General features: G+C 67.4%; 113 protein-coding genes, 1 other RNA gene and 2 pseudogenes (2 of these 116 only partly in view). 77 read left to right on the top strand and 39 right to left on the bottom strand.

The genetic code is table 11. The features are described from left to right. Positions 1-802 carry the 5' portion of an oxygenase MpaB family protein gene (locus AC5Y4N_RS19865; protein ID WP_499912099.1) on the bottom strand. 14 nt of this gene lie to the left of the window's left edge, so 802 of the gene's 816 nt are visible here — the first part of the coding sequence; its start codon is at positions 800-802; its stop codon lies beyond the left edge, outside the window. A gap of 36 nt (positions 803-838) precedes the next feature. Here AC5Y4N_RS19865 and AC5Y4N_RS19860 point away from each other — a divergent pair, with 36 nt between their 5' ends. Next, positions 839-1,786 (top strand): cobalamin biosynthesis protein, encoded by a 948-nt coding sequence (locus tag AC5Y4N_RS19860; protein WP_499912102.1) that lies wholly within the window; start codon positions 839-841, stop codon positions 1,784-1,786. On the opposite strand, the gene AC5Y4N_RS19855 is transcribed toward AC5Y4N_RS19860, so the two are convergent. Further along, complete coding sequence (locus AC5Y4N_RS19855; protein ID WP_499912103.1) at positions 1,768-2,562, bottom strand: SURF1 family cytochrome oxidase biogenesis protein; 795 nt, start codon at positions 2,560-2,562, stop codon at positions 1,768-1,770. The two genes, AC5Y4N_RS19860 and AC5Y4N_RS19855, sit on opposite strands and share 19 nt — an antisense overlap. Then, entirely contained in the window at positions 2,562-3,056 is a 495-nt protein-coding gene (locus AC5Y4N_RS19850; RefSeq protein ID WP_499912105.1) for a low molecular weight protein-tyrosine-phosphatase, read from the bottom strand. Before AC5Y4N_RS19850 ends, AC5Y4N_RS19855 begins: the two co-directional genes overlap by 1 nt. 87 nt (positions 3,057-3,143) lie before the next feature. Here AC5Y4N_RS19850 and cobC point away from each other — a divergent pair, with 87 nt between their 5' ends. Genes cobC through AC5Y4N_RS19830 form a run of 4 tightly spaced genes read left to right on the top strand, consistent with a single transcriptional unit; the run spans position 3,144 to position 7,088 of the window. Then, positions 3,144-4,142, top strand: coding sequence for an Rv2231c family histidinol phosphate aminotransferase CobC (cobC, locus tag AC5Y4N_RS19845; RefSeq protein WP_499912107.1), 999 nt, complete (start codon positions 3,144-3,146; stop codon positions 4,140-4,142). Further along, positions 4,139-5,263, top strand: coding sequence for a Nif3-like dinuclear metal center hexameric protein (locus AC5Y4N_RS19840; RefSeq protein ID WP_499912109.1), 1,125 nt, complete (start codon positions 4,139-4,141; stop codon positions 5,261-5,263). Before cobC ends, AC5Y4N_RS19840 begins: the two co-directional genes overlap by 4 nt. Next, entirely contained in the window at positions 5,263-5,988 is a 726-nt protein-coding gene (locus tag AC5Y4N_RS19835) for a zinc ribbon domain-containing protein (protein ID WP_499912110.1), read from the top strand. Before AC5Y4N_RS19840 ends, AC5Y4N_RS19835 begins: the two co-directional genes overlap by 1 nt. Beyond that, on the top strand, positions 5,985-7,088 hold the full coding sequence (locus tag AC5Y4N_RS19830) for a bifunctional RNase H/acid phosphatase (protein ID WP_499912112.1): 1,104 nt from the start codon (positions 5,985-5,987) through the stop codon (positions 7,086-7,088). Before AC5Y4N_RS19835 ends, AC5Y4N_RS19830 begins: the two co-directional genes overlap by 4 nt. Here the strand turns inward: AC5Y4N_RS19830 and AC5Y4N_RS19825 are convergent. Further along, positions 7,085-8,311 (bottom strand): cytochrome P450, encoded by a 1,227-nt coding sequence (locus tag AC5Y4N_RS19825; RefSeq protein WP_499912114.1) that lies wholly within the window; start codon positions 8,309-8,311, stop codon positions 7,085-7,087. The two genes, AC5Y4N_RS19830 and AC5Y4N_RS19825, sit on opposite strands and share 4 nt — an antisense overlap. A 94-nt stretch (positions 8,312-8,405) precedes the next feature. Between AC5Y4N_RS19825 and AC5Y4N_RS19820 the strand changes: the two genes are divergently transcribed. The 3 genes from AC5Y4N_RS19820 to rnpB all read left to right on the top strand — a co-directional run bounded on the left by AC5Y4N_RS19820 (position 8,406) and on the right by rnpB (position 11,257). Next, positions 8,406-9,206 (top strand): polysaccharide deacetylase family protein, encoded by an 801-nt coding sequence (locus AC5Y4N_RS19820; protein WP_499912149.1) that lies wholly within the window; start codon positions 8,406-8,408, stop codon positions 9,204-9,206. A 116-nt stretch (positions 9,207-9,322) separates the two neighbouring features. Further along, entirely contained in the window at positions 9,323-10,810 is a 1,488-nt protein-coding gene (locus AC5Y4N_RS19815) for an HNH endonuclease signature motif containing protein (protein ID WP_499912117.1), read from the top strand. Positions 10,811-10,854: 44 nt separating this feature from the next. After that, positions 10,855-11,257: RNase P RNA component class A (gene rnpB, locus AC5Y4N_RS19810), an RNA gene on the top strand. A gap of 1 nt (position 11,258) precedes the next feature. On the opposite strand, the gene AC5Y4N_RS19805 is transcribed toward rnpB, so the two are convergent. Both AC5Y4N_RS19805 and panB read right to left on the bottom strand, forming a co-directional pair. Continuing rightward, entirely contained in the window at positions 11,259-12,767 is a 1,509-nt protein-coding gene (locus tag AC5Y4N_RS19805) for a CYTH and CHAD domain-containing protein (protein ID WP_499912151.1), read from the bottom strand. 21 nt (positions 12,768-12,788) lie between these two features. Then, positions 12,789-13,622, bottom strand: a complete 834-nt coding sequence (gene panB / locus AC5Y4N_RS19800; protein WP_499912119.1) for a 3-methyl-2-oxobutanoate hydroxymethyltransferase — start codon at positions 13,620-13,622, stop codon at positions 12,789-12,791. A gap of 154 nt (positions 13,623-13,776) precedes the next feature. Between panB and AC5Y4N_RS19795 the strand changes: the two genes are divergently transcribed. The 6 genes from AC5Y4N_RS19795 (at position 13,777) to AC5Y4N_RS19770 (ending at position 24,235) form a co-directional block, all read left to right on the top strand. Next, positions 13,777-15,168: a WS/DGAT/MGAT family O-acyltransferase gene (locus tag AC5Y4N_RS19795; protein ID WP_499912122.1), complete on the top strand. Its 1,392-nt coding sequence runs from the start codon at positions 13,777-13,779 to the stop codon at positions 15,166-15,168. A 47-nt stretch (positions 15,169-15,215) separates the two neighbouring features. Beyond that, complete coding sequence (locus tag AC5Y4N_RS19790) at positions 15,216-16,757, top strand: alpha/beta hydrolase (RefSeq protein WP_499912124.1); 1,542 nt, start codon at positions 15,216-15,218, stop codon at positions 16,755-16,757. A 4-nt stretch (positions 16,758-16,761) separates the two neighbouring features. Further along, entirely contained in the window at positions 16,762-18,270 is a 1,509-nt protein-coding gene (locus AC5Y4N_RS19785; protein WP_499912127.1) for an alpha/beta hydrolase, read from the top strand. Positions 18,271-18,347: 77 nt separating this feature from the next. After that, positions 18,348-19,874: an alpha/beta hydrolase gene (locus tag AC5Y4N_RS19780; protein ID WP_499912130.1), complete on the top strand. Its 1,527-nt coding sequence runs from the start codon at positions 18,348-18,350 to the stop codon at positions 19,872-19,874. 45 nt (positions 19,875-19,919) lie between these two features. Next, positions 19,920-21,257 (top strand): glutamine synthetase family protein, encoded by a 1,338-nt coding sequence (locus AC5Y4N_RS19775; RefSeq protein WP_499912132.1) that lies wholly within the window; start codon positions 19,920-19,922, stop codon positions 21,255-21,257. A gap of 77 nt (positions 21,258-21,334) precedes the next feature. After that, positions 21,335-24,235 (top strand): bifunctional [glutamine synthetase] adenylyltransferase/[glutamine synthetase]-adenylyl-L-tyrosine phosphorylase, encoded by a 2,901-nt coding sequence (locus AC5Y4N_RS19770; RefSeq protein ID WP_499912153.1) that lies wholly within the window; start codon positions 21,335-21,337, stop codon positions 24,233-24,235. On the opposite strand, the gene AC5Y4N_RS19765 is transcribed toward AC5Y4N_RS19770, so the two are convergent. Both AC5Y4N_RS19765 and dtd read right to left on the bottom strand, forming a co-directional pair. Then, on the bottom strand, positions 24,232-24,732 hold the full coding sequence (locus AC5Y4N_RS19765) for a DoxX family protein (protein ID WP_499912154.1): 501 nt from the start codon (positions 24,730-24,732) through the stop codon (positions 24,232-24,234). The two genes, AC5Y4N_RS19770 and AC5Y4N_RS19765, sit on opposite strands and share 4 nt — an antisense overlap. A gap of 10 nt (positions 24,733-24,742) precedes the next feature. Next, a complete protein-coding gene (dtd, locus tag AC5Y4N_RS19760) occupies positions 24,743-25,177 on the bottom strand; it encodes a D-aminoacyl-tRNA deacylase (protein WP_499911555.1) in 435 nt (144 codons plus the stop codon). 73 nt (positions 25,178-25,250) lie between these two features. Here dtd and AC5Y4N_RS19755 point away from each other — a divergent pair, with 73 nt between their 5' ends. The 5 genes from AC5Y4N_RS19755 (at position 25,251) to AC5Y4N_RS19735 (ending at position 29,644) form a co-directional block, all read left to right on the top strand. Further along, positions 25,251-25,667 carry a cupredoxin domain-containing protein gene (locus tag AC5Y4N_RS19755; protein ID WP_499911557.1) on the top strand — a complete coding sequence of 139 codons (417 nt, stop codon included), beginning with the start codon at positions 25,251-25,253 and terminating at the stop codon, positions 25,665-25,667. A 325-nt stretch (positions 25,668-25,992) separates the two neighbouring features. Beyond that, the gene (locus AC5Y4N_RS19750; RefSeq protein ID WP_499911559.1) at positions 25,993-26,166 is read left to right on the top strand and encodes a hypothetical protein; all 174 of its coding nucleotides are present in this window, start codon (positions 25,993-25,995) and stop codon (positions 26,164-26,166) included. Between the two features lie 349 nt (positions 26,167-26,515). Next, entirely contained in the window at positions 26,516-27,037 is a 522-nt protein-coding gene (locus AC5Y4N_RS19745) for a hypothetical protein (protein WP_499911562.1), read from the top strand. Positions 27,038-27,059: 22 nt separating this feature from the next. Then, entirely contained in the window at positions 27,060-28,226 is a 1,167-nt protein-coding gene (locus AC5Y4N_RS19740) for a zinc-dependent alcohol dehydrogenase (protein ID WP_499911565.1), read from the top strand. Positions 28,227-28,246: 20 nt separating this feature from the next. Then, positions 28,247-29,644 (top strand): NAD(P)-binding protein, encoded by a 1,398-nt coding sequence (locus AC5Y4N_RS19735; protein ID WP_499911566.1) that lies wholly within the window; start codon positions 28,247-28,249, stop codon positions 29,642-29,644. Position 29,645: 1 nt separating this feature from the next. On the opposite strand, the gene glnA is transcribed toward AC5Y4N_RS19735, so the two are convergent. After that, positions 29,646-31,085 carry a type I glutamate--ammonia ligase gene (gene glnA / locus AC5Y4N_RS19730; protein ID WP_499911568.1) on the bottom strand — a complete coding sequence of 480 codons (1,440 nt, stop codon included), beginning with the start codon at positions 31,083-31,085 and terminating at the stop codon, positions 29,646-29,648. Positions 31,086-31,179: 94 nt separating this feature from the next. On the opposite strand from glnA, the gene AC5Y4N_RS19725 reads away from it, so the two are divergent. Next, on the top strand, positions 31,180-31,587 hold the full coding sequence (locus AC5Y4N_RS19725) for an RDD family protein (protein WP_499911569.1): 408 nt from the start codon (positions 31,180-31,182) through the stop codon (positions 31,585-31,587). A gap of 17 nt (positions 31,588-31,604) precedes the next feature. Here the strand turns inward: AC5Y4N_RS19725 and AC5Y4N_RS19720 are convergent, their stop codons facing one another. From AC5Y4N_RS19720 to sucB, 5 genes are read right to left on the bottom strand one after another with little or no spacing between them, the layout of a single operon-like run. Continuing rightward, a complete protein-coding gene (locus AC5Y4N_RS19720; protein WP_499911571.1) occupies positions 31,605-32,357 on the bottom strand; it encodes a DUF4191 domain-containing protein in 753 nt (250 codons plus the stop codon). Between the two features lie 23 nt (positions 32,358-32,380). Then, positions 32,381-33,310 (bottom strand): lipoyl synthase, encoded by a 930-nt coding sequence (gene lipA, locus AC5Y4N_RS19715; RefSeq protein WP_499911719.1) that lies wholly within the window; start codon positions 33,308-33,310, stop codon positions 32,381-32,383. Then, entirely contained in the window at positions 33,298-33,957 is a 660-nt protein-coding gene (gene lipB / locus AC5Y4N_RS19710; protein WP_499911573.1) for a lipoyl(octanoyl) transferase LipB, read from the bottom strand. The genes lipA and lipB overlap by 13 nt, the downstream gene beginning before the upstream one ends. A gap of 12 nt (positions 33,958-33,969) precedes the next feature. Continuing rightward, positions 33,970-34,878 carry a TIGR01777 family oxidoreductase gene (locus AC5Y4N_RS19705; protein ID WP_499911575.1) on the bottom strand — a complete coding sequence of 303 codons (909 nt, stop codon included), beginning with the start codon at positions 34,876-34,878 and terminating at the stop codon, positions 33,970-33,972. A 15-nt stretch (positions 34,879-34,893) separates the two neighbouring features. Then, the gene (sucB, locus tag AC5Y4N_RS19700; RefSeq protein ID WP_499911577.1) at positions 34,894-36,651 is read right to left on the bottom strand and encodes a 2-oxoglutarate dehydrogenase, E2 component, dihydrolipoamide succinyltransferase; all 1,758 of its coding nucleotides are present in this window, start codon (positions 36,649-36,651) and stop codon (positions 34,894-34,896) included. A 144-nt stretch (positions 36,652-36,795) separates the two neighbouring features. On the opposite strand from sucB, the gene AC5Y4N_RS19695 reads away from it, so the two are divergent. Both AC5Y4N_RS19695 and AC5Y4N_RS19690 read left to right on the top strand, forming a co-directional pair. After that, positions 36,796-37,134: an oxidoreductase gene (locus tag AC5Y4N_RS19695; RefSeq protein WP_499911578.1), complete on the top strand. Its 339-nt coding sequence runs from the start codon at positions 36,796-36,798 to the stop codon at positions 37,132-37,134. After that, a complete protein-coding gene (locus tag AC5Y4N_RS19690; protein ID WP_499911580.1) occupies positions 37,131-38,882 on the top strand; it encodes an SDR family oxidoreductase in 1,752 nt (583 codons plus the stop codon). The genes AC5Y4N_RS19695 and AC5Y4N_RS19690 overlap by 4 nt, the downstream gene beginning before the upstream one ends. Positions 38,883-38,916: 34 nt before the next feature. Here the strand turns inward: AC5Y4N_RS19690 and AC5Y4N_RS19685 are convergent, their stop codons facing one another. Beyond that, a complete protein-coding gene (locus AC5Y4N_RS19685) occupies positions 38,917-40,434 on the bottom strand; it encodes a leucyl aminopeptidase (protein ID WP_499911582.1) in 1,518 nt (505 codons plus the stop codon). Between the two features lie 61 nt (positions 40,435-40,495). On the opposite strand from AC5Y4N_RS19685, the gene AC5Y4N_RS19680 reads away from it, so the two are divergent. The 4 genes from AC5Y4N_RS19680 to AC5Y4N_RS19665 all read left to right on the top strand — a co-directional run bounded on the left by AC5Y4N_RS19680 (position 40,496) and on the right by AC5Y4N_RS19665 (position 43,749). Continuing rightward, positions 40,496-41,056 carry a hypothetical protein gene (locus AC5Y4N_RS19680; protein WP_499911584.1) on the top strand — a complete coding sequence of 187 codons (561 nt, stop codon included), beginning with the start codon at positions 40,496-40,498 and terminating at the stop codon, positions 41,054-41,056. A gap of 14 nt (positions 41,057-41,070) precedes the next feature. Further along, positions 41,071-42,387, top strand: coding sequence for a Dyp-type peroxidase (locus AC5Y4N_RS19675; RefSeq protein ID WP_499911588.1), 1,317 nt, complete (start codon positions 41,071-41,073; stop codon positions 42,385-42,387). Positions 42,388-42,400: 13 nt separating this feature from the next. Further along, entirely contained in the window at positions 42,401-43,414 is a 1,014-nt protein-coding gene (locus AC5Y4N_RS19670) for a hypothetical protein (protein ID WP_499911590.1), read from the top strand. A gap of 116 nt (positions 43,415-43,530) precedes the next feature. Continuing rightward, entirely contained in the window at positions 43,531-43,749 is a 219-nt protein-coding gene (locus AC5Y4N_RS19665) for a hypothetical protein (RefSeq protein ID WP_499911592.1), read from the top strand. A 200-nt stretch (positions 43,750-43,949) separates the two neighbouring features. Here AC5Y4N_RS19665 and AC5Y4N_RS19660 read toward each other — a convergent pair. Continuing rightward, a pseudogene (locus tag AC5Y4N_RS19660) lies at positions 43,950-45,096 on the bottom strand (adenylate/guanylate cyclase domain-containing protein). Here AC5Y4N_RS19660 and gcvT point away from each other — a divergent pair. Together gcvT and AC5Y4N_RS19650 are read left to right on the top strand one after the other, a co-directional pair. Beyond that, positions 45,058-46,152 carry a glycine cleavage system aminomethyltransferase GcvT gene (gene gcvT / locus AC5Y4N_RS19655; protein WP_499911594.1) on the top strand — a complete coding sequence of 365 codons (1,095 nt, stop codon included), beginning with the start codon at positions 45,058-45,060 and terminating at the stop codon, positions 46,150-46,152. The pseudogene AC5Y4N_RS19660 and the gene gcvT sit on opposite strands and share 39 nt — an antisense overlap. A gap of 22 nt (positions 46,153-46,174) precedes the next feature. After that, the gene (locus tag AC5Y4N_RS19650) at positions 46,175-47,281 is read left to right on the top strand and encodes a branched-chain amino acid aminotransferase (RefSeq protein ID WP_499911596.1); all 1,107 of its coding nucleotides are present in this window, start codon (positions 46,175-46,177) and stop codon (positions 47,279-47,281) included. Here the strand turns inward: AC5Y4N_RS19650 and AC5Y4N_RS19645 are convergent. The 4 genes from AC5Y4N_RS19645 to AC5Y4N_RS19630 are packed head-to-tail and all read right to left on the bottom strand — an operon-like array spanning position 47,278 to position 50,217. Then, on the bottom strand, positions 47,278-48,000 hold the full coding sequence (locus tag AC5Y4N_RS19645; protein WP_499911598.1) for an adenosylcobinamide-GDP ribazoletransferase: 723 nt from the start codon (positions 47,998-48,000) through the stop codon (positions 47,278-47,280). The genes AC5Y4N_RS19650 and AC5Y4N_RS19645 overlap by 4 nt on opposite strands. After that, entirely contained in the window at positions 47,997-49,043 is a 1,047-nt protein-coding gene (gene cobT, locus AC5Y4N_RS19640; protein WP_499911600.1) for a nicotinate-nucleotide--dimethylbenzimidazole phosphoribosyltransferase, read from the bottom strand. Before cobT ends, AC5Y4N_RS19645 begins: the two co-directional genes overlap by 4 nt. Beyond that, positions 49,040-49,534 carry a bifunctional adenosylcobinamide kinase/adenosylcobinamide-phosphate guanylyltransferase gene (locus tag AC5Y4N_RS19635; protein WP_499911603.1) on the bottom strand — a complete coding sequence of 165 codons (495 nt, stop codon included), beginning with the start codon at positions 49,532-49,534 and terminating at the stop codon, positions 49,040-49,042. The genes cobT and AC5Y4N_RS19635 overlap by 4 nt, the downstream gene beginning before the upstream one ends. A 5-nt stretch (positions 49,535-49,539) precedes the next feature. Next, the gene (locus AC5Y4N_RS19630) at positions 49,540-50,217 is read right to left on the bottom strand and encodes a DUF3043 domain-containing protein (RefSeq protein ID WP_499911605.1); all 678 of its coding nucleotides are present in this window, start codon (positions 50,215-50,217) and stop codon (positions 49,540-49,542) included. A gap of 35 nt (positions 50,218-50,252) precedes the next feature. Here AC5Y4N_RS19630 and AC5Y4N_RS19625 point away from each other — a divergent pair, with 35 nt between their 5' ends. Both AC5Y4N_RS19625 and AC5Y4N_RS19620 read left to right on the top strand, forming a co-directional pair. Further along, positions 50,253-51,329, top strand: a complete 1,077-nt coding sequence (locus AC5Y4N_RS19625) for a glycerate kinase family protein (RefSeq protein ID WP_499911607.1) — start codon at positions 50,253-50,255, stop codon at positions 51,327-51,329. A gap of 64 nt (positions 51,330-51,393) precedes the next feature. Then, entirely contained in the window at positions 51,394-51,756 is a 363-nt protein-coding gene (locus tag AC5Y4N_RS19620) for a HesB/IscA family protein (protein WP_499911610.1), read from the top strand. Between the two features lie 3 nt (positions 51,757-51,759). Here the strand turns inward: AC5Y4N_RS19620 and AC5Y4N_RS19615 are convergent, their stop codons facing one another. Continuing rightward, positions 51,760-52,395, bottom strand: a complete 636-nt coding sequence (locus tag AC5Y4N_RS19615; RefSeq protein ID WP_499911613.1) for an Rv0361 family membrane protein — start codon at positions 52,393-52,395, stop codon at positions 51,760-51,762. Positions 52,396-52,427: 32 nt separating this feature from the next. Between AC5Y4N_RS19615 and AC5Y4N_RS19610 the strand changes: the two genes are divergently transcribed. After that, positions 52,428-53,399, top strand: a complete 972-nt coding sequence (locus tag AC5Y4N_RS19610) for a carbohydrate kinase family protein (RefSeq protein ID WP_499911617.1) — start codon at positions 52,428-52,430, stop codon at positions 53,397-53,399. Here AC5Y4N_RS19610 and asnB read toward each other — a convergent pair. After that, positions 53,396-55,327: an asparagine synthase (glutamine-hydrolyzing) gene (gene asnB, locus AC5Y4N_RS19605; protein ID WP_499911620.1), complete on the bottom strand. Its 1,932-nt coding sequence runs from the start codon at positions 55,325-55,327 to the stop codon at positions 53,396-53,398. The genes AC5Y4N_RS19610 and asnB overlap by 4 nt on opposite strands. A 153-nt stretch (positions 55,328-55,480) precedes the next feature. Here asnB and ctaC point away from each other — a divergent pair, with 153 nt between their 5' ends. The 4 genes from ctaC to AC5Y4N_RS19585 all read left to right on the top strand — a co-directional run bounded on the left by ctaC (position 55,481) and on the right by AC5Y4N_RS19585 (position 58,501). Then, positions 55,481-56,467 carry an aa3-type cytochrome oxidase subunit II gene (gene ctaC, locus AC5Y4N_RS19600; protein ID WP_499911721.1) on the top strand — a complete coding sequence of 329 codons (987 nt, stop codon included), beginning with the start codon at positions 55,481-55,483 and terminating at the stop codon, positions 56,465-56,467. Positions 56,468-56,476: 9 nt separating this feature from the next. Further along, complete coding sequence (locus AC5Y4N_RS19595; protein WP_499911623.1) at positions 56,477-56,896, top strand: cytochrome c oxidase subunit 4; 420 nt, start codon at positions 56,477-56,479, stop codon at positions 56,894-56,896. A gap of 148 nt (positions 56,897-57,044) precedes the next feature. Continuing rightward, a complete protein-coding gene (locus tag AC5Y4N_RS19590; RefSeq protein ID WP_499911626.1) occupies positions 57,045-57,881 on the top strand; it encodes an MmpS family transport accessory protein in 837 nt (278 codons plus the stop codon). Next, positions 57,881-58,501, top strand: coding sequence for a DUF2561 family protein (locus AC5Y4N_RS19585; RefSeq protein ID WP_499911629.1), 621 nt, complete (start codon positions 57,881-57,883; stop codon positions 58,499-58,501). The genes AC5Y4N_RS19590 and AC5Y4N_RS19585 overlap by 1 nt, the downstream gene beginning before the upstream one ends. On the opposite strand, the gene qcrB is transcribed toward AC5Y4N_RS19585, so the two are convergent. The 4 genes from qcrB to ctaE are packed head-to-tail and all read right to left on the bottom strand — an operon-like array spanning position 58,481 to position 62,869. After that, the gene (gene qcrB, locus AC5Y4N_RS19580; protein WP_499911632.1) at positions 58,481-60,154 is read right to left on the bottom strand and encodes a cytochrome bc1 complex cytochrome b subunit; all 1,674 of its coding nucleotides are present in this window, start codon (positions 60,152-60,154) and stop codon (positions 58,481-58,483) included. The genes AC5Y4N_RS19585 and qcrB overlap by 21 nt on opposite strands. Continuing rightward, positions 60,151-61,317 (bottom strand): cytochrome bc1 complex Rieske iron-sulfur subunit, encoded by a 1,167-nt coding sequence (qcrA, locus tag AC5Y4N_RS19575; RefSeq protein WP_499911633.1) that lies wholly within the window; start codon positions 61,315-61,317, stop codon positions 60,151-60,153. The genes qcrB and qcrA overlap by 4 nt, the downstream gene beginning before the upstream one ends. Next, the gene (gene qcrC / locus AC5Y4N_RS19570) at positions 61,314-62,261 is read right to left on the bottom strand and encodes a cytochrome bc1 complex diheme cytochrome c subunit (RefSeq protein ID WP_499911634.1); all 948 of its coding nucleotides are present in this window, start codon (positions 62,259-62,261) and stop codon (positions 61,314-61,316) included. The genes qcrA and qcrC overlap by 4 nt, the downstream gene beginning before the upstream one ends. Next, a complete protein-coding gene (ctaE, locus tag AC5Y4N_RS19565) occupies positions 62,258-62,869 on the bottom strand; it encodes an aa3-type cytochrome oxidase subunit III (RefSeq protein ID WP_499911635.1) in 612 nt (203 codons plus the stop codon). The genes qcrC and ctaE overlap by 4 nt, the downstream gene beginning before the upstream one ends. 86 nt (positions 62,870-62,955) lie before the next feature. Between ctaE and trpD the strand changes: the two genes are divergently transcribed. Then, positions 62,956-64,005 carry an anthranilate phosphoribosyltransferase gene (gene trpD, locus AC5Y4N_RS19560; RefSeq protein ID WP_499911636.1) on the top strand — a complete coding sequence of 350 codons (1,050 nt, stop codon included), beginning with the start codon at positions 62,956-62,958 and terminating at the stop codon, positions 64,003-64,005. Here trpD and AC5Y4N_RS19555 read toward each other — a convergent pair. Then, a pseudogene (locus AC5Y4N_RS19555) lies at positions 63,943-65,724 on the bottom strand (DEDD exonuclease domain-containing protein); the annotation flags it as partial. The gene trpD and the pseudogene AC5Y4N_RS19555 overlap by 63 nt on opposite strands. An 82-nt stretch (positions 65,725-65,806) precedes the next feature. Between AC5Y4N_RS19555 and AC5Y4N_RS19550 the strand changes: the two are divergent. From AC5Y4N_RS19550 to AC5Y4N_RS19530, 5 genes are all read left to right on the top strand, one after another. Further along, the gene (locus AC5Y4N_RS19550) at positions 65,807-66,001 is read left to right on the top strand and encodes a hypothetical protein (RefSeq protein ID WP_499911637.1); all 195 of its coding nucleotides are present in this window, start codon (positions 65,807-65,809) and stop codon (positions 65,999-66,001) included. A 120-nt stretch (positions 66,002-66,121) separates the two neighbouring features. Continuing rightward, positions 66,122-67,261: a peptidoglycan hydrolase RipC gene (gene ripC / locus AC5Y4N_RS19545; protein WP_499911638.1), complete on the top strand. Its 1,140-nt coding sequence runs from the start codon at positions 66,122-66,124 to the stop codon at positions 67,259-67,261. Further along, the gene (locus tag AC5Y4N_RS19540) at positions 67,230-68,030 is read left to right on the top strand and encodes a hypothetical protein (protein ID WP_499911639.1); all 801 of its coding nucleotides are present in this window, start codon (positions 67,230-67,232) and stop codon (positions 68,028-68,030) included. Before ripC ends, AC5Y4N_RS19540 begins: the two co-directional genes overlap by 32 nt. Before the next feature lie 11 nt (positions 68,031-68,041). Continuing rightward, positions 68,042-69,169, top strand: coding sequence for a glycosyltransferase family 4 protein (locus AC5Y4N_RS19535; RefSeq protein WP_499911640.1), 1,128 nt, complete (start codon positions 68,042-68,044; stop codon positions 69,167-69,169). Between the two features lie 20 nt (positions 69,170-69,189). Continuing rightward, a complete protein-coding gene (locus tag AC5Y4N_RS19530; RefSeq protein WP_499911641.1) occupies positions 69,190-69,432 on the top strand; it encodes a hypothetical protein in 243 nt (80 codons plus the stop codon). Positions 69,433-69,438: 6 nt separating this feature from the next. Here the strand turns inward: AC5Y4N_RS19530 and AC5Y4N_RS19525 are convergent, their stop codons facing one another. Further along, complete coding sequence (locus AC5Y4N_RS19525; protein WP_499911642.1) at positions 69,439-71,265, bottom strand: AMP-dependent synthetase/ligase; 1,827 nt, start codon at positions 71,263-71,265, stop codon at positions 69,439-69,441. A gap of 93 nt (positions 71,266-71,358) precedes the next feature. Here AC5Y4N_RS19525 and AC5Y4N_RS19520 point away from each other — a divergent pair, with 93 nt between their 5' ends. The 10 genes from AC5Y4N_RS19520 (at position 71,359) to AC5Y4N_RS19475 (ending at position 78,979) form a co-directional block, all read left to right on the top strand. Next, on the top strand, positions 71,359-71,748 hold the full coding sequence (locus AC5Y4N_RS19520) for a polyketide cyclase / dehydrase and lipid transport (RefSeq protein WP_499911643.1): 390 nt from the start codon (positions 71,359-71,361) through the stop codon (positions 71,746-71,748). Between the two features lie 18 nt (positions 71,749-71,766). Then, positions 71,767-72,204: an SRPBCC family protein gene (locus AC5Y4N_RS19515; protein ID WP_499911644.1), complete on the top strand. Its 438-nt coding sequence runs from the start codon at positions 71,767-71,769 to the stop codon at positions 72,202-72,204. Beyond that, entirely contained in the window at positions 72,197-73,456 is a 1,260-nt protein-coding gene (locus tag AC5Y4N_RS19510) for an ArsA family ATPase (protein ID WP_499911723.1), read from the top strand. Before AC5Y4N_RS19515 ends, AC5Y4N_RS19510 begins: the two co-directional genes overlap by 8 nt. Next, entirely contained in the window at positions 73,453-73,842 is a 390-nt protein-coding gene (locus AC5Y4N_RS19505; RefSeq protein ID WP_499911645.1) for a hypothetical protein, read from the top strand. Before AC5Y4N_RS19510 ends, AC5Y4N_RS19505 begins: the two co-directional genes overlap by 4 nt. 40 nt (positions 73,843-73,882) lie before the next feature. After that, complete coding sequence (locus AC5Y4N_RS19500) at positions 73,883-74,590, top strand: lysophospholipid acyltransferase family protein (protein ID WP_499911646.1); 708 nt, start codon at positions 73,883-73,885, stop codon at positions 74,588-74,590. A gap of 18 nt (positions 74,591-74,608) precedes the next feature. Continuing rightward, positions 74,609-75,490 (top strand): hypothetical protein, encoded by an 882-nt coding sequence (locus AC5Y4N_RS19495; RefSeq protein ID WP_499911647.1) that lies wholly within the window; start codon positions 74,609-74,611, stop codon positions 75,488-75,490. After that, positions 75,487-76,002, top strand: coding sequence for a polyadenylate-specific 3'-exoribonuclease AS (locus AC5Y4N_RS19490; RefSeq protein WP_499911648.1), 516 nt, complete (start codon positions 75,487-75,489; stop codon positions 76,000-76,002). The genes AC5Y4N_RS19495 and AC5Y4N_RS19490 overlap by 4 nt, the downstream gene beginning before the upstream one ends. A gap of 4 nt (positions 76,003-76,006) precedes the next feature. Beyond that, complete coding sequence (locus AC5Y4N_RS19485; protein ID WP_499911649.1) at positions 76,007-77,395, top strand: class II 3-deoxy-7-phosphoheptulonate synthase; 1,389 nt, start codon at positions 76,007-76,009, stop codon at positions 77,393-77,395. Positions 77,396-77,553: 158 nt separating this feature from the next. After that, positions 77,554-78,591: a WXG100 family type VII secretion target gene (locus AC5Y4N_RS19480; protein WP_499911650.1), complete on the top strand. Its 1,038-nt coding sequence runs from the start codon at positions 77,554-77,556 to the stop codon at positions 78,589-78,591. Next, positions 78,575-78,979: a hypothetical protein gene (locus AC5Y4N_RS19475; protein WP_499911651.1), complete on the top strand. Its 405-nt coding sequence runs from the start codon at positions 78,575-78,577 to the stop codon at positions 78,977-78,979. The genes AC5Y4N_RS19480 and AC5Y4N_RS19475 overlap by 17 nt, the downstream gene beginning before the upstream one ends. Position 78,980: 1 nt before the next feature. Here the strand turns inward: AC5Y4N_RS19475 and AC5Y4N_RS19470 are convergent, their stop codons facing one another. Further along, entirely contained in the window at positions 78,981-80,198 is a 1,218-nt protein-coding gene (locus tag AC5Y4N_RS19470; protein WP_499911652.1) for a protein kinase domain-containing protein, read from the bottom strand. A 36-nt stretch (positions 80,199-80,234) separates the two neighbouring features. On the opposite strand from AC5Y4N_RS19470, the gene AC5Y4N_RS19465 reads away from it, so the two are divergent. Beyond that, positions 80,235-80,639 (top strand): Rv2175c family DNA-binding protein, encoded by a 405-nt coding sequence (locus AC5Y4N_RS19465; RefSeq protein WP_499911653.1) that lies wholly within the window; start codon positions 80,235-80,237, stop codon positions 80,637-80,639. On the opposite strand, the gene AC5Y4N_RS19460 is transcribed toward AC5Y4N_RS19465, so the two are convergent. Genes AC5Y4N_RS19460 through AC5Y4N_RS19445 form a run of 4 tightly spaced genes read right to left on the bottom strand, consistent with a single transcriptional unit; the run spans position 80,557 to position 84,492 of the window. Beyond that, positions 80,557-82,080 (bottom strand): alpha-(1->6)-mannopyranosyltransferase A, encoded by a 1,524-nt coding sequence (locus tag AC5Y4N_RS19460; protein ID WP_499911654.1) that lies wholly within the window; start codon positions 82,078-82,080, stop codon positions 80,557-80,559. The genes AC5Y4N_RS19465 and AC5Y4N_RS19460 overlap by 83 nt on opposite strands. Positions 82,081-82,085: 5 nt before the next feature. Further along, a complete protein-coding gene (gene idsA2, locus AC5Y4N_RS19455; RefSeq protein ID WP_499911655.1) occupies positions 82,086-83,177 on the bottom strand; it encodes a bifunctional (2E,6E)-farnesyl/geranyl diphosphate synthase in 1,092 nt (363 codons plus the stop codon). A gap of 19 nt (positions 83,178-83,196) precedes the next feature. After that, positions 83,197-83,844, bottom strand: coding sequence for an LppM family (lipo)protein (locus tag AC5Y4N_RS19450; RefSeq protein ID WP_499911725.1), 648 nt, complete (start codon positions 83,842-83,844; stop codon positions 83,197-83,199). A gap of 51 nt (positions 83,845-83,895) precedes the next feature. Then, positions 83,896-84,492 (bottom strand): GNAT family N-acetyltransferase, encoded by a 597-nt coding sequence (locus tag AC5Y4N_RS19445; protein WP_499911656.1) that lies wholly within the window; start codon positions 84,490-84,492, stop codon positions 83,896-83,898. A 179-nt stretch (positions 84,493-84,671) separates the two neighbouring features. Between AC5Y4N_RS19445 and AC5Y4N_RS19440 the strand changes: the two genes are divergently transcribed. The 20 genes from AC5Y4N_RS19440 to AC5Y4N_RS19345 all read left to right on the top strand — a co-directional run bounded on the left by AC5Y4N_RS19440 (position 84,672) and on the right by AC5Y4N_RS19345 (position 105,080). Then, positions 84,672-85,067 (top strand): SCO2097 family morphological protein, encoded by a 396-nt coding sequence (locus AC5Y4N_RS19440; RefSeq protein ID WP_499911657.1) that lies wholly within the window; start codon positions 84,672-84,674, stop codon positions 85,065-85,067. Between the two features lie 196 nt (positions 85,068-85,263). Next, positions 85,264-85,695: a division/cell wall cluster transcriptional repressor MraZ gene (gene mraZ, locus AC5Y4N_RS19435; protein WP_499911727.1), complete on the top strand. Its 432-nt coding sequence runs from the start codon at positions 85,264-85,266 to the stop codon at positions 85,693-85,695. Next, positions 85,670-86,761, top strand: a complete 1,092-nt coding sequence (gene rsmH / locus AC5Y4N_RS19430) for a 16S rRNA (cytosine(1402)-N(4))-methyltransferase RsmH (RefSeq protein ID WP_499911658.1) — start codon at positions 85,670-85,672, stop codon at positions 86,759-86,761. Before mraZ ends, rsmH begins: the two co-directional genes overlap by 26 nt. 31 nt (positions 86,762-86,792) lie before the next feature. Continuing rightward, complete coding sequence (gene ftsL / locus AC5Y4N_RS19425) at positions 86,793-87,665, top strand: cell division protein FtsL (protein WP_499911659.1); 873 nt, start codon at positions 86,793-86,795, stop codon at positions 87,663-87,665. Next, positions 87,662-89,557, top strand: a complete 1,896-nt coding sequence (locus AC5Y4N_RS19420; protein ID WP_499911660.1) for a peptidoglycan D,D-transpeptidase FtsI family protein — start codon at positions 87,662-87,664, stop codon at positions 89,555-89,557. The genes ftsL and AC5Y4N_RS19420 overlap by 4 nt, the downstream gene beginning before the upstream one ends. Before the next feature lie 25 nt (positions 89,558-89,582). After that, a complete protein-coding gene (locus tag AC5Y4N_RS19415) occupies positions 89,583-91,070 on the top strand; it encodes a UDP-N-acetylmuramoyl-L-alanyl-D-glutamate--2,6-diaminopimelate ligase (RefSeq protein ID WP_499911661.1) in 1,488 nt (495 codons plus the stop codon). Further along, complete coding sequence (locus AC5Y4N_RS19410; RefSeq protein ID WP_499911662.1) at positions 91,067-92,557, top strand: UDP-N-acetylmuramoyl-tripeptide--D-alanyl-D-alanine ligase; 1,491 nt, start codon at positions 91,067-91,069, stop codon at positions 92,555-92,557. The genes AC5Y4N_RS19415 and AC5Y4N_RS19410 overlap by 4 nt, the downstream gene beginning before the upstream one ends. Continuing rightward, positions 92,554-93,633: a phospho-N-acetylmuramoyl-pentapeptide-transferase gene (gene mraY, locus AC5Y4N_RS19405; RefSeq protein WP_499911663.1), complete on the top strand. Its 1,080-nt coding sequence runs from the start codon at positions 92,554-92,556 to the stop codon at positions 93,631-93,633. The genes AC5Y4N_RS19410 and mraY overlap by 4 nt, the downstream gene beginning before the upstream one ends. Position 93,634: 1 nt before the next feature. After that, on the top strand, positions 93,635-95,041 hold the full coding sequence (gene murD, locus AC5Y4N_RS19400) for a UDP-N-acetylmuramoyl-L-alanine--D-glutamate ligase (protein ID WP_499911664.1): 1,407 nt from the start codon (positions 93,635-93,637) through the stop codon (positions 95,039-95,041). A gap of 5 nt (positions 95,042-95,046) precedes the next feature. Continuing rightward, on the top strand, positions 95,047-96,552 hold the full coding sequence (gene ftsW / locus AC5Y4N_RS19395) for a putative lipid II flippase FtsW (RefSeq protein ID WP_499911665.1): 1,506 nt from the start codon (positions 95,047-95,049) through the stop codon (positions 96,550-96,552). Then, positions 96,549-97,679, top strand: coding sequence for an undecaprenyldiphospho-muramoylpentapeptide beta-N-acetylglucosaminyltransferase (gene murG, locus AC5Y4N_RS19390; RefSeq protein WP_499940546.1), 1,131 nt, complete (start codon positions 96,549-96,551; stop codon positions 97,677-97,679). The genes ftsW and murG overlap by 4 nt, the downstream gene beginning before the upstream one ends. 38 nt (positions 97,680-97,717) lie before the next feature. Beyond that, complete coding sequence (murC, locus tag AC5Y4N_RS19385) at positions 97,718-99,151, top strand: UDP-N-acetylmuramate--L-alanine ligase (RefSeq protein WP_499911731.1); 1,434 nt, start codon at positions 97,718-97,720, stop codon at positions 99,149-99,151. Beyond that, positions 99,148-99,978, top strand: coding sequence for a cell division protein FtsQ/DivIB (locus AC5Y4N_RS19380; protein WP_499911666.1), 831 nt, complete (start codon positions 99,148-99,150; stop codon positions 99,976-99,978). The genes murC and AC5Y4N_RS19380 overlap by 4 nt, the downstream gene beginning before the upstream one ends. A 132-nt stretch (positions 99,979-100,110) precedes the next feature. Further along, positions 100,111-101,247, top strand: a complete 1,137-nt coding sequence (gene ftsZ / locus AC5Y4N_RS19375; protein ID WP_499911667.1) for a cell division protein FtsZ — start codon at positions 100,111-100,113, stop codon at positions 101,245-101,247. Positions 101,248-101,258: 11 nt separating this feature from the next. Continuing rightward, complete coding sequence (gene pgeF, locus AC5Y4N_RS19370) at positions 101,259-101,966, top strand: peptidoglycan editing factor PgeF (RefSeq protein ID WP_499911668.1); 708 nt, start codon at positions 101,259-101,261, stop codon at positions 101,964-101,966. Then, positions 101,954-102,742, top strand: a complete 789-nt coding sequence (locus AC5Y4N_RS19365) for a YggS family pyridoxal phosphate-dependent enzyme (protein ID WP_499911669.1) — start codon at positions 101,954-101,956, stop codon at positions 102,740-102,742. Before pgeF ends, AC5Y4N_RS19365 begins: the two co-directional genes overlap by 13 nt. Next, positions 102,739-103,389 (top strand): cell division protein SepF, encoded by a 651-nt coding sequence (locus AC5Y4N_RS19360; protein ID WP_499911670.1) that lies wholly within the window; start codon positions 102,739-102,741, stop codon positions 103,387-103,389. Before AC5Y4N_RS19365 ends, AC5Y4N_RS19360 begins: the two co-directional genes overlap by 4 nt. A gap of 72 nt (positions 103,390-103,461) precedes the next feature. Beyond that, entirely contained in the window at positions 103,462-103,752 is a 291-nt protein-coding gene (locus AC5Y4N_RS19355) for a YggT family protein (protein ID WP_499911671.1), read from the top strand. A gap of 164 nt (positions 103,753-103,916) precedes the next feature. After that, a complete protein-coding gene (gene wag31 / locus AC5Y4N_RS19350) occupies positions 103,917-104,747 on the top strand; it encodes a DivIVA-like cell division protein Wag31 (RefSeq protein ID WP_499911672.1) in 831 nt (276 codons plus the stop codon). A gap of 15 nt (positions 104,748-104,762) precedes the next feature. Further along, on the top strand, positions 104,763-105,080 hold the full coding sequence (locus tag AC5Y4N_RS19345; protein WP_499911673.1) for a DUF308 domain-containing protein: 318 nt from the start codon (positions 104,763-104,765) through the stop codon (positions 105,078-105,080). Positions 105,081-105,082: 2 nt separating this feature from the next. Here AC5Y4N_RS19345 and AC5Y4N_RS19340 read toward each other — a convergent pair whose 3' ends face one another. Continuing rightward, on the bottom strand, positions 105,083-105,757 hold the full coding sequence (locus AC5Y4N_RS19340) for a phosphoribosyltransferase (RefSeq protein ID WP_499911674.1): 675 nt from the start codon (positions 105,755-105,757) through the stop codon (positions 105,083-105,085). Positions 105,758-105,815: 58 nt separating this feature from the next. On the opposite strand from AC5Y4N_RS19340, the gene AC5Y4N_RS19335 reads away from it, so the two are divergent. Then, complete coding sequence (locus AC5Y4N_RS19335; RefSeq protein WP_499911675.1) at positions 105,816-106,235, top strand: DUF2784 domain-containing protein; 420 nt, start codon at positions 105,816-105,818, stop codon at positions 106,233-106,235. A gap of 106 nt (positions 106,236-106,341) precedes the next feature. Here AC5Y4N_RS19335 and AC5Y4N_RS19330 read toward each other — a convergent pair whose 3' ends face one another. Next, the gene (locus tag AC5Y4N_RS19330) at positions 106,342-106,842 is read right to left on the bottom strand and encodes a DUF4383 domain-containing protein (RefSeq protein WP_499911676.1); all 501 of its coding nucleotides are present in this window, start codon (positions 106,840-106,842) and stop codon (positions 106,342-106,344) included. Positions 106,843-107,060: 218 nt separating this feature from the next. Then, positions 107,061-107,627, bottom strand: coding sequence for a dihydrofolate reductase family protein (locus AC5Y4N_RS19325; protein WP_499911677.1), 567 nt, complete (start codon positions 107,625-107,627; stop codon positions 107,061-107,063). A gap of 53 nt (positions 107,628-107,680) precedes the next feature. Between AC5Y4N_RS19325 and AC5Y4N_RS19320 the strand changes: the two genes are divergently transcribed. Next, positions 107,681-107,806 (top strand): hypothetical protein, encoded by a 126-nt coding sequence (locus tag AC5Y4N_RS19320; protein WP_499911678.1) that lies wholly within the window; start codon positions 107,681-107,683, stop codon positions 107,804-107,806. 265 nt (positions 107,807-108,071) lie between these two features. On the opposite strand, the gene AC5Y4N_RS19315 is transcribed toward AC5Y4N_RS19320, so the two are convergent. The 3 genes from AC5Y4N_RS19315 to AC5Y4N_RS19305 are packed head-to-tail and all read right to left on the bottom strand — an operon-like array spanning position 108,072 to position 111,275. Further along, entirely contained in the window at positions 108,072-108,650 is a 579-nt protein-coding gene (locus tag AC5Y4N_RS19315; protein ID WP_005086626.1) for a carboxymuconolactone decarboxylase family protein, read from the bottom strand. Positions 108,651-108,684: 34 nt separating this feature from the next. After that, positions 108,685-109,785, bottom strand: coding sequence for a zinc-dependent alcohol dehydrogenase (locus tag AC5Y4N_RS19310; RefSeq protein WP_005086624.1), 1,101 nt, complete (start codon positions 109,783-109,785; stop codon positions 108,685-108,687). Next, a complete protein-coding gene (locus AC5Y4N_RS19305; RefSeq protein ID WP_005110545.1) occupies positions 109,782-111,275 on the bottom strand; it encodes an acetyl-CoA acetyltransferase in 1,494 nt (497 codons plus the stop codon). Before AC5Y4N_RS19305 ends, AC5Y4N_RS19310 begins: the two co-directional genes overlap by 4 nt. An 84-nt stretch (positions 111,276-111,359) precedes the next feature. On the opposite strand from AC5Y4N_RS19305, the gene AC5Y4N_RS19300 reads away from it, so the two are divergent. The 3 genes in view from AC5Y4N_RS19300 to AC5Y4N_RS19290 are tightly spaced (at most 45 nt apart) and all read left to right on the top strand, a layout consistent with a single transcriptional unit that may run on beyond the window. Next, complete coding sequence (locus tag AC5Y4N_RS19300) at positions 111,360-112,013, top strand: TetR/AcrR family transcriptional regulator (protein WP_369816234.1); 654 nt, start codon at positions 111,360-111,362, stop codon at positions 112,011-112,013. Between the two features lie 45 nt (positions 112,014-112,058). Continuing rightward, positions 112,059-112,496, top strand: coding sequence for a PaaI family thioesterase (locus AC5Y4N_RS19295; RefSeq protein ID WP_005086620.1), 438 nt, complete (start codon positions 112,059-112,061; stop codon positions 112,494-112,496). Then, positions 112,496-112,686 carry the beginning of an alpha/beta fold hydrolase gene (locus AC5Y4N_RS19290; protein ID WP_005086619.1) on the top strand. It continues 721 nt past the right edge of the window, so the window shows 191 of its 912 coding nt (coding positions 1-191); the start codon lies at positions 112,496-112,498; the stop codon falls past the right edge of the window. Before AC5Y4N_RS19295 ends, AC5Y4N_RS19290 begins: the two co-directional genes overlap by 1 nt.

Genomic DNA, 112,686 nt, shown 5'->3' with positions numbered 1-112,686 from the left:
GACCCTTTCTGTGCCGAGACCTCATGTCCTGCAGATACATCTGATAGCCCAGCAGCCACAGCCGCCGCGGAATCACCTTGTCGGCCAACCGCAATCCGGTGAGCAGCAGTTCGAACCGGCGCTGCTGTCCGGCACTCCAGGACAACCGCATGTGGGCCCGGAATTCCGGCGGCAGAAAGCCGGTGGTGGCGAACAGGTTGAGGGGACCGCCGACTACTCGCAGCGGCCACGGCAGAAATGCCAAAGTGGCCACGCCGTAGAGGTGCTCACGCACTGGCGGATCGATCCTCAGCTCGTCCAGCGACCGCTTCCAGTACTCGTCAAACGCGGCCCGGTCCACCGGCCACATGCTGTCCGGCACTTGCAACGTCGTGCCGAGCCGTCTGGCGTCGCGGTACACCGCGTCGGCGGCGTCGTCGTCGAGCGGCCCGTAGAGGAACTCATGCTGGTCGACGAAGTAGCGGTACAGGCACGCCGCCACCCACAGTTGCAGCTTGGGGTCAAAAGCGTTGTAGCGCACCGGGCTTTGCTTCGTCGAGCGCACCTGCGCATGGGCGGTGTCGACGGCACGCCGGATCACCTCGCGGTCCTCATCGGTGCCGACGGTCGCCGCCGCCAGATAGGTCCCCGTGGTGCGGGCTCGTTTGAACGGATGCTTGTACACGTTGCCGGAGTCCACCGGACTCTCCAGCACTCCGTAGCCGACGGCCGGCGCCGACAGCTGCATGATCACGTTCGCCGCCGGCAGCAGCAATGCCGCGGGGTTCAACAAATCGGCGACTCGCTGCGGGCGGCGCTTCACAAGAGGCAGTACATCACGATGTGAGACGCTGCCGGAATGTTTGGGCACAGGGCCGTCGGCATCTCGGCCGGCTGGCTCGCGGACCTGGTGTTCGCCGACCCGCGGCGTTTCCATCCGGTCGCCGGGTTCGGTGCAAGCGCCGCGGCGTTGGAGCGCGTCACCTACCGCGATGCGCGCTGGGCCGGGGTGGCGCACATCAGTGTGGTGCTCGGCGCGGTGGCCGCGGTCAGCCTGACCGTCGAAACCCTGTCGGGCCGGCTCAGGAGTGCGACGACCGCCGCCGCGACGTGGGCGGCGCTCGGCGGCACGTCGCTGCTGCGCACGGCATCTCAGATGGCCGAAACGCTGGAGGGGGGTGACCTCCAGGGCGCACGCCACCTCCTGCCGTCGCTGTGCGGTCGTGACCCCGAAGCTCTGGACGCCGACGGGCTGGCCCGCGCGGCGTTGGAATCGTTGGCGGAGAACACGTCTGACGCGCACGTCGCGCCGCTCTTCTGGGCAATGCTCGGCGGGCTGCCCGGCGCGCTGCTCTACCGATCGGTCAACACGCTCGACGCGATGATCGGCTACCGTTCGCCCCGCTATGCCCAATTCGGTTGGGCCGCGGCGCGATTGGATGACCTCGCCAACATGATTCCCGCCCGGGTGACCGCGGCGCTCGTCGTCGTATGCGCTCGGTTGATCGGTGGATCGCCGACGCACGCGGTGCAGGCTTGGCGACGCGACGCCAGCCGGCACCCGAGCCCCAACGCCGGCGTCGTCGAAGCAGCGTTCGCCGGCGCGCTCGGAATACGGCTGGGTGGCCCCACCCGCTATCGGCACGGACTCGACATCCGGCCCGTCCTCGGTGACGGGGTGCCACCCGGCGTGCCGGATCTGCGCCGGGCGGTTCAGTTGTCGCGGATCGTGCAGACGGCTGCGGCGCTCTTGGCGGTAGCCGGCGCAAGCCGCATCGACCTCATCTGTCAGCGCCTCCGGCCGTAGCGGTCGGCGAGTTTCTCCTCAGCCGTCACCGGCGCCGTCGGCTGCTCCGAGCTCTCGCGTCGACGCTGCCGGATCTCCGCAAAGATGAAGTAGCCCAATCCGATCGGCGCCAGAATGCCGAACGCGATCCACTGGATCCCGTACGACAAGAACGGTCCGGCATCCAGATGCGGCAGCGGCAGCACGCCGAGTCCGCCCGGCTGGTTTTCCACGAGTTGCAGGTACGGGGCCGCCAACGCGATCCCGGTCAGCTCGCTCACCTGGCGTGTGTTGATCGAATACACCTCAGCCAGCCCGTTTTCGACGATCGGTGCCTTGTCGGCGCGCTGCTCCGAATCCCGCAGCCGAGCCGTGATGGTCACCGGTGTCGAGGGCGCAGCAGGGATGGGCGGCACCCGCGAGCCTTCCAGCGGCCGCACATAGCCGCGATTCACCAGGACGACAGGTCCACCGTCGACGGCGAAGGGTGTCAGCACCTCGAACGCCGGCTGCCCGTCGACCACGCGTAGGCGCGCGAGCACCGTCTCGTCGGCCACGTAGTGGCCGGTTGCCGTCACGCGTCGCCACTGCGCCGAATCAGCCTGCGGCAGAACCGAAACGAGCGGTACAGGGTCCGCATTCAGCGAGGCCGCGATCTGATTGTTCTCACGCGAGGTCTTGGTGTTCTTGCCCAGCTGCCACGGCGCCAAGACCGTGAAGCACAAGTACGCGAACGCCGCGACCACGACGGCCAGCACCAGCCAGCCCGGCCGGAAAACGAACGCCCAGCGTCGCATCAGCGCCTCACGCCCCGCGCGGCCAACTGTTGGTCGACCCAGTCGTGCAGGCCCGGCAGCGACGCCTCGATCACTTCGAACGTCTCCTCGAAGTCGGCGTGCGCGCCGTAGTACGGATCCTCGACGTCCAGCGCATGCGCGCCCGATCGCGGATCGAACGAGCGCAACAGTCTGATCCGCTCGCTCGGCACGCCCAGGTGAGCGAGCATCCGGGCGTGATTGCGGCCCAGGGCCACCACCAGGTCGGCGGCCAAGTGGTCGTCGTCGAGTTGGGCGGCGCAGTGCGCGGTGGGATAGCCGTGGGCACGCAGCACGCGGCTCGCGCGTTCGTCGGCCTCGCAGCCCACGTGCCAGTCCCCAGTGCCGGCGCTGCTCACCCGCACGTGCTCGTCCAGGCCCCGCTCGCGAAGTTGATGAGCGAACATCTTCTCCGCCATCGGCGACCGGCAGATGTTGCCGGTGCACACGAACGTCACGTGCAAGGGCTCAGACACCGAGCACCTCGCGCAGTGCGATCGTCAATTGCGGCCGTGCGGTCACCCGTCCATTCTCTCTGATCGCCGCGCACTACTGTTTCTGCTGTGCGGTACCACGGCGACCAGGCGGCGACGCCCGGAATGCTGGACTTCGCGGTCAACGTCCGCGGCGCCGCGCCACCGGCGTGGTTGCTCGACCGGTTGGCCGCCCGCCTGGCGGATCTGGGCCGGTATCCGAGCCAGGAAGACGAGCACGCGGCGCGGGCAGCGGTAGCCGCCAGGCACGGCCGCGACGCCGCCGAGGTGCTGCTGCTCGCCGGCGCCACCGAGGGGTTCTCGCTGCTGGCCAATCTGCGGCCGCGTCGTGCCGCGGTGATCGCGCCGTCGTTCACGGAACCCGCGGCCGCGCTGACGGCCGCCGGCGTTCCCGTCGTCAACGTCGTGCTGGCCGCGCCGTTCGGCCTTCGCGGCGCCGTGGTGCCCGACGAGGCCGACCTCGTGGTCGTCGGCAACCCCACCAATCCGACGGCGGTCCTGCACGCCCGGGAGCTGATCGACGCCCTGCGCCGTCCGGGCAGGATCGTCGTGGTCGACGAGGCGTTCGCCGATGCCCTTCCCGGCGAGCCGCAGTCGCTGGCGCGCGAGCCGCTGCCCGACGTGGTGGTGCTGCGCAGCTTGACCAAGACGTGGGCGCTGCCGGGCCTGCGGGTGGGCTACGCCCTGGCCGCGCCCGAAGTGCTGGAGCGGCTGGCCGTCACCCGCCCGCACTGGCCGTTGGGCACGTTACAACTCGAGGCGCTCACGGCCTGCAACTGCGCAGCCGCTGTGCTGGAGGCCGAGAAGGAGGCGGGCAGGTTGGGTGCGATGCGCGCGGAAATGGTCGACGCGCTGACCGCTTCCGGGGTGCGGGTGATCGACGGCGCCGCACCGTTCGTGCTGTTCGAGGTCCCCGACGCGCACTTAGCCCGAAAGCGGCTGCGCGAGAAGGGGATTGCCGTGCGTCGCTGCGACACGTTCGAAGGTCTCGACGGGCAGTACCTGCGTGCCGCGGTACGACCGGAATGGCCAACGCTGGTCACCGCGCTTGCGGAGATCCTGACGTGAGTGTGCTTCTGCGCGACGTCATCGACGTGCTGGAGCAGGCTTATCCGCCGCGGCTCGCGGAGGAGTGGGATTCGGTGGGTCTGGTGTGTGGCGACCCCGGCGATGTGGTGACCGACGTCGTCGTCGCCGTCGACGCCACTCCCGCGGTGGCTGCCGAGGTACCCGACGGCGGCCTGCTGCTGGCGCATCACCCGCTGCTGTTACGGCGGGTCGACACCGTCGCCACCAGCACCCCCAAGGGTGCGCTGGTGCACTCGCTGATCCGCACCGGCCGCGCACTGTTCACCGCCCACACCAACGCCGACTCGTCGTCGCCGGGGGTGTCCGACGCGCTGGCGCAGGCCATCGGTGTAGAGGTGGACGGCGTGCTGTCTCCGATGTCGGACGGTCCGGCTCTGGACAAGTGGGTGGTGTTCGTGCCGCCGGAGAACGCCGACGCGGTCCGCACTGCGATGTTCGCCGCCGGCGCCGGGCAGATCGGCGACTACTCGCACTGCAGCTGGAGTGTGACCGGTATCGGCCAATTCCTGCCGCACGAGGGGGCCAGGCCGGCCATCGGCAGCATCGGATCGGTCGAGGAGGTCACCGAGGATCGGGTCGAGGTGATTGCGCCCGCATCGGCCCGCGCTGCGGTGCTGTCGGCGATGCGTTCCGCACACCCCTACGAGGAACCGGCGTTCGACGTGTTCGCGCTGGCGCCGCTGCCCGGTGACGTCGGCCTCGGCCGGATCGGTCGGCTTCCCGCGCCAGAGCCGTTGCAGGCGTTCGTGTCCCGGGTTCGCCGCGGCCTGCCTCCGACGTCGTGGGGCGTACGTGCAGCGGGAGATCCGGACCGGACGGTATCGCGGGTGGCGGTCTGCGGGGGAGCGGGTGACTCGCTGCTCGACGCGGTGGCTCGCGCCGGCGTCGACGTCTACGTCACCGCCGATCTGCGCCACCACCCCGCAGACGAACATCGTCGGGGATCCGACGTCGCACTGATCGACGTCGCGCACTGGGCAAGCGAGTTCCCGTGGTGCGCTCAGGCGGCCGAAGTATTGCGCAGTTCTTTGGGCGAGTCGCTGACCGTGCGGGTATCGGACATTCGCACCGACCCTTGGAACGTCGAGGAGGTGAACTGATGAAAGCTGCTGTAGATCAACAACGGTCGCTGGCCGAGATCGTCGAGATCGACGCCGAGTTGGCACGCGCCGCGCACCGTCGCTCGCGGCTCCCGGAGATCGAGCGCTATGAGGAACTGCAGTCGCAGCAGCGCAGCGCCAACGACCGCCTCGCCGCACTGCAGCTTGCGCTCGACGACCTGCAAACACAGATAAGTCGTTTCGAGGGTGAGATCGAAGCGGTACGGCAACGGGAAGAACGGGATCGCAAGCTGCTGGCGTCCCCGGGGACAGATGCCAAGCAGCTCAACGACTTACAGCACGAGTTGGAGACGTTGCAGCGCCGCCAGGCCAGCCTCGAGGATTCGCTGCTGGAGGTCATGGAGCGCCGCGAGAAGCTGCAGCTCGACCAGAAACGCGAGCTCGCCGAAATTGACCAATGGCAGGCCGAGCTTGGCATTGTCCAGCAGTCTCGTGACGAGGCGCTGGCCGAGATCGACCGAATCGCCGAAGAGCGCGCACAGCGCAGGGCGGAGCTTGTCGCGAGCCTGGATCCGGAACTCGTGGCGCTGTACGAGCGGCAACGGTCCACGGCCGGGGTGGGTGCCGGATTGCTGCAGGGACGACGGTGCGGAGCGTGCCGCATCGAATTGGATCGCGGCGAACTTGCCCGCATTTCTGCGGCTGCCGACGACGAGGTTCTGCGCTGTCCCGAATGCCGGGCGATCCTGTTGAGGGTCGCATGAAGGTGATCGTCGAGGCCGACGGCGGCTCGCGCGGCAATCCGGGCCCTGCCGGTTTCGGCTCGGTGGTGTGGTCGGCTGATCACTCGACGGTGCTGGCGGAGATCAAGGAAGCGATCGGCACCGCCACCAACAACGTCGCCGAATATCGCGGATTGATCGCGGGACTCACCGAGGCCGTGCGGCTAGGTGCCAGCGACGTCGAGGTGGCGCTGGACTCCAAGCTCGTGGTCGAGCAGATGTCGGGACGCTGGAAGGTCAAGCACCCGGATCTCGCCGAGCTGCATCGCGAGGCACGCGAGCTTGCCGCCCGGTTCGACACCGTCTCGTACAGATGGATTCCGCGGGAACAGAATTCGCATGCGGACCGGCTGGCGAACGAGGCGATGGACGCGGCGGCGGAGCTCACCGACCCGCCGGCGCGACCGTCACCTGAGACTGCGGTGTCGTCGTCTCCTGCCCGCTGGACCGGTGCGCAGGGAGCTCCGACGCGGATGTTGTTGCTGCGCCACGGCCAAACCGAGCTGTCGGTGCAGCGCCGCTACTCGGGCCGCGGCAATCCGGCGTTGACCGATTTCGGTCGGCGCCAAGCGGAAGCCGCTGCCGAGTATGTGGCTGAGCGCGGCGGCATCGCCGCAGTGGTCACCTCCCCGTTGCAGCGTGCCTACGACACCGCGGCCACCGCGGCCAAGGCGCTCGGCGTCGACGTCGTGGTCGACGACGACCTCATCGAGACCGACTTCGGCGCATGGGAGGGGCTGACATTCGCCGAGGCGGCCGCGCGCGATCCGGAACTGCACCGAAAATGGCTGGGCGACACCAGCGTTGCCCCGCCACGCGGTGAAAGCTTCGCCAGCGTGCAGCATCGCATTCGTCGGGCCAAAGACCGGATCATCGCTGAAAACGACGGTGCCACAGTGCTTGTGGTGTCGCACGTGACGCCGATCAAGACCATGCTGCAGCTGGCATTGGGCGCCGAATCCAGCATTCTGTACCGGCTGCACCTCGATCTGGCGTCGCTGTCCATCGCCGAGTTCTACCCCGACGGCAATGCGTCGGTCCGGTTGGTGAACCAGACCGACTATCTACGCCATCTGCGCTAGCACGGCGTCAGATGAACAGGCATGTGCCGCACGCCGGTGTGCTTGTTGCTGCGGACATACTCCACCGGTCCAGCAAGTGACACCTCGGCGACGCGGTCCAGCAGCGCGTCCAACACGACGCGAATCTCCATCCGCGCCAGAGCTGCGCCCAGACAGAAGTGGGTTCCGCGCCCGAATGCCAAGTGGGGGTTGGGATTTCGGGTGATGTCGAAGGTGTATGGGTCGGCGAACACCGACTCGTCGCGGTTGGCCGAGGCCCACCACAGCGTGACCTTGTCGCCGGCTCTGATCTGCTGACCGCCGATCTCGACGTCACGGGTGGCGGTGCGGCGGTTGTACGGCGTCGAGGACGCCCACCGCAGAATCTCCTCTGCGGCTCGGGGCAGCAATGAGCGGTCATTGCGCAGCCGTTCCATCGCGTCCGGGTGTTCGCTGAGCGCCATCATGCCGATCGCAATCGAGTTGCGGGTGGTCTCGCTGCCCGCCGCGATGATCAGCGAGAAGAACATGTGCTGTTCCATCTCGGACAGCGGCTCGCCGTCGATCAGCCCGTGCGACACCACCGACAACAGATCGTCGGCAGGGTCGCGGCGCTTGCGCTCGAGCAGCATCGTGCCGTACGCGAACATCTCCGCGGACGCCTGCTGGGTTCGGGCGGTCGCCTCACCGACTTCGCGGTCGTCGTAGTCCAGGGTGACGTTGGCCCAATTCAGCAGCTGGTGGCGGTCCTCTTGAGGCACACCGACCAGCTGCGCCACCGCCTGCAGCGGCAACTCCGCCGCCACGTCGACAAGGAAGTCGCAGTCCGCCTTGGCCACCGCCGCGTCGACAATCTGACTCGCGCGCCGGCGTAGGTCTTCCTCGATGGCCGCCAAGGTCTTGGGCGCGACGCTGGGCGTCAGCAGCCGGCGGAATTTGGCGTGCCGGGGGTCGTCCATCATGTTGAGCAGGACGCCGATTGCCCAGTCGCGCGCCATGTCCTCGAGCGTCGTGCCGCCGCCCTCGCGGTCGCCGCCCGTCTCCGACGAGAACGTCGCCGGGTCGGCCGCGGCGGCGACGATGTCGGCGTAGCGGCTGAGCACCCAGAACCCTTCGCCGCCCGGCGTGTGCGGCGTCGGCGGATGAAACCACACCGGCGAGACGCGCCGAAGTTCGTCGAACCAGTGGTACGGAAAACCAGCCGCGAACCGGTCGAGGTCGGTCAGGTCGATCTCGTCGTGCATGCAGATACGGTCTCACAACGGCGTGTGACCGCTGTTTTTGTTGTTACCAGTGATACGGTCCGCGCCTGTGGCAGAGCTCAACCGGCGCAGGTTCATGGCTGGGCTTGCCGTCGCGATCGTGTCGGGTGTCGGCATCGCCCGCTGCGAAGTGAGTACGGCGCCGCGCGTGCTGGCAGCGGCGAAGGATCCCGTGCCGGTGCCTGCGCCGGCCCGCTTGCCCGGGCTGCTGCCGCCGCCTCCGCCGGCGTCGCGAATTACCTTGCCCGGCAACGGGGCATTGTGGAGTCTGCCCGGCAACGGCGACGCGCTGGCGCTGACCCTCGACGACGGCGTGGACAGCGACGTGGTGCGGATGTATACCCAGTTCGCGAAGGACACCGGGCTGCGATTCACGTATTTCGTCAACGGCCGCTACAGCTCGTGGACGGACAACAAGGACCTGTTGCGGCCGCTGGTGGAGTCGGGCCAGATCCAGTTGGGGAATCACACCTGGTCGCATCCGGACCTGGCGACGCTGCCGGTAAAGCGGGTGATCGAGGAAATCGGCCGCAATCACACGTTCTTGAAAAAGACGTACGGCGCGAACGCCCGACCGTACTTGCGGCCGCCGTACGGCAGCCGCAACCCTCCCGTCGACCAGGCCGCCGCCGCACTGGGCTACACGGTGATGACGCTGTGGTCGGGCGACTTGGGTGACTCCAACGTCGTCACCGAGGACTACATCGTCAAGCGAGCCGACAAGTACTTCACCCCGCAGACCATCGTGATCGGCCATCTCAACCACAAGCCGGTCACCCATGTCTACGGCCAGCTCGTCGACATGATTCGCGACCGCCAGCTGCGCTCGGTCACGCTGAACGACGTCTTCTTGAAGCCGTCGTCGGCGCTCGTGTAGGAGCGCCGCCGAACAGGTGCAGGGCACTCGGTGTGGGCCGCCGACCCAGTGGCCTGGCGGGTCCCACGGTGATCTGGAAGCCAGCGATGTCGGTGGCGACTTCTATGATCGAAAGCATGTTCGAACCTGTGCGGGGTGCGCCGGTCGAGACATTTTCAGGTGTCGACGACGCGGGCGTCGTGGCGGCGATCGGGGCTGCTGCGGTGGAGGAGAACGCCGCGTGTGCGCGCCGGTTGGTGGCGATGGGGGAGTTGTATGCGCGACGCGCGCCCGAGGATGGCGACGACCGCGCCTGCTGGCTGATCGACGGATATGAAAGCTTGACCGCAGAGGTGGCCGCGGAGTTGGGCATCAGCCGCGGCCGAGCGCGGGGGCAGTTGCGGTACGCGATTGAGTTGCGCGACAAGCTGCCGCAGCTGGCGAAGGTGTTCGTGACCGGGGCGATCGACATGCGGATGGTGATCACGATCGTCAACCGGGTGCAGTTGATCACCGACACGCAGTTGATGGCGAAGGTAGATGCCGAGCTGGCGCGACGCGCTCCGGGCTGGACGCGGTTGTCGGGGCCCAAGCTCGAGGCGCGCATCGATTGGTGGGTGGAGCGAGTGGATCCTGCGGGGCGGCGCCGCCCGCACGAGCGCCCCGAGGACCGCCATGTGGTGTTCATGCCGGCGACTGGCGGGTTGGAGTCGATGTATGCACAGGTTCGTGCCACCGACGGAGCCCTCATCGATGCGCGCCTGGATGAGTTGGCCGCCACGGTATGCCCGGACGATCCGCGCACTGCCGATCAACGCCGCTCCGATGCGCTGGGCGCGATGGCTGCCGGCCTGGACGGGTTGCGCTGTGAGTGCGGCTCGCAGGAGTGCAGCGCGACCGCCCGGCCCACCGGTGCGAGCGTGGTGATCCAAGTGCTCGCCGAGCAGTCCACCGTAGACGGCACGTCCGATACCCCCGGCCACATACCCGGTCGGGGGGTGGTGCCGGCGGCCATGGTGCGCGAGTGGGCATCGCAGGCTCGGCTCAAGCCGTTGGCGGTTCCGGGCCCGAATACCACCGCCGAAGCGGGGTATCGGCCCTCGGCGGGGTTGGCGGCGTTCATCCGGGCGCGCGATCTGACGTGTCGGTTCCCGGGTTGTGACGCCCCGGCAGTGATCTGCGATGTCGACCACACGATTCCGTGGCCGTCGGGTCCGACGCATCCGTCAAATTTGAAACTAATGTGCCGTGCGCATCACTTGCTGAAAACGTTCTGGGTGGGGGCGGGCGGTTGGGCCGACAAGCAAGCACCTGACGGCACGGTGACCTGGACGGCGCCGTCCGGGCGCACCTACACGACCACACCCGACGGTGCGGCGTTGTTTCCCGTATTGGGCACGCCGACAGGCGAATTCGCGGTCAAGCCAACCGTCGCCGACGACGCCGGGCCGGGTCGGGCGCTGATGATGCCGCGGCGCCGACGTACTCGCACACAAGAACGACGCGAACGTATTGACGCCGAACGGCGCATCAACGAGCAACTCATCAAGCGCCAGCAATGGCTGTTCGCCGAACTCGAAAAGCGCCGACAAGCCAAAGCCGACGACGACCCGCCACCCTTTTGAGGCTCGCGGATTACTCGCTCGACCCAGTACGTTTATAGGGCGGACGAGTTGGCCGGGCGGCCGCGGGTCGTAGCAATACGGCTCGAGGAAAGTCCGGACTTCACAGAGCAGGGTGGTTGCTAACGGCAACCCGAGGCGACTCGCGGGAAAGTGCCACAGAAAACAGACCGCCACCGCTTGCGGTGGTAAGGGTGAAACGGTGCGGTAAGAGCGCACCAGCATTCCGGGTGACCGGGATGGCTAGGTAAACCCCACCCGAAGCAAGGCCAAGAAGGCCGTGGCGAAAGCCGCGGCTGCGCGTGCGTCCGAGGGTTGCTCGCCCGAGCACGCGGGTAGGCCGCTTGAGGCACCCGGCGACGGGATGTCCAGATGGATGGTCGCCGCCGCGCCGCCGTGGTCAGCCGCGACGGTGTGGAACAGAATCCGGCTTACAGGCCAACTCGTCCCTCTACAACGCCTTCGAAACGGCCTTGGCAAGCGCCTTCAGCGCTGGCCGCAACTGCTCGCGGCTGCGGCGTGCGATCTCGGTTTCGCGCTCGTAGAGCACCCCGTAGGTGAACGTGTCCTCACCGGCGGCGTGTGCGGCCTGCGCCTGCTGAGCCAGATGCGTCCGGCTGACCACGCTGTCCTGGTGGTCGCCCAGTAGCGATTGGATGTTCTTCGCCGCGTCGGACACCTTCTTCGACCCGGTGGCCGCAGCGGTATACCGTAACCGCTTGGCGCTCTTGCGAATTCGATGCAGCGCCTCGTCTCGGTGCTCGTCCTCAGCCTTCTCGGCGCGCTTGGCCTGCTTACGCACCCGCTTGTAGCCGGACTCGATGGTCGCATCCGGCGACGACTCCTCGTCCTCCGCGGGCGGAGGCGGCTCAGCGGCCACCAGCCCCTCCAGCGCGTCGAGCAACCTGAAGTACCGCTGAGAACGCATGGCGGCGACCGACTTTCGCCATCCCGACCGGTACCGCCGGCGAGCCCCTTCCACCAGCCGCTCGCGCACCGGCCCGCGCACCAGCTCGTCGGGCAGCTCGTCGAGCGCCTTCTCGTACCGTTCGGCGAGCACCTCGGCGTCCCGCGCCACGCCCAGCACGCTCGCCAATTGGCGCAGCTCGTCGAGGATCCACGCGTCCCCTGACAACCCGAACGACGACTCCGCCGCCTGCAACAAACTGCGGATCTTGCGGGTAGTCACCCGCATCTGGTGCACCGAGTCGTAGACGTCGGCGCGCACCGCGCGATCCCACACCAGCAGGTTCTCGATCTCCTCGGCCACCGCGCGGTGCACCGGATCGTCGACTGCAGGCACCACGGGCCGTTCCGGCGCCGAACCGTCCAACACGCGCGCCAGCTTCGACCCGTGGGCCGCCGGTTGGGCGCCGGCGTCCAGCAACCGATTGGCCAACCGGTCCAGCAGCGCACCGTCCGCCACCCCGTTGCTCAGCGCCTCCTCCGACAGCTCGAGCTCCCACTCGCGCCAGTGCTGTTGCGACTCATCGCCGTTGGCCTGGGCCGTCACCTCGTCGTCGGCGAATTCCGCCAGCGGTGTCCCGTCGGCCCCGTACAAATGCTCGACGGTCCGGTTTGTCGTGATCCGCGCGACCGGCTGGAGCGGACGGTCGCGCACGATTGCCAACACCACATCGCGCAGCTCGGCCGGAACCTCGTCACTGTCGCCCAGCGGTGCTCGTACTTCGGTCCGGGAGTCGGGCCCGGCGGGTAGCTTCAGGTGCCAACCCGCGTCGGAGCCGCCGGTGCGCCGGCGCAACGTGATGCGGTGGGCGGCAAGGTCGCGCCCGGGGGTGTCGTAATAGACGGCGTCGAGTCTTTGTGAAGGCTCTCGCTCCACCCGCGTCACCGCGGCAAGACCTTCGAACGACGGAGACACCGTCGTGTCGACGACGTCGAACTTGCGCTCAACCTCCAGATGCTTGGAGGCGCCTTCCGATGGTGCCATCACGCACAGCGTGCCACACCAAGGTGAACGCTAGAAGCTGTGCTCCTCGGCCGGAAACACCCCGGCTGCCACCTCGTCGGCGTATTGCCTTGCCGCGCGCGACAATTCGGCACCGACCTCGGCGAAGCGCTTCACGAACCGGGCTGTCTTGCCGGATGTCATCCCGGCCATGTCCTGCCAGACCAGCACCTGCGCATCGCAGTTGGGGCCCGCGCCGATCCCGATCGTCGGAATGGTGAGCTTGCCGGTGATCTGGGTGGCCAGCTCGGCGGGCACCATCTCCATCACCACCGAGAACGCACCGGCCTCGGCAACGGCGATCGCGTCGGCGATGGTTTGTTCGGCGGCATCGCCCCGACCCTGCACCCGGAAACCACCAAGCGTGTTCACGCTCTGCGGGGTGAAGCCGATGTGCGCCATCACCGGAATGCCGGCCGCGGTCAGGCAGGCGATCTGTTCGGCCACCCGCTCGCCGCCTTCCAGCTTGACCGCATGCGCGCCGGCTTCCTTCATGAAGCGGGTAGCGCTGGCCAACGCCTGCTGCGGGCCGGCCTCATAGCTGCCGAACGGCATGTCGGCGACCACCAACGCGTGCGGTGCCCCGCGGACCACACCGCGCACCAGTGGGATCAGCTCGTCGAGAGAAATAGGCACAGTGGTGTCGTAGCCGTACACCACATTGGCGGCCGAGTCGCCGACCAGTAGCACCGGAATGCCGGCTTCGTCGAAGATGCTCGCGGTGGAGTAGTCGTAGGCCGTGAGCATCGCCCACTTGTGGCCTTCGGCCTTCATTTTCTGCAGGTGATGAACGCGGGTTTTGACGCGGGGCGTGGCGGCACCGTAGACCGTCTGCTCAACAGACATCGTTGTCCTTAAACATCGTCGGATCGATCCTCGTGGCCCGCCATGGGGTCCCCGGGTTCGCTGACCAGTACAGTCTGCCACTCGGCAGATTGCCGCTGCACACCACCTCAAGTGGGCTTCCTCACATGTCGGTTGCGGTCCTACCATCGGCCACATGCAAAGGCTCAGCGGACTCGACGCCAGCTTCCTTTACCTCGAGACGGCGCAGCAGCCACTGCATGTCTGCTCGATCCTGGAATTGGATACCTCGACAATCCCGGACGGCTACCGTTTCGAGCGTTTCAAGGACGAATTCGGTACGCGCATAAGGGGATTGCCGACGTTCCGGGAGAAGGTCGTCGACAGCCCGCTCAACCTCGACCACCCCGTGTGGGCAGAAGACGACGACTTCGACCTCGAACGGCACGTTCACCGCATCGGCTTGCCCAGCCCAGGAGGCCGCAAGGAACTCGCAGACTTCTGCGGCCACATCGCGTCGGTGCCCCTGGACCGCAGCCGTCCGCTGTGGGAGGCGTGGGTGATCGAGGGACTCGACGGAACCGATCCCACGCGAGGCGGTCGGCTCGCGGTGATGACGAAGGTGCACCACGCCGCCGTCGACGGCGTCAGCGGGGCGAATCTGATGTCGGTGCTGTGCGACACCGAGCCCGACGCGTCGCCACCCGATCGGGTGCAGGGGGCCGGCGGCGTCAACCAGCTGGAGCTCGCCGCGTCGGGACTCGTGCGGTTCGCCACTCGGCCGCTTCAGCTGGGAAAGGTCCTTCCGCTGACCGCCGCCAGCGTGGTCGAGACCGTGCGGCGCGGGCTCAGCGGTCAGTCGATGACGGCGCCGTTCAGCGCGCCGAAGACGCCGTGGAATGCGAAGATCACCGGCCACCGCAACGTGGCCTGGGCTCAACTGGACCTCGACGACCTCAAGACAGTCAAAGACCGGTTCGGCGTCAAGCTCAACGACGTGGTGATGGCGCTGTGCGCCGGTGTGCTGCGCAATTTTCTCGCAGGACGTGGTGAGCTGCCGACGGAGCCGTTGGTCGCGACGGTGCCCGTATCAGTGCGTGGAAAGACCCACCGACCAGGCCGCAACCAGGTGTCCGCGATGTTCTCGCGGCTCGAGACGCACATCGAGGACCCGGGGGAGCGGCTGAAGGCGATCGCCGCGGCGAACTCGACCGCCAAGGAACACTCGTCGGCCATCGCTGCCTCACTTCTGCAGGACTGGACCGAGTTCGCCGCGCCGGCGGTGTTCGGCATTGCGATGCGCGTCTACACCAGGAGCCGGCTGACGGACGGCAGACCCGTGCACAACCTGGTGATCTCCAACGTGCCCGGGCCGCAGATGCCGCTGTACTTCGTCGGTGCGGAGATCACCGCGATGTACCCGCTCGGGCCCATCTTCCACGGCTCGGGGCTGAACATCACGGTGATGTCGTTGAACGGCAAGCCCAACGTCGGCCTGCTGTCGTGCCCCGAGTTACTGCCCGACCTGTGGGAACTGGCCGACGGCTTCGATGCCGGCCTAAAGGAATTGCTGGCAGCGAAACCCTGATCGGTGGTGCGGCGCATCTGCGCGCCGTCATGGCAGCATGTGGTGCCATGAGCCGAAATCGCCGCCTTGCCGGTGTCGCTCGTACGGCGACGATGTGGACCGCGGTTGCTGCGGCCGCCGTCCTCGCCGTCAGTTGCAGCCGCCTGGTCGATGGCCACGCCAAGATGGCCCTGCCCAAGGTGGGTGCGCCGATCTCGTGGGACAAGTGCGTATTCACGTCCCCGAACGTCAGCGCGCTGCTGGCCAGCGCGCAGTGCGGCAAGCTCGGTGTGCCGATCGACTACTCCAAGCCTGACGGCGACACGGCGGCGCTTGCGCTGGTGAAGTTTCCGGCCACCGGTAAGAAGATCGGTTCGCTGGTGATCAACCCCGGCGGACCGGGCGAGTCGGGCGTCAACGCCGCCCTGGCGATGATCCACAACCTGCCCCAGCCGCTACGGGAACGGTTCGACCTCGTCGGTTTCGACCCACGGGGTGTCGCGTTCTCCAAACCGGCACTGTGGTGCAACTCCGACGCCGACAACGACCGGATCCGCGCCGACCCGCAAGTCGACTACAGCCCCGCCGGGGTCGCCCACATCGAGCAGACCACCAAGGAATTCGTCCAGCGGTGCGTCGACAAGATGGGCAAGGAGTTCTTGGCCAACGTCGGCACGGTCAACGTCGCCAAAGACCTCGACATGCTGCGCGCCGCTCTGGGCGACCAGAAGCTGACCTATCTCGGCTATTCGTACGGCACCCGCATCGGTTCGACGTACGCAGAGCTGTTTCCCCAGAACGTGCGCGCGATGGTGCTCGACGGCGCGATCGATCCCAACGCCGATCCGATGGAAGCAGACATCCGCCAGGCCGAGGCATTCCAGAAAGCGTTCGACGACTACGCCGCCGATTGCGCGAAGTCGCCCGACTGCCCACTGGGCACCGACCCCGACAAGGCCGTCGAGGTCTACCACAGTCTGGTGGACCCGCTGGTCGAAAAGCCCGCTGACACCGCCGATCCGCGGGGGCTGTCCTATCCCGACGCGATCGTCGGCACCATCCTGCCGCTGTACTCGCCGACGCTGTGGCCGAATCTGACAGCGGCGCTGCAGGAACTGAAGAACGGCAAGGGTGACAAGCTGCTCGCACTGGCCGACCAGTACATGGGACGCGACGAGAACGGCCACTACACCAACTCCACCGACGTACGCCAAGCGGTGAATTGCGTCGACCGGCCACCGGTCACCGACCGCGCCAAGGTGGTCGAGCAGGACCGCCGGATCCGTGAGGTCGCCCCGTTCATGAACTACGGCGAATTCACCGGCCACGCCCCGCTGAGCACCTGCGCGTTCTGGCCCGTCCCGCCGACGAGCCAGCCGCACCAGATCTCGGTGCGGGACCTTCCGCCGACGCTGGTGATTTCGACGACCGGCGACCCCGCCACCCCGTACCAGGCCGGCGTCGACTTGGCCAATCAGCTGCACGGCTCCCTGCTGACGTTCGACGGCACTCAGCACACCGTTGCGCTGGAAGGCAATCCGTGCGTCGACGCAATCGTCACCCGGTATCTGATCGACCTGACGGTTCCGCCGCCCGGGGCGCGGTGCTGACGGGGTGAAGCGGTCGCCTCGGGCGGCGGCTGCACTGACCGTTGTCCTCGCGGTGACGTCGTGCACACACGTCGTCACCGGGCGCCACATGCGGGCGCATCCCGCGCTGGGTGCGCGCATCCAATGGGAGTCGTGCAACTTCCCGTCGTCCGACGACCTTCCGCGCAGCGCCGACTGCGGCGAGTTGGCTGTGCCGATCGACTACGAGCACCCCGAGGACGGCGTCGCCACCCTGGCCCTGATCCGGTTCCGGGCCGCCGGCAACAAGATCGGGTCACTGGTGATGAACCCCGGCGGCCCCGGCGGTTCCGGAGTGCAAGCCGCCACCTGGATGCTGCGCGACGTACCAAGGCCGTTGCGTGAGCGCTTCGACTTCGTCGGCTTCGACCCGCGCGGCGTCGGCGAGTCGCGGCCTGCGGTCTGGTGCAACTCCGACGCCGAAAACGACAGAGAGCGCGCCGATCCGCAGGTCGACTACAGCCCGGCCGGTGTGGCCCGCATCGAAGACGACACCGTAAAGTACGTCCGGCGCTGCCTGGACAAGACCGGCAAGAAGTTCCTGGCTCACGTCGGCACCGCGTCTGCCGCCAAAGATCTTGACGCCCTGCGCGCGGCGCTGGGCGACGACAAGCTCAGCTACATCGGGTTCTCCTACGGCACCGAGTTGGGAACCGCATACGCACAAGCTTTTTCGCAGCACGTGCGGGCGATGGTGCTCGACGGCGCCGTGGATCCGGCGGTGTTGCCCATGGATTCACTGCTGCGTCAGGCCGAGGCGTTTCAGAAGGCGTTCAACGACTTTGCCGCTGACTGCGCGAAATCACCGGACTGCCCGCTGGGCACGGACCCGGCCAAGGCCGTCGACGTCCTGCATTCGTTCGTCGACCCGCTGGTGGAAAAACCCGCGCAGACCAAAGATCCGCGCGGACTCAGTTACTCGGATGCGCTGACGGGTGTGACGTCGGCGCTGTACTCGCAGAGCACGTGGGATCAGCTCATATCCGGTCTGAGCGCGGTGCGCCACGGGGAGCCGGCTGACGACCTGCTCGAGCTCGCCGACGAATACCTCGGGCGCGACCCCAGCGGCCACTACGACAACTCGTCTGATGCGTTCAACGCGATCTCCTGTGTGGACAACCCGTTCCCGACGGACTCGCCGCCGTGGATCTCCTTCGACGAACAGCGCCGGGTGATCTCGCCGTGGGACAGCTACGGCACCTTCACCGGGGACGCGCCAAGGGGAACGTGCGCGTTCTGGCCGGTGCCGCCGACCAGCCGGCCGCACAGCGTGTCCGCGCCCGGCCTGCCGCCGGTTCTCGTCGTGTCCACCACAGGAGATCCGGCGACGCCCTACCAAGACGGAGTGCATTTGGCCCAGCAGCTGCACGCTGGGCTGTTGACGGTCGAAGGCACCCAGCACACGGCCGCGTTCTACGGCGACAACTGTGTCGACGACATCGTCACCAGCTATCTGATCGACCTGACCCTGCCCAAGCCGGACGCTCGATGCTGACCACCCATGCCGGCTAGGTAACGTTTCGCTACCACGATGGGCACTGGCGGGGCAGGGATGACGGGGGGCATGCGACCATGATCGCCATGTTGCGGCGGACACCTTTTTGGTTGACGCCGCTCGCTTTCCTCACGATGTTCGTCACGGTCCTGCCGACGACAATGGCTGCACCGCCTGCGGACAACACGAATCCCGTTGTGCCGCAACCTAACTGGGGCAGCTGCCAGCAGTGGTTGAGCGACACCAGCGGTCTCCCGACCGCGCGCTGCGCGACGGTGTCTGTGCCGGTGGACTACAGCAAGCCGGGCGGGGCCCAAGCGCAGCTCGCGGTGATCAAGGTCCCCGCCCGCGGTCAGCGGCTCGGCGTGCTGATGATCAACCCGGGCGGGCCCGGTCAATCCGCCGTCGACGTCGTCGCCGGAATGGCCGTGTCGTTCGGCGACAACGAGATAACCCAGCACTTCGACCTCGTCGGCTTCGATCCGCGCGGCGTCGGCCACTCCACCCCCGAAGTGCGGTGCCGCACCGATGCCGAATTCGACGCCTACCGCCGGGAGCCGATGGTCGACTACAGCCCGGCCGGCGTCGCGCACATCGAGGACATCTACCGCCAGCTCGCCGCGCAGTGCCTGAACCGGGTGGGTGCGGATTTCCTCGCCAACGTCGGCACCGTCAACGTCGCGCGCGACATGGACGTCGTCCGGCAAGCGCTCGGCGAAGCGCAACTGAACTACCTCGGCTACTCGTACGGCACTCAACTCGGCACCGCCTACGCGCAGGCATTCCCGCAGAACGTGCGTGCGATGGTGCTCGACGGCGCGGTGGATCCCAAGCTCGACGCCGTCGAGAAGAACGTCCGCCAGATGGCCAGCTTCCAGCAGGCGTTCAACGACTTCGCCGCGGAATGCGCGACGATGACGGCGTGCGCGCTCGGCAGCGATCCGAACAAGGCGGTGGACCGCTACCACGCGCTGGTCGACCCGCTGGCCACCAGGCCGGGGCCGACGCTCGACCCGCGCGGCTTGTCCTATCAGGACGCGATCACGGGTACAGCCAACGCGCTCTACACGCCGCGCTACTGGGAGTTCCTGGCCAACGGGCTGGCCGCGCTGGGCCAGGGCACCGCCGCAGAAGAGCTGCTGCTGCTGGCCGACGACTACTGGGGCCGCAACAAGTCCGGTCAGTACAGCAACCTGCAGGACGCGTTCACCGCGGTCCGGTGCGTCGACTACGTGACGCCCACGGATTCGGCGTCCTGGGTGGAGGCCGACAGGCGCATCCGCCAGGTCGCGCCGTTCATGAGCTACGGGCAGTTCACCGGCTACGCCCCGCGCGACGTGTGCGCGTTCTGGCCGGTGCCGCCGACCACCACGCCCGCGCCGGCGACCTCGCCCGGCCCGAACAAGGTCGTCGTCGTCTCCACCACCCATGACCCGGCGACGCCTTATCAGGCCGGTGTCGACCTTGCCCGCCAGCTCGGCGCGTCGCTGATCACGTTCGACGGCACCCAGCACACGGTCGTGTTCAAGGGCGTGCAGTGTGTCGACTCAGCAGTGGTGAACTATCTGGTCGAGTTCACCGCACCCGGGGATCGACACTGCTAGCGCGCGCGTAACACAGAATTAACAGCCGCTGCCTACGCTGCCGTCATGGACCGTCAGAAGGAATTCGTGCTGCGCACGCTGGAAGAACGCGACATCCGCTTCGTGCGGCTGTGGTTCACCGACGTGCTCGGATTCCTCAAGTCCGTGGCGATCGCGCCCGCCGAGTTGGAGGGCGCCTTCGAAGAAGGCATCGGTTTCGACGGCTCGGCGATCGAAGGCTTCGCCCGAGTGTCCGAATCCGATTGCGTGGCCCGCCCAGATCCGTCGACGTTCCAAGTTCTGCCGTGGACCACCAGCAGAGGCGAGCACCACTCGGCGCGGATGTTCTGCGACATCACGATGCCCGACGGTTCGCCCTCATGGGCCGACTCTCGCCATGTGCTGCGCCGGCAACTCGCGAAGGCCAGCGATCTCGGGTTCTCCTGCTACGTGCATCCCGAGATCGAGTTCTTCTTGCTCAAGAGCCTCGACGACGGCGCCCCGCCCGAACCCGCCGACACCGACGGCTACTTCGACCAGGCCGTCCACGAGGCCGCGCCGAACTTCCGCCGCCACGTGATCGAGTCGCTCGAATCCATGGGCATTTCAGTGGAATTCAGCCATCACGAAGGCGCGCCGGGCCAGCAGGAGATCGACCTGCGCTACGCCGACGCGCTGTCAATGGCCGACAACGTGATGACCTTCCGCTACCTGGTCAAGGAAGTCGCGATCAACGAGGGCGTGCGGGCGACGTTCATGCCCAAGCCGTTCGGCGAATATCCCGGCTCGGCCATGCACACGCACATGAGCTTGTTCGAGGGCGAGGTCAACGCGTTCCACAGCCCTGACGACCCTCTGCAACTGTCCGACGTCGCCAAGTCGTTCATCGCCGGCATCCTCGAGCACGCCACCGAGATCAGCGCCGTGACCAACCAGTGGGTGAACTCCTACAAGCGGCTCGTGGTGGGCGGAGAGGCGCCGACGGCGGCGTGCTGGGGCGCGGCCAACCGGTCGGCGCTGGTGCGGGTTCCGATGTACAGCCCCCGCAAGACGTCGTCGCGGCGCATCGAGGTGCGCAGCCCCGACTCGGCGTGCAACCCGTACCTGACTTTCGCCGTGCTGCTGGCCGCCGGTCTGCGCGGAGTGGAGAAGGGCTACGCGCTCGGACCGCAAGCCGAGGACAACGTCTGGAGCCTGACGCCCGAAGAACGCAGCGCGATGGGCTACAAGGAGTTGCCGGGCAGTCTCGGCGTTGCGCTTTCCGAGATGGAGAATTCTGAGCTGGTGGCGGAAGCGTTGGGCGAGCACGTGTTTGACTTCTTCCTGCGCAACAAGCGTGCGGAGTGGGAGAACTACCGCCGCCAAGTGACGCCGTACGAGCTCAAGACCTACTTGTCGCTGTAACGCTCGGTAGGGTCGGGAGCGTGACCAGACCAGCGACCCAGCGGCCGAAGCTGCCCAGTCCCGGTCGGCTTGGTCTGATGGCGGAGCGCGCGCACGACGATCTGGCTCGGCTCGGCTGGACCACCGAGGACCACGTCGAGCTGCTCTGGTCGCTGTCGCGCGCCCCGGACGCCGACGCCGCCCTGCGCACGATGGTGCGGCTGGCCGACGCGCTCGGATCCGAATACGACCAACTCCACCTCGCGCTGCTCAAAGACCGGTCGCTGCGAGGCCGATTGTTCGCGTTGCTGGGCTCGTCGCTGGCCCTGGGCGATCACCTGGTGGCCAACCCACAGGCCTGGCGGCTGCTGTCGGGCAACGTGACACTTCCGTCCGCCGCCGAACTGCGCGACCGGTTCTTGGAGGTGGCGCGCGAAACATTCAGGGAGGAAACGCTTTCCGAGTTGCGCACGTTGTATCGCAACCGGCTCATGGTGCTCGCCGCGCTCGACGTCGCGGCGACGGTGGAGAACGAACCGGTGCTGCCGTTCGCGACCATCGGTGCCCACCTGTCCGACCTCGCCGACGCCGCGCTGGCCGCCGCCCTGGAAGTGGCCACGCTGCGGGTGTGTCAGGACGACGCCCACCGGCCCCGCCTGGCGGTGATCGCGATGGGCAAATGCGGTGCGCGCGAACTGAATTACGTCAGCGACGTCGACGTGATCTTCGTCGGCGAGAAGGCCGACTCAACCGAGACGCGGGTCGCGGGAGAGATGATGCGACTGGCGTCGGAGACGTTCTTCGAAGTGGACGCCGCGCTGCGCCCGGAGGGACGGCACGGCGCGCTGGTCCGCACGCTCGATTCGCATGTCACCTATTACAAGCGGTGGGCCAAGACCTGGGAATTCCAGGCTCTGCTGAAGGCACGCCCGGCGGCGGGTGACGCCGAGCTCGGCGAGCAGTACATGGCCGCACTGATGCCGATGGTCTGGACCGCTTGCGAGCGTGAGGATTTCGTCGCCGAAGTGCAAGCCATGCGGCGGCGCGTCGAGGAACTCGTGCCCGCCGACGTGCGCGACCGCGAACTCAAGCTCGGTACCGGCGGCCTGCGCGACGTCGAGTTCGCGGTGCAGCTGCTGCAACTGGTGCACGGTCGCAACGACGAGAGTTTGCACGTGTCGTCCACGGTCGACGCGCTGGCCGCATTGGGCGCCGGCGGTTACGTCGGCCGCGACGACGCGGCGAATCTGACTGCGTCCTACGAGTTTCTGCGGCTGCTCGAGCATCGGCTTCAACTGCAGCGGCTCAAGCGCACCCACATGTTGCCCCGGTTCGACGACGACGAGGCGATGCGCTGGCTGGCCCGCGCCGCGCACATGCGGCCCGACGGCCGCCACGACGCACTCGGTGTGCTGCGCGAGGAACTCAAGCGGCAGAACATGCGGGTGTCGCGACTGCACGCCAAGCTGTTCTACCAGCCGCTGCTGGAATCCGTCGGCCCGGAACTCTCGCTCGGGTTGAGCGCCGAGGCCGCCGAGCGGCAGATCGCCGCGCTGGGCTATCAGGCACCGCAGAATGCGCTGACGCACCTGGCGGCGTTGACCGGTTCCAGCGGAAGGCGCGGACGCGTGCAGTCCGTGCTGCTGCCCACCCTGCTCGACTGGCTTTCCGACACGCCAGACCCCGACAGCGGCCTGTTGGCGTATCGCAAACTCTCCGAAGCGCTTTCGGATCAGCGGTGGTTCTTGGCGACGCTGCGCGACGAGGGCGCGGTGGCCAAGCGGCTGATGCACGTGCTCGGCACGTCGGCCTATGTGCCGGAGTTGTTGATGCGCGCTCCGGAAGTGATCCAGTCGTACGCCGACGGTCCGGCCGGCCCGAAGCTGCTCGACGTCGAGCCCGATCAGGTGGCCCGCTCGCTGCTCGCGGCGGCGTCCCGGCATGCAGACCCGGTGAAAGCGATTGCGGCAGCGCGTAGTCTGCGCCGGCGCGAGCTGGCCCGGATCGCGTCGGCGGATCTGCTTGGCCTGCTCGACGTGCGGGAAGTCTGCGCGGCGCTGACGTCGGTGTGGGTGGCGGTGCTGCAGTCGGCGCTGGACGCGGTCACCCGCTTCAACACCCCGCAAAGCGGTGAGCCGCCCGCGCGGGTGGCGGTGATCGGCATGGGTAGGCTCGGCGGCCACGAGCTCGGTTACGGCTCCGACGCCGACGTGATGTTCGTCTGCGAACCGGTCGGCGGCGCCCAGGAATCGACGGCGGTGCGGTGGTCCACGACGATCGCTGAACAGGTTCGCGCGCTGCTGGGCACGCCGAGCATCGACCCGCCGCTCGAGGTGGACACCGGGCTGCGACCGGAGGGCCGCAGCGGCCCGCTGGTGCGCACGCTGAATTCCTATGCGGCGTATTACGCGCAGTGGGCGCAGCCGTGGGAGATCCAGGCACTGCTGCGGGCGCATCACGTGGCCGGCGACCACGACCTGGGCCGGCGGTTCCTGGTGATGGCCGACAAGACGCGCTACCCCCCGGATGGTGTTTCACCGCAAGCGGTCCGGGAGATCCGCCGCATCAAGGCCCGGGTGGACGCGGAGCGGCTGCCGCGCGGCGCCGACCCGAACACCCACACCAAACTCGGCCGCGGCGGGCTCGCCGACATCGAGTGGACGGTGCAGCTGCTTCAACTGCGTCACGGGCACAAACTGCCTGAGCTGCACAACACTTCGACGCTGGAGACGCTCGACGCAATCGGCGCGGCCGAGCTGATCCCGTCAAGCGACGTCGACATGCTCCGCGAGGCATGGCTGACTGCGACGCGAGCCCGCAACGCGCTGGTGCTGGTGCGGGGCAAGCCGAGCGACCAGTTACCCGGCCCCGGTCGACTGCTCAACGCGGTGGCTGTTGCGGCGGGATGGCCCACTCCGGACGGCAGTGCATTCTTGGACCACTATCTGCGCGTCACCCGTCGCGCAAAAGCGGTGGTGCGCAAGGTCTTCGGCAGTTAGCGCCGGAACCTGGCGAGCAAGCTCGGTCGCCGCTGGCCGACGGGCGCCGCGGTGCCTGCGACCACGCGCCGGCGGCGCATCGTGTCGACGGCGTACGGGCCCGGGCCGATGAACAGGATGAGAAGGAACGAAAAGCAGAAGAGGATCGCCAACTCGCCGTTATTGCCGCCGATGCGTTGGTCGAAGGGCCAGAACACCTTCGGCCCTTCGTTGAACGGCCAGTGCTGCCAGAAGTAAGCCACCGCCATCGTGCCCGATGCCAGGAAAGCGGCTGGGCGCGTGAACAATCCGACGAGCACCAAGAGCCCGGTGACGAACTCGATGAGACCGGCCCACCAGCCCGGCCAGGTGCCGACGGGCATCTTCATCGAGAGCGGCCACCCGAACAGGATCATCGACCCGTGCAGGGTGAACAGTAAGCCGATGATGATTCTGAAGAGGCTGATGATCTTGGGTGAATGGACGTTGAGCCTGGCATCCAGATTCGGTGACGTCATGGCGCAGAGATTACGCGAGTTCGAGCATGACCGTCACGGGTCCGTCGTTCACGAGTGCGACGTCCATGTGCGCTCCGAACACGCCGGTTTGAACCGTGGCGCCGAGTTCGCGCAGGGCATCGGCGAACGCGTCGACCAACGGTTCCGCCACGGAGCGCGGTGCCGCAGCGTTCCATGACGGCCGGCGGCCCTTCTCGGTGTTGGCATACAGCGTGAACTGGCTGACCACCAATATCGGCGCGTTCACGTCTGCCGCGGATCGCTCGTCGTCGAGGATGCGCAACTGCCAGAGCTTTTCGGCCAACCGCTGCGCTGTCTGTTGCGTATCGCTGTGGGTGACACCGACAAGCGCCAGCAGGCCTTGCCCATCCGGGCGGATCTGTCCGACGACCTCGCCGCCGACCGAGACGCTGGCCGACGCGACCCGCTGTACGAGAACGCGCATGGTGGTACTGAATACCAGACCCGTCACCGCGATCGCCTACGCTACGCAGACACCGCTACCTGGAAGGACCTCGATGACGTCTCGGCTGGCCTCGGTTGTCGCTGTTGCGGTGATTGCGTTCGGAGCCGTCGCTTGTGGCGGTTCGAAACCGGGTTCACCGACGACGACGTCGACGATGTCGCCGACGGCACCGCCGGCGGCAAGCTCTCAACCGTCGAAGCCGGCGGGTTTGGTCGTCGACCTGACCGTTGCCGACGGCGTCGCGAATCCACGCAACGCCTCGTTCGACGCAAAAGCGGGAGAGCCGATCACGTTCCACGTCACCAGTGACGCCGCCGACGAACTGCATGTGCATTCCGTGCCGGACCACGCGTTCGAGGTGGCTGCGGCACCCAACCAGACGTTCACGTTCACTGTCGACGTGCCCGGCCGGGTGGAAGTCGAGCTGCACCACCTCAACGTCGTCGTCGCCACGATCAACGTCCGCTAGTTCGCGCCGCGCGGGCGGGCTACCCGCGCGGAGCTGTCCTCAGCGCGTGCTCGGCGCTGCACGCCGTGGTGGCGCACGTCAGCGCCGGCGGCGAGGCCCCCGGCGGTTCGCCGTCTGTCATGGTGCGGGCGGACCCCGTTCGGAAGCCGCCCAGGTCAGCCGGTTCACCAATGTGGTTGTGCTGCAATAAGACCAGTCGCCTAGCGGCTTGGGGTGTGGTCGACCTCGCCGTCGGCGCGGTGAAAGCGCCGATGTGTCGGGAATCACATCGACGGCGAAAGCGTTGTCGGGGAAAAGAACTCAGCGATGCGAGGAGGGGGTGACCATGACCGAGGCAACCGAGTACTGCAAGAACTGCGGTCACGCGATAGAGGCGCACGCCGACTCACAGGGCAAGTGCCAAGAGATGTCTCATCACCACCGGTGCATCTGCCGCCACTTCCTGAGCTGGTTCGGCAGCACGAAGCGGGCCGAGCCGGCGGCGGCCGCGCAGCGCTGAGCCAGCTCTGAGCGGGGCAGCTGAATCAGTTCAGTGCGGCTGCCACCAGCCCGTCACAGTCCTCGACGGTGACGGTGACCGCCGGATGACGCAGCCGCCCGAACGGATCCAGACACTGAACCGGTGGTCCATGGTCAAACACCCGAACCGGATCAGAAGCTGGCCGAGCGCGGCGGCTCGATACGGCGGGCTGAAGCGGAATTCGAATCGCTGACCGTGCACACGTGGCGGGCGACCCGATGCCGCGGTCGGGAAACTGGTTAGGCACGCCCATGGCCGGGTACGCCGTCGCACGAGGTCGGACCGGATTGCGGTCTTGATGTTATCCACCACCGCGAGGAGCCGTCCGATGAGTCTTGTCAACGCGGCGGTGAACGTCGCCAAGGAGCGTGTACAGCCGCTCGTCGCGAAAGCCGTGCCGACATTGAGCCGCCGCCCCGCATCGCAGGCGGTGACGATTGCGCGCCCGGAGCAGACAGTCAAGGACTTCTTTCATGACCCGGCGAGTCTCTCAGCGGTGCTCGGCGATATTGCCGACGTCGAGTCCACCGGCGATCGTCGATTCCGGTGGACCTTCCGCGCCGGGCCGCTGGCCGGCAGCGGGTGGGATTGCCTCCTGGTCGACGAAGACGGCCGCATGCGTTTCGTCGACGCGGGCGCGCAAGGCACCGGTAACGAGTTGATCCTCGATTTCAGTGCCGCGCCTCACGACCGAGGCACCGAGGTCACCTTGCGGGTGAAAAGCCCTGCGCCCGGGTTCCTTTCGAGCGCTTTGGCCTTCAAGGCCCTCTACCGCGCGCGGGCGCTGCTGCAGACCGGAGAGATTCCTACGCTCAAGCACAACCCAAGCGCACGCCCGTCGGCGCGATAACAGGACCCAGGGAGGAACGCTGATGCGAGCGCTTTGTTGGAACGGTGTGAACGACCTGTCGGTCGAGACGGTTGACGACCCGACGATCATCAACCCTCACGACGTCATCGTGCGGGTTCGACTGACCACCACGTGCGGTTCGGATCTTCATTTCATCGACGGCTATCTGCCGGGCATGCGTGAGGGCGATGTGTTCGGCCACGAGTTCATGGGTGAGGTGGTCGAAGTCGGGCGGGAAGTGAGCAAGACCCACGTCGGTGACCGCGTGGTGGTGCCGTCGTTCGTCGCCTGCAACCATTGCACGTACTGCGAGCGAGGCCTGTATTCGCTGTGCGACACCAGCAACCCGAATGCCGAACTGCTGCAACCGATCCTGGGCTATCCCTGTGGGGGCGTGTACGGCTATACGCATCCGTTCGGCGGCTACGCCGGCTCGCACGCCGAGTACATCCGGGTGCCATTCGGAGACGCGAACTGCTTCGCGATTCCCGACTATGTGACCGACGAGCAGGCACTTTTCATGTCCGACGCCGTGCCAACCGGCTACATGGGCGCCGACTTCTGCGACATCAGTGCGGGCGACACCGTCGCGGTGTGGGGAGCAGGCGGCGTCGGGCTCATGGCCGCACGCAGCGCGCTGCTGTCCGGCGCCGATCGGGTGATCGTCATCGACCGGATACCAGAACGACTCACCCTGGCGCAGAGGCTGGGCGCCGAAACCATCGACTACGCCGCGGTCGACAGTGTGCAAGAAGCACTGCGCGACAGCACCGGCGGCCGTGGGCCCGACGCCTGCATCGACGCTGTCGGCATGGAGGGGCATGGCACCGGCCTTCAGCAGCTTTACGACCGGGCCAAGCAGATGTTGAGAATGGAGACCGACCGGGCCAGCGCGTTGCGGCAGGCAATCCACGCCTGCGGCAAGGGCGGCACCGTCGCCGTCCTCGGCATCTACGGGCTGACCGACAAGTTCCCGATGGGAATCGTCACCAACAAAGGGCTGACGCTGAAATCGGCCCAGCAGCACGGGCAGCGCTACATCGCCCAATTCTTCGACTATGTGCAGCAAGGCGACCTGGATCCGTCGGTGCTGATCACCCATGACATGCCGCTGGACGACGGTGTTCGCGCCTACGACATGTTCAAGAACAAGAAAGACGGCTGCATCCGCGTGGCGCTACGGCCCTAGTGCGTAGCGTGGGCGCAATCATGACCGCGACCCAGACCGATTACCTTGTCGTGGGGGCGGGCGCCATGGGGATGGCGTTCGTCGACACGCTGCTGGCCGAGACCGACGCGACCGTCGTCCTGGTCGACCGAGGTCATCAGCCAGGCGGCCACTGGACCTCGGTCTACCCGTTCGTGCGGCTGCATCAGCCGTCGGCGTATTACGGCGTCAACTCGTGCGCGTTGGGCACCGACCGCATCGACGAAAGCGGCTGGAACGCGGGCTTCTACGAGCTCGCGACCGGCAGCGAGGTGTGCGCCTACTACGAGCGCGTGATGCGTCAGCACCTGCTTCCGACGGGGCGGCTCGCCTACTTCCCGATGGCGGAATACTTGAGAGACAACCGCTTTCGCACACTTGACGGCGCCGAGCATGCGGTGAACGTGAGCCGTCGGCTCGTGATCGCCAACTACCTGGAGACAATCGTGCCGGCGATGAGGGAGGTCCCGTTTCCGGTCGCCGACGGCGTCGACGTGGTACCTCCCAACGAGCTGCCTCGGCTGGCACGCCGGCACGACCACTACACGATCGTCGGTGCCGGCAAGACCGGAATGGACGCGTGCCTGTGGCTGATGCGCAACGGCGTGTCGGCCGACCGGCTGCGCTGGATCATGCCGCGCGATTCCTGGCTGCTCAACCGTGCCAACGTGCAACCCGGGCCTTTGTTCGCCGACCAGCTGAAGGCCAGCATCGCGGCGCGCATGCAAGCGATCTCCGCCGCGACATCGATCGAGGACCTGTTCGCGCGGCTCGAAGACGCCCAAGTTCTGCTGCGGTTCGACCCCTCGGTGTGGCCGACCATGTACCACTGCGCCATCGTCTCGCTCGCCGAACTCGAGCAGCTGCGCCGGATCGACAACGTGGTGCGCCTCGGTCACGTGCAACAGGTGCAACATGATGCGCTGGTCCTCGAGCACGGCACCCTGCCGGCGCCGCGGACGCTGTACGTGGACTGCACGACGGGCGGGCTGCCCCGGCCGCCGTCAGTGCCGGTGTTCGACGGCGACCGGATCACCCTGCAGAGTGTTCGCGGCTGTCAGCAGGTGTTCAGTTCGGCGCTGATCGCGCATGTCGAGGCGGCATATCCCGACGACGACTCACGCAACGCGTTGTGCGAGCCCATTCCGCACCCCGACGAGCCGATCGATTGGCTGCGAATCACCATGTCCGACAACGAGAATCAGTTGCGCTGGCTGCAGGACAGCGCGCTGACCGAGTGGCTGGAAACCGCCCGGCTCAACGTCCTGCAGGGGTTGTTCGCCGACCTGCCGGACAAACCGCGTGTTCGGGAAAAAGCCATCGGGCTCATTCGAACGACGTTGCAGGCCAGCAACCGCCGGCTGGCAGAACTGATGCACAGCGCGGCGGCGGCGCGCTGACCTAGACGTCGAAGTAGAGTGCGAACTCGTACGGATGCGGCCTGATCTGCACCGGCTCGATCTCTTCTGTGCGCTTGTAGTTGATCCACGTCTCGATCAGGTCGGGCGTGAAAACGCCGCCCTCCGTGAGGTATTCGTGATCCTCCTCGAGGCGGTCGATCACTGCTGACAATGACGTGGGCGCCTGGGGGATGTTTGCGGCCTCGTCCGGCGGCAGCTCGTAGAGGTCCTTGTCCACCGGAGCGTTGGGCTCGATCTTGTTCTTTATGCCGTCGAGCCCGGCCATCATCATCGCCGAGAACGCCAGGTACGGGTTGCCCGAGCTGTCAGGGCAGCGGAACTCCAGCCGCTTGGCCTTCGGGTTGTTGCCGGTGATCGGAATGCGCACGCACGCCGAGCGGTTGCGTTGGCTGTACACCAGGTTGATCGGCGCCTCGTATCCGGGCACCAGCCGCTTGTATGAGTTGACGGTCGGGTTGGTGAACGCCAGCAGCGACGGCGCGTGGTGCAGGATCCCGCCGATGTAATGGCGGGCGGTGTCCGACAGGCCGGCATAGCCGGACTCGTCGTAGAACAGCGGCTCGCCGTCCTTCCACAGCGACTGGTGGGTGTGCATGCCCGAGCCGTTGTCGCCGAACAGCGGCTTCGGCATGAACGTCACCGTCTTGCCGTGCTGCCACGCGGTGTTCTTGACGATGTACTTGTACAGCTGCATGTCGTCGGCCGCGTGCAGCAGCGTGTTGAACTTGTAGTTGATCTCGGCTTGGCCGCCGCTGCCGACCTCGTGGTGGCTCTTCTCCAGGACGAAGCCAGCGTTGATCAGGTTCGTGGTCATCGCGTCGCGCAGGTCGACGTACTGGTCGTTGGGTGCGACAGGGAAGTAGCCGCCCTTGTGGCGAACTTTGTACCCGCGGTTCGGGCTGCCGTCGGCATTGGTGGGCTCGCCCGTGTTCCACCAGCCCGAGATCGCGTCGACCTCGTAGAACGCGCCGTTGGCGCGGTTCACGTCGAACGACACCGAGTCGAAGATGTAGAACTCGGCCTCGGCGCCGAAGTAAGCAGTGTCGGCGATGCCGGTGCTCTTGAGGTAGTTCTCGGCCTTGCGGGCGACATTGCGCGGGTCACGCGAGTAGGGCTCCAGCGTGAACGGGTCGTGCACGAAGAAGTTCAGGTTCAGCGTCTTGGCGGCGCGGAACGGGTCGATTTTGGCGGTGCCGGGGTCGGGCAGCAGCAGCATGTCGGACTCGTGGATGGACTGGAAGCCGCGGATCGACGAACCGTCGAAGGCCAGTCCCTCTTCGAACACCGTCTGGTCGAACGACGACGCAGGAACGGTGAAGTGCTGGACGATGCCGGGCAGGTCGCAGAATCGGACGTCGACGTATTCGACCTCCTCGTCGGCGATCAGCTTGATCACGTCATCGGGTGTCATATCTGCCACTGTTGGAGGTCTCCTTTATTTCTCTAACCCGCGGCCGACGCTAGGGAGCCGATGTTGCACGCCAGTCAACCGTATGTTGCGCCGACGTTACGCAATGGAACAGCCGGGCTCTATGGTGGGGCGCATGGCGGTGGATAGCGGCATCGCGGTGGCCTCGTTCGGTCGCCGGCTCGCGGCGCTGGCGGTCGACTGGCTCATCGCCTACGGCTTGGCCGCACTAGCCCTGGCCGTGGGCTTGCTGACGCAGGCCGCGTTGTCAACCGCCGTGCTCGCCGTCTGGTTCGTCATCGGCGTGATCTTCGTGCGGCTCTTCAGCTTCACACCGGGCCAGTTCGCGCTCGCTCTGATGGTGGTGTCCACCGACCACCGACGTCATGTAGGGCTCGGCCGCGCAGTGGTGCGCGGGCTGCTGATCGCGTTGGTGGTGCCGCCGTTGTTCGTCGACTCGAACGGCCGCGGGCTGCAAGACCGGCTTAGTGCCACCGCGGTGGTGCGGCGGTAGCAGCCGCGAGCGAGAACTCAGCGCCGACGGACCGTGCGCTGTACGTTGCGCATCTTCGCCTGGCTGGGCAGCGGACCCTTCGGCATCTGCGCCGCGCCCGCACGGCTGCTTAGTGCGACCAGCCGCGACTCCAGCGAATCCATCTGCTTGGCCGTGATGTTGGCCGGCAGCTTCGTCAGATGGCGCTCCAGCTTGGCCAGCGGCACCTGACCCTCGCCGTTGCCGACGATGACGTCGTAGATCGGAACATCGCCGATCAGCCTGGCCGTTCGCTTCTTCTCTTGCGCCAGAAGCGGTTTCACGCGGGTGGGTGACCCCTCCGCGACCAGAATCACGCCGGGGCGCCCGATCACTCGGTGCACCGCGTCGAAGTGGCCCGTCGCCGCCACCCCGGGCGTAACCCGCCACTTGCCGCGCATGTTCTCCAGAGCCCACGCAGCCGCGCCGGTCTGTCCCTCGGCCTTGCTGTACACCGATTTCTGCGCGCGCCGGCCAAAGATGATGAACGCGACCAGGGCGCCCAGCACCACCCCGAGCGGAATAAGCGTCAACCCGGCGAGGCCGCCGAGGTAGAGGCCGGCCGCCACCGCGACGCCGACGATCAGCACGAACGCGCCGATCATGTAGGGCAGTAGCCGCTTGTCCTCTTTGCGCTGCATCTGGAACGCCTGCCACAGCTGGCCTCGGCGCTCTTTCGCGGCGGCCTTGCGGGCTGCCTTCGCCTCGGCTTTGGCGGCCTTGATGGCGTTGGGATCGCGGGTCTTGGCCATGCAGCCAAGAATACGGGTCGGGCTTACGCCCGGGCGCGGCCCGTGATCGCCTCCCGATACAGCCTCCCGGCCCGGTACGACGAGCGCACCAGCGGCCCGGCCAGCACCCCGGCGAAGCCCAGGCCGGTCGCGAACTCGGCGAGCTCGACGAACTCGTCGGGGTGCACCCAGCGGTGCACCGGGTGGTGGCGCACCGACGGGCGCAGATATTGGGTGATCGTGACGATGTCGCAGCCGGCGTCGCGCAGGTCGGCCAGCGCTGTGCGGACCTCATCCGTGGTCTCACCCAGGCCGAGAATCAAGTTGCTTTTGGTGACGAGCCCGTCGTCACGCGCGGCGGTCAGCACGTCGAGGCTGCGCTGGTAGCGGAACGCGGGCCGGATGCTCTTGAAGATTCGGGGGACCGTTTCGACGTTGTGCGCCAATACTTCCGGACGTGCGTCGAACACCTGCGCCAGCAGCTGCCGTTCGCCGTTGAAGTCCGGGATCAGCAACTCGACGCCGGTGCCGGGGTTCAGTTGCTTGATCTGTCGCACGGTCTCGGCGTAGAGCCAAGCGCCGCCGTCGGGTAGGTCGTCGCGCGCCACCCCGGTGACCGTGGCATAGCGAAGGCTCATCGCAGCCACACTTTCGGCGACCCGCCGCGGCTCGTCGCGGTCCAGCTCGGCAGGCTTACCGGTGTCGATCTGGCAGAAATCGCAGCGGCGGGTGCACTGCTCGCCGCCGATCAGAAACGTCGCCTCGCGGTCTTCCCAGCACTCGTAGATGTTGGGGCAGCCGGCTTCCTCACACACTGTGTGCAAGCCCTCGCGGCGGACCAAGTTCTTCAGCTCGGTGTATTCCGGGCCCATCTTGGCGCGGGTCTTGATCCACGGTGGCTTGCGCTCGATCGGTGTCTGCGCGTTGCGCACCTCGAGGCGCAGCAGCTTCCGCGGGGCGGTCATGGCATCGATGCTAGTGCCGGGCGGCCGTCCAGGACGGTGCACACCGCGTCGGCAACCCGGGACCGTACGTCGTCGACGCCGACGCGGCGCCCGAGTTCCCGACTGATCGAGGTGACACCCGCATCGGTGATTCCGCACGGCACGATCGACGAGAACGCCGCCAGGTCGCAGTCACAATTCAGCGCGAAGCCGTGCATGGTGGTGGCGCGCTGCACCCGCACTCCGATCGCGGCGACCTTGCGGTCCGGAGACCGCAGCCAAACTCCGGACCGGCCGTCGACCCGACCGGCGGCCAAGCCGAGCTCAGTGCACACGCCGATCAACGAATCTTCAAGGCGGCGAACGTATTTCACCACATCAATGGGGTCGGCCAACCGGATGATCGGATAGCCCACCAGCTGGCCGGGCCCGTGCCAGGTGATCTTGCCCCCGCGGTCGGTGTCGACGACGGGCGTGCCGTCTTGCGGGCGTTCGTGCGGCGCCGTGCGTTTTCCGGCGGTGTATACCGGCGGATGCTCGAGCAGCAACAACACATCCGGTCCGCCGTCGGCCCGGGCGGTGACCAGCTCCCGCTGCAGCTGCCAGGCCTGCTCGTAGCCGAGGGTGCCCAACTGACGCACCTCGATCGGTGCGGCACTGGCCCGGATCGAACGCATGCCTCGACGGTACTAGCGCACAGCGGCACCCGACACCGCGTACGACAGCGCCTCGCCGATCGTGTTGTGGTGGAACGTGAAACCCGCGCGCTCCAACGCCGCCGGGATGGCCCGCTGACCGGCAAGCAGCCCCTCGTCGGCGAACTCGCCTAGCAGCCGCCGCAACACAAACGCTGGCAAGGGCAGCGGAGTAGGGCGGTTCACCGCGCGGCCCAGCGCAGCAGTGAACTCGGCGTTGGTGACGGGCGCGGGCCCGGTGAGGTTCACGGGACCCGACAGCTCGTGCGACATCAGGAACAGCAGCGCCCGCACCTCGTCCTCGAGGCTGATCCACGGCATGTACTGGCGACCGTTGCCCAGCCGGGCGCCCAGGCCCAGCGAGAAGATCGGACGCAGCCGGCCGAGCAGGCCGCCGGTGGGGGAGAGCACCAGCCCGGTTCGCACCAGCACCACTCGGGCCCCGGCCTGCTGTGCGGGCAGGGTGGCAGCCTCCCAGTCCTGGCACAGCTGAGCGAGGAAACCCGTTCCGGCAGGGGCGGTTTCGTCGACCACCCGATCGCCGGTGTTGCCGTAATACCCCACGGCGCTGGCATTGATCAGCACCTTCACGCCAGCCTCGGCGACCGCGGTCGAGATCACCTCGGTGGGCGCGATCCGGCTGTCCCGCAGTTGCTGCTTGTAGGCGCCCGACCACCGCTTGTCACCGACACCCGCGCCGCACAGGTTCACCACTGCGTCGACGCCGTGCAGCGCCGCCGGGTCGAACTCGCCGGCCTGGGGATTCCAGTGCAGCTCGTCGGCGTTGGCCGGGGCGCGGCGCACGATCCGCACGACGCGGTTGTCCGACGCGCGCAGCGCGGTGACCAGTGCCGACCCAATCAGTCCCGACGACCCGGCGATCGCTATCAGTGCATCGGCCACGGTTTCGCGTCCCCGTCAGAGTCCCAGGTCGGCCTCGAACGCTCCCTCTTCCAGCCGGCGTCTGATCGTCGTCAAGAACCGTCCTGCGTCTGCGCCGTCGATCAGCCGGTGGTCGTAGGTGAGCGGCAGGTAGCACACCGAGCGAATGCCGATCGACTCGTTGCCGAGTTCGTCGACAATCACCCGCGGCCGCTTGACGATCGCGCCAGTGCCCAGCATCGCGGCCTGCGGCGGGACCAGGATCGGGGTGTCGAACAAGGCGCCCTGGCTGCCGATGTTGGTGATCGTGAACGTGCCGCCGGACAGCTCGTCAGGCTTCAGGTCGTTGCTGCGGGCACGCGCGGCGATGTCGGCGATCGCGCGGGCCAGGCCGGCCAGCGACAGGTCGCCGGCGTTGTGGATCACCGGTGACAGCAGGCCTTGCTCGGTGTCGACCGCGATGCCCAGATGCTCGGCGTCGTAGTAGGTGATCTCTTTGGTTTCCTCGTTGTAGCTGGCGTTGATGTTCGGGTGGATCTTCAGCGCGTCGATCACCGCTCGCGCGATGAACGGCAGGAACGTCAGGTTGACGCCCTCGCGTTCAGCGAACTCGTTCTTGGCGCGTGCCCGCAGCGCCACGATCTTCGTCATGTCGACTTCGTGGGTCTGCGTGAGTTGCGCTGTGGCTTGCAGAGATTCGCGCGTCTTCTTCGCGGTGATCTGACGGATGCGGCTGGCCTTTTGAGTGGTGCCGCGCAGATGCGCCAACGCCGGCGCAGGCTTTTGCTCGGCCGCCGCGGGCGCCTTGGGCGGTTGCGGCTGGGGCTGCTCTTCGGTGGCCGGCTCCTTCGCCTTCTCGGCGGCGGCCAGCACGTCCTGCTTGCGGATCCGTCCGCCGACCCCGGTGCCTTTGACCTTCGCAAGATCGACGTTGTGCTCGGCAGCGAGCTTGCGCACCAGCGGAGTGACGTACGGCTTGCCGTCACCGTCTGACGACGCCGCGGGTTCCTTCTCAGGTTCAGGTTCTTCCGTGAGCTCGGGTTCGGGTTCGGGTTCCGCTTGCTTCTCCGGCTCCGGTTTCGGCTCGGGTTTCTTCTCTTCGGGTTCAGGCGTTTTGTCTTCTGGCTTCTGGCCGCCGTCGGCGCCGGGCTCGCCGATTTTGGCCAGCTCACCGCCGACTTCCACGGTGTCGTCCTCTTCGGCGGTGATCGACAGCAGCGTTCCCGAAACCGGGGACGGGATTTCGGTGTCGACCTTGTCGGTGGACACCTCGAGTAGCGGCTCGTCAACCTCGACTTTGTCGCCGACCTTCTTCAGCCAGCGGGTGACCGTGCCCTCGGTGACCGATTCGCCGAGTTCGGGCATCTTCACCGAGGTCGTTTCACCGCCCCCCGACGACGCCGCCGGCTTGGTTTCGCGTTCCGGCTTGGTTTCCCCGGACTCCTCCGTCTCCTCGGCGGCCGGCTCGGGCTGCGCGCTCGGTTCCTCGGCCGGCTTCTCCTCTTCGGCACTCTCGGCGGCCTCGTCGTCACCACCCTCGTCGCCGCCGGCTTCGCCGTCCTCGCTGATGACCGCGAGCTCACCGCCCACCTCGACGGTGTCGTCCTCCTGCGCGACGATCTTTTTCAGCACGCCCGACGCCGGGGAGGGAATCTCGGTGTCGACCTTGTCGGTGGAAACTTCGAGCAGGGGCTCGTCGCGTTCGACCGTGTCGCCCTCTTGCTTGAGCCAACGGGTCACGGTGCCTTCGGTCACGCTCTCACCGAGTGCTGGCATCTGCACGGAGAAGGCCATATTTGTTGACTCCTCGAGCTCAGTCGGACGCGTCGACCTCTGGCTTACCACATCATCTTTGCCCACAACGCCCACTGCTGAACCCCTCGGGGTCCTCCGACAACGTGGCACTATCGAAGACGACGTGACAGGGGAGCCGTTTCGTTGGGATTGTTCGACAGATTTCGCAACGCGGGTCGCCGCGGCTCCGGCACAGACGCCGCGGATCATCGCTACCTGCTCGACTGGGCGCGCGCCCGCACCGGGGTGGAGGCGTACGTCGAACCACAAACCAGCGTCACCGATGTGACCGTGGTTCTGGTGGCGGCCGACGGGGAATGGACACGGCGACGGGTCGGCGGTGCGGCGGGCGCCCGCCGGCTGGGCGAGCAGTTGAGCATCCCCGTCTACGACGTGCAGCGGGTGGGCTATCCACAGCGGATGCGTGACTACGACGCCCGCCGCCGCGCCGCCCGCCGGCGCGCCTACGATGCCGACACATGACTTTCGTCCGCAGCGGTGACGTGGACATCGCCGTCTACGAGCAAGGCAATTCCGACGGCCCGACCGTGGTGCTGGCGCACGGCTGGCCTGACTCGCACGTGCTGTGGGACGCGGTGGTGCCGCTGCTGACCGACCGCTTCCGCGTGGTCACGTACGACAACCGCGGAGTGGGCCGCTCCTCGTCGCCCCGCAAGATCGCCGACTACACGATGGCCCGCTACGCCGACGACTTCGCCGCCGTGCTCGACGCCGTGAGCCCGAACCGCCCGGTGCACGTGCTGGGCCATGACTGGGGCTCGATCGCGGTGTGGGAGTACCTGTACCGCGACGAGGCACCCAGCCGCGCGGCGTCTTTCACGTCGGTGTCCGGACCGAGTCTCGACCACCTCGCGGCTTACGTGTTGGGAAACCTTCGGCGGCCCTGGCGGATTCGGCGCTTCCTGTGGGCGCTGGACCAAGCCGTGCGGATCTCCTATCCGATCCCCTTCTCCGTCGGCGCCCTGATTCCCGCGGTCGTGCGACTCATCTGTACCGAGCGCAATTTCAGCCGGCTGATCAGCGTGACCGAAGGCACGCCGCGCTCGCGGATGCACCACGCTGACACATTCGTCCGCGACGCCGCGAATTCGATGAAGGTGTATCCCGCGAACTTCTACCACGCGATCGCCAACGTGCGGTACGACCATTACGTCGACGTGCCCGTCCAGCTGATCGTCAACGCGCGAGATCAGTTCGTGCGCAAGCATTCTTACGACGACGAGTCACGCTGGGTGTCGCGGTTGTGGCGCCGCGACGTCAAAGCCGGTCACTGGTCGCCGTTCTCGCATCCGCAGGTGCTCGCCGCGTCGGTCGGTGAGCTGGTCGACGTCGTGGAGGGGCGGCCGCCGTCGCGGGCGATGCGACGTGCCGAAGTCGGCCGGGCGAGGAAGGAGTTCGGCGACACACTCGTGTCGGTCACCGGCGCAGGCAGCGGGATCGGCCGAGCCACGGCACTCGAATTCGCCCGGCTGGGAGCCGAATTGGTGATCAGCGACATCGACGAAGCCACTGTGCGGGAGACCGCGGCGCAGATCGCTGCGCACGGCGGGGTCGCGCACGCTTATACGGTGGATGTGTCCGACGCTGCTGCCGTCGAAGCGTTCGCCGACGAGGTGTGCGCCGACCACGGGCTGCCCGACATCGTGGTGAACAACGCCGGTGTGGGTCAGGCCGGCCGATTCCTGGACACTCCGGCCGAGCAATGGGATCGCGTGCTCGACATCAATCTCGGCGGCGTGGTGAACTGCTGCCGCGCTTTCGCGCGCCGGTTGGTGGAGCGGGGCACTGGCGGGCACATCGTGAACATCGCATCGGCGGCTGCGTTCGCTCCGCTGCAGTCGCTCAACGCTTATTGCACCAGCAAGGCGGCGGTGTACATGTTCTCCGACTGCCTACGCGCCGAACTCGACGCCGCCGGAGTGGGTCTGACCACCGTGTGCCCCGGGCCGGTGCAGACCAACATCGTCGGAACCGCGCGGTTCGACGCGCCGCCCGGCAAGGATGTCATTGTCTCCGGCCGGCGCAAACAGTGGGAAAAGTTCTTCGCCGCAAGGCATTACGGTCCCGAGAAGGCGGCGAAGGCGATCGTCTCGGCGGTGCGGAGAAACAAGCCGATCCGTCCAGTGACACCAGAGGCCTACCTGTTGTACGGCGCCTCCCGCGTTGCGCCGCAAGCGCTTCGCAGCACGGCGCGCGGTCAGGTCATCTGAGCCGCTGAGCCGCTGAGCCGCTGAGCCGCGAAGGTTAGCCGTTGGCGGCGATGTCCTCGAGGACTGCGAACATTGTGCGCGTCGGCACACCAGTGCCGCCCTTGCCGGTGTAACCCCACGGTGCGCCCGTGTTGTACGCCGGCCCCGCGATGTCCAGATGCGCCCACTGCACGCCGTCGGCGACGAACTCGCGCAAAAACGTTCCCGCGACCAGCATTCCGGCGTAGCGCGATCCGCTGACGTTGGCCAGGTCGGCGACCGTGGACTTGAGGTCATCCTTGAGTTCTTCGGGCAGCGGCATCGGCCAGCCGTTCTCGCCGACCTGCTGACTGAGTTCGGCCACCCGGTCGCGGAACTGGTCGCTGCCCATCACGCCTGGGGTACGCGCACCGAGCGCGACGGTCTGCGCACCGGTCAGTGTGGACGTCTCGATGAGATAGTCGGGGTTGTCCTCGCAGGCACGCACAATCGCGTCGGCCAGGATCAGCCGCCCCTCGGCGTCGGTGTTGAGCACCTCCACCGTGGTGCCGCCGTACTGGGTCAGCACGTCGCCGGGTCGCTGCGCGGCGCCCGACGGCATGTTCTCGGCCATCGGCACCGTGGCGATGACGTCGATCGGCAACCGTTGGCGGGCTGCGAGCACCGTGGTGGCGATCACCGCAGCGGCGCCGCCCATGTCGGAGGTCATGTGGTGCATGTTCTGTGCGGGCTTGATCGAGATGCCCCCCGTGTCGAACGTGATGCCTTTGCCGATCAGTGCGACGGTCTTGCCGCCGCGGCGTTTTGCGCCGCGGTACGTGAGCCGGACCAGCCGCGGCGGGCGCGACGAGCCCTTGCCCACGCCGATGATTCCGCCGTAGCCCTTGCGGGCGAGCACCTTCTCGTCGAGCACCTCGACCGCCAACCCGGCATCTGTCGCCAAAGCCTCTGCGCGAGAAGCGAATTCGGCCGGAAACAGATGACTGGGCGGGGTGTTGACGAAGTCGCGGGCGGTGGCGACCGCCGCCGCGATCGCGGTGGCGCGCTCGGCTTCGGCCTTGGTCGACGCCTTGGTATCCGGTGTCAGCACCGTGATCTTGCGCAGCCCCGGCTCCTTGGGCGCCGTTTTGGCGCTGCGGAACTCGTTGAACTTGTAGGCACCCAAGATCAGCCCTTCGACGGCGGCACCCAGATCCAGCGCCGACAGCGTCGTGATCACGGTCTGCGCCTTGTCCAGCGATCGGGCGGCGACTCCGGCGGCGCGGCGCACCTGGTCGGCCGGCCAGTCGTCTTTACGCTGCCCCAGGCCGACGGTGAGCACGCTGGCCACCGGCAGTGCAGGCACCACGACGCGGTGGAGCTGCCCTTCGCCGCCAGTGGCACCGAGCGCTGCCAGCGCATCTTCGATTGCGCGGACCGCGTCGGCGTCCACATACGGATGCGTGGCCAGCACCGTCGCACGCTCGTCAACGCCGGCGACCGGCACGAGCAGAACGGAGCCGGGCACACCCCGCTTGGGCAACGACGAACTGACAGCGACCGAGGGCGGTTGGTACCCGAATTGTGTGCTCACAGGAACCCACCCTAAATGCCTCACCGAGTGCTAGTGTCCGCTCACGGACCTGGGAGCGACGATGTCTGCCACAGAATTCGAGTGGACCAACCCTGCGGCGATGGCCATCCCGAAGGAGGGCTATTTCGAACTCGAGCGTGGTCGGTACGGCCCGGTCTTTCCGCGCACTCCGGCATGCTACGGCTTTTCGATCATCGCCAAGGTCAAGGAAGGGTGCGAGGACGCTATACGGGCTCACGGCAAGAAGATCGAGGAGGCCGTCAAGACGACCCCCGATGTGCTGGCGCCCCTGAAGCTGCACTATCTGAAGTGGCTGCTGTTCGATGTGGGCTCGGGTTTGCACTTCCAATACCAAGGCATCTTCGACACCGACTTCGACAAGTACACCGAGGATGCGGTGCAGTTGTTCAGCCAGACCGGCATCACGACCGTCTTCACCAACCTCGAGGGCTTCCCGGCAGATTGGAAGCAGAACCCTGCAGCGTTCGTCCAATTCGTCCGGGAGCATCACTTCCCCAGCTTCCTGGAGTACGGCGAGTACCCGTTCGTCACCGCTGACGAAATCAAGAAGGCGTTGCGGCTCAAGGCTGCGTTCTCCGACATGCTCGACCAGATGCAATGACCTGACGGCCGCCGATGATCGAGCTCGACGACATCCAGCACATCCTGCTGACCCGCACCCCTTCGATGACGGGCCGCTACGAATTCCTGTCGTTCGACGGTCCAGCCGGCGGTCGAGCGTGGCTGTCGGAACTAGTGGACGTCGTGGAATCTGCGGCGTCCGTGCCGCAGACGATGGACAACACCAAACGCTGGGTCACACTCGGCTTCACGTGGAATGGGCTGCGGGCGCTGGGTGTGCCGGATGAGTCGCTGGCCACCTTCCCGGAGGCCTTCCGCGAAGGTATGGCTGCCCGCGCTGACATCCTGGGCGACACCGGCCGGAACCATCCGAACAACTGGGTGGGCGGCCTGGCGGGCGCCGACCTGCACGCGATCGCGATCTTGTTCGCGCGTGACGACGCCGAACACGCACGGGCAACGGAAGCACATGACGACCTGGTAAGCCGGTGCGACGGCGTGCGCCGGATGTCGTATCTCGACTTGAATGCGACGCCGCCGTTCAACTATGCGCACGACCACTTCGGCTTTCGGGACCGGCTTTCGCAGCCGGTGATCGAGGGCTCCGGCCAAGATCCGACACCCGGTTCGGGTGCACCGGTCAAGCCGGGAGAATTCTTGCTCGGATATCCCGACGAGGTCGGACCTGCCACCAACCAACCACAACCAAACGTGCTGTCGCGCAACGGGACATACGCGGCATACCGGCGACTGCAGGAACATGTTGGGCTCTTTCGCGACTATCTGCGGCACAATGCGGACACCGCTGACGAGCAGGAACTGCTGGCCGCCAAGTTCATGGGTAGGTGGCGCAGCGGTGCCCCGCTGGTGCTGGCACCCGAAAAGGACGATCCGTACCTCGGCGCGGATCCTATGCGCAACAACGACTTCAACTACAAGGAGATGGACCCGTTCGGCTATGCCTGCCCGCTCGGAGCGCACGCGAGGCGGCTCAATCCACGCGACACCGCGCACAACGTGAACCGGCGCAGGATGATTCGCCGAGGGGCCACCTACGGTCCCGCGCTGGCAGACGGTGCGCCGGACGACGGGGTGGACCGCGGCATCGCCGCATTCATCATCTGCGCCGACCTCGTCCGCCAGTTCGAGTTCGCGCAGAATGTGTGGATCAACGACCGCACCTTCCACGAACTCGGCAACGAGCACGATCCGATCTGCGGAACGCAAGACGGGACAATGGAATTCAAGATCCCCACGCGTCCGATCCGCAAGGTCCTGAGAGGACTTCCGGCGTTCACCACATTGACCGGTGGCGCGTATTTCTTCTTGCCGGGTATCAACGCCATGCGCTATCTCGCAACACTTGGCTGATCGAAGGATGACCATGGCCACACTTGCCGCGCCGAGAACCTACAACCAGAGCCACATTCGGCGCCCGCACACCGATGGCCGGCGGATCAGCATCTACTGGACGTGGAGTTACCCGTGGGAAGCCCAACGCGATCCGGGCCAGATGTACAACCGGTTCTCCACCATGACCGAGGTCCGAAACGTGTTGTGGCCCAATTACGAAACCGAAGAATACGCGGCCGCGCACTTCCTGCAGGGCATCGCCGGAACTCTCGAGCTCTTTCACCGCTCGACGCTCGCGTTTCAGCAACTCGCGGGCGAAGCCACCGGTCATGCGGTTGCGGTGTTCCAGCGCATCGACCAAGCGGGCTACCAGTTGCCGATCGACGAACGCATTCTTGCCGACACCGACACCTTGATGGTGTTCGGGCTCGACCACATCCTCAGTGAACAAGAAGCCGCAGCAGACGAAATCGAGGCCATCCGAGCGTGGCTGACGCGAGAAGGCACCTGCCTGCTGCTGGCTCCACACCACGACGTCGGCTTCACCGATGACTTTTCACAACGCCAAGTCGAGTACCAGCATCACGGCGACCCGCTGGTGCCGCGGCAGCAGCGGTTCGGCCAGTACACGCGCTCGTTGATGAAAGCGCTCGACGTACCGGTCCACAACAAATGGGGACTGCGTCCGGCCGTCGTCGACGGGACCAACGAGATCGCACCGCTGACCGGGTTCCGCGACCTCGACGGGCCGAAGTTGCTGGAGAACGTGTCCACCCTCAACTTCCATCCGCATCTACCGCACTACGAGCTCACGGCCCCCGAAAGTGACTTCGTTCGCGTGCTGGGCCGCCAGCGAATCGATTGCCTGCGCCCCCATCCATACACGAGGGCAGGGAACACGGAATTCAATGCACTGATCTGGATGCCGCCTCGCGGCAACCGCGCCGGAGACATCGTGCTCGTCGACTCGACTAATTTCACCACGCTCTTCGGCGGCACCGACAGCCTTCAGAACCTGTGGCACAACCTCGCGACGATGAAGTGAGTGCATGCCGGCGCGGCGGCATAGGCGCTTTCTAGCCGGGCCGGCCCGGCCGATTGCCGGGTCTGCCGGGCAGCCCGAAGTCGGGTAATCCCGGGTTCGGTGGTCCCGGATCCACGATGACTGACAAATCGCCGGTGTCGCAGAGCCAGTCGTCCTCGCAGGGATACGGCCAGTACGGTCCGCTCGACGATGGCGCCGGGGCGTCGGCGCTGCGAACGTCGCCCTGGCTGCAGATGGTGGCGCCGCCGCTGCTGACGCATTCCGCCGCAGCGGACGGTGAACTGGCCAATCCAACGGTAGTAGCGGCGAGTGTCAGCACGCTCGATACGACATAGGTGAATGGCGTGGGCATATCTACCCCTTTGTCGCGGCGCCTTCAGCAAGCGCTGGCGACAAACTGTACGCGCATTTTCATCGTCGCGTCACCTGACTGCTCGTCGAAGGAGGTGACATCGTCGCTGATAGGTCATGCTCGTCATCGTGTAACCAACCTTCGAGGTATGGGTGCAATCGCCGCGACCAGTCAGGTCCAGCACTACCTCAATGCGCGACGCAGCTCGTACGCTGCAACCGGGGCGTGAAATCTCTTGAGCGTCAACGGATCCACGGCGACGGTGGCTTCGTCCGGCAGTTGCTCGTGCAGGACCTGCGTGACGAGGATCTGGCGGGGCTTGGCTGCGGCCACCAGCCGGGCCGCAAGGTTCACCACATTGCCGAAGTAGTCGCCGTTGATGGCCAGCATGTCGCCGTAGCTCAGCCCGGCGCACCTGCAGGCCTGCCTGCTGCGCCTTGGGGTGGTGAACCAGGTCAAGCGCGGTCTGGGCGAGCCGTTGCGGCGTCGGGCTGACCCACATCACCTCGTCGCCGATGAACTTCACCACCCGGCCGCCGCTGGCATGCACCACGTCGCTGACTGTGGCGTTGAACTGCGTCAACAACATCGACAGCTCAGCCGGCGGCAGCACCTGGGTGAGCGCGGTGAAGCCGGACAGGTCTGCGAACCCGACGCCGCACGCCACGCTGTTGGCTGTCGGATCACGAATGACGCCTTCGAAATAGGTTCGTGCGCTGGTCAGGTGATGGCGGTGAACCACGTCGATCAAGGCGGACAGACGGGGGATGAATTCTGCGACCGCGCGGTACGCCTGTGCGGTGGCGAGCTCGTCGTGCGTGTGATCCATCTGAATGTCGGGGCTGGCCGTGCGGACCACCGCCGACTCGGCCTCCGCGAGCCGCGCCATCGCCGAGCCCAACACCCGCAGTAGCCCCTGCGCGCCGTCCGCGCCCATCAGCGCCTTCATCTGAAACCACGCCGCCAGCGCGTCGACGTCGGCCTGGCTCAGCGTGAGCTGGTGGGGACCGGCCACCGTCAAGCCGAGCAGCGCCCAAGCATGGGCCACCTCGTCGACGGCCACACCCAGCGCCTCGGCAGCCGTGCCCAAGCTGTAGACGGGCGGCCCCGACCACTGCAGCACGTCGCCGGCCAGGCCGAACAGCCGGCCGCGGCGCTCGGCCTCGACCATCTCCTCGGTGGTGAATCCGAGGCTTTCCAGGTACTTGATCAGACCGGCGCGGTCGCGGGCATTCGCAATTCCGGCGGCTTCGAGCGCGTCGAAATCCACCACCGGTCTAGGGTATCGGCCGTGACGGACATACAGCACGGGCCGCTTGAAGACCGCCATCGCGAACTGGGCGCCACGTTCGCCGAATTCGGCGGTTGGCTGATGCCCGTGTCCTACGCCGGAACGGTGACCGAGCACAACGCCACCCGCCAGGCCGTCGGGCTGTTCGACGTCAGCCACCTGGGCAAGGCGTCGGTGCGCGGACCCGGGGCCGCGGAGTTCGTCAACTCCGCATTCACCAACGACCTCCGCCGCATCCGGCCGGGCAAGGCGCAATACACGTTGTGCTGCAACGAATCCGGTGGCGTCATCGACGACCTGATCGTCTACTACGTCGCTGACGACGAACTGTTCCTGGTACCGAATGCCGCCAACACCGCGGCAGTGGTCGCTGCTCTCAAAGCTGCTGCGCCCGAAGGGATCTCGGTGACGAACGAGCACCGATCATATGCCGTTCTGGCGGTGCAAGGTCCCCGGTCGGCCGATGTGCTCGCCGAGTTGGGATTGCCGGTCGACATGGATTACATGGGATTCGTCGACGCGCGGTTCGATGGCGTGCCGGTGCGGGTGTGCCGCACCGGCTACACCGGCGAGCACGGGTACGAGTTGCTGCCGCACTGGGACGCCGCGTCAGCGGTTTTCGACGCGCTGTTAGAGGCAGTGCGCGCAGCGGGGGGCGAGCCGGCCGGTCTGGGAGCACGCGACACGCTGCGCACCGAGATGGGCTATCCGCTGCACGGCCACGAGCTGTCACTTGAGATTTCGCCGCTGCAGGCTCGCTGTGGGTGGGCGATCGGCTGGCAGAAGGACGCGTTCTGGGGCCGCGACGCGCTGCTCGCCGAGAGGCAGGCGGGGCCGCGCCGCTTGTTGAGAGGGCTGCGCGCGACCGGTCGCGGCGTGCTGCGGCCCGAATTGACCGTACTGTCCGGTGACACTCCCGTGGGCGTGACTACGTCCGGAACATTCTCTCCCACATTGAAACTCGGCATCGGGCTGGCGTTGCTCGACACGTCTGCGGGCATCGAAACCGGACAACGCGTGGACGTCGACGTTCGCGGCCGCAGGCTAGAGTGCGAGGTCGTCGATCCGCCGTTCGTCGACGCCAAAACCCGGTAGCGCCCGGACGTACAATCGCCGCATGGAAACCGGCCCCCTCGAGTTCACCGTCGAACGCAACCCGCATCCGGCGAGCGACGAGCAGAGGACCGCGATCATGACGAATCCGCCGTTCGGCCTGCATCACACGGATCACATGGTGTCGATCGACTACACCGACGCTGACGGCTGGCACAACGCGCGGGTGATGCCGTACGGGCCGATCAAACTGGACCCGTCGGCGATCGTGCTGCACTACGCCCAAGAGGTGTTCGAAGGCCTGAAGGCCTACCGCTGGGCCGACGGGTCGATCGTCTCGTTCCGGCCTGAGGCCAATGCCGCCCGGCTGCGGTCGTCGGCGCGGCGGCTGGCCATTCCGGAGCTGCCCGACGAGGTGTTCATCGAGTCGCTGCGCCAGCTGATCGCCGTCGATGGCGCATGGGTGCCGCCGGCCGGCGGGGAAGAGTCGCTGTACCTGCGGCCGTTCATCTTCGCCACCGAGCCGGGGCTCGGTGTGCGGCCCGCCAAGCAGTACCGCTACATGGTGATCGCGTCGCCGGCCGGGGCCTACTTCCCGCGCGGTATCAAGCCCGTCAGCGTCTGGTTGTCCACCGAGTACGTCCGCGCGGCACCGGGTGGCACGGGTGCGGCGAAGTTCGGCGGCAACTATGCGGCCTCGCTGCTGGCTCAGGCCGAAGCCGCCGCCAACGGGTGCGACCAGGTGGTGTGGCTGGACGCCGTCGAGCGCCGCTACGTCGAAGAGATGGGCGGCATGAACCTGTTCTTCGTATTCGGCAGCGGCGGTTCGGCACGGCTGGTGACCCCCGAACTCACCGGCACGCTGCTGCCGGGCATCACGCGAGATTCGTTGCTGCAATTGGCCACCGACGCAGGGTTCACTGTCGAAGAGCGCAAGATCGACGTCGACGAGTGGCAGAAGAAGACCGCGGCGGGGGAGATCACCGAGGTGTTCGCGTGCGGCACCGCGGCGGTGATCACGCCGGTGTCGCATGTCAAATACAGCGACGGCGAGTTCACTATTGCCGACGGTCAGCCCGGCGAAGTGACGATGGCGCTGCGCGATACGCTCACCGGCATCCAGCGCGGCACGTTCTCCGACACGCACGGCTGGATGGCGCGGCTCGATTAACCGATAGCGAGGCCCAGCGCCGTCAGCGTGGTGGTCAACTCGATCGCCCCACCGAGCACGTCGCCGGTGACGCCGCCGAACCTGCGCACGCAGTGCGCCACCAGCAGCGCAGAGACGACCAGCGCCACCACCACGACAATCGGCCCCTGCCAGAGCCGTGGGGTGGCCAGTGCCGATCCAGCTGCCGCGACGAGCGTCCAGGCCACGACCACCGTCAGCGGCTGCGTGCCCGCCACCAGCCGCCCCAGCACGCTGCCCTGCGCCGCCGGTACGCCGCGCCGAGCCGCCCACACCGCGGCGACCCGCCCGGTCGTCACCGCCGTCACCACCGCGGCAGGCGAGATGTCGGCGTACGCCAATCCTTGGGCGACGACGATGACGACGACCGCGGCCACTCCGAACGGCCCCGCCGAGCCGTCGCGCATGACCGCCAGCGCGCGCTCGGGCGGCCCGTAGCAGCCGAGCGCGTCGGCGGTATCGGCTAGCCCGTCGACATGCAGGCCCCGAGTGGCGGCCAACAGCGCCGCGACCGTCAGCAGACCCGCCAGTGGGCTGTGCTGCCCGAACGCCCACTCAGCCGCCGAAAGCACCCCCGCTCCCAATGCGCCGAGTGCAACACCCACCAGCGGAAGAGCTGTGAGCGTGCCACGCCCCACCGTCGTCCCGTGCAGCGGCACCACGGTAGCGAACCCGAAAGCGCTTGCGACAGAACGGATCACGAGTTCGACGAGACCGAGGCTTCGTCGAACGTCGCCATCGACGCCAGCGTGGCGACCGCTGCCCGCAGGATCGGTAGCGCCACCAGCGCGCCGGTGCCCTCGCCGAGTCGCATGTCCAATTCGACGATCGGTTGCAGTCCGAGTCGCGCCAGCGCCAGCGCGTGCGCTGGTTCGGTGGAGCGGTGCCCTGCACGCCACCACTGCCGCGCACCCGGCGCGAGCAGATCAGCCACCAGCGCGGCGGCGGTCACCACGACGCCGTCGAGCAGCACCGGCGTGCGCCGCACCGCGGCCTGCGCATAGAACCCGGCCATCGCAGCGAGATCCGCACCGCCGCAGTGGGTCAACAGCGCGACCGGATCGCCAGTGTGGTGTCGCGCGCGGTACATCGCGTTGCGCACGGCGGTGGTCTTGCGCATCCAGGCGGCGTCGTCGATCCCGGTGCCGCGGCCCACCGCCGCCACCGGCTCGGTGTCGGTAATCGCTGTGACCAAAGCCGTTGCGGGCGTGGTATTTCCGATGCCCATATCGCCGGCGATGAGCAGGTCTGCGCCTGCATCCACCTCTTCGTCGGCGATCCGCCTGCCGGCTTCGATCGCGGCCCGGGCCTCATCAGTGGTCAGCGGGTCCTCGACCGCCAGGTTGCGGCTGCCGCGGCGGACTTTGTGCGCACCTACCTGCGGGCTCAGCGGCGTTTCGCAATCGACGGCGATGTCGACCACCCGCACGCCGGCGCCGGCGGCTGCGGCGAGCGCGTTGACTGCGGCGCCACCGGCGGCCATATTCGCCACCATCTGGGCGGTGACCTCCGGCGGGTACGCCGACACCCCGGCCGTCGCAACACCGTGGTCGCCGGCGAACACCACGACCCGAGCGCGTTCGAATTGCCTTGGCGGGCAGAGACCTTGACAGGCAGCCACCCACACCGACAGTTCCTCGAGCCGGCCGAGTGAACCGGGCGGTTTGGTCAGCGAATTCTGGCGCTTGCGGGCCGCCGCGGCGACCTCGGCGTCCGGCGCCGCGATGTCGGTGAAGTCGGTCATTTCACCGCCACCGGCTGTCCCGCTATCACCAGCACCACGCGCTCGCACACGTCGGCGAGGCGTTGGTTGAGCAATCCCAGCTCGTCGGCGAATCGCCGGCCGGATTCGGTGGCAGGCACCACGGTCAGGCCGACCTCAGGGCTGACGACGACCAGTGGCGCGGTGAAAGCCTCGATGGCAGAGAGCAATTCGCCAGCGTCGGACCGATCCAGGTCGGCCGCCAGCCAGCCGCCGACGTCGTCGACCAGAGTTGCAGTGGTGGGGTTCTGGCGCAATAGCGTTGCGACATCGAACGTTTCGACGGTCGCCCAGTGTCGCGGCCGACGGCTGCGATGCTTGACGACGCGCTCGGACCATGTGGGATCGGAGTTGGCAGCGGGCCCGGTGGCGACATAGCAGACATGTTCTTCTGCGCTCACCGACTCTGCGATCGCCGCCTCTGCCCATCGTGATTTGCCCGACCGGATTCCGCCGAGCACCAGTGTGCGCACGGCGCTCAGGTTACGGGATCGCCGCGCTTGACTTGCGGCCGCGGTGCCCGCATCCGGCGCAGCTGCGACGCGCGGCTCGCGGCGTAAAAGCCCAGCCGCCAACCTGATTCGGTATTCTTTGGAAACTTTGCGTCGACCAGCTTTTTCACTTTGCGGCTCAAGAGCACCGCGTCGACAAGCATGATCACCACCAACACCAGCATGCCGAGGGAAATCAGCGCGTTCATCTGCGGTGTCGGAATCGCCAGCATCAGAAACACCATGCCGAACGCGACCGGCATGAAAACACCGAGCAGGTTGCGCCGGGCGTCGACCACGTCACGCACGTAGCGGCGCACCGGCCCCTTGTCGCGGGGCAGCAGATAGCCTTCGTCGCCCGCCATCATCCGCTCTCGCCGCTGCGCCGACCGCTCGCGCTGCTCGGCGCGGACCTCCCGGCGTTCGGCGCGGGTCAGTTTGCGCCCCGCCACCTCCTTACGCCGCCGCCTGGCCTCCGCGGCGGTCATCGGGGCGGGAGCCACGGGTCCGCGGCGTCTGGCGGCGTCGCGTTTGGGCGTCGGCCGACCTTTCGGTGCGGTGGTCTTGCGGGTTCCCGGCTGCGCGGCAGAGTCGACGTCCGACTCGGCGGCATCACCGGCCGGCGGCTCTTCCGTCGACGGCTTCTTGCGGCCCAGCAGACTCACGCCGCCAGGGTACTTGCCCTTACAGTGCGGAGATCATGCGTGTGCTGATCGCTCCCGACTGCTTCGGCGACTCGCTGTCGGCCGTGCACGCCGCCGACGCGATCGCCGCCGGCTGGGCGCAGGCCCGACCCGACGACGAAGTGATCCGCGCGCCGCAATCGGACGGCGGCCCAGGGTTTGTCGACGTGCTGGCCAGCCGGCTGGGCGAGCGCAGGACGGCGTGGGTTTCGGGTCCGCTGGACGGCGACGTCGCGGCGAGCTGGGTGTTCGACGCCCCGACGGCGTATCTGGAATGCGCGCAGGCGTGCGGCCTGGCCCTGCTCGGCGGGCCGCCGACTCCACGGACCGCGTTGGCAGCGCACACCCGCGGGGTGGGCCAGCTGATCGGTGCGGCGCTGGACGCCGGAGCCGGCCGGATTGTCGTCGGCCTCGGCGGCAGCGCCACCACCGACGGCGGCCGGGGCATGGTGGACGCGCTCGCCGCGGACGTGAGGAGCACAGAAGGCTCCAGGTTGACGCGGGCGCGCGACCGGCTGGCCGGCACCGAGTTGATCGCGGCCACCGACGTGGAGCACCCGCTGCTGGGCGCAATGGGTGCCGCACGGGTGTTCGGCCCGCAGAAGGGTGCCGACGCACTCACCGTCGCCGTGCTCGAGGAGCGCATGACCAGGTGGGCGGACGAGCTGGACGCTGTCGCCGGCCGCCGTGTCCGCGACCTGCCGGGTGCCGGCGCCGCGGGCGGGCTCGGGGCCGCGCTGCTGGCACTGGGTGCACGCCGGGAATCCGGGGCTGCGGTGATCGCCGCGCACACCGGGCTGGCGCACGACCTGGCGGCCGCCGATCTCGTCATCACGGGCGAAGGCCGGTTCGACGATCAGTCGCTTCACGGAAAGGTGATCAGCGCGCTGGCCGCAGCGGCTGACGGCACCCCAGTGCTGGTCTTGGCCGGACAGGTGACCCTCGACGAGGTCACGCTGAGGCGGGCCGGCGTCGCCGCGGCATATTCGCTGGCGGAGTACGCGGGCTCGGTGGACGTGGCCATCGCCGACGCGACGAACCAGCTGACGGGAATGGCTCACAGGGCTGCGCTGGAATACGGGAATAGCGGCTGAACAAGGTACCGTTGAACACGTGAGCTCGAAGGTTCGGGCCAGTCAAGCTTGTTGAGGAGACGCAATGACTGTTCAGGGCGAGTCGGCTACCGGCACGGCCACCCATGGCGTGATCCTGACCGACGCGGCAGCCGCGAAGGCCAAGGCCCTACTCGACCAGGAGGGCCGTGACGACCTGGTCTTGCGGATTCAGGTCGAGCCCGGTGGCTGCGCGGGCCTGCGGTACAGCCTCTACTTCGACGACCGGTCGCTCGACGGGGATTTGACCGCCGAGTTCGGCGGTGTGACGTTGACGGTGGACCGGATGAGCGCGCCCTACATGCAGGGCGCCACCATCGACTTCGTCGACACGATCGAAAAGCAGGGCTTCACCATCGACAACCCGAACGCCACCGGATCGTGCGCGTGCGGGGACTCGTTCAACTGACGGTCAGTACTGACCCACGCCGCGCAGCAGGTACTGGCATACCAGCACTTGGTCGCCCTGGGACAGCAGCTGGGCGGTGGCCTGTTCCTGGCGTTTCTGCGAACCCCTGGTGAGCGGGATCACCTGCATCGTGAACAGCACCTGCGCCTGGTACTGCGACAGGTAGACGATCTTGTCGATCGACGTCACCTCGACGTTGGAGAACTGCTTGCGGAACGTGTCGGACAGCAGCCGCGCCAACGCCTGGTCTGACCGCTTGTCCTTGACCTTGTCGTACAGCCCGCACAGCGTATTGCGGGCGACGATGTCCGTATCGCCTCTCTCCAGCGCGGTGAGGTAGTTCTGGATCGCGGATTTGGCCGCGGTTTCGCTGATCCGTCCGCCCACAGCGGTGCTGCTGTCGCCGGAGCCCTCGTTGACCGCATACACCACCGCAGTGACTGCGCCGGCCACCACGGCGAGCACCACCAGCACCGCCAGTACCAGCCGCCAGCGGCGCCGGCTCGGATACGGCACCGGTGGCGGCAGCGCACCGGGGTACACGGATGCGGCGGCGGGCTGATCTGGCCTGGGGGACGGGTCGCTATAGTTCGACGGACTAAGGGCAGGGTCGGAGTACTGCTGGTACGGGCCGGCCATGGTACGCAGGCTAGCGTGAAAAGGATGACCACGTGACGATTGCCGTGACCGGCTCCATTGCGACCGACCACCTGATGCGCTTCCCGGGCAGATTCTCCGAGCAGCTGCTGGCCGACCATCTGCAGAAGGTCTCGTTGAGCTTTCTGGTCGACGATCTGGTGGTGCACCGCGGCGGCGTGGCCGGCAACATGGCGTATGCGATCGGCGTGCTCGGCGGCGATGCCGTGCTGATCGGTGCCGCAGGCATGGATTTCGCGGACTACCGCGAGTGGTTGCAAGAGCACGGCGTGAACTGCGACCACGTGCTGATCTCGCAGTCCGAACACACCGCAAGGTTCGTCTGCACCACGGATCTCGAAATGGCCCAGATCGCGTCGTTCTATCCGGGCGCGATGTCGCAGGCCCGGCACATCTCCCTCGAGAAGATCGTGTCCGCCATCGGCACACCGGATTTGGTGATCATCGGCGCCAACGATCCCGACACCATGTTCCTGCACACCGACGAGTGCCGCCGGTTGGGGCTGGCGTTTGCCGCCGACCCCTCACAGCAGCTGGCCCGCCTTTCCGGCGAGGAAATCCGCAGGTTGATCGACGGGGCCACCTACCTGTTCACCAACGACTACGAATGGGATCTGCTGCTGCAGAAGACGGGGTGGACCGAAGACGACGTGTTGGCGCAAGTCGATCTGCGCGTTACGACGTTGGGACCCAAGGGAGTTGACCTGGTCAGCCGCGACGGCAGCTCATTGCACGTGGGCGTGGTACCCGAAACCAGCAAGGTCGATCCGACCGGAGTCGGCGACGCATTCCGAGCGGGCTTCCTCACCGGCCGCAGCGCTGGGCTCGGGCTGGAGCGCTCGGCGCAGCTCGGCTCGCTGGTCGCGGTCTTGGTGTTAGAGACGAACGGAACCCAGCAATGGCACTGGGATCGCGAGGCCGCGTTGTCGCGCCTCGCCGGCGCGTACGGCCAGGACGCCGCTGACGAGATTGCCTCAGCGCTCTAAATCTGAACCGGATACTGGGGTTCGCTGATCCGCGGCACGATGCTGCCCTCGACGAAGATCGCATGCCACAGCATGAAGATCAGCACCGTCCACAGCCGGCGGCTGTGATCGCTGGAGCCGGCCAGGTGCTCGTCGAGCATCCGCCGCACGGCGGCCACGTCGATCAGCTCGTCGGCCTGCGTGGTGGCGATCATCTGGTGCGCCCAGTCGAGTAGCTCACCGGCCTGCAACCAGTGCCGAATCGGCACGGGGAAACCGAGTTTCGGCCGATGCAGCACATGCGCGGGCACAATCGGCTCCAATGCGCGCCGCAGCGCGTACTTGGTGGTGGTGCGGGTGATCTTCTGCCGCATCGGAAGCCGCGACGCGACAGCGAACACCTCCGGATCCAGGAACGGCACCCGAAGCTCCAGCGAGTTGGCCATGGTCATCTTGTCGGCCTTGACCAGAATGTCGCCCCGCAGCCACGTGAACAGGTCGAGATGTTGCATGCGGGCCACCGGATCCCAGTCGCGTGACTGCTCGTATACCGAAACGGTGACGTCGGTGTGGGTCCATTCCGGCCGGAAGTTCTTCAGCACCGCACGCAGCTGAGGATCGGAGAAGCTGCGCGCGTTACCGTAGTAGCGCTCCTCGAGGGTTTGCGAGCCTCGATGCAGCAGGCTCTTGCCGCGCATGCCTTCCGGCAGCGGTGCCGACACCTTGCGCATCGACCGGCGCACCTTTCCGGGAAGGTACTCGAAAGGCTTGAGCGACAAGGGTTCTCGATAGATCGTGTAGCCGCCGAACAGTTCATCGGCGCCCTCGCCGGACAGCACCACCTTGACGTGTTTGCGTGCTTCGCGGGCGATGAAGAACAGCGGCACCAGTGCCGGGTCGGCCACCGGCTCGTCGAGATACCAGACGATCTCGGGCAACGCTTCGACGAACTCGGCGGGGGAGACGACCTTCGAGACGTGCCGGGCGCCGATCGCCTCGGCCGATGCCACCGCGACGTCGACCTCCGAAAACCCTTCGCGCTCAAAGCCTGTGGTGAATGTGATCAGGCGCGGATTGTGACGGATGGCCAGCGCGGCGATGGCCGTCGAGTCGATGCCGCCGGACAGGAAGGCGCCCACGGTGACGTCGGCGCGCATGTGCTTGGCCACCGAGTCCTCGAGCACGGCGGTGATTTCGTCGTAGCGGGCCTGTTCGCTTCCGTTGACGAACGGCACCGCGGCGAAGCTCGGCTGGAAGTAGCGGGTGGTCTGCGGTGGCTGCCCGGGCCGGATGACGGCGTAGCAGCCCGATTCCAGACGCCGGATACCGCGGTGCAGGGTCTCCGGCTCGGGCACGTACTGCAGCACCGTGTAGTGCTGCACGGCGCGTTCGTCGAGCGTGAGGTCGGCGCCCAGCACGCCGGCGAGCTCCTGGAGGCATTTCTTCTCGCTGGCCACCGCGGTGCCGCCCGGTCCGGTCGCCATGAACAGCGGCTTGATGCCGAACGGGTCGCGTGCGCAGAACAGTTCGCCTCGTGCGGTGTCCCACAATGCGAACGCGAACATCCCGCGCAGCCTCGAGAGCGCGCCGGCGCCCCAGTAGTGATAGGCCGCGATGATCGCCTCGCCGTCGCCGTCGGTGTGAAACACCGCGCCGTGCTCGGCGGCCAGCTGGGCCCGCAACTCCAGGTAGTTGTAGATCTCTCCGTTGAACACGAGCACGTATCGGTCGGCGTCCTCGGCCGGCCCCCAGCGCAGCGGCTGATGCGAGTGCTCGATGTCGATGATCGACAGCCGGTTGAACCCGAACACCACCTGCGCATCCGACCAGGTGCCCGGCTCGTCAGGGCCGCGGTGGCGCATCAGATGCGACGCTTCGGCGACCTCGCCGACCAGCTCGGCGGTGCCTGCGGCCGACGGGTCACGCACCAGGGCCAGCAGTCCGCACATCGCGCCAAGTATGGCACCGCGGAGTTGCCCGGTCGCCTCACTGCCTCGACGGAGGGTGGTCTACGCTGCGTAGTAGCAACATCCCACCCGTTCGCCCTGACCACCACAGGAGGCGCCCACGTGAGACGGCTGCGGCTTCTCGGCTTGACGGTCATGCTCAGTGTGGCAGCCGTCACGCTGTCCGGGTGCAACGCCTACGACGCGCTGAAATTGGGCTGGCCGGACGGCATCACGCCCGAAGCCCACGACAACATGAAGCTGTGGATCGGCTCGCTGATCGCCGCGTTCGTCGTCGGGATCATCGTCTGGGGCCTGACGTTCTGGAGCGCGGCGTTTCACCGCCACAAGAAGGGCCAGACCGAGCTGCCGCGGCAGTTCGGCTACAACATGCCCCTTGAGCTGGTGCTGACGGTCACGCCGTTTCTGATCATCGCGGTGCTGTTCTACTTCACCGTGGTCGTGCAGGAACGCATGCTGAACAAGGACCCGGACCCCGAGGTGGTCGTCGACGTGACGGCGTTCCAGTGGAACTGGAAGTTCGGCTACCAGAGCGTGAACTTCAAAGACGGCACCTATCGCAAAGACCTCGCCGACAACGAGCGCAAGCTGGCCCAGGCCTCGAAGCCGGAAGGTAAGGACAAACACGGCGAGGAGCTTGTCGGGGCGATCCGCGGCAAGAATCCCGAGGACCGCAGCTACCTGAACTACGACAAGGTCGAGACGCTGGGCACCAGCGACGAGATCCCGGTCCTGGTGTTGCCCGCGCACAAGCGCATCGAGTTCCAGCTGGCCTCGGCCGACGTGGTGCACTCGTTTTGGATCATCGACTTTCTGTTCAAGCGCGACGTGCTGCCCGACCCGGACGCCAACCACACCGACAACAAGTTCCAGGTCTCCGAGATCGAGAAGACCGGCGCCTTCGTCGGGCGCTGCGCGGAGCTGTGCGGCACCTACCACGCGATGATGAACTTCGAAGTGCGCGTGGTAGAGCCCAACGACTTCAAGGCCTACCTCGACGCCCGGCTGGCCGGAAAGACCAACTCCCAGGCGCTGCAGATGATCGGGCTGCCGCCTGCGGCCGTCACCACCAAACCGTTCGACACGCGCCGGGGTGAACAGTCCCTGTCGGCGCCGAAGTAAGGACACGCCATGCATATCGAAGCCCGGCTGTTCGAGATCCTGACGGCCTTCTTTGCGCTGGCAACGGTGGTCTATGCGTTTCTGACCGCGTACTTCTTCTCGGGCGGCATCGAGTGGGCGGGCGTCACCGCACTGGTGATGACCACCGGACTGACGCTGATCATCGGGACGTTCTTCCGGTTCGTCGCGCGTCGGCTCGACACCCGGCCCGAAGACTACGAAGACGCCGAGATCGCCGATGGCGCAGGTGAATTGGGCTTCTATGCGCCGCACAGCTGGTGGCCGGTCATGGTGGCGCTGGCCGCCTCGGTGGCCGCGGTTGGGGTGGCACTGTGGCTGCCGTGGCTGATCGTCGCCGGCGTGGTGTTCGTGCTCAGCGCGGCGGCCGGTCTGGTGTTCGAGTACTACGTCGGGCCCGAGAAGCACTAGCGGCCTTCCCAAGGTCACAATCCGGCTCCAAGTTCCGGCCGGGGGACTGCGGGAGGAGTCGACCGCCCAGTGCCGTTGGGTAGTGTTGCCACGGGCACTCTGCGTGGCCCGCGCACCTATAGAGCGGTAACTGAGAAGGAATCTAGAGATGAGCGGGCCGAATCCCCCAGGGCCTGAAGAGTCTTTCGGGGATGAGCCAGGCGGCGAGACCACCGACACAGGGTTTTCCCGGGCTTACTCGGCTCCCGAGTCAGAGCAATTCACCAGCGGCCCCTACATTCCCGCCGACCCGGCGCTCTACGACTACGACGCCTACGACGCGCCGGGATACGAGGAGCAGCCGCCGCCGCCGCGCTGGCCGTGGGTGGTCGGCATAGCCGCCATCCTGGCGGCCGTCGCGCTGGTGGCCTCGGTGTCGCTGCTGGTGTTTCCCAGCCTCACGTCCAACCAGGCCGCGCCCACCACCACGAAGCCCTCGACACCGCCAGTGCAGGACCAGATCCCCAAGTCGACGCCGCCTCCGCCGCCGCCGACCAGTGAGCCGCCTCCGCCGCCGCCCTCGACCGAGACGATCACGGTGACGTCCGAGGCGCCGCCGCCTCCGCCGCCGCCGAGCTCGGAGGCGCCTCCGCCACCGCCGGCACCGTCGGCCGCGCCGAGCAGCAGCGCACCGCCTCCGCCACCGCCGACCACCACGACCACCACCCCGGCCGGTCCGCGACAGATCACCTACTCGGTGACCGGGACCAAGGCGCCCGGGGACATCATCACGATCACGTTCACCGACGCGTCCGGCCGCAGCCGCACCCAGCGCAACGTGTACATCCCATGGTCGTTCACGCTCACCCCGATCTCGAATTCGGAGGTCGGTTCGGTCGAAGCGTCCAGCTTGTTCCGGCTGAGCAGGCTGAACTGCTCGATCACCGCCAGCGATGGGACAGTCCTGTCCCAACGAACCGACAACTCCCCAGTGACGAGCTGCTGATGGACCGATCCGATACCGTTCTTCGCACCCTGCTGATCGCTTGCGCGGTGGTCTGGCTCGCCGTGATCGGAGTCAGCGTCGCGGCGATCGTCGCGCTCGTCGAACTCGCCTCTGGCAGGGCAGGGCAGCCGGCCGCCGACTCCGGCACGCCGTGGGGACTCTACGTCGTCATCGCAGTGTCGGCGGTGATCATTTTGGCGTCAATTCCGTTGCTGCTGAGGGCTCGTCGAGAAGCGCAGCTGGAACCGCCGCGCCGCGCGCCCGCGCCACCGCCTCCGGCGTATCCGCCCGTCGAGGCGACCACCGAGAAACTACGCGTGTTCGGGTCGGTGACCGACCCGGCGCAGCGGCAAGCGGGGGGTGCGGCGTCGTCGTCCAGAGTCGATGGCCTGTCCGATGACGAGATGGACCACGTGTGGCTTCGCTTCACGCTGTCGATGGCCACGGCTATCGGCGCGGCGACCTTGGCGGTCGCGACGGCTACCTACTTTCTGGGCGTTCAGCACGACGGTTCGGCATGGGCCGCGCTGACACTGGCGGGCGTCATTACCGTGCTGATGCCGTTGATCCCATGGCGGCAGCTGCGTCGGCTGGACGCGTCAGTGGTGCCCGTTCGGTGACTCGCCGTCGCGCGACCCGTTGAACCCGTTGACGCTTTCCTGACGCTCGCGCACCGCGGTGAGCGCCCGCTGTTCGGCGGCGTGCTGCGCCTCGGTCAGCGCCTGCTGCTCCGCTGGCGGGTCGGCCGTCAACAGGCTGCCCAGGCCAGGCGCGCCGCCGAGGCCCAGCTTGTTCATCCGCTTGGGCACCGGGGCGCCCTGGTACTCCAGCGGAATGGGATGGCCGTGCTCGTCGACCGGTCCCAGCGGCTGATGCAGTTCGATGTACGCGCCATGCGGCAGCCGCTTGATGATGCCGGTTTCGACGCCATGCTCGAGCACCTCACGGTCGCTGCGCTGCAACGCGATTGCCCAGCGGTAGGCAATGAAGTACACGATCGGCGGCAGCACCACCATTCCGATCCGGCCGATCCACGTGGTGGCGTTCAGCGAGATGTGGAACTTCAGCGCGATGATGTCGTTCATCGCGCTCATGGTCAGCACCATGTAGAACGCGATCGCCATCGCGCCGATGGCGGTGCGCACCGGCACGTCGCGCGGCCGTTGCAGCAAATTGTGGTGAGCGTCGTCCTTCGTGGCCTTCTTCTCGATATAGGGCCACAGCGGCAGCAGCACGAACACCAGGCCCATGAGCAGCGCCACCCAGACCGGCGCGGGGATGGTGTAGTGGCCGATGTAAATCTCCCACGGGGGGAAGATGCGAGCCAATCCCTCGGTCCACATCATGTAGAAGTCCGGTTGCGAGCCTGCGGACACCTGCGACGGCTTGTACGGGCCGAGCTGCCAGATCGGGTTGATCTGCAGCAGGCCGCCCATCAGGCCCAGGATGCCGACGACGATCGCGAAGAACGCCCCCGACTTGACCGCGAACACCGGCAGAATCCGCACCCCGACCACGTTTTGTTCCGTGCGGCCCGGGCCAGGGAACTGCGTGTGCTTCTGGTACCAGACCAGCGCGAGGTGAACACCGATGAGCGCCAAGATGATTGCCGGGAACAGCAGAACGTGCACCACGTACAGCCGCGGGATCAGGATGTCGCCGGGGAAGTCACCGCCGAACAGCGCCCAGTGCAGCCAGGTGCCGATCACCGGCATTCCCAACGTGATCGAGCTCAGCGCGGCGCGCAGGCCGATGCCCGACAGCAGGTCGTCGGGCAGCGAGTAGCCGAAGTAACCCTCGAACATCGCCAGGATCAACAGCAGCGAGCCGATCACCCAGTTCGCTTCGCGTGGCTTGCGGAACGCGCCCGTGAAGAAGATGCGGGCAAGGTGCACCATGATCGCCGCCGCGAACATCAGTGCGGCCCAGTGATGGATCTGCCGCACGAACAATCCGCCGCGGACCTCGAAGCTGATGTCGAGTGCGCTCTCGTACGCCCGCGACATCTGCACACCGTTGAGTGGTTGGTACACACCGTGATACGTGACTTCGGTCATCGACGGGTCGAAGAACAGCGTCAGGTAGACGCCGGTCAGCAACAGCACGATGAACGAATACATCGCGATCTCGCCGAGCAGGAACGACCAGTGGGTGGGGAAGACCTTGTTGATCTGGCGCTTCATCCCCGCGGCGAGGTGGTAGCGCTGATCCATCGCCTCCGCCTGATGGGCGGCGATGTCACCGAGTTTCGGGGGTTTCAGTGAAGGACTCATGTTGTCTTCCGTTCCCAGAATGCCGGCCCAACGGGCTCGATGAAGTTGCCGTTGGCTACCAGATACCCGTCCTTGTCGACAGTGATCGGCAACTGCGCCAATGCCCTCGCGGCAGGGCCGAAGATGGGCTTGGCGAAGTGCAGCAGGTCGAATTGCGACTGATGGCACGGGCACAGGATGCGGTAGGTCTGCTGCTCGTAGAGCGAGGCGGGGCAGCCCAGGTGCGAGCAGACCTTGGTGAACGCGAACAGGTCGCCGTAGTTGAAGCTTTCCTGCCCTTGACGTTTGACGACCTTGTGCATGTCATTGGGCTTGATGCGGATGAGCATCACCGGATTGCGCACGCCCATCGCGATTTCCGTGAGCTTCTCGTGCGACTCGACGGTGCTGCCGTCGCCGTCCGACTCCCGCCACGGGAATACCGTCATCATGCCGCCCGCGTCGAGGTCCTCGGGGCGCACTTTGATGAACGGCGACTCACCTGGCCGGCCCGTGGCGGTGGCCAAAAAGATGGTTTCGCCCTTGTAGCGCGGCGTCCACCCCGACGTCCACAGCACCGCGGTGGGCCCCTCCGATGTCTGCACCACCGGCTTCCACGGATTCTTGATGAGGCCACCGATGAACGCCACCACGGTGCCCAACCCGAAGGCGCCCAGGGCGACTCCGAACGACGTCTTGATCACCTTGCGGCGACCAATCGTCGAGGCGTCCAAGGTCTCGGTCAGCTCGGCCACAATGGTCTTGCGATCGACCTCGGACGACGGCCCGTCGTGGCGGTCCTGCACCACGATCTCTTCCGGGATGAACCGCTTCTGGTACAGAACGGCGCCGATCCCGATCGACAGGATCGACAAGCCGAACGTCAGCCCGTACAGAGGCGTGGTCAACGTGTAAAGCAGGCTGCCGGGAGCGTTCTGCGGCTTCCACTCCCACGGCCAGAACAAGAAGATCAGCAGCAGCGCCAGCCCGGAGAACCCGCCCAGCAGCAACCAGAACGCGACCCGCCGCTCGGCGCGCTTTTCGGCGCGGGTGCCCTCCACGGGCCAACGGGGCTCCTTGTAGAGGACCTCGACACCGTCGAGTTTGGTGCCGAGTCGTACCAGCTCGTCGCGGTCCATCTCGTTGAGCTCTTGATCGCTGGGCACCTTCGGCGTTTCCGTCATGTTGAGCGTGCTCCGATCCACAGGGCGGCGGCGATAACGCCCACGATTCCTATCAGCCACATCGCCCAGGCTTCCGACGTCGGCCCGAAACCACCTAGGCCGTACCCGCCGGGGTTCGGGACCTCAGAAGCCATTTTGACGTAGGCGATGATGTCCTTTTTCTCGTCAGGGGTGAGCTGGCGGTCGGAGAACTTCGGCATGTTCTGCGGGCCGGTGAGCATCGCAGTGTAGATCTGTGCCGGGTTCGGCTCGGCCAGGTCCGGGGCATACTTCCCCGAGGAGAGCGCACCCCCCTTTCCAGTGAAGTTGTGGCAGGACGCGCAGTTCAGCCGGAACAGGTCGCCGCCACGGGCGACGTCGTCGCCGATCAGCGACTCCATCGCGATCTTGCCGTTCTGGTCGCGCGGCACCGTCGGACCGCCGCCGTTGGCCTGCACGTAGGCCATCAGCGCGTCGATCTGGTTCTCGTCGAAGGCCGGCGGCTTGCGGGGCGCCTGCTGATTCTGGCTGGCCAGCGGCATGCGTCCGGTGGACACCTGGAAGTAGACCGCCGCCTCACCGACGCCGACCAGGCTGGGGCCGCGCTCGGCGATGCCCTGCAGGTTCGCCCCGTGGCAGGACACGCACGAGGTCTCGTAAAGCTGCTTGCCGTTGCGCACCAGCGCCTCTTGGGACTGGTCGGCGACGGCCACCTGCGGCTTGGGGGTGAGCGTGGCGGCCAAGCCGCCCGCAATGAACAGCGCGGCCAACAGCAGCAGACCGGCCGACAGGCGTCGGCGCAGCCGCCGACGGGACCGGCTGGTCGGGCCGAACCGGGCTGAGGGCTTTTTGCTCCTCGCGTCCGCGGCGGCCGTCTTGCTCCTCGCGTCCGCGGCGGCCGTCTTGCTCCTCACGTCCGCGCCAAACAACTGGGCTCCCTTCATCTTCGCCGCGCTGCGGGTCATCGGACGAAGTAGATGGTGGCGAACAACGCGATCCAGACGATGTCGACGAAGTGCCAGTAATACGAGACGACGATCGCCGCGGTGGCCTGCGCAGGAGTGAACTTGCTCATCGTGGTGCGGATCAGCAGCAAGATGAATGCGATCAAACCGCCGATGACGTGCAAGCCGTGGAATCCGGTGGCCAGGTAGAACACCGAGCCGTACGCGCTGCCGGGGATGGTGGTGCCGTGCTGCACCAGATGGATGTACTCGTAGCCCTGGCCGGCGATGAAGAAGGCGCCCATCAGAAACGTGACCACATACCAGCGGCGCAGCCCGAACACGTCGCCGCGCTCGGCGGCGAACACGCCCATCTGACAGGTGAACGACGACGCGATCAGCACCAGCGTCACCGGAACCGCTTGATACAGGTTCAGTTCGGTGGGCGGCGGCGGCCAGTTGCCTGCGGCCTGGGCACGGGCAGTGAAGTACATCGCGAACAATCCAGCAAAGAACATGAGTTCGCTGGACAGCCAGACGATCGTGCCGACACTGACCATGTTCGGCCGGTTCAGGGAATGCACTCGCGACGTGATCGCGGTTCCGGAGGTCCCTACAGCGCTCGTCACAAAAGAAGTATGACGCTTTGTAGTTGTCGGATTCCAGCGGGGGACCCTTTTGGTCACAAAGTGATCGCACGTGGGACCATCTGCGCGTGACGGCATTGTCGTGGCCGCAGGTGCTCGCAGCGCTGACCTCCGGAAATGAGCTGGAACCCGGAGGCGCGGCCTGGGCTATGGAGCAGGTGATGACGGGCGCAGCCACCCCTGCCCAGATCGCCGCGTTCGGTGTCGCGATGAAGATGAAGGGCCCCACCGCCGCCGAAGTCCGTGAGCTCGCCGACACCATGCTGGCACACGCGCGCAGACTGCCGGGGGCGCAGCTGGGGTCGGACGCCGTCGACGTCGTCGGCACCGGGGGCGACGGGTCCAACTCCGTCAACCTGTCGACGATGGCCGCAATCGTGGTGGCGGCCAACGGAATCCCGGTGATCAAGCACGGCAACCGCGCCGCGTCGTCGCGCAGCGGCGGCGCAGACGTGCTGGAGGCGCTCGGCGTGCGCATCGACCTGTCGCCCGACGACGTCGCGCGCAGCCTCACCGAGGTGGGCATCGGGTTCTGCTTCGCGCCGCTATTTCACCCGTCGTTCCGCCACACCTCTGTCGCGCGGCGCGAGGTCGGCGTCCCGACGGTGTTCAATCTCCTGGGGCCGCTGACCAATCCGGCGCTGCCGCGAGCCGGTCTGGTCGGTTGTGCCTTCGACGAGCTGGGCGAGGTGATGGCCGGCGTGTTCGCCGAGCGCGGGTCCAGCGTGTTGGTGGTCCGCGGCGACGACGGCCTCGACGAGCTCACCACGACCACCACCAGCACGGTCTGGCGGGTGCGGGCCGGGACGGTGACCAAGCTGACCTTCGACCCCAGCGAGTTCGGGATCGCCAAGGCCGAGTTGGCGCACCTGCTCGGCGGCGACGCCGACCAGAACGCCGAGGTAGCCCGATCGGTGCTGGCCGGGGCCGCCGGCCCGGTGCGCGACGCGGTGCTGCTCAACGCCGCGGGGGCGATGGTGGCGCACGCCGGGCTAGCCGGCGACGTCGAGTGGCGTTCCGCCTGGGAGTCGGCGTTGCAACGGGCCGCTACCGCGATCGACTCGGGGGCGGCCGAACACCTGCTCGCGCGTTGGGCGCGGTTCACACAAAAGGTCTAGCGACCCTTCGAACGCTTGAATGTCTTGCTCGGCAGCCAGTTTGGCAGAGCGCGCAGCCGCGGCCCAGGCCGCCCACGGGCCCGCGCTGGCAATCGGGACCGCATAGCCGCGTTCGGTCCGCACAATCCGAACGCCGGGCTTCTCGAGCCAGCGGGCGATCAGCGCGGACTCTTCGACCAGCGCGCCACCGAGCGGCGCGTCGGCCGGCAGAACCGTCTGGGCACCCGCGCACGCCGCCTCGATCACCGGCATCGGCGGCACGCCGCGCGGCGCGGTGACGGCGGCGGCCAACTGGGCGTGCCGGATCACCGCGATGTGCCAGCCGCCGTCGCCGTCGGGCGCGGCCGCGACCAGCTCGGGAATCTCGGCGAGCGCTCGCAGCCGCTGTGCCCGCCACAGCACCTCGACCGTCGCGGCCGCGTGATCCCGCAGCCGGCCGGCCGATTCGTAGTGGCCTCGCGCGGCGAGTTCGGCGATCCGGTCCGCGATCGCCGCCAGCGCTGCGTTGTCGCGGCCGTCGATCAGCGCTTCGGCACGTCGTGGTGCGTCGGCGTAGTCGGTGGCCGAAAGCCCGCGGGGCGCCGGGCACGGTGACACCTCCCGTTCGGGGCAGCTCGGGCCGTGGGTGGCGGAGCGGCCCAGCCGTGTGCCGCAGGTCCGCACTCCGGTGAACCGCGCCAGCAGTGCAGCGGTGTCGGCGGCGTCGGTGCGGGAGCGGAACGGGCCGACGACGCGGCTGCTCCGCGGTTCCCGCACCACGGTGAACCGCGGGAACGCCTCGTCGGACAGCGTCAGCCACCACCATCGGCGCGGGAACCGTGAGCGCCGGTTGTAAGGCGGTGCGTGCGCGGCCAGCAGCCGCAGTTCGCGCACCCCGGCCTCCAGCGCATGCGCGCACTCGACCACGTCGACGCCGGTGGCCAGCGTCACCATTTCACTGATCCGCGCCCGGCTGTCGGCGCCGGTGAAGTATTGGCTGACACGGCGTTTGAGGTTCACCGCGGTGCCCACGTAAAGGACCTCACCGCCCGGGCCGCGGAACAGGTACACCCCCGGCCGCGGCGGCACGCCGTCGGCGAGCACGCGTTTACGTCGTTGCGCCGCAGTGACATTCGGCAGATACGCCTGCAGATCTGTGTAGGTGTGCACGCCCTGGTTGCCCACCCGCTCGATGAGCGCGTGCAACACGTCGACGGTGGCGCGCGCGTCGTCGAGCGCGCGGTGGGTGGGCTGACACGAGACCGAGAACAGCTTGGCGAGCGCGGCCAGCCGCACGCTGGGCGCCTCCTCGCGCGAGAGCACCCGTCGGGCCAGCCGCACGGTACACAGCACCGGCGGACGTGGCCATGTGATGTCGCAGCGCCGCGCCGCAGCCTTGAGGAAACCGACGTCGAATCCGGCGTTGTGGGCGACCAGCACGGCACCGCGGGCGAACTCGAGGAACATGGGCAGGACTGCGTCGATCTTCGGTGCGTCCGAGACCATCGCGGTGGTGATGCCGGTCAGCTGCACGATCTGCGGTGGGATCACGCGACCGGGGTCCACCAGCGTCGCGAACTCGCCGAGCACGACGCCGCCCCGCACCTTGACCGCCCCGATCTCGGTGATCGCGTCGGTGGCCCGCCCGCCGGTGGTCTCCAGATCGACCACCACGAAGGTGGTTTGAGCGAGCGTGACTTCCGCCGCAGGGTCCACGTCGGCGAAGCTGAGCTGCTCCATGAGCGTTGACGCTAGGCAGGGGCACTGACACCGCCCGGGATTTGCGCGGAACCTGTCGGTGGGTGTCGCTACCGTCGCGGCCATGATCATTGACTGCGACGACTGCGCCGTGCGGGGCGCCGCCTGCAAGGAGTGCGTGATCAGTGTTCTGATCGGTGTTCCGGGCTCACTTCGAGACGACGAGTGCGCGGCGCTGGAAGCGCTTGCCGAAGCGGGGCTTGCGCCGCGGCTGCGGTTGGTTCCGATTCGGCGGCGGAAAGACCCTGGCGTTGCGTGACTTCTAAGATTGCCTCTTAGATTCGCCTGCCTGTTGGACAAGGTGGATGCCGTTTCGTAACCTATCTGAGACCTAAGCAGCTACGGGCCTCGGCCACGGCACTCGAAGGATTCTCCGGCTTTGAGATCTGATCGTGCGCGGTGGATCAGCCGCCGTTCCAGGCGATCGATAATCGTTGCGACAGCAGTACTTTCAATATTCGGCAGCCTGCTTGCGGGCAGCGGGCATGCCGATCCGGCCGATGACGCGTTGGCCAAACTCAACGAACTGTCACGGCAGGCTGAGCAGACCACCGAAGAGATGCACACGGCCCAGCTGGATCTGGACCGCAAGCTCGCCGCGCAGAAAGCCGCCGAGCAGAAGCACGACGCCGACGTGGCGGCCGTCGAGTCCGCCAATGCGCAACTGACGGGATACCAGGCCACCGTCGACAAGCTGGCCGCGGCGATGTACATGGGCGGCCACACCGACAGCTTCAGCGCGATGATGACCGCCGACTCGCCGCAGCACCTCATCGACCAGATGACCGCACAAGAAGTAGTGGCGAGCGAGATGTCGGCGCAGATGGCCAGTTACCGCTCGCTGAGCCAGAAGGCCGCCGCGGCCGAGGCGGCGTCGGCCAAGTCCGCCGATGCGGCCCGCGTCGCCGCCGAGCAGGCCGCCGCAGTGCGCGCCGACGTGCAGGCCAAGCAAAGCAAGTTGCAGACGCAGATCGCGGTGGTCAAGTCGCAGTACCTGGCGCTCAGCCCCAACCAGCGGGCCGCATTGGGCGCGCCGCCGCAGGCACAGGCCACGCTGCCCGACGCCCCGGAGGCGCTGCCGAACCTGCCGCCGCCGGACGTCTCGATCAACGCGATGCCCGCTCCCGAGGGCGCCTTGCCGCCCAACGGCGACGTCGCCGCGCCGGGCGGCTCACCGGAGGCCGCGATCGTCGTCCAGGCGGCGCTGAGCCGAATGGGTTCGCCGTACTCGTGGGGCGCTGAGGGCCCCAACGCGTTCGACTGCTCGGGCCTGGTGAAGTGGGCGTTCCAGCAGGCCGGCGTTTCGCTGCCGCATTCCAGCCAGGCGCAGGCCGCCGGCGGCCAGCCGGTGTCGCTGTCGGACATGCAGCCCGGTGACGTCGTCACCTACTACGGCGACGCGTCGCACGTCGGCCTCTACATCGGCGACGGGATGATCGTGCACGCGTCCACCTACGGCACACCGGTGAAGGTGGCGCCAGTGGGCAATGCGCCGATCTACAACGTCCGCAGGTACTGAGCACCCGCACCCGCGGCTGCTGGCCGCCGCTCTGGGTCTGCTCCTGGTCGGCCAGATCGTAGCGGCCGCAGTGGTGATCGGCCGCTCACCGGCACCGACCGCCGCTCCTGCGCACATGATGCGGCTCCTCGACCGCGGCGCGCCGGCGCAACTGCCTGGCCGCATCGCCGCGGAGATGCCCGACGCCGTCGCCGCGGTGTCGGCATTCTGGGGCGACGACTGGCCCCGCGAGATCGTCGTCGTGACCACCGCCAGCGACACCGACTTCGCGGCCCAGACCGGGCAGCCGGACCGCGACTGGACCGGGGTGGCCGCGGTCGCGGTGGCCGACCACGTGGACGTCGCCCGGCGGGAAGCGTTCGGGCAGCGGATTGTGTTCGCCCCCGGAGCTGCTGCGATGAACCCGCAAGCCTTGCGAATCGTGTTGCGCCACGAGCTTTTTCATTACGCCACCCGGGCCGATACGACGCTCGACGCGCCGCAGTGGCTGACCGAGGGTGTCGCCGACTACGTCGCGCGCGGCCCTGCGACACCGCCCGGGCAGACCGCGGTGCCGGCACGTCTGCCGTCGGACGCCGAACTCGACTCGGTCGGCGCGGGCCGGTCGGCGGCCTACGACCGCGCCTGGTGGTTCGCGACGTTCATCGCCGACGCGTACGGCACGCCTGCGCTGCGGCGGCTCTACCTATCGGGTGGTGACCCGCAGGCCACGCTGGCGCTGGGCTGGGACGTGCTGCTAGCGCGCTGGCAGCGCTGGCTCGCTGGGTAGATTGGTCAGCCGTGTCGCGGGTCCTGCTGGTCACCAACGACTTTCCTCCGCGTCCCGGCGGCATCCAGGCCTATCTCGAGGCGCTGACGCATCACTTGGCCCGGTCGGCTGCGCACACGTTGACGGTGTACGCACCGCACTGGAAACGCGCGGAACAATACGACCGGGACGCCCCGTTCGACGTGGTCCGCCACCCCGGGACGCTCATGCTGCCGGTTCCCGACGTCGACGCGCGGATGCGCACATTGATCGCCGAACGGGGCATCGACACCGTGTGGTTCGGGGCCGCCGCGCCGTTGGGACTGCTGGCGCGGCGTGCCCGTAAGGCCGGTGCGCGACGGGTGCTGGCCAGCACGCACGGGCACGAAGTGGGCTGGTCGATGTTGCCGGTGGCGCGTTCGGCGCTGCGCCGCATCGGCGAGGACAGCGACGTGGTGACCTACGTGAGCCGCTACACCCGCGACCGGTTCGCGTCCGCCTTCGGGCCGCGGACGTCCCTGGAACACCTGCCGCCGGGCGTCGACGCGAACCGGTTCCGTCCCGACCCGGCCGCGCGAGCGGAGATGCGCACCCGCTACGGGCTCGGGCAGCGGCCGGTGATCGTCTGCCTGTCGCGGCTGGTGCCCCGCAAAGGCCAGGACATGCTGATCCGTGCGCTCCCGGCGATCCGGTCGCGGGTCCACGGCGCGGCACTGGTGATCGTCGGCGGGGGCCCGTATCTCGACACGCTGCGCCGGCTCGCCCGCGGCACCGGCGTCGGCGAGCACGTGACATTCACCGAAGGTGTGCCGGCCGCTGAGCTGCCCGCCCACCATGCGATGGCGGACGTGTTCGCGATGCCGTGCCGCACCCGCGGGGCGGGACTCGACGTGGAGGGGCTGGGCATCGTGTACCTGGAGGCGTCGGCAACGGGAGTGCCCGTGGTGGCCGGCCGGTCCGGGGGAGCGCCGGAGACAGTGCAGGAAGGCCGCACCGGGTTCGTCGTCGATGGTCGCTCGATCGACCAGATCGCCGACGCGCTCAGCCGCATCCTGGCCGACAGGGATCTGGCGGATCGCATGGGCGCAGAAGGGCGGCGCTGGGTGCTGGACCGCTGGAACTGGACTCGGCAGGCCGCGCGGCTCGCCGAGCTGCTCTAGGCACCGGCTAACCTGTCGGCATGCGTCAGTACTTCTCTCGCTGGAAGCAGCCGACGAGGAGGGACATCACCGCGGCCATCCTGGTATGCGGCCTGGCGGTGATCGGCATTTCCTGGGGCGTCAACGAAGCAGAGAAGCACTCTCAAGAAGCCAAGAAGGCCAAGTACGAGAACTGCTTGCACGAAGCCGAGGCCAAGCACGTTCTCCCGCTGGCGAGCCTCGACGAGATCGAGGCATGCAAGTATCAGGCCGGGTTCAAGTAACCCGCATCAGCTGTAAAGCGCCTCGATCTGGTCGGCGAACTTCTCTGCGACCACCTTGCGCTTGACCTTCAGCGTCGGCGTCAGCTCGCCCGTATCCACGGTGAAATCGACCGGCAGGATCGTGAACTTGCGGATCGCCTCGGCCTTGGACACGGCGCGGTTCGCCTCCTTGACCGCAAGGTCGATTTCGGCGCGCAGGTCCGGGTCGTCGGCGAGTTCTTCCACCGAAGCGCCGGCCGACTTGCCGTGGTGCTGCTTCCACACGTCGAACGCTTCCGGATCGAGCGCGATCAGCGCGCCGATGAACGGCTTCGCATCGCCGACCGCCATCGCCTGGCTGATCAGCGGGTGCGCGCGCAGCTGGTCCTCGAGTACTGCCGGTGCGACGTTCTTGCCGCCCGCGGTGACGATGATCTCCTTCTTACGGCCGGTGATGGACAAGAAGCCGTCGGCGTCGATGCTGCCCAGATCGCCGGTGTGAAACCAGCCGTCGGCGTCGATCGCCTCGCGGGTGGCCTGCTCGTTGTGCCAATAGCCGGTGAAGACCACCCCCCCTTTGACCAACAGCTCGCCGTCATCGGCCAGGGCAATACTGTTGCCCGGCAACACCTTTCCCACAGTGCCGACCTTCAGGTCCCCGATCCGGTTCACGGTGATCGCGGCGCTGGTCTCGGTCAGGCCATAACCCTCGTAGATCGACACGCCGACGCCGCGGTAGAAGTGGCCCAGCCGCGCGCCCAGCGGCGCGCCGCCCGAGATCGAGGCCCGGCAGTTTCCGCCCAGCGCGGCGCGCAGCTTTCCGTAGACCAGCCGGTCGAACAGCGCGTGCCGGGCGCGCAGCAGCAGCGACGGCCCGCCGCTGTCTTGGCCTGTTCTGCTCCTCACGTCCGCGGTCGCCTTGCTCCAGTCGATCGCGGTCTTGGCGGCCAGGTCGAAGATCTTGCCCCGGCCGGAGTCGCGGGCGTTGAGTTCGGCTGTGTTGTAGACCTTTTCGAACACGCGTGGCACCGACACCACGACCGTCGGCTTGAACACTCCGAGCATCGGCACCAAGTTCTTGATGTCGCTGGTGTAGCCCAGAGTCACCTTGTTGGCGAACGCGGTCATCGACAGCGCGCGGGCCAACACGTGAGCCAGCGGCAAAAAGATCAGCAGCCGCTCACCCTTGCGCAGCAGCGTGGGAAAGCACGCCGACGCACCGCGGATCTCGTGCACCAGATTCGAGTGCGTCAGCTGCACGCCCTTGGGGCGCCCTGTGGTGCCCGAGGTGTAGATCAGCGTGGCCGGATCAGAAGCGCGCAGCCCGGCCAGCCGGGCGTCGAGCTCGCCGGCGTCCACGGAGCGGCCGGCCTCGGAGAGCTCGTCGAGCGCCGACGGGCCCGACGACTCGATCCGCAGCACCGTGCGCAGCGACGGCAGCTCGTCGGCGAGTTCCTTGACGGTCTGGGCGTGCGCTTCGTTCTCGGTGAACGCCAGCACCGCCCCCGAGTCCTTCAGCACCCAGCGCACCTGGTCCGGTGAGCTGGTCTCGTAGATGGGCACAGTGACGGCCCCGACCGACAGGATCGCGTAGTCGAGGATCACCCACTCGTAGCGGGTGGCCGACAGGATCGCCACCCGGTCCCCGGCGTTGACGCCCTCGGCGATCAGGCCCAGCGCGGCCGCGCGGATCTGCGCGGCGGCCTGCGCGCACGTCACGTCCGCCCATGCCCCGTCGACCAGCCGCTGAAAGATCACGTGATCGGGGTCGCTTCGCTCGTGCTCGAACACCGAGCTGGCAACATTGTCATTCTCCGCGACGGAAAACGACGCCGGAAGGCTCACTTCACGCACGATCACGGACCTTCTTTCAGCGGCGGGTGACTATCGTGTTCAGCCTAGCGAGCAGGTAGTGGACACCCATCCGTCGCCGGATTGAGAGAGGCCATGCACAGCATCCAGATTGCCGACGAAACCTTCGTCGCCGCGGAGCCGGCCGACGTCGGACGGGCGGTGTCCGACCCGGGCAAGTGGCGGCGCTGGTGGCCGGATCTGTGGCTCGATGTGGTCGAAGACCGCGGTGAGAAGGGCATCCGCTGGACGGTCACCGGCGCGCTCACCGGCACGATGGAGATCTGGCTGGAGCCGATGCTCGACGGTGTGATCCTGCACTATTTCCTGCACGCCGAGCCCGCCGGCGCGGCGGCGTGGCAGCTGGCGCGGATGAACTTCGCGAAGCTCACCCACCAGCGCCGGGTGGCGGGTAAGGAGATGGCGTTCGAGGTCAAACGCACGCTCGAAGCTTCCCGGCCGGTGGGGGCGTCGCGCACGCACTGACTTGGGTACCTTTTGAAGGTGGCAGATTCCACGGCGCAGACCATCTACATCGACGCCGACCCGAAGACCGTGATGGACGTGATCGCGGACATCGAGGCCTACCCGCAGTGGGTGTCGGAGTACAAACAAGCCGAGGTGCTCGAAGCCGACGCCGACGGCTATCCCAAGACAGCGCGGCTGGTGCTGGACGCAGCCGTGCTCAAGGACACGATGGTGCTGGCGTACGACTGGCCGGCCGATCACAACTCCGTGCGCTGGCATCTGGTGTCGAGTTCGTTGCTGCGAGCGCTCAACGGCGCATACCACTTGTCGCCCAAGGGATCCGGAACCGAGGTCACTTATGAGCTGTCGGTGGACCTGCTCATCCCGATGATCGGATTGCTCAAACGCAAGGCCGAGCGTAGGTTGACCGACACCGCACTGAAGGACCTCAAGAAACGAGTCGAGGCTGAGTGAGTCACCGCCCGCCGCGCAGCGGATCAGCCTCTTCGTCGGCAAAGGGGGAGTAGGCAAGTCGACCCTCGCCGCAGCCACTGCGGTCGGTGCCGCCCGCGGCGGCTTCCGTGTCCTGCTGGTATCCACCGACCAGGCACATTCGGTGGGCGACGTCCTCGGTGTCCCGGTGGTCCCGACGGGCGCGCGCCAGGTCACCCGGGTGCTGGAAGACGACGTCGACGCCGGCGGGGGCTTCCTCGACGCGCTGGCCCTGGACACGCTCGCGCTGCTGGAGGCGCGCTGGCGGCAGGTGGCCGCCCCGCTGGGCAAGCGGTTTCCCGATTCGGAACTCGTTGACGTCGCGCCGGAGGAGCTGTCGGCGTTGCCCGGTATCCAGGAGGTGCTCGGCCTGCACGAGGTCGGCCAGCTCGCCGAGTCGGGGCGGTGGGACCACGTCGTGGTCGACTGCGCGTCGACCGCCGACGCGCTGCGGATGCTGACGCTGCCGGCCACGTTCGGCATGTACGTCGAGCGGGCCTGGCCGCGCCACCGGCGGCTGGCACGTGCGGGCGAGGATGCCGGCGCAGCGGTTGTGGTGAGCGTGCTGGAACAGATGGCCGCCGGGATGGAGCGGCTGACCGCGCTTCTTACCGACGAATCGCGGGTGGGTGCGCACCTGGTGCTGACGGCCGAGCGGGTGGTCGCCGCGGAGGCGGTGCGCACGCTTGGCGCGCTGTCGTTGACGGGTGTGCGGGTCGACGAGCTGATCGTGAATCAGGTTCTGATGAGAGACGATTCGTACGAGTACCGCAATCTGCCGGAGCATCCGGCTTTCGACTGGTACACCGAACGCATCACCGAGCAGCAGGCCGTACTCGACGAACTCGCGACCAAGATCGGCGACGTCGAGCTGGTGCTGGCACCTCATTTGGCCGGCGAGCCGATCGGTCCCAAGGCGCTGCTGCAGCTGCTCGACAACGTCCGCCGCGTCGACGGCTTGCCGCCGCCGGGGCCGATCCAGCCGGTGGTGGACCGGGAATCCGGCTCGGGTCTCGATGCTGTGTACCGGATGCGGTTAGAGTTGCCGCAGGTCGACCCCGGCTCGTTGACGCTGGGCCGAGTCGACGACGACCTGATCATCGGCTCCTCGGGAATGAGGCGTCGAGTTCGGCTGGCGTCTGTGCTGCGGCGGTGCGTGGTCACCGACGCCGCGCTGCGGGGGAGTGAGTTGACGGTGCGATTTCGACCGAACCCGGAGGTGTGGCCCGCGTGAGTGGAATGCACCCCGAGATTCCGCCGGAGTTGCGGGCGCTGGCTCAGGCGGTGCTCGACCGCATCGATCCCGCGGTGCGTGCCGCTGCGGCGATCGCGTCGGGCCGCGGCGGCGCGCCCGGCAAGTGTCAGCAGGTGTGGTGCCCGGTATGCGCGCTGGCCGCGCTGACCTCCGGCGAGCAGCATCCCCTGCTCGACGTCATCGCCGAGCACAGTGTGGCGCTGCTGACGGTGGTGCGCGCGATCCTGGAGAGCAACGGCGCGACCAACGGAGACGGCAACGGCACGCCGCCGCCGGATGGAGACGGTCCGCCAGGCGCCGGCCCGCCTCCTGCTCCCGGCCGGTATCAGCACATTCCCATCAGCGTCGAAGACCCTCCAGAATAGGTAGAGTTACCCGAAAGCGCGCCCCGAGCCAGGAGTGTCCATGTGGTATTGGCTGTTCAAGTACATCTTCATGGGACCTCTGTTGTTGCTTCTGGGACGGCCGAAAACCGAAGGGCTTGAACACATTCCGGACTCCGGCCCGGCGATTCTGGCCAGCAACCACCTTGCTGTGGCCGACAGTTTCTATCTGCCGCTCGTCGTCAAGCGCCGCATCACGTTCCTGGCCAAGGCGGAGTACTTCACGGGCACCGGTCTGAAGGGATGGTTCACCCGCTGGTTCTACACGGTGGCGGGTCAGGTTCCGATCGACCGCAGCAATGCCGATGCCGCGCAGGCCGCGCTCGACACCGCCAAACGACTGCTGGACGACGGCAAGCTGCTCGGCATGTATCCCGAGGGCACGCGCTCGCCGGACGGCCGGTTGTACAAGGGCAAGACGGGGCTGGCCCGGCTCGCGCTGGAAACCGGCGTGCCGGTGATCCCCGTCGCGATGATCGGTACCAACGTCGTCAACCCCCCGGGCAGCAAGATGTGGCGGTTCGGCAAGGTCACCGTCCGCGTCGGCAAGCCGTTGGACTTCAGCCGGTTCGAGGGTCTGGCCGGCAACCGCTTCATCGAGCGCGCGGTCATCGACGAGGTGATGTACGAGCTGATGCAGTTGTCCGGGCAGGAGTACGTCGACCTGTACGCGGCGGACATCAAAGAGGGCAAAGTCGACGACGGCGTCGCCCGCTCGACCGCCGCATAGGACCGTCCGCTGGCCGAGTTGTGGCACTCCTTTTGGCAGAGCCTCGTCGACAGGGGGCGGCTGCCGCTGCTGTTCTGCCTGCTCGCATTCATCTCGACGTTCTTCGTGACGCGCACGATCGTGCGCTACATCCGGCGGCACGCCGATAGCGACGCGCCACGCAAGTGGTGGCAGCCGCGCAACCTCGGCCACGGCGGCATGCACATCCACCACGCGGTGATCGGCGTAGTGCTGGTGATGGTCTCGGGAGTGACCATGGTGACGCTCGCGGTCGACGGCGGAGAGCCCGAATTCACTGCTGCGGCAGTCGTTTTCGGCGTCGGGGCGGCGCTGGTGCTCGACGAGTTCGCGCTGATTCTGCACCTGAGCGACGTGTACTGGGCCGAGGACGGCCGCACATCGGTGGATGCTGTGTTCGCCGCTGTCGCGGTAGCCGGGCTGCTGGTGCTGGGCTTCAACCCGTTGTCGTTCTTCGACATCGGGATGTGGCGCGACGACAACTCGGTGCCCGCCCGCGTGACCGTGGTGATGATGGCGGTGGCGACGCTCGCGCTGGCGGTGGTGGTGCTGCTCAAGGGCAAGGTGTGGACGGGGCTGGTGGGCATGTTCATTCCGCCGCTTCTGGTGCTCGGGGCGATCCGGCTGTCGCGCCCGCATGCCCCGTGGGCGCGGTGGCGCTACACCAACAGGCCGCGCAAGATGTACCACGCACTGGAACGGGAGCGGCGGTTCCGCCGGCCCGTGGTGCAGGCCAAGCTGTGGGTGCAGGACGCGGTGTCGGGCATGCCGCGATTTCCCGACGACGCCCGGGTCGACGAGCACCTCGACCGCGAGATCCACGCCGCCAAGCCGCCGCAGACAGCCCGGGGACACGAGGAGCACATGAGGCTTCCCGCGTGAGGTACTTCTACGACACCGAGTTCATCGACGACGGCCGCACCATCGACCTCATCTCGATCGGCGTGGCCGCCGAGGATGGCCGCGAATATTACGCTGTCTCAACCGAATTCAACGAGCAGCTCGCCGGGCGCTGGGTGCGCAACCACGTACTGCCCAAACTGCCGCCGCCGTCGTCGCCGCTGTGGCGCTCGCGGGCAGCGATCCGCAACGACCTCGAGGACTTCTTCGGTATCGACAGGGCAGAACCGATCCAGCTGTGGGCGTGGATCGGCGCCTACGACCACGTTGCGCTGTGTCAGCTGTGGGGTCCGATGACCGCGCTGCCGCCCGCGATGCCCAAGTTCACCCGCGAGCTTCGCCAGTTCTGGGAGGATCGCGGGTCGCCGACGCTGCCGCCGAAACCCGCTGACGCGCACGACGCGCTGGTGGACGCCCGGGAGGCTTTGCGGAGATTCCGACTCATTGCCACCGCCGAAGGCGGTAATTCAGCTGGAGCGGCATCGTTACCATAGACGGGTGAACTGGACCGTCGACATCCCGATTGACCAGCTGCCTGCGTTGCCGCCGCTGCCGGGGGAGCTGCGCGCCCGGCTGGACGCCGCGCTGGCCAAGCCCGCTGCTCAGCAGCCGAGCTGGCCCGCCGACCAGGCCAAAGCGATGCGGACGGTCCTCGAGAGCGTGCCGCCCATCACCGTCCCGTCTGAGATCCGCAAGCTGCAAGGCCTGCTCGCGGACGTCGCGCAGGGCAAGGCGTTTTTGCTGCAGGGTGGCGACTGCGCCGAGACGTTCGTCGACAACACCGAGCCGCACATCCGCGGCAACATCCGCGCGCTTTTGCAGATGGCGGTGGTGCTGACCTACGGGGCCAGCATGCCGGTGATCAAGCTGGCCCGGATCGCCGGCCAGTACGCCAAGCCGCGCTCCAGCGACATCGACGCGCTCGGCCTGAAGTCCTACCGCGGCGACATGATCAACGGTTTCGCACCGGAGGCCGCGGCGCGCGAGCACGATCCGTCGCGGCTGGTGCGCGCCTACGCCAACGCCAGTGCGGCGATGAATCTGGTACGCGCGCTCACGTCGTCGGGCTTGGCGTCGCTGCACCTGGTGCACGACTGGAACCGCGAGTTCGTGCGGACCTCTCCGGCGGGTGCCCGCTACGAGGCGTTGGCCAGTGAGATCGACCGCGGCTTGACGTTCATGAGCGCATGCGGCGTCGACGACCGCAACCTGCAGACCGCGGAGATCTACGCCAGCCACGAGGCGCTGGTGCTCGACTACGAGCGGGCGATGCTGCGCCTTGCCGAGGACGAGGCGGGCGAGCCGGCGCTGTATGACCTCTCGGCGCATTACGTGTGGATCGGGGAGCGCACTCGCCAGCTCGACGGCGCGCACATTGCGTTCGCGGAGGTGATCGCGAATCCGATCGGCGTGAAGATCGGCCCGACGATGACGCCCGAACTCGCCGTCGAGTACGTCGAGCGGCTGGATCCGCACAACAAGCCGGGCCGGCTCACGCTGGTTTCTCGGTTGGGCAACAACAAGGTGCGCGACCTGCTTCCGCCGATCATCGAGAAGGTGCAAGCCACCGGCCACCAGGTGATCTGGCAGTGCGACCCGATGCACGGCAACACCCACGAGTCGTCCAACGGGTACAAGACCCGCCACTTCGACCGGATCGTCGACGAGGTGCAGGGCTTCTTCGAGGTGCACCGTGCACTGGGCACGCATCCGGGCGGCATCCACGTCGAGATCACCGGCGAGAACGTGACCGAGTGCCTCGGTGGGGCGCAAGACATTTCGGACATGGACCTGGCCGGGCGCTACGAGACCGCATGCGATCCGCGGTTGAACACCCAGCAGTCGCTGGAGTTGGCATTCTTGGTCGCGGAGATGCTCCGCGACTAGGCCTTTCGCCGGCCTGTTTCGCCGGCCCGCTTCGCTTCGCCGAGCGTGCGCTCACTGCGAAAAATCCGCCGAAATTTCGCAGTGGATTCACGTTCGGCGTTGGCAGCGGCCGTATTTGGTGCGATGGGCACGTCCTGCGCGCGCTTACGATCTTCAAAGTGGGTGTGGTGCCGAGTCGGTCTCAGATCGCCAACTGGGACGTCGAACACTTAAATGACGCCAGTCGACACTGGAGTGCCACCGCCCGGCAGTGGGAAAACGCGTTCAGCAACGTTCATCGTGCCAGCTTTGCGCCGGGAGGAGCGGTGTGGGAGGGCGCGGCTGCTGACGCGGCTCAGGAACGCAGTTACCGAGATTTGTTGACGGTCCGCGGTCTAGCCGACAGGTTGCACGAGGCAGGAGAAACCGCGCGGCGTGGAGCGGAGGAGCTGGACTTCGCAAAGCGACGAGCTCTCCTGGCGATAGGTGAAGCCGAGGCGGCAGGATTTGCTGTGCGCGAGGATCTTTCGGTCGTGAGCCGGCAACACGGCGGCGATCCCGCTTTCCAAGCGCAGCGCTCAGTATTGGCTGCGCAGCATGCCGCCAGGATCGCAACTCGCGCCGCGGAACTCAGCACCCTCGACAGGGAAATTGCTGCGAAGCTCGCCGCCGGCACCGCGCCTCTGAACGACGCCGTGTTCCCGGAAGCGCCGAGCGTTCACGGCGTCGACTACAAGACGGCGCCTCCGCCGAGCCAGCCATACCCGGTGAACGAAGTGCTCGCGGAGGCAACGGACCTCGACGGCAACCGAGTTCTGCTTCGGCGTGGCTACTACGACGCAAAGACTCGACAGGGATTTGGGTGGGACAAGATGTATTGGAAACACGGGATTGTCAACATCAATGTGTTTAAGGACTTGGTTTCACACAGTCGACCACTAAGCAATGAGGGTGGAACCCTGATTTATGAAGTACCGATCAACCGCGTGCACTGCAGTAGAGGCATATTCGGCCTCCCAAACTGTCAAGACACCGGTGAGACCCTGACAATGAGGATCGTCGCCAACGTGACCGAGGGCCGGTCCGATATTCCGGGAGGAGGGCAAAAGGGCGTGATCACGATGTATCCGTTGCCCGGGGGAAGTGGCGTAGTCGAAGTGGGACCCGATTGGACGATTTGTCCACCATGGGTGAACAACAATGTACCCATCAACTGACCGAGAGGATGCGGCCGAGTTCGCCGCAGAGGTTCTGCGAAAGTTATTGAAGCACATCGAGATCAAAGGTAGGGAGAAGCACCACTTCACCTACCTGGTCTCGCACGCGTGGACCGAAGGGCCGATGATGTACTTGGTGTATCAGGCTCCGCCGTCTGACATCACATGGGGACTTGCACGAGACACCAGGCAGTCGATCATCGATCCCGGGCCGTGGCCGTCTTCGGACGAAGCGGCGTTGTACTACTACCTGCTTGATCTCGAGGAGAACCGCACATCTGCGGCATTCCGTCACCCTGGCGATCCGGGCACCATCCTATGGCGAGGATATCCGCTGGAAAATCTCCCTGCGCGCGTCTCGGACATCCCCGAAGACCACCGGTTATGACCTAGAGTAGGGCGTCGATATTGGTGCCAAGCGTCCATGCCGCGGCGGCCACCAGCCCAGTGAGCGTCAGCACTATGGCAAACCACAGCCAAGCACGCCACTGCGCGCGCCGGCGCTCCTCTTGGAACGCGGCCAGTTCGATGCCGGCGAATCTTGTTGGAGCAGCTGGCATCTGGGGCTCAGCCCAGTCCTCAGGCCCTCGCGTCATCTGCCGTGTCACCTGCCGTGGCGCAGGCGCTGGTGCAGGTCCAGGCGCGGGTACCGCAGCCGCAGGAGCTGTTTCCTCTTGCGTGAAATACATTGCTGCCGAGACATGCTGAGCCGAGTTACGCGGCGCCGGCACGCGGAAGCCCGGCAGTTCGAGTTCGTCGCACACCGCCTCTAGCGCCGCACCCATTTCCTGCGCGTCGGCGAACCGATCGTCCGGTTCACGCGCGGTTGCGCGGCGCACCAGCTCGTCGAATTGCCTTGGCACACCGCGTATTACAGTGCTCGGGAGCCGCACGTCGTTGTCCAGGCGCTGATAGGCGACCGTGAGCGGGGTGTCGCCACCGAACGGCGTGGCGCCGGTCAACAGTTCGTAGACCAGGATGCCGCAGGCGTACACGTCGCTGCGCGGGCTGGCGTCTCCGCTACGCACCTGCTCGGGAGACAGGTAGGCCGCCGTACCCAAAATCACGCTGTCCGAAGTGATCTTGGCCGCCGCCATCGCACGCACCAAACCGAAGTCGGCGATCTTGACGTCCCCCTCGTCGGAGATCAACACGTTCTCCGGCTTGACGTCGCGGTGGACCAGGCCGCTGCGGTGCGCTACGGCCAATCCGCCCAGCATCGGACGCATCACCGCGGCGACCGCGTACGGCGGCATCGGCCCGCGTTCGCGCAGCAGTTCCCGAAGTGTTCCGCCCTCGACGAGTTCCATTACCAGAAACGGATGCTGGCCGTCGACACCCTGGTCGTAAACCGCTACCAGCCCAGGATCTTTCAGCCGGGCCACCGCTCGGGCCTCCAGCTGGAACCGGGTCAGGAACTGCTGATCGCCGGCGTAGCGCGAATCCATCACCTTGATCGCGACGGGACGGTCCAGGCGGGTGTCGACGCCTCGGTAGACCGCCGACATGCCCCCGGTGGCGATGATCGCGTCGACGCGGTAGCGGCCGTCGAGGACCGCACCGACCAGCGGGTCGGTTCGGGCCTGTCGCGTCTCCATCGGAATCATCGTAGTTCGCCCAGGTCGCGTTCTAGACTCGGCGCGGTGAGCAGCGTTCCGGCGTGTGACGACGTCCTCGACCCCGACGAACCGATGTACGACCTGCCCAGAGTCGCGGAGATGTTGAAAATGGCGGTGACGCGCGTGCACCAGCAACTGCGCGACGGGCACCTGATCGCCGTACGCAGAAACGGCACAGTCATGGTGCCGCAGATCTTCTTCACCGACAGCGGCCAGGTGGTCAAGAGCCTTCCCGGCTTGTTGGCGGTGCTGCGCGACGGCGGCTACAACGACACCGACATCTTGCGCTGGTTGTTCCGGCGCGACGAGTCGCTGACGATCACCCGCGACGGCAGCCGCGAGCAGCTCACGAACGCTCGCCCGGTCGATGCGCTGCACTCTCACCAGGCTCGGGAAGTGACGAGGCGGGCGCAGGCGATGGCGTACTGACCGCGGGCGTCTTGGCCAGCGCTCGCCACGCGATCACGGCGCACGCGGTGGCAATGCCGACATGCAGCCACGAATACATGCCGTGCGAGCCATCGGGCTTGAAGATCACCATGATCCACGTCGAGAACCCGGCGATCGCGGCGATCCATGCACGCGACTGCGTCAGCGCCGACATCACCGCCAGCGGCCAGGTGTAGTACCACGGCAGGGCGGCCGGCACGAACAGCACCACCACGATCATCACGGCCGCGATCCCGGCCAGCGCTTCGCGGTCGTCGTGGCGGAATCGCCACCACAGCAGCGGCAACGCGATGACGATGATCGCGATCCCGACGAGTCGGGTGATCTCGAGCACCGCATAGAACTGCACGCCGACGAACAGGCCGCCGAACACGTTGATCAGGTTGGCGGCAGCGGTGGGCAGCGTCAGCCAGTTGATGATCTTCACCGAGCCGGCCAACGCCGTCAGCCATCCCAGGCCGACGCCCGCTGTCACCGACAGCACCGCGAAGACTGCCGCGAAGATCACCACCGAACCTGCTGCAGCCGCCAAAAATGCTGGCGCACCGCTCAATTCGCGACGCTCTCGCATCTGCCGCATCCAGACCCACACCAGAAACGGCAGCGCCAATCCGGCGGTGGCCTTGACCGCGACGCCGACGGCTACCAGCGCGACACCGGCCACGGGATGCTGCTGCATGGTCAACGCGATGCCGGCCATCATCAGGCCTACCATCAGCATCTCGTTGTGCACGCCGCCCATCAGGTGGATGATCACCAGCGGGTTGAGTACGCAGATCCACAGTGCAGCAGCGCCGCTCGCATTGACGTGTCGGGCGACGCGCGGTGCGGCCCAGATCAGCAGCGCGAGGCCAGGCAGCATGCACAGCCGCAGCACCATGGTTCCGGCCACCACGTTGTCGCCGACCAGCATCGTCACGAACCGTGCCACCAAAATGAACGCCGGTCCGTATGGTGCGGTGGTGGTGGTCCAGATCGGACTGACGTTGTCCAGCAAGGCATTCGGGTTCTCGACGGGACCCACCACATAGGGGTCCAACCCGTCGCGCAGCAGCGCCCCCTGCGCCAGATATGAATAGGTGTCGCGGCTGAAAACCGGCACAGACAGCAACAGCGGCGCCAACCAGAACGCCGTCGTCGCCACCATCTGCCGCTCGTTGGCCTGACCCTCGATCACGATGCGGCCCAACCAGATCCACGCGACCAGCATTAGCGCGACGCCGATCCACAATGTCACCGACGACAGCACCAGTCCGTGCCCGAACCGCAGCCACGACAGGTGCAGAGTTTCCAGCACGGGATCGTGCAGGCGCGTGCTGCCGGCCCCTAACCCGCCCGCGGTGATCAGCAACGCGCCCAGGCAGCCGAGCAGCGCGGGCCGGCCGTCGCGGGATCTGACGAAATTTGATAACCGGTTCATGCGAGTCAGGCCGACCGGTTGGCGGCCAATCTGGCGAGCTCGAGCAGCCCGGTTTTGGCGGCTTCGGCGATCGGCGCCGCGCTGAGCACGTCGAGAGCGCGCCGGGTCAGCGCGTCGATGCGTGATTCGACGGCCGCCAGCGCGCCCACCGAGCTGATCGCCTCGCACACCGAGCGCACCTGTTCCTCGGACAACTCGGTGCCGATGGACGAGCGCAGCAGCTCTGCGGCTGCCGGATCGGAGGCTTGCGCGCGCTCGACGGCCTCGGCGAGCAACACCGTGCGTTTGCCCGAGCGCAGATCATCGCCTGACGGCTTCCCCGTTACCGCAGGATCGCCGAAGACGCCGAGCACGTCGTCTCGCAGCTGGAACGCGAGGCCCAGGTCGGTGCCGAACTCGTGGAAGGCGGCCAGCACGTCGGGCCGGTCGGCGGCGGCCGCGACGCCCATCTGCAGCGGCCGCGACACTGTGTAGGAGGCGGTCTTGTAGGTGTTCACGGTCATCGACGATGCGATCGAATCCACGCCGCTGGCCTCCGCGACGATGTCGAGGTATTGCCCGCCGAGGACTTCGGTGCGGATGTCGGCCCACACCGCCTGGACGCGCCGACGGGCGTCGGCCGGCAGATCGGCGGTGGCGACGATGTCGTCGGCCCAGACCAGGGCCAGGTCGCCGAGCAGGATCGCGGCCGACACCCCGAATTGATGCGCCGATCCGCGCCAGCCGTTTTCGCGGTGCATGTCCGCGAATTGCCGGTGCACGGTGGGCAAGCCCCTTCGCGTCGCCGACTCGTCGATCACGTCGTCATGCACCAGCGCGCACGCATGCAGCAGTTCCAGCGCCGCGAAAAGCCTCAGCATCTCGGGGTTTTCGGGATTGGGATCGTCGGTGACCGCCCGCCAGCCCCAGTAGGCGAACGCCGGGCGCAGCCGCTTGCCGCCGCGCAACACGAACTCCTCCAGCGCACCGGTGAGCGCCGCGTACTCGTGCCCGATGTACGCGGCGTCGCTGCGTCGCGTGCTCATGTACTCGCGAAGCTGACCGGTGACCGCGGCGGCCAGCTGTAGAGCCGACGGTGCGGCGGTGTCGACGCTCATCGGCCTCAGGGTACGGTGCTCAGTGCTCGCGCGGTTCGGCGAATCGAGGGGATTGGTCCCGGTTGACCCAGGCCAACGCGCCGATCACGGCGGCCGCCAACAGCGCCGCCAGGCCCATCCAGATCGCCGCTCCGGTGAACGAGCGCGCGCTGGGGTCGGTGTAACGGGCCTGCGCCGTCATGGTCGACACCACGCCCGGCTTGAGTTTCCACTCGACGACCTGGGCATCCACCTGGTCGCCGTTGGTGGAGGTGACGTCGCCGGGAAACGCCATGGACAACGACACGTCGGCGCTGGGATCGGTCAGCGACGTCAGATCCGCTCGGCCCTCCAGGATCACCGAGTCACCCGCGCGGCGAAGCGAGATGTCCACGCCGGCGGCGTCGTGGTTCATGCTCGCGAGCTGGGGGAGTTCGGCGAAGGTCAGGTCGGAGAACACCGCCTGGGAGCCGACGTAGCCGTCCCGGGAGTACTCGGAGATCGACACCTTGTCGGCGAACGGCAGGCTGCCGCCGTTGAACTGCGGCCCCTTGTCGTCGTTGTTGCGCGGCTTGGACGCGGCGGTGATGGTGCCCGACACCCTGTCGTCGGGCGAGATCGTCATCGAGGCACGGATCCGCACGCAGCCGGTGGCCAGCGGCAAAAGGACCAGAAGGACAAGAAGCATCGTCGTGAGACGACGCGAGGAGCGGACCTGACCACGCAGCACGCGGTCATCCTAGAGGGGCAGCTTGCGTCCGAGGATCGCGAACGCGCGCGGATCGCCGGCGAAATGATGGCCGCGAACGATGTCGGTGAAGCCGAGCCGACGGTACAGCCGCCACGCACGATTGGCCTCGCCGCGGATCTCAGGCGTCGACAACAGCACCCATTCTTCGTCGCGCCCGGCCAGCAGCCGTCGCACCAGCGCCTCGCCGAGCCCGCGGCCCTGCGCCCTGGGGTGGATGTGCAGCTCGGTGAGCTCGAAGTAGCTGTTCATCAGCGAGCCGATCTCTGCCTGCGACAGTCCGGATCGCCGCATGCCGGCTACCACCTGCTGCTGCCACCACTGGTCGGGGGCGCCGCAGTAGCCGTATGCGACGCCGACCATCGGCGCTGACACCAGCGCCTCGACGGCCGGCGGGTCGGCGTGGCCGTCGACGTCCACCGCCGCCACCGCCCGCCAGCCTCGCCGGCGGCTGTGCTCCATCCACATCGAGGCGCGGTGGTCCTCGGTGCCGCGGGGGTAGCGCATCGCGTCGACGTAGATGGCCAGCGCGTCACCGAGCCGGCGTTGCATGTCGCGCGGCGACAGGTCGATGAGAAATGTCGCCACGTGGCTCCTCCATACAGCGCGCGCGTTCTTCAAGGCTCATTATCGTGCGCCCTTGGCTGCCTATAGAATCGGCCGATCAAGTAGGTGGTACGGCGCCCAGCTGCCTCGTATCATGGCTGTCAGTTACCCGGCTATACGGGTGCGCAATTGGGGATCGCAGCGGCGGCAAGGAGGGACGGATGCCACTCTCCGATCATGAGCAGCGCATGCTCGACGAGATCGAGAGCGCGCTGTATGCCGAGGATCCCAAGTTCGCGTCGAGCGTTCGCGGCGGCACGTTCCGCGCGCCGTCCACACGTCGGCGGATACAGGGTGCGGCGCTTTTCGTGGTCGGGTTGGCCATGCTGGTGTCCGGCGTGGCGTTCAAGGCGACGATGATCGGTACCTTCCCCATCCTCTCGGTGCTCGGCTTTCTGGTGATGTTCGGCGGCGTGGTGTTCGCGATCACCGGGCCGCGGCTGCCCCGGGTGGCCGAACGGCCCACCGCCGGCGGACGGCCGCGGCGGGCGAAGGGTGCGGGCGGCTCGTTCACCAGCCGGATGGAAGACCGGTTCCGCCGCCGCTTTCCTGACTGACCTTCTCTGACCTCCCTTCAGCGGGGTGACCCACCACGGGTCACCCCGCTTTTGTGTGCACGGAACCCGGCCGTGGGGAGCTGTGGAGGAGACACACGCCTAATTGCTACGATGGGGGGCAATGTGGGGGATTGTGGGGTAAAGTGGCGGACATCGGAGCCCGGGTGGTTCCGACGGCGTGGCAGGAGGGCGCGGAGTGTTCCTCGGCACCTACACGCCCAAGCTCGACGACAAAGGGCGGCTGACGCTGCCGGCGAAGTTTCGGGACGCACTGGCGGGAGGGTTGATGGTCACCAAGAGCCAAGACCACAGCCTTGCGGTGTATCCGCGGGAGGCATTCGAGCAGATGGCACGCCGCGCGGCGAACGCCTCGCGCAGCGACCCGGAAGCGCGAGCGTTTCTGCGTTACCTGGCAGCCGGCACCGACGAGCAACACCCCGACGCCCAGGGCCGGATCACGCTGTCGGCCGACCACCGCCGCTACGCGAACCTGACCAAGGACTGCGTCGTCACGGGATCGGTCGACTACCTCGAGATCTGGGACGCCCAGGCCTGGCAGGAGTACCAGCAGGCTCACGAAGACGACTTCTCCGCGGCCACCCATGAAACTCTGCGCGACATCATCTGACCCGGAGGTCGAGCCACATGCCCGTGCATCGTGGTCTCTGCCCGATCCGACCCTGGCGTACTTCCCCGACGTCAGGTTCGTGCTATCGGACAGGGACCAGGGTGCAAGGGGCCGCGTCATGACCGGCCATGTGCCCGTCCTGCTCGACCGCTGTGTCGAGCTGCTGCGACCGGCCCTCACCCGGCGCAGCGCCGACGGGTCGGGCGCGGTGCTGGTGGACGCCACGCTGGGCGCCGGTGGGCACACCGAAAGATTCCTCACCGAGTTGACCGGCCTGAGGGTCATCGGGCTGGACCGCGATCCCGACGCGCTGCGGACGGCAGCACAGCGGCTGGTGCGATTCGGCGACCGACTGACGACGGTGCGAGCCCGATACGACCGGATCGGCGAGATTGTCGACGAACCCGTGGCCGGGGTGCTCTTCGACCTCGGGGTGTCGTCGATGCAGCTGGACCGCCCGGAGCGCGGATTTTCCTACGCCGTCGACGCGCCGCTGGACATGCGGATGGACCCGGACTCCGCACTGACCGCGGAGCACATCCTCAACACCTACGACGAGACCGCCCTCGCCGACATTCTCGCCCGCTTCGGCGAGGAGCGGTTCGCTCGCCGGATTGCCGCCCATGTGGTGCGCCGGCGTGCGGTGCAGCCCTTCCGCCGCACCGGCGAGCTGGTCGAGCTGCTGTACCAAGCGATTCCGGCGCCGGCGCGGCGCACCGGCGGCCATCCGGCCAAGCGCACCTTCCAAGCGCTGCGGATCGCGGTGAACGGCGAGCTGGACTCGCTGCGCGCAGCGCTGCCGGCGGCGTTGGACGCGCTGGCGCCCGGCGGCCGAATCGCCGTGATGGCCTACCAGTCCCTGGAAGACCGGATCGTCAAGAGCGTCTTCACCGAAGCGACGTCGTCGCGCACGCCACAGGACCTGCCGGTCGAATTGCCCGGGCATCAACCGCAATTCGTGTCGCTGACCCGCGGTGCCGAGAAGGCCGGCGCCGATGAAGTGGACCGCAATCCGCGCAGTGCTTCCGTGCGGCTGCGCGCACTGGAGAAGGTGCGGGCGCGATGAGCGCACAACCGGTTGTCAGGGAAGGTGATTCATGACCAGCAGGCGCGATACACCGGTCGTGGATCGTCCGGCCCGGGCTCGGCGCCCCGTGCGCTCCGGTCCACGCACGACGCCGATCCGGCGCCCGGCACCCGCCACCAGCTCCAGTCAGGCCAAGGCGCGGGCGAAGGCGCGTAAAGCCAAGGCGCCCAAGCCGATTCGCGAACCACTACGCGAACGGCTGATCGCTCGGCTGTCGTCAATCGACCTGCGGCCGCAGACACTGGTGGCCAAGGTGCCGTTCGTGGTGTTGGTGATCGGATCCTTGGGCATCGGACTGGCGCTGACGCTGTGGCTGTCCACCGATGCTGCCGAGCGCTCCTACGAACTCAGCAGTGCCCGTGAGCGCAACCGGGTGCTGACCCAGCAGAAGGAATCGCTCGAGCGGGAGGTGCTCGAAGCGCAGGCCGCCCCCGCGCTGGCTGAGGCGGCACGCAACCTCGGCATGATCCCGTCGCGTGACACCGCGCACCTGGTGCAGGATCCGGCGGGCAACTGGGTGGTGGTCGGCGAGCCGAAACCGGCCGAAGGCACCCCACCGCCGCCGCTGAACACCAAGCTGCCCGATCCGACGCCGGCGCCACCGCCAGTGTCGGTCAACCGCACCGAGGTGCCGGTCATGGTGCCTCGGCCCGGTGCGGTACCCGGCGCCAGTCCTGCCGGTCCCGAAGTGGTGGTGCGCCCGCCCGTGATGCCCACGCCCACCGGCCCGCTGCCCGGCCCCGGCGCGGTGCCGAATGTCGCCGGCCCGCCGGCTCCGGCCGCTCCGCTTGACGCGCCGCAGCCGGCAAATGCGCCGAATCCGCAAGCCGTGCCGGAACAATCCAACAGCGTGGCATCTCCGACCGCCGTTCCGCCGACGTGAGGCACGGCGGCCAACGTTCGGCCCCTCGGCGCGGCGGCACCCCGCGCTCGGCCCGGGACCGGCGGATCCGCCCGATCGTCAAGGCCACCACCAAGGGTGCGTCGTTCGTCGCGCGGCACCGCGCGGGTAACACCGTCATCCTCGTGCTGCTGCTGATCGCCGCGGCGCAGTTGTTCTACCTCCAGGTGCCTGGTGCGGCGAAGTTGCGGGCGGAGGCTGCGGGCCAGCTGAAGGTCACCGACGTCGAGAAGGCGGTGCGGGGCAGCATCGTCGACCGCCACGGCAACAAACTGGCCTTCACCACCCAGGCGCGGGCGCTGACGTTTCAGCCGCAGAAGATCCGCAAACAGCTCACCGAGGCCAAGCAGAAGAATCCCGCCGCACCCGACCCTGCTCAGCGGCTGCGTGAGATCGCCGACGGCGTGGCGCAGCGGCTGGGCAACCGGCCCGACGCCGCGACGGTGCTGAAAAAGCTGCAGAGCAACGAGACGTTCGTCTATCTGGCCCGCGCGGTCGATCCCGCGGTCGCCAGCGCGATCATCACGAAGTTCCCCGAGGTCGGCGCCGAACGCCAGGACATCCGTCAGTACCCGGGCGGCTCGCTGGCGGCCAACATCGTCGGCGGCATCGACTGGGACGGCCACGGGCTGCTCGGCCTCGAAGACGCGATGGACGGTGTGCTGGCCGGCACCGACGGCTCGGTCACCTATGACCGCGGCTCCGACGGCGTGGTGATTCCCGGCAGCTACCGCAATCGGCACGCCGCCGTCAACGGCTCCGAAGTGGAGCTCACCTTGGACAACGACATCCAGTTCTACGTCCAGCAGCAGGTGGAGCTGGCCAAGGGGCTGTCCGGCGCGCACAACGTCGCGGCGGTGGTGCTGGACGCCAAGACCGGCGAAGTACTGGCCATGGCCAACGACAACACCTTCGACCCGAGCCAGGACATCGGCCGGCAGGAAGACAAACAGCTGGGCAACCTGGCGGTGTCGTCGCCGTTCGAGCCCGGGTCGGTGAACAAGATCGTCACCGCGTCGTCGGTGATCGAGTTCGGGCTGTCGAACCCCGACGAGGTGCTGTCGGTGCCCGGGTCGATCAGCATGGGCGGCGTCACGGTGCACGACGCGTGGGAACACGGCACCATGCCCTACACCACCACCGGTGTCTTCGGGAAGTCGTCGAACGTCGGCACGCTGATGCTGGCCCAGCGCGTCGGCCCTGAGCGCTTTGCCGACATGTTGACGAAGTTCGGGCTGGGCCAGCGCACCGGCGTCGGGTTGCCGGGCGAAAGCGCCGGCATCGTGCCGCCGATCGACCAATGGTCGGGCTCGACCTTCTCGAATCTGCCCATCGGGCAAGGCCTTTCGATGACCCTGCTGCAGATGACCGCGATGTACCAGGCGATCGCCAACGACGGTGTGCGGATACCGCCGCGCATCGTGCGGGCGACCGTCGCGCCCGACGGCAAGCGGACCGAAGAACCGCGGCCCGACGGTATCCGGGTGGTGTCGCCGCAGACCGCCCAAACCGTGCGCAACATGCTGCGCGCGGTGGTGCAACACGACCCCACCGGCGTACAGCAGGGCACGGGACCGCAGGCCGCGGTCGAGGGCTACCAGATCAGCGGCAAGACCGGCACCGCCCAGCAGATCAATCCCGCCTGCGGCTGCTATTTCGACGACGTGTACTGGACGACGTTCGCCGGCATCGCCACCACCGACAACCCGCGCTACGTCGTCGGCATCATGATGGACAACCCCAAGAGGGCCGCCGACGGCAAGCCCGGCTCGTCGTCGGCGCCGCTGTTCCACAACATCGCCAGCTGGCTGCTGCAACGTGAGAACATCCCGCTGTCTGCCGACCCTGGGCCGCCGCTGACGTTGCAGGCCTGACACCGCACCTGGGTACGGTTTGACGATGTCCGTCCAGCTGCGTGAAGTCGCCGCCCGCGTCGGCGCCGACGCCCCGCCCGGCGCGGACGTCGCCGTCACCGGTGTCACCCTGCGCGCGCAAGACGCACACCCCGGCGACCTGTTCGCCGCGCTGCCCGGCTCGAACGTGCACGGCGCCTCGTTCGCCGACGACGCCGTGGCGGCCGGCGCCGTTGCGGTGCTCACCGACCCGGTGGGCGCGGCGATGCTGGCGGTCGACGTGCCGGTGCTCGTGCACCCGGATCCCCGCTCCGTGCTCGGCGCCGCCGCGTCGCTGGTGTACGGCGACCCGTCGGCCAAACTGACCGTCATCGGCGTGACGGGCACGTCCGGAAAGACCACCACCACCTACCTCGTCGAGGCTGGGCTGCGGTCGGCCGCCCGGCGTGCCGGGCTTGTCGGGACCGTTGGCATCCGCGTCGACGGCGTGGACCAGCCGAGTGCGCTGACCACGCCCGAGGCGCCGGCGTTGCAAGCGCTGCTCGCGCAGATGGCAGACCGCGGCGTGGAGGTGGTGGTGATGGAGGTGTCCAGCCATGCGCTGGCGCTCGGCCGCGTGGACGGTGTGCGATTCGCGGTGGCGGGCTTCACCAACCTGTCCCGCGATCACCTGGACTTCCACCCGTCGATGCAGGCCTACTTCGAGGCCAAGGCGCGGCTGTTCGCCGCCGACTCGCCGCTGCGGGCAGCCGTCTCGGTGGTGTGTGTCGACGACGACGCCGGCCGCCAGATGGCGGCTCGTGCGGTGCAGCCGGTCACAGTCAGCGTCGACGGCACCGCCGACTGGTACGCGACCGACATCCGCGCCCGGCCCGACGGCGGCCAGCAGTTCGTGGCCGTCGACCCCGAGGGCCACCGGCACCCGATCGCGATAGCCCTGCCCGGCCGATACAACGTCACGAACGCCCTTTTGGCCCTTGCCCTTTTGCATGCAGTGGGTGTGGCGCCCGCGCAGGCGGCCCCGGGGCTTGCCGCCGCGCGGGTGCCCGGGCGCCTGGAGCCGGTCGACCGCGGGCAGGACTTCCTGGCGCTGGTCGACTACGCGCACAAGCCGGGCGCGCTGCAGGCTGTCTTGGAGAACCTGCGCGTGCACAGCAGCGGCCGGCTGGCGGTGGTGTTCGGTGCCGGCGGCGACCGCGACCCCGGCAAGCGAAAAGCCATGGGCCGCATCGCCGCTGAGCTGGCCGATCTGGTCGTCGTCACCGACGACAATCCCCGCAGCGAAGACCCTGCCGCCATCCGCGCGGCAATCCTGAGCGGCGCCGAGAAAGCCGGCCGGGCGGCGGAAGTGGTCGAAATCGGCGACCGGCGTGCCGCGATCGCGCACGCGGTGAGGTGGGCACGCCGCGGCGACGTCGTGCTGGTCGCCGGCAAGGGGCACGAGACGGGTCAGACCGTGAAAGGCGTCACCCGCCCGTTCGACGACCGCGAGGAGCTTGCCGCGGCGCTCAGCGCGATAACCTCCACGGCGTGATCGAGTTGACCGTCGCTCAGGTCGCCGAGATCGTCGGCGGCCAGCTGGCTGATGTCTCGCCCGCGGACGCCGCACAGCTGCGCATCACCGGCACGGTCGAGTTCGACTCCCGCAAGGTCACCCCCGGCGGCTTGTTTCTTGCGCTGCCCGGCGCGCGGTCCGACGGACACGATCACGCTGCCGCCGCCGTGCAAGCGGGCGCTGTGGCGGTACTGGCCGCGCGGCCGGTCGGTGTGCCGGCGATCGTCGTGCAACCGATCAAGAGGGAGTCGGGCGCGAGTGTGCTCGAACACGACACCGACGGTTCCGGCGCCGCGGTGCTGGCCGCGCTGGCCAGGCTCGCCGCGTTCGTCGCTGCGGAGCTGGTGGCCGGTGGACTGACGATCGTCGGCATCACCGGTTCGTCGGGCAAGACCTCGACCAAGGACCTGATTGCCGCATTGTTGGCGCCGCTAGGGCAGGTGGTCGCACCGCCGGGGTCGTTCAACAACGAGCTCGGCCACCCGTGGACCGTGTTGCGCGCCACGCCCGACACCGACTTCCTGGTGCTGGAGATATCCGCGCGCCGGCCCGGCAACATCGCCGAGCTGGCCGCCATCGCGCGGCCGTCGGTGGCGACCGTCCTCAACGTCGGCACCGCCCACCTCGGTGAGTTCGGCTCGCGGGAGGCCATCGCTGCAACGAAATCCGAACTGCCGCAAGCAGTTCCGCCGTCAGGCGTGGTGGTTCTCAACGTCGACGACCCCTCAGTCGCCGCAATGGCCGAGGTGACGGCCGCCCGCGTGGTGAGGGTGAGCCGCACCGGACCGGCTGACGTGTGGGCCGACCAAATCACGCTCGACGAGCTGGCCCGGCCCAGCTTCACACTGCACGCCGCCGGCACCGACGTGCCCGTGCGGCTGGCCGTGCACGGCGAACACCAGGTCACCAATGCGCTGTGCGCGGCGGCGGTGGCGCTGGAGTGCGGCGCCACGGCCGAACAGGTGGCGAACACGCTCGCCGCCGCGGGCCCGGTGTCGGGACACCGGATGGAGGTGAGTACGCGCGCCGACGGCGTCACCGTGATCAACGACGCCTACAACGCCAACCCGGACTCGATGCGGGCCGGGCTGCAGGCACTGTCCTGGATGGCGAACCGGCCGAGCGGTCGGCGCCGCAGCTGGGCCGTGCTGGGCGAGATGGGCGAACTCGGCGACGACGCGGTTTCCGAGCACGATCGCATCGGGCGACTGGCCGTGCGATTAGATGTCTCTCGACTCGTCGTCGTCGGAACCGGGAGGTCGATGCGCGCCATGCATCAGGCAGCGGTCATGGAGGGTTCCTCGGGCGGCCCCCAGACGACTTCGGTGACCATGGTCGACGACGCCGACGCTGCGCTTGCGCTGCTGCGCGCAGAACTGGCTCCCGGTGACGTCGTGCTGGTGAAAGCCTCGAACGTGGCCGGGCTGGGCGCGCTGGCCCGGGCGCTGGCGGACAGCACGGCATGAGGCAGATCCTCATTGCCGTCGGCATTGCGCTGACGGTGTCGATCCTGCTCACCCCGCTGCTGATCAACCTCTTCACGCGGCAAGGGTTCGGCCACGAGATTCGGTCCGACGGTCCGCCCACGCACAAGCACAAGCGCGGCACGCCGTCGATGGGCGGCGTCGCGATTGTCGCCGGCATCTGGGCCGGTTACCTCGGCACTCACCTGGTCGGCCTCGCGCTGGACGGCCGCGGACCGTCGGCGTCCGGGCTGCTTGTGCTGGGGCTGGCGACCGCGCTGGGCGCGGTCGGGTTCGTCGACGACCTGATCAAGGTCCGCAAGGCCCGCAACCTCGGGCTGAACAAGACCGCCAAGGCTGTCGGGCAGATCGTCGCAGCGATCCTGTTCGGCATATTGGTGCTGCAGTTCCGCAACGGCGACGGGCTCACCCCGGCGGGTGCGCAGCTTTCGTATGTGCGTGAGGTCGCCACGGTGACGTTGCCGCCGGCGCTGTTCGTGCTGTTCTGTGTGGTGCTGGTGAGCGCCTGGAGCAACGCGGTGAACTTCACCGACGGACTCGACGGGCTGGCCGCCGGGTGCATGGCGATGGTGACCGCCGCCTACGTGATCATCACGTTCTGGCAGTTCCGCAACGCCTGCTCGACGCACCCCGGGCTGGGCTGCTACAACGTGCGCGATCCGCTGGACCTGGCGCTGGTCGCCGCGGCGACGGCCGGCGCGTGCATCGGTTTTTTGTGGTGGAACGCTGCGCCGGCCAAGATCTTCATGGGCGACACGGGCTCGCTGGCGTTGGGCGGCATCATCGCCGGGCTGTCGGTGAGCAGCCGCACCGAGCTGCTCGCGGTGGTGCTGGGTGCGCTGTTCGTCGCGGAGATCACCTCGGTGGTGCTCCAGATCCTGGCGTTTCGCACCACCGGCCGCCGGGTGTTCCGGATGGCGCCGTTTCATCACCACTTCGAGCTGGTGGGGTGGGCCGAGACCACGGTGATCATCCGGTTCTGGCTGCTGACCGCGATCGCGTGCGGGCTGGGCGTGGCTCTGTTCTACGGCGAATGGCTTGCCGCGATAGGCGACTGAGATGGCCGACGTCCTCGAACCTGGCACGCGGGTGCTGGTCACCGGCGCAGGGATCACCGGGCGGGCGGTGAGCGCCGCGCTGACACCGATGGGTGTACGGCTCTACATCTGTGACGACGACCCCAAGGCGCTGCAGCGGCTGTCCGAACCGGCGATCGTGGTGGGGACCAGCGAGGCCGCCGAGCGGATCGCCGACTTCGATCTGGTGGTCACCAGCCCGGGATTTTCCCCGACGACCCCGCTGCTGTCGGCCGCCGCCACCAGCGGCGTGCCGATCTGGGGCGACGTCGAGCTGGCATGGCGGCTCGACGCGTCCGGACGCTTCGGGCCGCCGCGCCGCTGGCTGGTGGTCACCGGCACCAACGGCAAGACCACCACCACGTCGATGCTGCACGGGATGCTGCTGGCGGCCGGGCGCCGCAGCGTGCTGTGCGGGAACATCGGCAGCCCGGTGCTCGACGTCCTGGACCAGCCCGCCGAGTTCTTCACAGTCGAGCTGTCCAGCTTCCAGCTGCACTGGGCGCCGTCGCTGCGGCCTGAGGCCGGCACGGTGCTCAACGTCGCCGAGGACCATCTGGACTGGCACGGTTCGTTCGAGCACTACGCGGCCGCAAAGGCCCGGGCCCTGACCGGCCGGGTGGCGGTCGCCGGCGTCGACGATCCGGTGGCCGCCCGGCTGCTGCAGGACGCCCCGGCCGCGATACGCGTCGGCTTCCGGCTGGGGGAGCCGGCACCGGGCGAGCTCGGGGTTCGCGACGGGACGCTAACGGACCGTGCTTTCGCGATGGACCTGCCGCTGGTCGCCGAGTCGGTGATTCCCGTGCCGGGGCCGGTCGGTGTGCTCGACGCCCTGGGCGCCGCAGCGCTGGCTCGCGCGGTCGACGTGCCCGCCGACGCGATCGCTGCGGGCTTGGCGTCGTTTCGGGTGGCCCCGCACCGCGCTCAAGTGGTCGCGGTCGTCGACGGCGTCACGTTCGTCGACGACTCCAAGGCCACCAACCCGCACGCGGCCCAGGCGTCGATCACGGCCTATCCGCGGGTGGTGTGGGTCGCGGGCGGCCTGCTCAAGGGCGCTTCGGTGGACGACATGGTGCGCGAAGTGGCGAATCGGCTGGTCGGCGCGGTGTTGCTGGGCCGGGATCGGGCCGTAGTTGCCAACGCGTTATCGCGACACGCCCCGGATGTCCCCGTCGTCGAGGTCACCACGGGAGACGATGCTGTGGTGCAAGAGGCCAGTGAGTCTGTTGGGGAAAGAGTGATGGCCGAGGCCGTTGCAGCGGCCCGCCGCCTGGCCCGGCCCGGTGACACGGTGTTGCTGGCCCCGGCCGGGGCGTCGTTCGACCAGTTCACCGGCTATGCCCACCGCGGCGACGCCTTCGCTGCCGCGGTCCGCGGCGCGACCCGGTAGTGGCGATGCGCGACACGCTGGCCCGACTTCGTAGTCGGGGAAACGGGGTCGGTGCGTGGCTGGGCCGGCCGATGACCTCGTTTCACCTCGTCATCGCCGTCGTCGCGCTGCTCACGTCGCTGGGGCTGATCATGGTGCTGTCAGCGTCGGGGGTGCGGTCCTACGACGACGACGGCTCGCCGTGGGTGATCTTCGGCCGCCAGGTGCTCTGGACGGTGATCGGGCTCGTCGGGTTCTACATCGCGCTGCGGGTTCCGGTTCGGGTGATGCGGCGCACCGCGTCGTTCTCTTTCGCGTTCACCATCCTTCTGCTGGTGCTCGTGCTGGTGCCCGGAATCGGGCACTACTCCAACGGATCTCGCGGCTGGTTCGTCATCGCCGGGTTGTCCATGCAGCCCTCGGAGCTGGCCAAGATCGCGTTCGCGATCTGGGGCGCACACCTGCTGGCCGGCCGCCGTATGGAGCGGGCGTCGCTGCGCGAGATGCTGATTCCGCTGGTGCCCGCCGCGGTGATCGCACTCGGCCTGATCGTCGCGCAGCCCGACCTCGGGCAGACGGTGTCGCTGGCGATCATCCTTCTGGGCTTGTTGTGGTACGGCGGCCTGCCGCTGCGGGTGTTCCTGAGCTCACTGTTCGCAGCGATCAGCGCCGGCGCCATCCTCGCGGTCTCCGAGGGGTACCGCTCCGACCGCGTGCGGTCGTGGCTGAACCCTGGCGCCGACCCGCAGGACTCCGGCTACCAGGCCCGTCAGGCCAAGTATGCGTTGGCCAACGGTGGCGTATTCGGCGACGGGCTGGGCCAGGGCACCGCGAAGTGGAACTACCTGCCCAACGCCCACAACGACTTCATCTTCGCGATCATCGGCGAAGAGCTCGGGTTCGTCGGCGCGTTCGGGTTGCTGTGTCTGTTCGGGCTGTTCGCCTACACCGGGATGCGGGTGGCGCGCCGCTCGGCCGACCCGTTCCTGCGGCTGTTGTCGGCGACCGTGACCATGTGGGTTTTGGGCCAGGCCTTCATCAATGTGGGCTACGTGATCGGGCTGTTGCCGGTCACCGGTTTGCAGCTGCCCCTGATCTCCGCCGGTGGAACATCAACGGCCACAACGCTTTTCATCATGGGCATGATCGCCAACGCGGCCCGGCACGAACCGGAGGCGGTGGCGGCGCTGCGGGCCGGCCGCGACGACAAGATGAATCGGCTGCTGCGGCTGGCCCTGCCCGAGCCGTACGTGCCCAGCCGCACCGAGGCGCTGCGCGACCGGCTGCGGTCGCGGCCCTCCGCCGAAACGCCGAAGAAGTCGAAGAAGCCCACGAAGCCCAACAAGCCCGCGAAGCCCACGACGTCGACGAAGGTCGCGGCAAGTGGGTCGCGACGGTCAGGGCATCATAGAGTCGGCCAGCGTCACAACGGCCGGCGCCGCACCACCCGAGGTGAAGGTGCGCGCAGCAGAACTTCAGGAGAGGCAGCCATGACCGGTAGCGCGAAGAACATCGGTGCCCGCCGCTGGTGAACGGCAATAAGGCGGTCTCCGTCGTGCTCGCCGGCGGCGGTACCGCTGGCCATGTCGAGCCCGCCATGGCCGTCGCCGACGCACTGAAGGCCCTGGACCCGAATGTCCGAATCACCGCACTCGGTACCGCGCGGGGGCTGGAAACCCGCCTGGTGCCTGAGCGGGGGTATCGGCTCGAGCTGATCACGCCGGTGCCGCTGCCCCGGAAAGCCAGCCGCGACCTCGCGCACCTTCCGCTGCGGATCCGGCAGGCGGTGCGTGAGGCAGGCGCCATCCTCGACGCGGTGGGCGCCGACGTGATCGTCGGCTTCGGCGGGTACGTGGCGTTGCCGGCCTACCTTGCCGCGCGCCGGCGCCGCGTGCCGGTGGTGATCCACGAGGCCAATGCCCGTGCCGGCCTGGCCAACCGCGTCGGCGCACGCCATGCGCAACACGTGCTGGCGGCGGTGCCCGACTCGGGCCTGCGCGGCGCCGAGGTGGTGGGCGTGCCGCTGCGCCCGTCGATCACGGGGCTGGACCGCATGGCCGTGTGCGCGCAGGCGCGGGCGTTCTTCGGGTTCGACGACGACGCGCTGGTGCTGCTGGTTTTCGGCGGCTCGCAGGGTGCGGCGTCCATCAACCGGGCTGTGGCGGGTGCCGCGAAACACCTTGCTGCCGAAGGCATTTCGGTGCTGCATGCGCACGGCCCCAAGAATCGCCTGGACTTGCCGGAGCCCGCACCGGGCGATCCGCCTTACCTCGCGGTGCCCTACCTGGATCGCATGGACCTGGCGTACGCGGCCGCCGACCTGGCGATCTGTCGGTCGGGAGCGATGACCGTGGCCGAGGTATCGGCGGTGGGGCTGCCGGCCGTGTACGTGCCGCTGCCGATCGGCAACGGCGAACAACGCCTCAACGCGCTGCCAGTGGTCAACGCCGGAGGGGGCCTGCTGGTCGACGACAAAGACCTGACGCCGGACTTCGTCGCGCAGACCGTCACCGAGCTGCTCACCGATGGGCCCCGCCTCGCCGCGATGACGGCCGCGGCGGCGCTTGTTGGCCATCGCGACGCCGCCGAGCGGGTGGCGCGGGTGGCGCTAGACCTCGCGCGCGACGCCCGCCCGCCGAAAAAAGCGGGGCGACGGTGACCGTGCGGCCGTTGCCCCCCGAGTTGGCGCGGGTTCACATGGTCGGCATCGGCGGGGCAGGGATGTCCGGGATCGCGCGCATCCTGCTCGACCGCGGTGCCGCGGTGTCGGGTTCGGACGCCAAGGAGTCGCGCGCGGTGCTCGCGCTGCGGGCCCGCGGTGCCGAGGTCCGCATCGGCCACGACCCGGCGTCGCTGGACTTGCTGCCGGGCGGGCCCACCATGGTGATCACCACGCACGCGGCGATTCCGAAGGACAACCCGGAACTCGTCGAGGCGCGCCGGCGCGGCATTGGGGTGGTGTTGCGGCCGAAGGTGCTGGCCAAGCTCATGGACGGCTACCGCACAGTGATGGTCACGGGCACGCACGGCAAGACGTCGACCACGTCGATGCTGATCGTCGCGCTGCAGCACTGCGGGCTGGACCCGTCGTTCGCGGTCGGCGGCGACTTGGGGGAGGCCGGCACCAATGCGCATCACGGCAGCGGCGACTACTTTGTCGCCGAGGCCGACGAAAGCGACGGCTCGCTTCTGGAGTACACGCCTGACGTCGCGGTGGTGACCAACATCGACGTGGACCACCTCGACTTCTTCGGCAGCGCGCAGGCCTACACCAAGGTGTTCGACGACTTCGCCGACCGCGTTGCGCCCGGCGGCGCGCTTGTGGTGTGCGTCGACGACCCGGGTGCGGCGGCGTTGGCCGAGCGGGCGGCGGACAAGGGAGTTCGGGTGCTGCGCTACGGCAGTGACGCTTCGTTGCCGCTGGCCGGGCAGTTGCTGTCCTGGGAGCAGCAGGGCACCGGCGCTGTCGCTCAGGTGCAGCTGGCCGGTGAGTCGCGGCGCAGGGTGATGCGGCTGTCGGTGCCCGGGCGGCACATGGCGCTCAATGCGCTGGGTGCGCTGGTGGCGGCAGTCGATGCCGGCGCGGAACCCGAGTGCGTGCTCGACGGGCTCGCCGGTTTCGAGGGAGTACGCCGCCGGTTCGACCTGGTGGGCGTCGCCGACTCGGTCCGGGTGTTCGACGACTACGCGCACCATCCCACCGAAATCCGCGCGACGCTGGCGGCGGTGCGTGCGCTGATCGAGCAGGCACCGCGCGCCGCCGACCGCAGCGGCCGCGCGATCGCGGTGTTTCAGCCCCATTTGTATTCGCGCACTGAACTTTTCGCGCGGGAGTTCGGCGCCGCGCTCGACGACGCGGACCTGGTGTTCGTGCTGGACGTCTACGGCGCGCGAGAGCAGCCCCGGGCCGGAGTCAGCGGGGCGATGGTCGCCGAGCACGTCAGCGTCCCCGTGTCCTACGTGCCGGATTTCGCGGCGGCGCCTGACCGGGTGGCAGAGGTGGCGCGGCCCGGCGACGTGGTGGTCACGATGGGCGCCGGCGACATCACGATGCTGGGGCCGGAGATCGTGAACTCGTTGCACGTCAAGGCCAACCGCAGCGCGCCTCGCCGCTCCGGGGTGAGCGGATGACCGAGCCTCTGCTGGAAGAGGGACCGCGGCGACGTGCCCGCCGGGAGCGCGAGCAGCGTCGCGCCGCGGCCGCCCGGGCGCGGGCGATCGAGGACGCCCGCCGCGAGGCCAAGCGCAAAGTCACCGCCACGGCCACTGCCCCTCAACCGTCCCGGCGCGGCGTGGTCCGGGGGCTCAAGGTGCTGGTATGGGCGGTGCTCATCACCGTCATCTCAGTCGGCCTCGGATTGGTGTTGTACTTCACGCCGCTGATGTCGGTGCGCAATCTGAATATCGATGGCCTGCAGGTGATTTCGCGCGAGGAAGTGGTCGCGGCGGTGGCGACACCGCACGGCACGCCGCTGCTCCAGGTCGACACCGGCAAGGTCGCGAACCGCGTGGCGACCATCAGCCGGGTGGCCTCGGTACGCGTGCAGCGCGAGTATCCGTCGTCGTTGCGAGTCACGGTGGTGGAGCGAATCCCGGTGGCGGTCAAGGACATGCCGGACGGCACGCATCTCTTCGACCGTGACGGCGTGGATTTCGCCACCGCGCCGCCGCCGCCGGGTGTGCCGTACCTCGACGTCGACCATCCGGGTCCCAGCGATCCGCCCACGAAGGCCGCGCTGGCCGTGCTGACTGCACTGCGGCCCGAGGTTGCCGGGCAGGTGGGACGTATCGCCGCGCCGTCGGTCGCCTCCATCACGCTCACACTTGCCGACGGGCGCGTGGTGATCTGGGGGACCAACGACCGCACCGACGAGAAGGCCGAGAAACTGGCGGCCTTGCTGACCCGGCCAGGCCACACCTACGACGTGTCGAGCCCCGACCTGCCGACGGTCAAATAGAAATTCCTGCTTTCGCATCGGCGCGCCTGCGCGGATAGCGCGGCATGCGGCCATACCGTTCTGGTTGCGCGGAACTACTTGACATAACTCTAAGCCTCTGGTTGAGGTTGAGGGTTGGGAGGAAGGCTATTGATGACCCCCCCGCATAACTACCTCGCCGTCATCAAAGTCGTCGGCATCGGCGGCGGCGGCGTGAACGCCGTCAACCGGATGATCGAGCAAGGCCTCAAGGGCGTGGAGTTCATCGCCATCAACACCGACGCGCAAGCGCTGCTGATGAGCGATGCCGACGTCAAGCTCGATGTCGGTCGCGACTCGACCCGAGGACTCGGCGCGGGCGCCGACCCGGAAGTCGGGCGCCGGGCCGCCGAAGACGCCAAGGACGAGATCGAAGAGCTGCTTCGCGGCGCCGACATGGTGTTCGTCACCGCCGGCGAGGGCGGCGGGACCGGCACCGGCGGCGCCCCCGTCGTCGCCAGCATCGCTCGCAAACTCGGTGCGCTCACGGTCGGCGTCGTCACCCGGCCGTTCTCGTTCGAGGGCAAGCGCCGCGGCGCGCAGGCCGAGGGCGGGATCGCCGCGCTGCGGGAGAGCTGCGACACGCTGATCGTGATCCCCAACGACCGGCTGCTGCAGATGGGCGACGCGCACGTGTCGCTGATGGATGCGTTCCGCAGCGCCGACGAGGTGCTGCTCAACGGCGTGCAGGGGATCACCGACCTCATCACCACGCCGGGGCTCATCAACGTCGACTTCGCCGACGTCAAAGGCATCATGAGCGGCGCTGGCACCGCGCTGATGGGTATCGGCTCGGCCCGCGGCGACGGCCGCGCGCTCAAAGCCGCTGAGATTGCGATCAATTCGCCGCTGCTCGAGGCGTCGATGGAAGGCGCGCAGGGCGTGCTGATGTCCATCGCGGGCGGCAGCGACCTGGGACTGTTCGAAATCAACGAGGCCGCGTCGCTGGTGCAGGAAGCCGCACATCCCGACGCCAACATCATCTTCGGCACGGTCATCGACGACTCGCTGGGCGACGAGGTGCGGGTCACCGTGATCGCCGCGGGCTTCGACGCGGTCAGCGCCAGGCACGCGAAGCCCGTGGTGGGTGCCGGTGCGAAGGTAGCGGCCGGTGCGGCCGGCAAGGTCACCTCCACGCTGTTCGAGCCCGGTGACCCGGCCGCCGTTCCCGCGCACACCAACGGTGCGACCGTGCGCATCGGCGGCGACGATGACGACGACGTCGACGTGCCGCCGTTCATGCGCCGGTAAATACTGGCTGCGTGACCATTCGGGTTCGGCGGGTGACTACTACCCGCGACGGCGGCGTTTCCGGGCCACCCTTCGACACGTTCAACCTCGGCGACCACGTCGGCGACGATCCCGAAGCGGTGGCCGCCAACAGGAAACGGCTGGCCGCGGCGATCGGGCTCGACGAGGACCGGCTGATCTGGATGAATCAGGTACACGGCGATCGGGTGACGCGTGTCGACGGGCCGCGGGACAGGCCGGTCGACGACACCGACGCGCTGCTGACGACGACACTACGGCTGGCGCTGGCGGTGGTGACGGCCGACTGTGTCCCGGTGCTGATGGCAGATGCGCGCGCCGGCGTGGTGGCGGCCGTGCATGCCGGCCGGGTCGGCGCCCAGCGCGGTGTGGTGGCACGCACGCTGGAGGCGATGCAGGCTGCGGGCGCTCACCCCGACGACATCTCGGCGCTGCTGGGCCCCGCCGTCAGCGGCGCCAACTACGAGGTGCCCGAGGAGATGGCCGCCGAGGTCGAAGCCGCGCTGCCCGGTAGCCGCACCACCAGCCGGCGCGGCACTGCGGCATTGGACCTGCGGGCCGGAATTGCTCGTCAGCTCAGCGCTTTGGGGGTGAAGGCGATCGACATCGACCCGCGCTGCACGGTCGACGACCCGAAGCTGTTCAGTCACCGCAGACAAGCGACGACAGGTCGGCTCGCCTCCGTCATATGGATGGAATGACCGAACGCCAAGAGCAATTGGCGCGCTCGTTGGCGGCCGTGCGCCAGCGGATCGACCACGCCGCCGCGGCGGCGGGCCGCGACCCGGCCGACGTCGACCTGCTGCCGGTCACCAAGTTCTTCCCCGCCTCTGACGTCGCGATCTTGGCCCGGCTCGGCTGCCGCGCCGTCGGCGAATCCCGCGACCAGGAGGCCGCGGCGAAGGCTGCCGAGGTCGCCCAGCTCGTCGACAAAGACGTGCACTGGCACATGGTCGGGCGGATTCAGCGCAACAAGGCCCGCTCGATCGCCCGCTGGGCCGACACCGTGCACTCCGTCGACACCATTCGACTCGTCGAGGCGTTGGACCGCGCCGTCAGCGGGCCGCCGCTGCGGGTGTTTGTGCAGGTCAGCCTCGACGGTGATCCGCAGCGCGGCGGGGTGGACGTACGCCGGCCTGAGCTCGTGGACGACGTGTGCGACGCGGTGGCTTCCGCGGCGGGCCTGTCGCTGGTCGGGTTGATGGCCGTACCGCCGCTGGACTGGGATCCGGAGCGGGCGTTCGCGCGGTTGCACACCGAGCATCAGCGGGTACTTCGCGCCCATCCGCAAGCCTCCGGCCTGTCGGCTGGCATGTCCGACGACTTGGAGGCTGCCGTGAAACACGGTTCCACCTGTGTGCGTGTCGGTACCGCGTTGTTGGGACCGCGGCCTTTATCGTCACCTGCAGTAGTCACTCCTGTCACACCAACATCAAGTAGTCGTCAACCACGAGCCTCCCGAAAGGGTCACCGATGAGTACGCTTCACAAGGTCAAGGCCTACTTCGGCATGGCGCCGATGGAGGACTACGACGACGAGTACTACGACGACGAGGACCGCGGACGCAGCTATCCGCGCCGGCCGCATTCGGAGAGGTTCGGCGACGACGGCTATGACCGCCCGAGTCGTCGCTACGAAGCTCGCGATCGCGACTACGACGATCGCGACGCGGACGACTACGCGCCGTCGTACCGCGGCTACGACGAGCCGCGGTTCCGGCCGCGCGAATTCGACCGGCCGCCGGAAATGGGTCGCTCGCGGTTCGGTGCGCTGCGTGGCGCTACCCGCGGCTCGCTGGCGATGGACCCCCGTCGGATGGCCGAGCTGTTCGAGGCCGGCAGCCCCTTATCGAAAATCACCACGCTGCGGCCGAAGGACTACAGCGAGGCACGCACCATCGGGGAGAGGTTCCGTGACGGCACCCCGGTGATCATGGACCTCGTATCGATGGACAACGCCGACGCCAAGCGGCTGGTGGATTTCGCCGCCGGCCTGGCGTTCGCGCTGCGCGGTTCCTTCGACAAGGTGGCCACCAAAGTGTTCCTGCTGTCGCCGGCAGACGTCGACGTCAGCGCTGAGGAACGCCGGCGCATCGCTGAGGCGGGCTTTTACGCCTACCAGTGAGCCATCGGTAGGCTGACAGCGCTCCCTATTCGGGGGGCGCTGTCGTCTACGTCTCTAGTGAGGTCGGGCCTGTTGCGGCTGTTCTTCGACATTTTGGGCTTCGCGCTGTTCTTATTCTGGCTGCTGCTGATCGCCCGCGTGGTCATCGAATTCATTCGCTCGTTCAGCCGGGACTGGCGGCCGCGGGGTGTCACGGTGGTGATCCTCGAAATCATTCTGACGGTCACCGATCCGCCGGTAAAGCTGTTGCGGCGCATCATTCCTCAGCTCACCGTCGGCGCGGTCCGCTTCGACCTTTCGATCATGGTCCTGCTGCTGGTCGCCTTCATTGGAATGAACCTGGCGTTCAATGCCGGCGCCTAAAACCTGGCGCGCCGCAGAGATTGAAATTCCTTCTTAATTATTATCCTCGCCTGCAACCGGCGGTTCTGATGTGACAGGATGGACGGCAGTTACAGTCCGGGCACCGACCACGGTCTACACTCCTAGATCAGCTTCGACCGTCCAGAACTTTGAGGGGGCAGAAAATGCCGCTAACGCCCGCCGACGTTCACAACGTCGCATTCAGCAAGCCGCCTATCGGCAAACGCGGCTACAACGAGGATGAGGTCGACGCGTTCCTCGATCTCGTCGAGGCCGAGCTTACGCGACTGATCGAGGAGAACACGGATCTGCGGCAGCGGGTCGGCGAGCTCGAGCAAGAGCTGGCCGGCGCGCGGTCTGGCAACGGCGCGGCCACCACTCAGGCCATTCCGCTGTATGAGCAGCAGCAGCCCGAGCCCCAGCAGCCCGCCTACGAGGCACCGCAGCCCGCGTACGAGGCGCCGCCCACGCCGGCCGCTGCGCCCGGCCCCGTCGACGAAGAGTCCCACATCAAGGCCGCCCGCGTGCTGGCCTTGGCCCAGGACACCGCCGACCGGCTGACCAGCACCGCTAAGGCGGAGGCCGACAAGCTGCTCGCCGACGCCCGCGCCAACGCCGACCAGATCCTTTCGGAGGCCCGGCGCGAGGCCGAGACCACGGTCACCGAGGCGCGCCAGCGCGCCGAGGCGATGCTCGCCGACGCGCAGATGCGCTCGGAGACCCAGCTGCGCCAAGCCCAGGAGAAGGCCGACGCGTTGCAGGCCGATGCCGAACGCAAGCACTCGGAGATCATGGGAACCATCAACCAGCAGCGCACGGTGCTGGAAGGACGGCTCGAGCAGTTGCGCACGTTCGAGCGTGAATACCGCACCCGGCTCAAGACGTACCTGGAGTCGCAGCTGGAGGAACTGGGTCAGCGCGGCTCCGCCGCTCCCGTCGACTCGAGCGCCAACAGCGACAGCGGCGCGTTCAATCAGTACAACAGGGGCAACTAGCCCCGAGGCTGATCAATGCTGATCGTCGCACTGGTCATGGCCGTGATCGGCCTTGCCGCCTTGGTGACTGCGGTCGTCACCAGCAACGAGGTGATCGCGTGGGTGTGCATCGGAGCCAGTGTGATCGGCGTGATCCTGCTCATCGTGGATGCCGTGCGCGAGCGGCAGAAACGCGACACCACGCCTGCCGCGGACTCCGCAGAGGAGACTCCGAAAGAGGCCTCGGAGGAGTCCCCGGCCGAGGCGCAGGAGTTCGACGAGGAATACCCCGACGAAGAGCGTGCCGGCGACGAGAAGGCGCCGGTGGCCGAGGAAGACAAGACCGAGCGCTGACCTCAGCAGGTAGGGGAGGACAGAAGCTTGCGCACTTCGTCGTCTGAGGTCTGGCTGAAGTTGCGGTAGTACTCGCCGACCGCCATGAATGACGGCGGTGTGGCCACACACACCACGTCGTCGGCGGCTTCGGCCAGCTGCCGGCACGCTGTTGGCGGCGCCACCGGAACCGCGACGACGATCTTCGCCGGGTTTGCGGCGCGCGCGGCCCGCACGGCGGCCAGCATGCTTGCGCCGGTGGCGATCCCGTCGTCAACCAGAATGACCGTCTGGCCCGCCAAGTCGATCGGCGGTCGGCCGCCCCGGTAGGCGCTCTCCCGGCGCGTCAGTTCGGCGCTTTCCCGCTCGATCACCTGCTGCAGCTGCTCTTCGCTGATGTGCAAGCTGCGCACCACCTCGTCGTTGAGCACCACCAGCCCGCCGCTGGCCAGCGCACCGACGGCCAGTTCCTCCCAGCGCGGTGCGCCGAGCTTGCGGACGACGAACACGTCGAGCGGCGCGTGCAGGGCGGCGGCCACTTCCCATGCGACGGGCACGCCGCCGCGCGGCAAACCCAGCACCAAGAGATCGGGTGTGCCGTGGTAGGTCGTGAGCGCGGCGGCCAGGGCGCGCCCGGCTTCACGGCGGTCGGCGTAGGGTGTGCCGGCGCCGCGGGTCAGGCTAGAAAATCGTCGCATTGCGATCCTCCGCGTCCTAGTGTCCTCTCGATCGGGGCCCGCGTGCCACAGTGGAGGAGTGTTCATCGCCGTCGTCGTGGTGGCGACCGTCCACTTCATGTTCCTCGCCTACCTCGTCGTCGGCGGTTTCCTGGCGCTGCGGTGGCCGCGCACGATCGCGCTGCACGTGCTCACGGTGTTGTGGGGATTGGGCAGTGTCCTGCTGCACTTCCCTTGTCCACTGACCGACGCCGAGCGATGGGCGCGTGCGCATGCCGGTATGGCGCAGCTGCCGTCTGCGGGCTTCATCGACCACTACATCGCCGGGGTGCTCTACCCAGCTGGCGCGGCGGTGCTTGTCCAGGCGACGGTGTTCATGCTGGTGCTTGTGTCATGGGTGTTGTTCGCGGCGGCGGTGCCGAACCGGAGGCGGGCGACGAGATCGTCCTCGGCGGGTTCTTCCAAGCGACCCCTAAGCCGCCGACAACGGGATGAATGACAGCATGTTTCGGTTACGAATCATCTTGTGCCATAACCGTTTTCATACGTCACCGAGTTCGGCATGATCAACGTCGCATTCTTGGTGAAGCAACGACCCGCACGTGTCACCCCTTGCCGACGAATACTCCCGTGCTGATCCCGCCCAGTGGGCGGTTGACGCCTTGGCGGCCAAAAGCCCAGCCTAAGAACAGAGCCGCTGCAGCCAGACCCAGATGCAGCCAGTTATCTGCGTCGTTCACTGGAACCAGGTTCGCCGAACTTTCGCGGTCGACAAGCATGCCGTAGACGAACAGGGCGGCGTAAACCAGGCCGGTGCCAATAAGATACACGCGGGCACCGTTGAACGTTCGAGCCATCACAATCCCGAGAATGCCAAACGCCAAGTGAATCACGTTGTGTAGCACCGAAACATCGAACACACCAAGAAGTTTCGCGTTCGAGGCATGTCCCGCCCAGGTCATCGTGTCGTAGCCGACAGTCACTTTCGGTATGAACCCGAGGATTCCGACAAGCAGGAACACCACCGCGATCGCTAATGCGAAAACCTGGACCGTGGCCCACCGGACCTTGCGAGGCGAAATGGCCGGCGCATTAGGCGCTGACATGGCGTTCCCTTCGTCAGGCGTGTGTGAAACCGAGCAGCCCAGGAGTACCCACAGCCACCCGGACGGAAGCTAGGCAACAGAGTTATTTTGCCCCGGCATGAAATCTCCGAGCGGTACCGAGCAGGTCATCGGCGTGCCTTGCGAGCAGCAGCGCCAGGGCTGCGAACCACCGGCGTGCGACGCGACATCGTGCTAGACCCTGCCTTGTGTATGCCCGATCAGTCTTGTTTCGCCTCGTAGCGCAGCAGGACCGTGCCACCCGGGAAGGTGCGGTTCTCCAACAGTCGCAGCCGGATCCATGACGGCAGGGCCGGGAAGAACGGGATGCCGCCGCCCACAGCGGTGGGCGCGACCACGATCCGGTATTCGTCCACCAGTCCGGCCTGCACGATCGATCGGGCCAGCGTCGCGCCGGCTACCTCCAGCCTGCCGTCGGTTTCGGCTTTCAGCTTCGTCACCACCTCGACCGGGTCGCCGCGTTCCAGGCGGGAGTTCCAATCGACGGACTCCAGGGTGCGCGAGAACACGACCTTGGGCATGTCGCGCCAGATGCGGGCGAAGTCGACGATCAAAGGGGTTGCGTCCGGGGCCTTGTCGGCAGTCGGCCAGTACGCGGACATCAGTTCGTAGAGCCGCCGCCCGTAGAACGCCAGGGCGGTTTCCCGCTCGAAGTCGTTCCAGGACTGGTGCAGTTCTTCGCTCGGTTCGGACCAGCCGATGTTGCCTTGTGCATCGGCGATGTACCCGTCCACCGAAACGTTGAAGGCATAGATGAGTTTGCCCATGCAAATCAGACTGTAGTGCAGGGCAAAACTCATCGCGACGCCGATTCGCCACTATGACGTACCGCGAATTCCGGAACCTCCGCGCGGTGCAAACGCTGCTCGGGCATTCGAGCGTCGCGACGACGGAGCGGTACATCGCGGTCGGCGACGACGAACGGGCCGCAGCGATGGCTGCATAACCGGGTAGCGTCACGCTGAGGATCTACGCCGACTTGTTCGACTCAGACCTCGACGCGGCACCGGTCATTCTGGACGCGAAATAGAAAAGTGTGTCCAAAGCGCCCGCAGACCGTCGTCGCCCTCGAAGGAAGACCGCTATCTAGCTGCGACGATGCAATTTTCGGTGTTGTGTCCGAGGGGGGACTTGTCCGTCTACGACACGGGTCGTGGTCTGGCGATTGGGGCGCTGACCGCTTCGGTCAAGCACCGGTCCACCTTTTTCGCTCAATCGCGACGCCGAGGAGCTCGCCCATCGGGCGGCCAGCCGTCGGTACCGGACTCAAGCGGAATATTCAGAGATCGAAGCAGGATCGAAAAGAGCCGCCAATTGGCGATTGCTCCGACAAGTTCGACCAAAACCGCGTGATCGCTATTGAACGCCTTCTGGCACCCAGCCCAGTTTTCCTCGGAGATGACCCCGTCGCGTACCACATCATCGGTCGCTGCGAGGACCGCACGCTCGACTGGCCCGAGGCTTTCGGAATTCTGCCAGTCGCGCACCGCGAGGAGATCACGCTCAGGCACGCCGAGCAGTGTGGCGATTCGCCAATGTTGAGTCCATTCGTATTCGGAGCCAGTGATCCAGCCGATGCGCAAGATGACCAGCTCGCGTAGCCGCGCGTCAAGGGAACCGCGGAAGAGTAACGCGTCCAGCAGCCCATACAGCGCAACCGCCACACGCGGCTGATGAAGTGCCACGCGGAATACCGACAGCTCTGCCAACTCTTCGGGCAACCCACATTCGGCAGCTCGCAGCTGGGCCTGCTCACGGTCGAGCATCGGTACGCGTTCCGCCATGGTCACGGGTGGCCCTCTCTGTTGAACCTCTGCACCGCCGTTAGGGCGTGGGCAAAAAGACGTTGTGGAGCGCCCCACTTGATCGGGCACTTTCATCTGCAAGCGAAGTGAGCAGCTGTGCGAGCCCAGCGAATCCGGTTGATTCTCTGGTGATCCGGTCGAACGGCCAGCGGCCCATGGCGAGAATCTCGAGGGCTGCCCGGTAGGCGGGATACTCCACGCCGAGTGCGCCTACGACGTGTAATTCTTTATAGACCAACAAGTCTGGTTCAAACCGGGGCGCGCCGCCTCCTCCGCGGGTGCCGGCCACCACAATTGTGCCGCCGGGCCTGGCAAGGCCGACGGCATCGGCGAACGCGGAGGGTGCTTTGGCGGTGACGTCGACGACCACGTCGGCAAGCCGTCCGCCTGTCTCACGCTGAAGCGCGGTCGCTGCATCGTCCTGCGATACATCGATGGGCAGGTCGACACCGAATGATCTGGCGATGGCCAGTCGTTGTTCGTCGCGTGGGCCGACGCCGGTCATCGCGACGAACGCGGCTCCCGCCTCTTTGGCCGCCACCGCCGCACAGATTCCGCGGATGCCGGGCCCCAGGATCGCTACGACGTCCCCGGCCTTGGTGTCGGGAAGAGTCGCCCCCCATTGGATACCGGCCCCGAGAGGGTTGAACAACGTGGCGAGAACGGGGTCCATGTCTTCGGCAATCGGGAGCAGCATCGCGTCCCACGGAAGCTCCACATGGGTGGCGTATCCGCCCCATAAGCCCGCGCCGATCTCCACGTCGACGAACCCGAACATGGTGGCGATGCCGTTCACCGCGCACCGCCGGTATTCGCCGCGGCGGCACTCGGGGCAGTCTCGGCAGGACCGGAACACCTCAACGGCCACGCGCTGGCCGGCTTGTACACCCCAGCGTTGGCCGGCCGCAGCGCCGACATGTTCGACGATGCCGACGATTTCGTGCCCTGGAACGAATGAGAAGCCGGCAGGCAGGTGTCCGGTGAATTGTTCGTGATCTGTTCCGCACAGACCGCATGCTTCAACTCGCAGGATCGCACCCCGGTCGCCGACGTCGGGGATGATCATCTGGCGCCGCTGCAGACTCCGCGGTCCGGTCAGCACCATCGCCTCGGCGATCATGGAAGCTCGAATCCGGTGAACGACCCTGTGTTTCGGAGGCACACCGTTTTACCTACATACATTTCCCCGCCCATCGCCTCGGCAATCTGCGGATCGTCGCTGCGTGCGACGACTCTTCGCCCGTCGGACAGGTGCGCGATGATCGGAGTCCATCGAGGTTGCCCGTCTCGGTCGTAGACGACGGTGTATCCGTCCACTGTCGCGCAACCGGTCGCCTCGTCGACGCCTGCGACACCCAACCTCGATGAATCGATCTGAGCTTGCTCGACCGCCGTGTCGAGCAGTCGCCACCCGGTTGGTGGCGGGGTGGCCGACCACAGACCGACCGAATGCTTCGTCGAATACCACCCGAGGCCGGTGACGAGTCCGACATCGGTTGGGTCGCGTCTACACCGTCGGACCATCTCAACGATCGAGTGGCTGACGTAATTGTTTCCGGGACCGCCGTGATACGGCAGGCCTCCGGTTACTGTGAGGCCTCTGTCGTCGAGGGGGTCCAAGTCGAGAGCCTCGGCAGTCATCTCAATTGCCGACGGGAAGCAGGAGTAGAGATCGAACCACCGGATGTCGTCGATGGTCAACCGCCCCGCATTGAGAGCCTTCCGTGCCGCTACCTCGATACCCGATGAGCGACTGAGGTCCGGCCGTTCCACGGGGAAGTACACGTCGTTGCAAGTCGCTGCTGACCAGGGAAAGACCCAACGATCGCGCGCGACGCCCAATTCGTCCGCCACCTCGGCCGCCATGAGAATGAAGGCGGCAGCCATGTCGACGGACATGATGCTGTTGAGCAACTTGGGATAGGGCAAGCAGACCATGCGGTTTTCCGCGGTGACTTCGCTGAGTTCGGTGGCACTTCGTGCGCGTGGGAACCAGGCCTGTTCCGGATGGCGTGCCGCCTCGGCTGTGAACGGTGCCATCAGCGTGCCCAGCCACTCCCGTTGAGCATCGAAGTCGCGGCCGTGGCGCGCGGCGATCGCGGACTCGAAGATGGGATACACCTCGTGCGGCCAACTCAGACCCACCGACAATTCGGCTTGACTCAGCCCGGGGCGGGCGTCGCCCAGGGATTCGTCGCCGGAGCGGGGTGGGGGCGGCGAGTCGAGAAGTGCCCTGCCCTGAAGCTTGCGTGCGGAATGCCCGCTCTCCGCCCCGACGACCAGGACGACATCTGCACGGCCTTCGCGTATTTCGCCACCCAACACCTCGACGAGATACTGCGGGGTGTTTCCGCCGACGGGACAGCTGATGCGGCGGGCGGGACTGATGTGCATCGCTTCGGCGATCCTGCTGGCGGGATTGTCGCGCGGTATGACCAGGATGCCGGGAGTCGCGACGGTGTCGATGCGCCGCTCGACCGGGCGACCTGCGTCTTTGACCGCGCGGCGTGCGGCTTCTACCGCCAAGTCGATCGGGTCCACGAAGTCGTTCCCGCGATGGGTAACTTCGCCCACGCCGACGACAACCGGGGTACGCGCTTCTACCAACATCGGCATCGGCATCCGCTCAGGGCCACGGGGCTGACTTGAGACATAACTGCGATGGTGTCATGTGCGTGGGCAAGTCACAATGGTGTGCGCGCGCGGCATACTGGCTGTGTGTCGACGAGGTTGTTGAGATGGGGCGCCGCCGCGCCGACAGATCGTGGGTCCGCTCGCGACCGGTTGCTCGATGCTGCCGAGCGGTGCCTCGAGAGTTGCGGTGTGGTGGGCACGACTATGGAGGACATCGGCAGAACAGCGGGTGTGTCCAGGGCAACGGTGTATCGCTACTTCCCCAGTCGGGAGGCGGTGATGTCGGGCGTCATCATTCGCGCCGCCGAGCGCTATCTCGACCGCATCAGCCCGCGGATCGCGGCGCACGCCGACCTGGGCTCCGCGCTCGTCGACTTCGTGGAATACACGGTTGAGGCCGCGCGCCGCGAAGAGATCATCGGATTGTTGTTCGGCAGCGACGAGGAACTAGCCGGCGTGGGTCTCGCGGCGGGGACCTCGACGTCCCTCTTCGAAATCGTCACCGAATTTCTGCGTCCCATCTTCACCAGACACTGGAGTTGCGTGGAACCGGGCGTCTCCGTCGACGACGCCGCCGAGTGGGTTGTCCGCACGATACTGAGCCTGCTGACTGTTCGAGGGCCGCGGGAGCGCAGTCGTGACGGACTCCGGGCGTTTCTGTCGAGGTTTCTCCTTCCGGCGATCCTGGCGGGTGACCACGCTCGACCGATGTGACATCTATGGAGTAATGTCTCGACGGCAGATGAGGTAGGAGGGCCTGTGCAATTCACCACGTTCAACGAACAGGTCGCTGAGCAACTCAAGAGCGCAGCAGAAACCACGGGCGGGTTGGCCGGTTACCTCGGCTTCCGTCACACCGAATTCGCTGCGGGACGGCTCGTCGCGGAGATGGACGCACGCGACGACCTGAAGACGCCGTTCGGCAACCTGCATGGGGGCTGCTTATCGGCCATGGTCGACCACTGCCTCGGCGTGGTGTTTTATCCCGTGATTCCACTGGGATCTTGGGTCGCGACAACGGAGTTCAAACTGAATCTGCTTCGTCCGGTCTCCAGCGGCACCTGTGTAGCCACAGCTGAGATCATCGCGCTGGGCAGAACCAGCGGGGTGGCGCGGATCGACATCTGCAACGACGGCAGAGCGGTGTGTGCGGCCCAGGGAACCGTCACCGTCGTCGCACCGAAGACGAGCTCCTGATGTCGGCAAAGAGAACAGGCGATTCGTCGGCTCCTGTGGTCGAGCGCGTGCCCACGGCAGACGGGCTGGCGCTGGCCGTCGACCTCTACCACTGTGACGCACCGCGGGCGGTCGTGTTGCTCCTTCACGGCGGCGGTCAAAGCCGACACGCCTGGGACGTCACCGCCCAACGCCTGCACCAGCGGGGATA

The organism is Mycobacterium sp. NGS19 (assembly GCF_059813155.1).
Note: the sequence above shows the minus strand (reverse complement) of the source record. Positions and strands in the feature narration are given on the sequence as shown.

Coding starts and splice junctions, on each gene's coding strand:
- AC5Y4N_RS19745 (WP_499911562.1), top strand. CDS start 26,516: ATGAGTCTTGTCAACGCGGCGGTGAACGTCGCCAAGGAGCGTGTACAG.
- AC5Y4N_RS19625 (WP_499911607.1), top strand. CDS start 50,253: ATGCGTGTGCTGATCGCTCCCGACTGCTTCGGCGACTCGCTGTCGGCC.
- AC5Y4N_RS19620 (WP_499911610.1), top strand. CDS start 51,394: ATGACTGTTCAGGGCGAGTCGGCTACCGGCACGGCCACCCATGGCGTG.
- ftsL (WP_499911659.1), top strand. CDS start 86,793: ATGACCAGCAGGCGCGATACACCGGTCGTGGATCGTCCGGCCCGGGCT.
- AC5Y4N_RS19470 (WP_499911652.1), bottom strand. CDS start 80,198: ATGATTCCGATGGAGACGCGACAGGCCCGAACCGACCCGCTGGTCGGT.
- AC5Y4N_RS19740 (WP_499911565.1), top strand. CDS start 27,060: ATGCGAGCGCTTTGTTGGAACGGTGTGAACGACCTGTCGGTCGAGACG.
- AC5Y4N_RS19725 (WP_499911569.1), top strand. CDS start 31,180: ATGGAACAGCCGGGCTCTATGGTGGGGCGCATGGCGGTGGATAGCGGC.
- AC5Y4N_RS19775 (WP_499912132.1), top strand. CDS start 19,920: ATGGACCGTCAGAAGGAATTCGTGCTGCGCACGCTGGAAGAACGCGAC.
- idsA2 (WP_499911655.1), bottom strand. CDS start 83,177: ATGAGCGTCGACACCGCCGCACCGTCGGCTCTACAGCTGGCCGCCGCG.
- qcrB (WP_499911632.1), bottom strand. CDS start 60,154: ATGAGTCCTTCACTGAAACCCCCGAAACTCGGTGACATCGCCGCCCAT.
- AC5Y4N_RS19720 (WP_499911571.1), bottom strand. CDS start 32,357: ATGGCCAAGACCCGCGATCCCAACGCCATCAAGGCCGCCAAAGCCGAG.
- AC5Y4N_RS19460 (WP_499911654.1), bottom strand. CDS start 82,080: ATGAACCGGTTATCAAATTTCGTCAGATCCCGCGACGGCCGGCCCGCG.
- AC5Y4N_RS19345 (WP_499911673.1), top strand. CDS start 104,763: ATGCTGATCGTCGCACTGGTCATGGCCGTGATCGGCCTTGCCGCCTTG.
- AC5Y4N_RS19855 (WP_499912103.1), bottom strand. CDS start 2,562: ATGCGACGCTGGGCGTTCGTTTTCCGGCCGGGCTGGCTGGTGCTGGCC.
- AC5Y4N_RS19830 (WP_499912112.1), top strand. CDS start 5,985: ATGAAGGTGATCGTCGAGGCCGACGGCGGCTCGCGCGGCAATCCGGGC.
- AC5Y4N_RS19415 (WP_499911661.1), top strand. CDS start 89,583: ATGTCCGTCCAGCTGCGTGAAGTCGCCGCCCGCGTCGGCGCCGACGCC.
- AC5Y4N_RS19680 (WP_499911584.1), top strand. CDS start 40,496: ATGTCTGCCACAGAATTCGAGTGGACCAACCCTGCGGCGATGGCCATC.
- AC5Y4N_RS19735 (WP_499911566.1), top strand. CDS start 28,247: ATGACCGCGACCCAGACCGATTACCTTGTCGTGGGGGCGGGCGCCATG.
- AC5Y4N_RS19450 (WP_499911725.1), bottom strand. CDS start 83,844: ATGCTTCTTGTCCTTCTGGTCCTTTTGCCGCTGGCCACCGGCTGCGTG.
- AC5Y4N_RS19750 (WP_499911559.1), top strand. CDS start 25,993: ATGACCGAGGCAACCGAGTACTGCAAGAACTGCGGTCACGCGATAGAG.
- AC5Y4N_RS19825 (WP_499912114.1), bottom strand. CDS start 8,311: ATGCACGACGAGATCGACCTGACCGACCTCGACCGGTTCGCGGCTGGT.
- AC5Y4N_RS19310 (WP_005086624.1), bottom strand. CDS start 109,785: ATGATCGCCGAGGCGATGGTGCTGACCGGACCGCGGAGTCTGCAGCGG.
- AC5Y4N_RS19330 (WP_499911676.1), bottom strand. CDS start 106,842: ATGTCAGCGCCTAATGCGCCGGCCATTTCGCCTCGCAAGGTCCGGTGG.
- AC5Y4N_RS19320 (WP_499911678.1), top strand. CDS start 107,681: ATGACGTACCGCGAATTCCGGAACCTCCGCGCGGTGCAAACGCTGCTC.
- AC5Y4N_RS19795 (WP_499912122.1), top strand. CDS start 13,777: ATGCAAAGGCTCAGCGGACTCGACGCCAGCTTCCTTTACCTCGAGACG.
- AC5Y4N_RS19380 (WP_499911666.1), top strand. CDS start 99,148: ATGACCGAGCCTCTGCTGGAAGAGGGACCGCGGCGACGTGCCCGCCGG.
- AC5Y4N_RS19500 (WP_499911646.1), top strand. CDS start 73,883: ATGTGGTATTGGCTGTTCAAGTACATCTTCATGGGACCTCTGTTGTTG.
- AC5Y4N_RS19440 (WP_499911657.1), top strand. CDS start 84,672: ATGCCACTCTCCGATCATGAGCAGCGCATGCTCGACGAGATCGAGAGC.
- AC5Y4N_RS19585 (WP_499911629.1), top strand. CDS start 57,881: ATGGACCGATCCGATACCGTTCTTCGCACCCTGCTGATCGCTTGCGCG.
- sucB (WP_499911577.1), bottom strand. CDS start 36,651: ATGGCCTTCTCCGTGCAGATGCCAGCACTCGGTGAGAGCGTGACCGAA.
- AC5Y4N_RS19675 (WP_499911588.1), top strand. CDS start 41,071: ATGATCGAGCTCGACGACATCCAGCACATCCTGCTGACCCGCACCCCT.
- AC5Y4N_RS19790 (WP_499912124.1), top strand. CDS start 15,216: ATGAGCCGAAATCGCCGCCTTGCCGGTGTCGCTCGTACGGCGACGATG.
- AC5Y4N_RS19670 (WP_499911590.1), top strand. CDS start 42,401: ATGGCCACACTTGCCGCGCCGAGAACCTACAACCAGAGCCACATTCGG.
- AC5Y4N_RS19365 (WP_499911669.1), top strand. CDS start 101,954: ATGGATGGAATGACCGAACGCCAAGAGCAATTGGCGCGCTCGTTGGCG.
- AC5Y4N_RS19540 (WP_499911639.1), top strand. CDS start 67,230: ATGCGCCGATCTACAACGTCCGCAGGTACTGAGCACCCGCACCCGCGG.
- AC5Y4N_RS19520 (WP_499911643.1), top strand. CDS start 71,359: ATGCACAGCATCCAGATTGCCGACGAAACCTTCGTCGCCGCGGAGCCG.
- AC5Y4N_RS19615 (WP_499911613.1), bottom strand. CDS start 52,395: ATGGCCGGCCCGTACCAGCAGTACTCCGACCCTGCCCTTAGTCCGTCG.
- murD (WP_499911664.1), top strand. CDS start 93,635: ATGGCCGACGTCCTCGAACCTGGCACGCGGGTGCTGGTCACCGGCGCA.
- AC5Y4N_RS19650 (WP_499911596.1), top strand. CDS start 46,175: ATGGAAACCGGCCCCCTCGAGTTCACCGTCGAACGCAACCCGCATCCG.
- AC5Y4N_RS19360 (WP_499911670.1), top strand. CDS start 102,739: ATGAGTACGCTTCACAAGGTCAAGGCCTACTTCGGCATGGCGCCGATG.
- asnB (WP_499911620.1), bottom strand. CDS start 55,327: ATGTGCGGACTGCTGGCCCTGGTGCGTGACCCGTCGGCCGCAGGCACC.
- AC5Y4N_RS19550 (WP_499911637.1), top strand. CDS start 65,807: ATGATCATTGACTGCGACGACTGCGCCGTGCGGGGCGCCGCCTGCAAG.
- wag31 (WP_499911672.1), top strand. CDS start 103,917: ATGCCGCTAACGCCCGCCGACGTTCACAACGTCGCATTCAGCAAGCCG.
- AC5Y4N_RS19835 (WP_499912110.1), top strand. CDS start 5,263: ATGAAAGCTGCTGTAGATCAACAACGGTCGCTGGCCGAGATCGTCGAG.
- AC5Y4N_RS19690 (WP_499911580.1), top strand. CDS start 37,131: ATGACTTTCGTCCGCAGCGGTGACGTGGACATCGCCGTCTACGAGCAA.
- ftsZ (WP_499911667.1), top strand. CDS start 100,111: ATGACCCCCCCGCATAACTACCTCGCCGTCATCAAAGTCGTCGGCATC.
- AC5Y4N_RS19340 (WP_499911674.1), bottom strand. CDS start 105,757: ATGCGACGATTTTCTAGCCTGACCCGCGGCGCCGGCACACCCTACGCC.
- AC5Y4N_RS19530 (WP_499911641.1), top strand. CDS start 69,190: ATGCGTCAGTACTTCTCTCGCTGGAAGCAGCCGACGAGGAGGGACATC.
- AC5Y4N_RS19765 (WP_499912154.1), bottom strand. CDS start 24,732: ATGACGTCACCGAATCTGGATGCCAGGCTCAACGTCCATTCACCCAAG.
- ftsW (WP_499911665.1), top strand. CDS start 95,047: ATGCGCGACACGCTGGCCCGACTTCGTAGTCGGGGAAACGGGGTCGGT.
- cobT (WP_499911600.1), bottom strand. CDS start 49,043: ATGACCGACTTCACCGACATCGCGGCGCCGGACGCCGAGGTCGCCGCG.
- qcrC (WP_499911634.1), bottom strand. CDS start 62,261: ATGACCCGCAGCGCGGCGAAGATGAAGGGAGCCCAGTTGTTTGGCGCG.
- AC5Y4N_RS19595 (WP_499911623.1), top strand. CDS start 56,477: ATGCATATCGAAGCCCGGCTGTTCGAGATCCTGACGGCCTTCTTTGCG.
- ctaC (WP_499911721.1), top strand. CDS start 55,481: ATGCTCAGTGTGGCAGCCGTCACGCTGTCCGGGTGCAACGCCTACGAC.
- AC5Y4N_RS19780 (WP_499912130.1), top strand. CDS start 18,348: ATGATCGCCATGTTGCGGCGGACACCTTTTTGGTTGACGCCGCTCGCT.
- AC5Y4N_RS19860 (WP_499912102.1), top strand. CDS start 839: ATGTTTGGGCACAGGGCCGTCGGCATCTCGGCCGGCTGGCTCGCGGAC.
- AC5Y4N_RS19755 (WP_499911557.1), top strand. CDS start 25,251: ATGACGTCTCGGCTGGCCTCGGTTGTCGCTGTTGCGGTGATTGCGTTC.
- AC5Y4N_RS19475 (WP_499911651.1), top strand. CDS start 78,575: ATGTACCCATCAACTGACCGAGAGGATGCGGCCGAGTTCGCCGCAGAG.
- AC5Y4N_RS19820 (WP_499912149.1), top strand. CDS start 8,406: ATGGCTGGGCTTGCCGTCGCGATCGTGTCGGGTGTCGGCATCGCCCGC.
- panB (WP_499912119.1), bottom strand. CDS start 13,622: ATGTCTGTTGAGCAGACGGTCTACGGTGCCGCCACGCCCCGCGTCAAA.
- AC5Y4N_RS19665 (WP_499911592.1), top strand. CDS start 43,531: ATGACTGACAAATCGCCGGTGTCGCAGAGCCAGTCGTCCTCGCAGGGA.
- AC5Y4N_RS19590 (WP_499911626.1), top strand. CDS start 57,045: ATGAGCGGGCCGAATCCCCCAGGGCCTGAAGAGTCTTTCGGGGATGAG.
- mraY (WP_499911663.1), top strand. CDS start 92,554: ATGAGGCAGATCCTCATTGCCGTCGGCATTGCGCTGACGGTGTCGATC.
- rsmH (WP_499911658.1), top strand. CDS start 85,670: ATGAAACTCTGCGCGACATCATCTGACCCGGAGGTCGAGCCACATGCC.
- dtd (WP_499911555.1), bottom strand. CDS start 25,177: ATGCGCGTTCTCGTACAGCGGGTCGCGTCGGCCAGCGTCTCGGTCGGC.
- lipB (WP_499911573.1), bottom strand. CDS start 33,957: ATGCGTTCGATCCGGGCCAGTGCCGCACCGATCGAGGTGCGTCAGTTG.
- qcrA (WP_499911633.1), bottom strand. CDS start 61,317: ATGACGGAAACGCCGAAGGTGCCCAGCGATCAAGAGCTCAACGAGATG.
- AC5Y4N_RS19770 (WP_499912153.1), top strand. CDS start 21,335: ATGGCGGAGCGCGCGCACGACGATCTGGCTCGGCTCGGCTGGACCACC.
- AC5Y4N_RS19325 (WP_499911677.1), bottom strand. CDS start 107,627: ATGGGCAAACTCATCTATGCCTTCAACGTTTCGGTGGACGGGTACATC.
- murC (WP_499911731.1), top strand. CDS start 97,718: ATGGTCGGCATCGGCGGGGCAGGGATGTCCGGGATCGCGCGCATCCTG.
- AC5Y4N_RS19305 (WP_005110545.1), bottom strand. CDS start 111,275: ATGTTGGTAGAAGCGCGTACCCCGGTTGTCGTCGGCGTGGGCGAAGTT.
- AC5Y4N_RS19815 (WP_499912117.1), top strand. CDS start 9,323: ATGTTCGAACCTGTGCGGGGTGCGCCGGTCGAGACATTTTCAGGTGTC.